Annotated in this window: 115 protein-coding genes and 1 pseudogene (2 of these 116 running past the window's edge); 92 read left to right on the forward strand and 24 right to left on the reverse strand. The window is 50.1% G+C overall.

Annotated elements, in window-relative coordinates; genetic code table 11:
- A protein-coding gene (locus tag NST69_RS11110) for an alpha-N-arabinofuranosidase (protein ID WP_342549302.1) crosses the window boundary here: on the reverse strand, nucleotides 1–1,174 show its 5' portion. 335 nt of this gene lie to the left of the window's left edge; the window shows 1,174 of its 1,509 coding nt (coding positions 1–1,174); it begins with the start codon at nucleotides 1,172–1,174; its stop codon lies beyond the left edge, outside the window.
- Between the two features lie 149 nt (nucleotides 1,175–1,323).
- Here NST69_RS11110 and NST69_RS11115 point away from each other — a divergent pair, with 149 nt between their 5' ends.
- From NST69_RS11115 to NST69_RS11145, 7 genes are all read left to right on the forward strand, one after another.
- On the forward strand, nucleotides 1,324–2,226 hold the full coding sequence (locus NST69_RS11115) for an ArsR family transcriptional regulator (protein WP_342549303.1): 903 nt from the start codon (nucleotides 1,324–1,326) through the stop codon (nucleotides 2,224–2,226).
- 166 nt (nucleotides 2,227–2,392) lie between these two features.
- Complete coding sequence (locus NST69_RS11120; protein ID WP_339255790.1) at nucleotides 2,393–2,581, forward strand: hypothetical protein; 189 nt, start codon at nucleotides 2,393–2,395, stop codon at nucleotides 2,579–2,581.
- Between the two features lie 436 nt (nucleotides 2,582–3,017).
- The gene (locus NST69_RS11125; RefSeq protein WP_342549304.1) at nucleotides 3,018–3,605 is read left to right on the forward strand and encodes a putative ABC transporter permease; all 588 of its coding nucleotides are present in this window, start codon (nucleotides 3,018–3,020) and stop codon (nucleotides 3,603–3,605) included.
- Between the two features lie 406 nt (nucleotides 3,606–4,011).
- Nucleotides 4,012–4,257, forward strand: coding sequence for a hypothetical protein (locus NST69_RS11130; protein WP_340953669.1), 246 nt, complete (start codon nucleotides 4,012–4,014; stop codon nucleotides 4,255–4,257).
- Between the two features lie 55 nt (nucleotides 4,258–4,312).
- On the forward strand, nucleotides 4,313–4,789 hold the full coding sequence (locus NST69_RS11135) for an NUDIX domain-containing protein (protein WP_342549305.1): 477 nt from the start codon (nucleotides 4,313–4,315) through the stop codon (nucleotides 4,787–4,789).
- Between the two features lie 33 nt (nucleotides 4,790–4,822).
- Nucleotides 4,823–5,212 carry a DUF2809 domain-containing protein gene (locus NST69_RS11140; protein ID WP_342549306.1) on the forward strand — a complete coding sequence of 130 codons (390 nt, stop codon included), beginning with the start codon at nucleotides 4,823–4,825 and terminating at the stop codon, nucleotides 5,210–5,212.
- A gap of 120 nt (nucleotides 5,213–5,332) precedes the next feature.
- The gene (locus tag NST69_RS11145) at nucleotides 5,333–6,124 is read left to right on the forward strand and encodes a lipid II flippase Amj family protein (RefSeq protein ID WP_036729737.1); all 792 of its coding nucleotides are present in this window, start codon (nucleotides 5,333–5,335) and stop codon (nucleotides 6,122–6,124) included.
- A 23-nt stretch (nucleotides 6,125–6,147) separates the two neighbouring features.
- On the opposite strand, the gene NST69_RS11150 is transcribed toward NST69_RS11145, so the two are convergent.
- Complete coding sequence (locus NST69_RS11150; protein ID WP_342549307.1) at nucleotides 6,148–6,972, reverse strand: hypothetical protein; 825 nt, start codon at nucleotides 6,970–6,972, stop codon at nucleotides 6,148–6,150.
- A gap of 299 nt (nucleotides 6,973–7,271) precedes the next feature.
- Here NST69_RS11150 and NST69_RS11155 point away from each other — a divergent pair, with 299 nt between their 5' ends.
- The 10 genes from NST69_RS11155 to lepB are packed head-to-tail and all read left to right on the forward strand — an operon-like array spanning nucleotide 7,272 to nucleotide 16,259.
- Nucleotides 7,272–8,273, forward strand: a complete 1,002-nt coding sequence (locus NST69_RS11155; protein ID WP_342549308.1) for a beta-ketoacyl-ACP synthase III — start codon at nucleotides 7,272–7,274, stop codon at nucleotides 8,271–8,273.
- Nucleotides 8,263–9,480 carry an ATP-grasp domain-containing protein gene (locus NST69_RS11160; RefSeq protein ID WP_342549309.1) on the forward strand — a complete coding sequence of 406 codons (1,218 nt, stop codon included), beginning with the start codon at nucleotides 8,263–8,265 and terminating at the stop codon, nucleotides 9,478–9,480. The genes NST69_RS11155 and NST69_RS11160 overlap by 11 nt, the downstream gene beginning before the upstream one ends.
- Nucleotides 9,477–10,469 (forward strand): SDR family NAD(P)-dependent oxidoreductase, encoded by a 993-nt coding sequence (locus tag NST69_RS11165; RefSeq protein WP_342549310.1) that lies wholly within the window; start codon nucleotides 9,477–9,479, stop codon nucleotides 10,467–10,469. The genes NST69_RS11160 and NST69_RS11165 overlap by 4 nt, the downstream gene beginning before the upstream one ends.
- The gene (locus NST69_RS11170; RefSeq protein ID WP_342549311.1) at nucleotides 10,466–11,320 is read left to right on the forward strand and encodes an MBL fold metallo-hydrolase; all 855 of its coding nucleotides are present in this window, start codon (nucleotides 10,466–10,468) and stop codon (nucleotides 11,318–11,320) included. Before NST69_RS11165 ends, NST69_RS11170 begins: the two co-directional genes overlap by 4 nt.
- Nucleotides 11,317–12,633, forward strand: a complete 1,317-nt coding sequence (locus NST69_RS11175) for a F390 synthetase-related protein (protein WP_342549312.1) — start codon at nucleotides 11,317–11,319, stop codon at nucleotides 12,631–12,633. The genes NST69_RS11170 and NST69_RS11175 overlap by 4 nt, the downstream gene beginning before the upstream one ends.
- The gene (locus NST69_RS11180; protein WP_342549314.1) at nucleotides 12,630–13,775 is read left to right on the forward strand and encodes a GNAT family N-acetyltransferase; all 1,146 of its coding nucleotides are present in this window, start codon (nucleotides 12,630–12,632) and stop codon (nucleotides 13,773–13,775) included. Before NST69_RS11175 ends, NST69_RS11180 begins: the two co-directional genes overlap by 4 nt.
- A gap of 34 nt (nucleotides 13,776–13,809) precedes the next feature.
- Complete coding sequence (pgsA, locus tag NST69_RS11185) at nucleotides 13,810–14,412, forward strand: CDP-diacylglycerol--glycerol-3-phosphate 3-phosphatidyltransferase (RefSeq protein ID WP_339313832.1); 603 nt, start codon at nucleotides 13,810–13,812, stop codon at nucleotides 14,410–14,412.
- 16 nt (nucleotides 14,413–14,428) lie between these two features.
- Entirely contained in the window at nucleotides 14,429–15,301 is an 873-nt protein-coding gene (locus tag NST69_RS11190; RefSeq protein WP_342549315.1) for an SDR family oxidoreductase, read from the forward strand.
- Nucleotides 15,302–15,352: 51 nt separating this feature from the next.
- Entirely contained in the window at nucleotides 15,353–15,736 is a 384-nt protein-coding gene (locus NST69_RS11195) for a DUF4265 domain-containing protein (RefSeq protein ID WP_342549317.1), read from the forward strand.
- Between the two features lie 25 nt (nucleotides 15,737–15,761).
- On the forward strand, nucleotides 15,762–16,259 hold the full coding sequence (gene lepB, locus NST69_RS11200) for a signal peptidase I (RefSeq protein WP_342549319.1): 498 nt from the start codon (nucleotides 15,762–15,764) through the stop codon (nucleotides 16,257–16,259).
- Here the strand turns inward: lepB and NST69_RS11205 are convergent.
- A complete protein-coding gene (locus tag NST69_RS11205) occupies nucleotides 16,256–16,555 on the reverse strand; it encodes a Dabb family protein (RefSeq protein WP_209875572.1) in 300 nt (99 codons plus the stop codon). The genes lepB and NST69_RS11205 overlap by 4 nt on opposite strands.
- Nucleotides 16,556–16,636: 81 nt before the next feature.
- Between NST69_RS11205 and NST69_RS11210 the strand changes: the two genes are divergently transcribed.
- The 6 genes from NST69_RS11210 (at nucleotide 16,637) to NST69_RS11235 (ending at nucleotide 22,125) form a co-directional block, all read left to right on the forward strand.
- Nucleotides 16,637–17,095: a hypothetical protein gene (locus tag NST69_RS11210; protein WP_339313836.1), complete on the forward strand. Its 459-nt coding sequence runs from the start codon at nucleotides 16,637–16,639 to the stop codon at nucleotides 17,093–17,095.
- 251 nt (nucleotides 17,096–17,346) lie between these two features.
- Complete coding sequence (locus tag NST69_RS11215; RefSeq protein WP_342549321.1) at nucleotides 17,347–18,381, forward strand: HD domain-containing phosphohydrolase; 1,035 nt, start codon at nucleotides 17,347–17,349, stop codon at nucleotides 18,379–18,381.
- Between the two features lie 239 nt (nucleotides 18,382–18,620).
- Nucleotides 18,621–19,361 (forward strand): GTP pyrophosphokinase family protein, encoded by a 741-nt coding sequence (locus NST69_RS11220; protein ID WP_036729701.1) that lies wholly within the window; start codon nucleotides 18,621–18,623, stop codon nucleotides 19,359–19,361.
- Between the two features lie 196 nt (nucleotides 19,362–19,557).
- Complete coding sequence (locus NST69_RS11225) at nucleotides 19,558–20,265, forward strand: HAD family hydrolase (protein WP_342549323.1); 708 nt, start codon at nucleotides 19,558–19,560, stop codon at nucleotides 20,263–20,265.
- 19 nt (nucleotides 20,266–20,284) lie between these two features.
- Nucleotides 20,285–20,836 carry a YfiT family bacillithiol transferase gene (locus NST69_RS11230; protein WP_339313840.1) on the forward strand — a complete coding sequence of 184 codons (552 nt, stop codon included), beginning with the start codon at nucleotides 20,285–20,287 and terminating at the stop codon, nucleotides 20,834–20,836.
- Between the two features lie 527 nt (nucleotides 20,837–21,363).
- Nucleotides 21,364–22,125, forward strand: coding sequence for a cupin domain-containing protein (locus tag NST69_RS11235; RefSeq protein WP_342550146.1), 762 nt, complete (start codon nucleotides 21,364–21,366; stop codon nucleotides 22,123–22,125).
- Between the two features lie 108 nt (nucleotides 22,126–22,233).
- Here the strand turns inward: NST69_RS11235 and NST69_RS11240 are convergent, their stop codons facing one another.
- From NST69_RS11240 to NST69_RS11250, 3 genes are all read right to left on the reverse strand, one after another.
- Complete coding sequence (locus NST69_RS11240; RefSeq protein ID WP_339255832.1) at nucleotides 22,234–22,632, reverse strand: MerR family transcriptional regulator; 399 nt, start codon at nucleotides 22,630–22,632, stop codon at nucleotides 22,234–22,236.
- A 37-nt stretch (nucleotides 22,633–22,669) separates the two neighbouring features.
- Nucleotides 22,670–24,124 (reverse strand): prolyl oligopeptidase family serine peptidase, encoded by a 1,455-nt coding sequence (locus NST69_RS11245; RefSeq protein ID WP_342549324.1) that lies wholly within the window; start codon nucleotides 24,122–24,124, stop codon nucleotides 22,670–22,672.
- A gap of 174 nt (nucleotides 24,125–24,298) precedes the next feature.
- Nucleotides 24,299–25,291 (reverse strand): acryloyl-CoA reductase, encoded by a 993-nt coding sequence (locus tag NST69_RS11250; protein WP_342549325.1) that lies wholly within the window; start codon nucleotides 25,289–25,291, stop codon nucleotides 24,299–24,301.
- 140 nt (nucleotides 25,292–25,431) lie between these two features.
- On the opposite strand from NST69_RS11250, the gene NST69_RS11255 reads away from it, so the two are divergent.
- From NST69_RS11255 to NST69_RS11310, 12 genes are all read left to right on the forward strand, one after another.
- Nucleotides 25,432–25,923 carry a hypothetical protein gene (locus NST69_RS11255; RefSeq protein WP_342549326.1) on the forward strand — a complete coding sequence of 164 codons (492 nt, stop codon included), beginning with the start codon at nucleotides 25,432–25,434 and terminating at the stop codon, nucleotides 25,921–25,923.
- Nucleotides 25,924–26,003: 80 nt separating this feature from the next.
- Nucleotides 26,004–27,410, forward strand: coding sequence for an NAD-dependent malic enzyme (locus NST69_RS11260; protein ID WP_036729678.1), 1,407 nt, complete (start codon nucleotides 26,004–26,006; stop codon nucleotides 27,408–27,410).
- A gap of 492 nt (nucleotides 27,411–27,902) precedes the next feature.
- Nucleotides 27,903–28,442 carry an AAA family ATPase gene (locus NST69_RS11265; RefSeq protein WP_342549329.1) on the forward strand — a complete coding sequence of 180 codons (540 nt, stop codon included), beginning with the start codon at nucleotides 27,903–27,905 and terminating at the stop codon, nucleotides 28,440–28,442.
- Nucleotides 28,443–28,470: 28 nt separating this feature from the next.
- Nucleotides 28,471–28,908, forward strand: coding sequence for a hypothetical protein (locus tag NST69_RS11270; protein ID WP_342549331.1), 438 nt, complete (start codon nucleotides 28,471–28,473; stop codon nucleotides 28,906–28,908).
- Between the two features lie 14 nt (nucleotides 28,909–28,922).
- Nucleotides 28,923–29,366 carry a GNAT family N-acetyltransferase gene (locus tag NST69_RS11275; RefSeq protein ID WP_342549332.1) on the forward strand — a complete coding sequence of 148 codons (444 nt, stop codon included), beginning with the start codon at nucleotides 28,923–28,925 and terminating at the stop codon, nucleotides 29,364–29,366.
- Nucleotides 29,367–29,772: 406 nt separating this feature from the next.
- The gene (locus NST69_RS11280) at nucleotides 29,773–31,476 is read left to right on the forward strand and encodes a response regulator transcription factor (RefSeq protein WP_342549333.1); all 1,704 of its coding nucleotides are present in this window, start codon (nucleotides 29,773–29,775) and stop codon (nucleotides 31,474–31,476) included.
- 5 nt (nucleotides 31,477–31,481) lie between these two features.
- Nucleotides 31,482–33,257 (forward strand): sensor histidine kinase, encoded by a 1,776-nt coding sequence (locus NST69_RS11285; RefSeq protein WP_342549334.1) that lies wholly within the window; start codon nucleotides 31,482–31,484, stop codon nucleotides 33,255–33,257.
- Nucleotides 33,258–33,451: 194 nt separating this feature from the next.
- On the forward strand, nucleotides 33,452–34,780 hold the full coding sequence (locus NST69_RS11290; protein WP_342549335.1) for an extracellular solute-binding protein: 1,329 nt from the start codon (nucleotides 33,452–33,454) through the stop codon (nucleotides 34,778–34,780).
- A gap of 107 nt (nucleotides 34,781–34,887) precedes the next feature.
- Nucleotides 34,888–35,784: a sugar ABC transporter permease gene (locus NST69_RS11295; RefSeq protein ID WP_209879802.1), complete on the forward strand. Its 897-nt coding sequence runs from the start codon at nucleotides 34,888–34,890 to the stop codon at nucleotides 35,782–35,784.
- On the forward strand, nucleotides 35,777–36,601 hold the full coding sequence (locus NST69_RS11300; protein WP_209879804.1) for a carbohydrate ABC transporter permease: 825 nt from the start codon (nucleotides 35,777–35,779) through the stop codon (nucleotides 36,599–36,601). The genes NST69_RS11295 and NST69_RS11300 overlap by 8 nt, the downstream gene beginning before the upstream one ends.
- Before the next feature lie 323 nt (nucleotides 36,602–36,924).
- The gene (locus NST69_RS11305) at nucleotides 36,925–37,227 is read left to right on the forward strand and encodes a metalloregulator ArsR/SmtB family transcription factor (RefSeq protein WP_209879806.1); all 303 of its coding nucleotides are present in this window, start codon (nucleotides 36,925–36,927) and stop codon (nucleotides 37,225–37,227) included.
- Nucleotides 37,228–37,371: 144 nt separating this feature from the next.
- Nucleotides 37,372–38,556: an MFS transporter gene (locus NST69_RS11310; protein WP_342549338.1), complete on the forward strand. Its 1,185-nt coding sequence runs from the start codon at nucleotides 37,372–37,374 to the stop codon at nucleotides 38,554–38,556.
- 71 nt (nucleotides 38,557–38,627) lie between these two features.
- On the opposite strand, the gene NST69_RS11315 is transcribed toward NST69_RS11310, so the two are convergent.
- On the reverse strand, nucleotides 38,628–39,533 hold the full coding sequence (locus NST69_RS11315) for a helix-turn-helix domain-containing protein (protein ID WP_342549339.1): 906 nt from the start codon (nucleotides 39,531–39,533) through the stop codon (nucleotides 38,628–38,630).
- Between the two features lie 259 nt (nucleotides 39,534–39,792).
- Entirely contained in the window at nucleotides 39,793–40,170 is a 378-nt protein-coding gene (locus NST69_RS11320) for a hypothetical protein (protein WP_342549340.1), read from the reverse strand.
- Between the two features lie 410 nt (nucleotides 40,171–40,580).
- Between NST69_RS11320 and NST69_RS11325 the strand changes: the two genes are divergently transcribed.
- A complete protein-coding gene (locus tag NST69_RS11325) occupies nucleotides 40,581–41,411 on the forward strand; it encodes a copper amine oxidase N-terminal domain-containing protein (protein WP_340953590.1) in 831 nt (276 codons plus the stop codon).
- Nucleotides 41,412–41,455: 44 nt separating this feature from the next.
- Nucleotides 41,456–42,520 carry a DUF1835 domain-containing protein gene (locus tag NST69_RS11330; RefSeq protein ID WP_342550148.1) on the forward strand — a complete coding sequence of 355 codons (1,065 nt, stop codon included), beginning with the start codon at nucleotides 41,456–41,458 and terminating at the stop codon, nucleotides 42,518–42,520.
- Nucleotides 42,521–42,791: 271 nt separating this feature from the next.
- On the opposite strand, the gene NST69_RS11335 is transcribed toward NST69_RS11330, so the two are convergent.
- Complete coding sequence (locus tag NST69_RS11335; protein WP_342549341.1) at nucleotides 42,792–43,541, reverse strand: hypothetical protein; 750 nt, start codon at nucleotides 43,539–43,541, stop codon at nucleotides 42,792–42,794.
- 341 nt (nucleotides 43,542–43,882) lie between these two features.
- On the opposite strand from NST69_RS11335, the gene NST69_RS11340 reads away from it, so the two are divergent.
- A complete protein-coding gene (locus tag NST69_RS11340) occupies nucleotides 43,883–44,137 on the forward strand; it encodes a DUF3658 domain-containing protein (RefSeq protein WP_342550150.1) in 255 nt (84 codons plus the stop codon).
- A 242-nt stretch (nucleotides 44,138–44,379) separates the two neighbouring features.
- The gene (locus NST69_RS11345) at nucleotides 44,380–44,871 is read left to right on the forward strand and encodes a DinB family protein (RefSeq protein WP_342549343.1); all 492 of its coding nucleotides are present in this window, start codon (nucleotides 44,380–44,382) and stop codon (nucleotides 44,869–44,871) included.
- A gap of 67 nt (nucleotides 44,872–44,938) precedes the next feature.
- Here the strand turns inward: NST69_RS11345 and NST69_RS11350 are convergent, their stop codons facing one another.
- On the reverse strand, nucleotides 44,939–46,615 hold the full coding sequence (locus NST69_RS11350; RefSeq protein WP_342549344.1) for an ABC transporter substrate-binding protein: 1,677 nt from the start codon (nucleotides 46,613–46,615) through the stop codon (nucleotides 44,939–44,941).
- Nucleotides 46,616–46,738: 123 nt separating this feature from the next.
- Here NST69_RS11350 and NST69_RS11355 point away from each other — a divergent pair, with 123 nt between their 5' ends.
- The 3 genes from NST69_RS11355 to NST69_RS11365 all read left to right on the forward strand — a co-directional run bounded on the left by NST69_RS11355 (nucleotide 46,739) and on the right by NST69_RS11365 (nucleotide 50,910).
- A complete protein-coding gene (locus NST69_RS11355) occupies nucleotides 46,739–48,277 on the forward strand; it encodes a DUF4173 domain-containing protein (protein ID WP_342549345.1) in 1,539 nt (512 codons plus the stop codon).
- A gap of 64 nt (nucleotides 48,278–48,341) precedes the next feature.
- Nucleotides 48,342–49,040 (forward strand): cyclic nucleotide-binding domain-containing protein, encoded by a 699-nt coding sequence (locus NST69_RS11360; RefSeq protein ID WP_342477751.1) that lies wholly within the window; start codon nucleotides 48,342–48,344, stop codon nucleotides 49,038–49,040.
- A gap of 166 nt (nucleotides 49,041–49,206) precedes the next feature.
- Entirely contained in the window at nucleotides 49,207–50,910 is a 1,704-nt protein-coding gene (locus NST69_RS11365; RefSeq protein WP_342549346.1) for a methyl-accepting chemotaxis protein, read from the forward strand.
- A gap of 53 nt (nucleotides 50,911–50,963) precedes the next feature.
- On the opposite strand, the gene NST69_RS11370 is transcribed toward NST69_RS11365, so the two are convergent.
- Entirely contained in the window at nucleotides 50,964–52,046 is a 1,083-nt protein-coding gene (locus tag NST69_RS11370) for a nucleotidyltransferase domain-containing protein (RefSeq protein WP_342549347.1), read from the reverse strand.
- A 241-nt stretch (nucleotides 52,047–52,287) separates the two neighbouring features.
- Here NST69_RS11370 and NST69_RS11375 point away from each other — a divergent pair, with 241 nt between their 5' ends.
- From NST69_RS11375 to NST69_RS11385, 3 genes are all read left to right on the forward strand, one after another.
- Nucleotides 52,288–56,184 (forward strand): discoidin domain-containing protein, encoded by a 3,897-nt coding sequence (locus NST69_RS11375; RefSeq protein ID WP_342549348.1) that lies wholly within the window; start codon nucleotides 52,288–52,290, stop codon nucleotides 56,182–56,184.
- Nucleotides 56,185–56,383: 199 nt separating this feature from the next.
- A complete protein-coding gene (gene cysK, locus NST69_RS11380; RefSeq protein WP_036729630.1) occupies nucleotides 56,384–57,307 on the forward strand; it encodes a cysteine synthase A in 924 nt (307 codons plus the stop codon).
- A 19-nt stretch (nucleotides 57,308–57,326) separates the two neighbouring features.
- On the forward strand, nucleotides 57,327–58,343 hold the full coding sequence (locus NST69_RS11385; protein ID WP_342549349.1) for a hypothetical protein: 1,017 nt from the start codon (nucleotides 57,327–57,329) through the stop codon (nucleotides 58,341–58,343).
- A gap of 29 nt (nucleotides 58,344–58,372) precedes the next feature.
- Here the strand turns inward: NST69_RS11385 and NST69_RS11390 are convergent, their stop codons facing one another.
- The 4 genes from NST69_RS11390 to NST69_RS11405 all read right to left on the reverse strand — a co-directional run bounded on the left by NST69_RS11390 (nucleotide 58,373) and on the right by NST69_RS11405 (nucleotide 61,759).
- Nucleotides 58,373–58,888 (reverse strand): VanZ family protein, encoded by a 516-nt coding sequence (locus tag NST69_RS11390; RefSeq protein ID WP_342549350.1) that lies wholly within the window; start codon nucleotides 58,886–58,888, stop codon nucleotides 58,373–58,375.
- Between the two features lie 47 nt (nucleotides 58,889–58,935).
- Entirely contained in the window at nucleotides 58,936–59,793 is an 858-nt protein-coding gene (locus NST69_RS11395; protein ID WP_342549351.1) for a M15 family metallopeptidase, read from the reverse strand.
- 180 nt (nucleotides 59,794–59,973) lie between these two features.
- Nucleotides 59,974–61,071, reverse strand: coding sequence for a HAMP domain-containing sensor histidine kinase (locus NST69_RS11400; RefSeq protein ID WP_339313878.1), 1,098 nt, complete (start codon nucleotides 61,069–61,071; stop codon nucleotides 59,974–59,976).
- Entirely contained in the window at nucleotides 61,064–61,759 is a 696-nt protein-coding gene (locus NST69_RS11405) for a response regulator transcription factor (RefSeq protein ID WP_339255891.1), read from the reverse strand. Before NST69_RS11405 ends, NST69_RS11400 begins: the two co-directional genes overlap by 8 nt.
- A gap of 240 nt (nucleotides 61,760–61,999) precedes the next feature.
- On the opposite strand from NST69_RS11405, the gene NST69_RS11410 reads away from it, so the two are divergent.
- The 3 genes from NST69_RS11410 (at nucleotide 62,000) to NST69_RS11420 (ending at nucleotide 64,224) form a co-directional block, all read left to right on the forward strand.
- Nucleotides 62,000–62,872, forward strand: a complete 873-nt coding sequence (locus tag NST69_RS11410) for a histidine kinase (protein ID WP_342549352.1) — start codon at nucleotides 62,000–62,002, stop codon at nucleotides 62,870–62,872.
- Nucleotides 62,841–63,506, forward strand: coding sequence for a response regulator transcription factor (locus NST69_RS11415; protein WP_036729613.1), 666 nt, complete (start codon nucleotides 62,841–62,843; stop codon nucleotides 63,504–63,506). The genes NST69_RS11410 and NST69_RS11415 overlap by 32 nt, the downstream gene beginning before the upstream one ends.
- A gap of 67 nt (nucleotides 63,507–63,573) precedes the next feature.
- Nucleotides 63,574–64,224, forward strand: a complete 651-nt coding sequence (locus NST69_RS11420) for a DUF1775 domain-containing protein (RefSeq protein ID WP_342550153.1) — start codon at nucleotides 63,574–63,576, stop codon at nucleotides 64,222–64,224.
- Nucleotides 64,225–64,358: 134 nt separating this feature from the next.
- Here the strand turns inward: NST69_RS11420 and NST69_RS11425 are convergent, their stop codons facing one another.
- Nucleotides 64,359–65,729, reverse strand: coding sequence for a GBS Bsp-like repeat-containing protein (locus tag NST69_RS11425; RefSeq protein ID WP_342549353.1), 1,371 nt, complete (start codon nucleotides 65,727–65,729; stop codon nucleotides 64,359–64,361).
- 168 nt (nucleotides 65,730–65,897) lie between these two features.
- Between NST69_RS11425 and NST69_RS11430 the strand changes: the two genes are divergently transcribed.
- From NST69_RS11430 to NST69_RS11465, 8 genes are all read left to right on the forward strand, one after another.
- Nucleotides 65,898–67,325, forward strand: a complete 1,428-nt coding sequence (locus tag NST69_RS11430) for an FG-GAP-like repeat-containing protein (RefSeq protein WP_342549354.1) — start codon at nucleotides 65,898–65,900, stop codon at nucleotides 67,323–67,325.
- Between the two features lie 59 nt (nucleotides 67,326–67,384).
- Entirely contained in the window at nucleotides 67,385–68,821 is a 1,437-nt protein-coding gene (locus NST69_RS11435) for a discoidin domain-containing protein (RefSeq protein WP_342549355.1), read from the forward strand.
- 119 nt (nucleotides 68,822–68,940) lie between these two features.
- A complete protein-coding gene (locus NST69_RS11440; RefSeq protein ID WP_342550155.1) occupies nucleotides 68,941–70,344 on the forward strand; it encodes a GBS Bsp-like repeat-containing protein in 1,404 nt (467 codons plus the stop codon).
- Between the two features lie 115 nt (nucleotides 70,345–70,459).
- Complete coding sequence (locus NST69_RS11445) at nucleotides 70,460–76,087, forward strand: RHS repeat-associated core domain-containing protein (RefSeq protein WP_342549356.1); 5,628 nt, start codon at nucleotides 70,460–70,462, stop codon at nucleotides 76,085–76,087.
- 1 nt (nucleotide 76,088) lies between these two features.
- A complete protein-coding gene (locus tag NST69_RS11450) occupies nucleotides 76,089–76,376 on the forward strand; it encodes a hypothetical protein (protein ID WP_340751709.1) in 288 nt (95 codons plus the stop codon).
- A gap of 177 nt (nucleotides 76,377–76,553) precedes the next feature.
- Nucleotides 76,554–76,844: a hypothetical protein gene (locus tag NST69_RS11455; RefSeq protein WP_340751710.1), complete on the forward strand. Its 291-nt coding sequence runs from the start codon at nucleotides 76,554–76,556 to the stop codon at nucleotides 76,842–76,844.
- Between the two features lie 124 nt (nucleotides 76,845–76,968).
- The gene (locus NST69_RS11460; RefSeq protein WP_340751711.1) at nucleotides 76,969–77,601 is read left to right on the forward strand and encodes a hypothetical protein; all 633 of its coding nucleotides are present in this window, start codon (nucleotides 76,969–76,971) and stop codon (nucleotides 77,599–77,601) included.
- A 133-nt stretch (nucleotides 77,602–77,734) separates the two neighbouring features.
- Complete coding sequence (locus tag NST69_RS11465; protein WP_340751712.1) at nucleotides 77,735–78,640, forward strand: hypothetical protein; 906 nt, start codon at nucleotides 77,735–77,737, stop codon at nucleotides 78,638–78,640.
- A 251-nt stretch (nucleotides 78,641–78,891) separates the two neighbouring features.
- Here NST69_RS11465 and NST69_RS11470 read toward each other — a convergent pair whose 3' ends face one another.
- Nucleotides 78,892–79,101: a helix-turn-helix transcriptional regulator gene (locus tag NST69_RS11470; protein ID WP_340751713.1), complete on the reverse strand. Its 210-nt coding sequence runs from the start codon at nucleotides 79,099–79,101 to the stop codon at nucleotides 78,892–78,894.
- Between the two features lie 157 nt (nucleotides 79,102–79,258).
- On the opposite strand from NST69_RS11470, the gene NST69_RS11475 reads away from it, so the two are divergent.
- From NST69_RS11475 to NST69_RS11580, 22 genes are all read left to right on the forward strand, one after another.
- Complete coding sequence (locus tag NST69_RS11475) at nucleotides 79,259–80,056, forward strand: recombinase family protein (RefSeq protein ID WP_340751714.1); 798 nt, start codon at nucleotides 79,259–79,261, stop codon at nucleotides 80,054–80,056.
- Nucleotides 80,053–80,310 (forward strand): hypothetical protein, encoded by a 258-nt coding sequence (locus NST69_RS11480; protein ID WP_340751715.1) that lies wholly within the window; start codon nucleotides 80,053–80,055, stop codon nucleotides 80,308–80,310. The genes NST69_RS11475 and NST69_RS11480 overlap by 4 nt, the downstream gene beginning before the upstream one ends.
- A 218-nt stretch (nucleotides 80,311–80,528) precedes the next feature.
- Nucleotides 80,529–81,764, forward strand: a complete 1,236-nt coding sequence (locus NST69_RS11485) for an IS110 family transposase (RefSeq protein WP_340751716.1) — start codon at nucleotides 80,529–80,531, stop codon at nucleotides 81,762–81,764.
- 169 nt (nucleotides 81,765–81,933) lie between these two features.
- Entirely contained in the window at nucleotides 81,934–82,986 is a 1,053-nt protein-coding gene (locus tag NST69_RS11490; RefSeq protein WP_342549357.1) for a polymorphic toxin-type HINT domain-containing protein, read from the forward strand.
- 13 nt (nucleotides 82,987–82,999) lie between these two features.
- Nucleotides 83,000–83,371 carry a hypothetical protein gene (locus tag NST69_RS11495; protein ID WP_342549358.1) on the forward strand — a complete coding sequence of 124 codons (372 nt, stop codon included), beginning with the start codon at nucleotides 83,000–83,002 and terminating at the stop codon, nucleotides 83,369–83,371.
- Nucleotides 83,372–83,792: 421 nt separating this feature from the next.
- Nucleotides 83,793–84,488: a hypothetical protein gene (locus NST69_RS11500; RefSeq protein ID WP_342549359.1), complete on the forward strand. Its 696-nt coding sequence runs from the start codon at nucleotides 83,793–83,795 to the stop codon at nucleotides 84,486–84,488.
- 404 nt (nucleotides 84,489–84,892) lie between these two features.
- Nucleotides 84,893–85,312 (forward strand): hypothetical protein, encoded by a 420-nt coding sequence (locus tag NST69_RS11505; RefSeq protein ID WP_342549360.1) that lies wholly within the window; start codon nucleotides 84,893–84,895, stop codon nucleotides 85,310–85,312.
- 22 nt (nucleotides 85,313–85,334) lie between these two features.
- On the forward strand, nucleotides 85,335–85,484 hold the full coding sequence (locus NST69_RS11510; RefSeq protein WP_342549361.1) for a hypothetical protein: 150 nt from the start codon (nucleotides 85,335–85,337) through the stop codon (nucleotides 85,482–85,484).
- A gap of 23 nt (nucleotides 85,485–85,507) precedes the next feature.
- Complete coding sequence (locus tag NST69_RS11515; RefSeq protein ID WP_342549362.1) at nucleotides 85,508–85,810, forward strand: hypothetical protein; 303 nt, start codon at nucleotides 85,508–85,510, stop codon at nucleotides 85,808–85,810.
- 76 nt (nucleotides 85,811–85,886) lie between these two features.
- Nucleotides 85,887–86,246, forward strand: coding sequence for an Imm8 family immunity protein (locus NST69_RS11520; RefSeq protein WP_342549363.1), 360 nt, complete (start codon nucleotides 85,887–85,889; stop codon nucleotides 86,244–86,246).
- Between the two features lie 25 nt (nucleotides 86,247–86,271).
- On the forward strand, nucleotides 86,272–86,592 hold the full coding sequence (locus NST69_RS11525; RefSeq protein ID WP_342549364.1) for a hypothetical protein: 321 nt from the start codon (nucleotides 86,272–86,274) through the stop codon (nucleotides 86,590–86,592).
- Between the two features lie 59 nt (nucleotides 86,593–86,651).
- A complete protein-coding gene (locus NST69_RS11530) occupies nucleotides 86,652–86,843 on the forward strand; it encodes a hypothetical protein (RefSeq protein ID WP_342549365.1) in 192 nt (63 codons plus the stop codon).
- Between the two features lie 164 nt (nucleotides 86,844–87,007).
- Nucleotides 87,008–87,511 (forward strand): hypothetical protein, encoded by a 504-nt coding sequence (locus tag NST69_RS11535; protein ID WP_342549366.1) that lies wholly within the window; start codon nucleotides 87,008–87,010, stop codon nucleotides 87,509–87,511.
- Between the two features lie 49 nt (nucleotides 87,512–87,560).
- On the forward strand, nucleotides 87,561–87,821 hold the full coding sequence (locus NST69_RS11540; protein WP_342549367.1) for a type II toxin-antitoxin system HicB family antitoxin: 261 nt from the start codon (nucleotides 87,561–87,563) through the stop codon (nucleotides 87,819–87,821).
- Nucleotides 87,822–87,870: 49 nt separating this feature from the next.
- A complete protein-coding gene (locus NST69_RS11545; protein ID WP_342549368.1) occupies nucleotides 87,871–88,023 on the forward strand; it encodes a hypothetical protein in 153 nt (50 codons plus the stop codon).
- 205 nt (nucleotides 88,024–88,228) lie between these two features.
- Nucleotides 88,229–88,483, forward strand: a complete 255-nt coding sequence (locus NST69_RS11550) for a hypothetical protein (RefSeq protein ID WP_342549369.1) — start codon at nucleotides 88,229–88,231, stop codon at nucleotides 88,481–88,483.
- Between the two features lie 15 nt (nucleotides 88,484–88,498).
- Complete coding sequence (locus NST69_RS11555) at nucleotides 88,499–88,726, forward strand: hypothetical protein (RefSeq protein ID WP_342549370.1); 228 nt, start codon at nucleotides 88,499–88,501, stop codon at nucleotides 88,724–88,726.
- Between the two features lie 202 nt (nucleotides 88,727–88,928).
- Nucleotides 88,929–92,306, forward strand: a complete 3,378-nt coding sequence (locus NST69_RS11560; RefSeq protein WP_342549371.1) for a X2-like carbohydrate binding domain-containing protein — start codon at nucleotides 88,929–88,931, stop codon at nucleotides 92,304–92,306.
- Between the two features lie 177 nt (nucleotides 92,307–92,483).
- Nucleotides 92,484–92,705 (forward strand): hypothetical protein, encoded by a 222-nt coding sequence (locus NST69_RS11565; RefSeq protein WP_342549372.1) that lies wholly within the window; start codon nucleotides 92,484–92,486, stop codon nucleotides 92,703–92,705.
- On the forward strand, nucleotides 92,677–92,877 hold the full coding sequence (locus tag NST69_RS11570) for a hypothetical protein (protein WP_342549373.1): 201 nt from the start codon (nucleotides 92,677–92,679) through the stop codon (nucleotides 92,875–92,877). The genes NST69_RS11565 and NST69_RS11570 overlap by 29 nt, the downstream gene beginning before the upstream one ends.
- Nucleotides 92,878–92,970: 93 nt before the next feature.
- Nucleotides 92,971–93,417, forward strand: a complete 447-nt coding sequence (locus NST69_RS11575) for a hypothetical protein (protein WP_342549374.1) — start codon at nucleotides 92,971–92,973, stop codon at nucleotides 93,415–93,417.
- A gap of 635 nt (nucleotides 93,418–94,052) precedes the next feature.
- Nucleotides 94,053–94,661, forward strand: coding sequence for a hypothetical protein (locus tag NST69_RS11580; RefSeq protein WP_342549375.1), 609 nt, complete (start codon nucleotides 94,053–94,055; stop codon nucleotides 94,659–94,661).
- Between the two features lie 72 nt (nucleotides 94,662–94,733).
- Here the strand turns inward: NST69_RS11580 and NST69_RS11585 are convergent, their stop codons facing one another.
- Nucleotides 94,734–95,351, reverse strand: a complete 618-nt coding sequence (locus NST69_RS11585; protein WP_342549376.1) for a nitroreductase family protein — start codon at nucleotides 95,349–95,351, stop codon at nucleotides 94,734–94,736.
- Nucleotides 95,352–95,674: 323 nt separating this feature from the next.
- Between NST69_RS11585 and NST69_RS11590 the strand changes: the two genes are divergently transcribed.
- From NST69_RS11590 to NST69_RS11640, 11 genes and pseudogenes are all read left to right on the forward strand, one after another.
- Entirely contained in the window at nucleotides 95,675–96,112 is a 438-nt protein-coding gene (locus NST69_RS11590) for a DUF1641 domain-containing protein (RefSeq protein ID WP_339313891.1), read from the forward strand.
- Nucleotides 96,113–96,143: 31 nt separating this feature from the next.
- Nucleotides 96,144–97,322 carry an NAD(P)/FAD-dependent oxidoreductase gene (locus NST69_RS11595; RefSeq protein ID WP_076074185.1) on the forward strand — a complete coding sequence of 393 codons (1,179 nt, stop codon included), beginning with the start codon at nucleotides 96,144–96,146 and terminating at the stop codon, nucleotides 97,320–97,322.
- A 158-nt stretch (nucleotides 97,323–97,480) separates the two neighbouring features.
- On the forward strand, nucleotides 97,481–98,110 hold the full coding sequence (locus NST69_RS11600; protein WP_339224502.1) for an SGNH/GDSL hydrolase family protein: 630 nt from the start codon (nucleotides 97,481–97,483) through the stop codon (nucleotides 98,108–98,110).
- A gap of 96 nt (nucleotides 98,111–98,206) precedes the next feature.
- Nucleotides 98,207–98,953: a type I methionyl aminopeptidase gene (gene map / locus NST69_RS11605; RefSeq protein WP_339313892.1), complete on the forward strand. Its 747-nt coding sequence runs from the start codon at nucleotides 98,207–98,209 to the stop codon at nucleotides 98,951–98,953.
- Nucleotides 98,954–99,245: 292 nt separating this feature from the next.
- Nucleotides 99,246–99,605 carry a carboxymuconolactone decarboxylase family protein gene (locus NST69_RS11610; protein WP_051478342.1) on the forward strand — a complete coding sequence of 120 codons (360 nt, stop codon included), beginning with the start codon at nucleotides 99,246–99,248 and terminating at the stop codon, nucleotides 99,603–99,605.
- A gap of 107 nt (nucleotides 99,606–99,712) precedes the next feature.
- Nucleotides 99,713–100,135, forward strand: coding sequence for an Rrf2 family transcriptional regulator (locus NST69_RS11615; protein WP_036729584.1), 423 nt, complete (start codon nucleotides 99,713–99,715; stop codon nucleotides 100,133–100,135).
- A 386-nt stretch (nucleotides 100,136–100,521) separates the two neighbouring features.
- A pseudogene (locus NST69_RS11620) lies at nucleotides 100,522–101,070 on the forward strand (GNAT family N-acetyltransferase).
- Between the two features lie 30 nt (nucleotides 101,071–101,100).
- On the forward strand, nucleotides 101,101–101,496 hold the full coding sequence (locus tag NST69_RS11625; RefSeq protein WP_339313893.1) for a hypothetical protein: 396 nt from the start codon (nucleotides 101,101–101,103) through the stop codon (nucleotides 101,494–101,496).
- Nucleotides 101,497–101,526: 30 nt separating this feature from the next.
- Nucleotides 101,527–102,192, forward strand: coding sequence for a DUF4085 family protein (locus NST69_RS11630; protein ID WP_339313894.1), 666 nt, complete (start codon nucleotides 101,527–101,529; stop codon nucleotides 102,190–102,192).
- A gap of 245 nt (nucleotides 102,193–102,437) precedes the next feature.
- Nucleotides 102,438–103,304 (forward strand): VOC family protein, encoded by an 867-nt coding sequence (locus NST69_RS11635; RefSeq protein ID WP_339313895.1) that lies wholly within the window; start codon nucleotides 102,438–102,440, stop codon nucleotides 103,302–103,304.
- Between the two features lie 180 nt (nucleotides 103,305–103,484).
- Complete coding sequence (locus NST69_RS11640) at nucleotides 103,485–105,515, forward strand: Na+/H+ antiporter (protein ID WP_209877713.1); 2,031 nt, start codon at nucleotides 103,485–103,487, stop codon at nucleotides 105,513–105,515.
- A 112-nt stretch (nucleotides 105,516–105,627) separates the two neighbouring features.
- Here NST69_RS11640 and NST69_RS11645 read toward each other — a convergent pair whose 3' ends face one another.
- The 3 genes from NST69_RS11645 to NST69_RS11655 form a co-directional block, all read right to left on the reverse strand.
- Entirely contained in the window at nucleotides 105,628–106,065 is a 438-nt protein-coding gene (locus tag NST69_RS11645) for a threonine/serine exporter family protein (RefSeq protein WP_036729575.1), read from the reverse strand.
- Between the two features lie 27 nt (nucleotides 106,066–106,092).
- Nucleotides 106,093–106,860: a threonine/serine exporter family protein gene (locus tag NST69_RS11650; protein ID WP_081751313.1), complete on the reverse strand. Its 768-nt coding sequence runs from the start codon at nucleotides 106,858–106,860 to the stop codon at nucleotides 106,093–106,095.
- 98 nt (nucleotides 106,861–106,958) lie between these two features.
- A complete protein-coding gene (locus tag NST69_RS11655; RefSeq protein ID WP_339313896.1) occupies nucleotides 106,959–107,540 on the reverse strand; it encodes a YitT family protein in 582 nt (193 codons plus the stop codon).
- 116 nt (nucleotides 107,541–107,656) lie between these two features.
- Here NST69_RS11655 and NST69_RS11660 point away from each other — a divergent pair, with 116 nt between their 5' ends.
- Nucleotides 107,657–107,872 (forward strand): hypothetical protein, encoded by a 216-nt coding sequence (locus NST69_RS11660; protein ID WP_036729570.1) that lies wholly within the window; start codon nucleotides 107,657–107,659, stop codon nucleotides 107,870–107,872.
- A 12-nt stretch (nucleotides 107,873–107,884) separates the two neighbouring features.
- Here NST69_RS11660 and NST69_RS11665 read toward each other — a convergent pair whose 3' ends face one another.
- Complete coding sequence (locus NST69_RS11665) at nucleotides 107,885–108,757, reverse strand: AraC family transcriptional regulator (protein WP_339313898.1); 873 nt, start codon at nucleotides 108,755–108,757, stop codon at nucleotides 107,885–107,887.
- A 168-nt stretch (nucleotides 108,758–108,925) separates the two neighbouring features.
- Here NST69_RS11665 and NST69_RS11670 point away from each other — a divergent pair, with 168 nt between their 5' ends.
- On the forward strand, nucleotides 108,926–110,917 hold the full coding sequence (locus NST69_RS11670) for a beta-L-arabinofuranosidase domain-containing protein (RefSeq protein WP_342549377.1): 1,992 nt from the start codon (nucleotides 108,926–108,928) through the stop codon (nucleotides 110,915–110,917).
- A gap of 91 nt (nucleotides 110,918–111,008) precedes the next feature.
- On the opposite strand, the gene NST69_RS11675 is transcribed toward NST69_RS11670, so the two are convergent.
- Together NST69_RS11675 and NST69_RS11680 are read right to left on the reverse strand one after the other, a co-directional pair.
- Nucleotides 111,009–113,444: a glycosyl transferase gene (locus NST69_RS11675; RefSeq protein ID WP_342549378.1), complete on the reverse strand. Its 2,436-nt coding sequence runs from the start codon at nucleotides 113,442–113,444 to the stop codon at nucleotides 111,009–111,011.
- 105 nt (nucleotides 113,445–113,549) lie between these two features.
- Nucleotides 113,550–114,605: a LacI family DNA-binding transcriptional regulator gene (locus NST69_RS11680; protein WP_342549379.1), complete on the reverse strand. Its 1,056-nt coding sequence runs from the start codon at nucleotides 114,603–114,605 to the stop codon at nucleotides 113,550–113,552.
- A 250-nt stretch (nucleotides 114,606–114,855) separates the two neighbouring features.
- On the opposite strand from NST69_RS11680, the gene NST69_RS11685 reads away from it, so the two are divergent.
- A protein-coding gene (locus tag NST69_RS11685; RefSeq protein ID WP_342549380.1) for a sensor histidine kinase crosses the window boundary here: on the forward strand, nucleotides 114,856–115,343 show its start. It continues 1,321 nt past the right edge of the window; 488 of the gene's 1,809 nt are visible here — the first part of the coding sequence; its start codon is at nucleotides 114,856–114,858; its stop codon lies beyond the right edge, outside the window.

Below are 115,343 nucleotides of genomic sequence, written 5' to 3' on the forward strand. Positions count from 1 at the left end.
TTGTAATCAGCGGGTGCAGCACCGTTCCCCGGCCGTAGATGGAGGCATGCATGTAAGGATAATAAGTGGTCTGCAGCCAGAGCGGTCCGCCGTCCTCTGTCATAATCGGTGCAATGACATTAATGAGCTGGGCGATACAGGCCATCTTGACCCGGTCTGCATGCTTGAGCAGGCTGATCAGGCAGCAGCCCACCACCAGCGCATCCTCCAGGGTATAGACATCCTCGAATTCAGGCGGTGCAATCTGCCAGTGCTGCTCGGCACGGCTAGAGCCCTGCGATTTCCACACATTCCATTCATCGAGGGACAGGTAAATCTTTTTCTTGCTTTTCTTCTTAGCCTTGATATAATCACATACTGCTGCTACGCTGTCGATGAACTGATCCATATCAAGCGATTGGGCCAGGAAATTCGCTGTATCCCCATCATTGTTATTGTAGTAAGTGTGCAGCGACAGGAAATCGACATTATCATAGGTGAGATCCAGAACTGTAGCTTCCCATTCGGCAAAAGTGCTCATGTTGCTGCCCGAGCTGCCGCAGGCGACAAGCTCCAGAGAAGGATCCACCCAGCGCATCGCTTTGGCGGTCTCATTGGCGAGTCTTCCGTATTCGACTGCAGTCTTGGCTCCGATCTGCCATGGACCGTCCATTTCATTGCCCAGACACCAGGTGCGGAATTTGTGCGGATCCTTGTAGCCATGGGAGATCCGCAGGTCACTCCAGTAAGAGCCGGAGGGATGGTTGCAGTACTCGACCAGATTCCTTGCAGCGTCGATTCCGCGTGTGCCCAGGTTCACTGCCATCATCACTTCAGAACCGGCCAGCTTGGCCCAATCGGCGAATTCATTCGTGCCTACCTGGTTAGTCTCTGTAACCCACCAGGCAAGTTCAAGAGAGCGCTTCCGTTCCGCCTTGGGTCCAACGCCGTCTTCCCAGTTATAACCGGATACAAAGTTGCCTCCCGGATAACGGATGATCGGTACGCGTAGTGCCTTGATGGCCTGGAGGGCATCGCCGCGGAACCCGTTCTCGTCAGCGGTAGGATGTCCCGGCTCATAGATTCCGCCATAGACGGCCCGGCCCAGATGTTCAATGAAGGAACCGTACAGCCTTGGATCTACCTCGGCCAGCTTGAAGTCTTTGTCGACAATCATCTTGGATTGAATGCTCATAGTTAGAAGCTCCTTTGTATTAGATTAATGAAATAGCTAATCGTTCAAGCCCGTTTATGATTACATGATACGAATTACGGGGTATACTAAGCAATAACTAATTTCAGGATTAACTTAATAACTAATTCAAAGAGCGCGGAGGGCCACCGATGTATTTAACCACAGATTCTGAATCGTTGAAGGTCTATGAAGCACTTGCCAGTGAAGTGCGGCTGCGGATCATCGATCTGCTTAGCAGCGAGGAGATGCATATTAAGGAGATTGCAGCCAGGCTGTATCTCAGCAGTGCCATTGTCAGCTCGCATGTAGCGAAGCTGCAGAAGGCCGGCATCGTCAGCTCCCAGATGAAGCGGATCGACGGGGGGACTTATAAATTCTGCTCACTTTCCGCGAATTTCTTGCAGATTAAATTATCCGGGGCCAAAGGCATCGCTCGCAAAGTAGTGGAGGTCTCTGTCCCTGTGGGCCATTACACCGATCTGGAAGCTTCCCCGACTTGCGGCATTGCCACAACGGAGAAGCTGATCGGGTATTATGACGACCCGCGTTATTTCCTGGACCCGCAGCGGGTGGCTGCCGGCATTCTCTGGTTCGCCAAAGGATATGTGGAATATAAGGTTCCAAATTATCTGTTCATGGATCAGACGGTCCAGGAGATTGAGATTTCCATGGAGATCGGCTCGGAGGCACCGAGTGTGAACGAGAAGTGGCCTTCGGATATCTCTTTTATGATGAACGGCATTTCGCTTGGCAAATGGACCAGCCCCGGAGACTTCGGCGTAATGAGAGGCCGGTTGACTCCAGCCTGGTGGAAATCGGATGTGAACCAGTACGGGCTGCTCAAGGTGCTAAGAATTAATGCAGGGGGAACTTATATAGACGGCCAGCAGATATCGGTAGTTACCATTGATCAGGTGGGCTGGCAGCAGGACCAGTGGAGCTTCAGGTTCACGGCAGAAGACACCACCCGAAGGCGGGGCGGCTTAACGTTATTCGGGCGCGGCTTCGGGAATTATGAGCAGGACATTGTGTTTCGTGTGTATTACGAATAAGAGGGACCTGTTCGCCGAATGGCAAGTGATATGGAAAAGACAAGTGAATGGATAAGACAAGTGAAAAGGATCTTTGTTCACATGAGATGTTTGCAAAAGGGGTCTGTGGGTAACTATAACTACGTAGTTCAAATCGCGTACAAGTTGCATACAAGGAGGAATTCACATGTCAGATCATTCCGGTAATGAGGCAGACATCCGCAACAAAGAGAATAAAGACGGGGATTCACTCGCAGAACGCAAAAAGATGGAGAACGGTGTGGATATTGAACCGGAAGCCGATGATTGGGAAGCCAAACCGGCCGAAACCGCTCATCCTGACCCGCTTCCTAAGAATTCGGGTGTAGGGGATTAAGGTATAAGGCTAAGGCATATGGGTAGGTCATAATAAGGCAGCATAAGGCATAAGGCATAAGGCATAAGGCATAAGGCAAATGCACGAAAGGACTGTTCCTCACGGAGCAGTCTTTTTTCTGCATCGGAAGCAGCCAATTTTACCGGACCAATGCCCGACGGAGTAGAGAAGGAACCAGGAATGTATGCGAAAAACCGAACACAATGTAATGGAATTTAGTTGATGGGCCAAATGTATGCGGAAAATCGAATACAATTTGATTTGCCGGTGAAGAAAGCAGCATCATCCTTCAAACGTTTGGTCAGGTTGTCCTTGCAAGCCAAAGGTTTGCAGCCGTATGCAAATCCGCCAGATATTCCCGTCATAACGTCCGGTTCTTAGAGGCATACTACCTCCAATTGGAAAATAATTGGGAGCGGAGGCGGGAATAACTACGATGACACCTTTACTTTTACAGAATAGTTACAGTGTAGTGGCTGCGGCAAGTCCCTATCTGTTCTATTTCACTGTCTACTCGTTCCTGGGATGGGTCCTTGAAGGCAGTTATAACCTTTACAGCACCGGGACCTTTCGCAAAGAAGGCTTCCTCAAAGGGCCATTCAAGCCCATGTACGGCTGCGCCCCCTTGCTGCTGCTGGCAGCACATGAAAATAGGCTTCCCTTTCCGTTATTCCTGCTGCTTGCGCTGATCGTCCCTTCGGCGGTTGAGTTTATCAGCGGCTGGCTGCTTAAGAGAATCTTTCGTAGACAGTGGTGGGATTATTCTGAGATGCCGTTTCAGCTGCATGGGCATATCTGCCTGAAATTCTCGCTGTATTGGTGGGGACTGTCAGTGGCTTGCATCTTCGGCTTGCAACCGTTGGTACACTTCCTGTATCTGCAAATAGAGAGGGTATGGATGCCTGTACTGCCCGTGTTCCTACTTATATTCACAGCTGATCTGCTGTGGACGTTCCGCACCCGCCGCCGCGGGCTGCAACTGCTGGATCATCTGTTGGAGTCACCGGAGCTGGGCGAAGGTTGAAGACTTAGTGAAGAGTGGGAATATGAAAATCACAAAGAATCCAAAAATATCTCCGCCTTATGGCTGGAGATATTTTTGGGTTACATAACCTTTTGCTATCACAATTGTGCGTCAGACAAGGAATATCATACAACCATGTCAAATATAGTGCTAACCCAGTTTATTCATAAACCGTGGAGCGGGAGGGCACATGAACAACTTTTTCAACAAATACAGTCGGGCTATTATAATTCTTGAAACGCTACTTATTGCGGTACTCTCACTATTGCTGATACGGGAAGTCAACAAGCCAGCCCCTCTGGTCAGGGACCAGCGGAACTTGATTACGCATTTTGATCAGCTGGATTTGGACAGAATTACAGAAATGATACATAGATTTAAGGAAGGTAAGGGAGATAACCTCACCATGCTTCAGTGGGGTGTTGACAGCGGGCCGTATATTCATGATTTCTACAACGATGGCAGGGTACTGCACTGGACGGTGGACAACAGCCGGGACTGGGCAGGCGACGGCGGGAAGATCGAATATGTGTGCAGAGCGATCCGGCTTGCCGAGACCGAGGAGTTCTATAATGTTGAGCTGACGGATTGTGAGAATCAGCCGGGTGATTTCGTGGTTCATCCGATTTCTTTCCGCAAGGATGAGCTATAGGCTGGAATTAACAATGATATAGGGACCAATTGAAATCAAGTCAGGAGGAAGCTTCATGTCAATATCTGAGTATTACCGGGAGCTGCGCGGGAAGGCCGGCAACGGGCTGTTAATGATGCCGTCCGTAGCGGCTGTAGTAAGAGATGAACAGGATCGGATTCTGCTGATCCGCAAAAAGGATGAAACCTTATGGGGCCTGCCAGCCGGAGCGGTTGAACCTGGAGAGACCCCGTCCAGGGCGCTGCGCAGAGAGGTGTTCGAAGAGACCGGCTTAATGGTTACGCCTGAACAGATTATCGGCGTATTCGGCGGTGAGAAATTCAGATATGAATATAGCAACGGGGATCAGGTAGAGTACACGGTTATTGTATTTGAATGTGTCATTGTTAAAGGCCAGCTCAGGAGCCTGGACGGGGAGGCGGAAGAGCTGAGATTCTTCAAGGAAGATGAACTGCCCGGGCTAACAATCCCTTATCCCCCGAAGCTGTTCATGCGGGATGCAGCTACGCCCAGGAAGGTTATATTTGATTGAAGTTGTATTTGATTGATGAAGGAGTAGTTACGATTGCTGATTTTGAATTTACAATCCAGAATGATCTACTGCGGTGCAGTACTGCTAGCCGCCCTGCTGGGTCTTGCGACCAGGGCATACGGGAACCAGTTGCCGCACTTTGTCAGCGAACACTTTGGGGATGCGATCTGGGCAGGGATGATTTACCTTGCCTCCCGGGTGCTGCTGATCCGGCATCCGCTATGGATGTCGCTTGTCCTTAGCCTGTGCTTCAGCTTCGGAATTGAGTTCAGCCAGCTCTATCAGGCAGAGTGGATTCTGCATGTGCGTGCTACAACCCTTGGCAGCTTGATTCTCGGCCACGGCTTCCTCTGGATTGATCTGGTCCGGTATATAGCCGGAATTCTGTTCTGCTGGACGGTTGACCAAATCTTACAAAATTGATTCTGGATTATATAGGAAGAAGAATATATATTAAGTGAGGCGATCCGGTCTGTAATAATCTGGAACAAGAATGCCGGTAATCTGCCGAATGCTGCCTGATTTGGAGATGAGTAACTGTAAATGACGAACAGCTTATTGGTAGTATGTCTGTTGACTCTGATTATTCATACGGCGGAGACCTTGTCGTATTCGGTGCGTTTTGCCGGAGTGAAGCTGAACAAGATCGCCATCGCCTTATCCCTGACCGGAATTATCGTGCTGGTCTCCAGAACCGCAAATATGGTACAAGGCCCCTTAACGGCGAAGTTCGTAGATTATGCCAAAGCTGACGACAGCTTCCCGCTGCTCAACTATCTGCGGATTATTATGCTGGCTTCTTCACTGGGGACATTGATCGCGATCGCGTTGTTTCCGACCTTCGTAGGACTGTTCGCAAGAGTGATCTCCAAGCTGGAGATCGAAGGATCTATCCCTAAGCTGCTGACGAGTGTAACGGTCAGCCAGCTCAAGAATACGCGCAAATATATCCGCAGACCGAAGGTCAGGCTGAGCAGCTTCCGTTATCTTGGAATTCCCAAGCGCTTCATTGTGATGAATGTCTTCGTGACGGCCTTCTACACGGTTGGCGTACTATCCTCGATGTATGCGGCCAAGCTGTTGCCGGCATTCAGCACTACTGCTTCCCAGGCATCGGGCCTGATTAACGGGATAGCAACGATCCTGCTGACGGTGTTCATCGATCCGCAGTTGGGAATCATTACGCATAAGGCAACCGAGAATGCGGAATACCGTGACCAGCTCGGGAAGATCTATGTACTCCTGATGGGCTCGCGCTTCTTGGGATCTCTGCTGGGTCAAGCCCTGCTGGTACCCGGAGCCTTCATTATCACCTGGCTGGTGAAGCTGCTCTGACCCTCATGAATATGCTGCTTCGGCTACTTCGGCAGCTTAAGCTCTGCGGCACGGAGCGCCGTGCTGATGTGTTGCTCCCAGCCGTACAACTGTCCGGCCATAGTACGGATCTCCTTCATCCGGTTATAAGACAGCTTCATTGCAGCCGCAGCCTGGGTAGCGTCTCCCGCCTGGACCGCGGCTTTGTAGCGCTTGTCGGCCTCGGTTCTCTCTGATTGTGCGGCTGAGAATAGCTTGTTCTGGGCGGCAATCTGCTTCTTGAGCAGGGTGATGGGGGCAAGGGCATCCTTAGCCGGCTTGTTCTTCGCGGCAGTTAACGCTTTGGCTTCTGCCAAGGCTGAGGTGGCCTTCTTCACTTCAGCCCGTGCTGCGGTAGCGGCAGCCTTAAGCTTATTGCGCTTCAGCTCAAGCACAGTGGCACTCTTCAGATTGCTTACCTTGCGGGCAGCGGTGATCTGTTTGCTGAGAGCAGTATACTGGTCCAGGAGCGGAGCATGCTTCTTCTGTACCGTTTCCGAGGCAGCCTTAAGCTTGGCGAGCTGGGCAGCATTAGTGGCTTGAAGCTGCTTGTTCACTGCGGCAAGTGCGGCGTTATTCTGCTTGCGCAATTCCTGATTCCGCTGGAGGTCAGACTTCAGCGTTGCCTGTAGACCCGTATAGTCTGTATACAGATTATGAATCTCGTCCAGCGCAGCATCCCACCCGGAATCGGCGGAGACACCGGACAAGGGAGATGTACAAAGTGACAGCAGTATCACCAGCACAAACAGCCTTCTTACAGCTCTTCCCGAGAAAGGTGTAACAACTCCCATCCCTCTCCAATTCGTCAAGCCCGTGAATCTAAACATTGCATTCAGCTCCTCTGATTGTTCATTTGGCAATAGACACAAAGAAGCACCTCCAAGAAAGGCATGAACTGCCTGTCCTGCGAGGTGCTTCTCCCGCTTAATGTGTGCTATTATGCATTTACTATAACCCCGGTGAAACTGCATAGTCAAGTATTTTTAGGAACGTTAGTTCCTGTGATGGGAATTTTATCTTCTTTTTTGTATATGACTCTGCCGGAAAATCTAGTAGAATATATCTGTAGTTTACAATATTTTATATAGTTCGACATCTTGGTACTCACACGAATGGGAGATGCATTATGCAGCTTAGACATGTGAAAATAAAAGGAACAGGCAAATATTTGCCGGAGCGTGTAGTTAGTGATGCAGAGCTTGATCAGATCCTTGGCACAACACCGGGCTGGGTGAACAAAATCACCGGCGTCGGCACCCGCCATTATGTCAATACAGATGAAACCGCCTCCTTCATGGGCGCAAGAGCTGCTGAAGCGGCCCTCGCCGATGCAGGCCTCAGCTTCAGTGAGGTCGATTGTCTGGTGTGTACTAGCGGAACCAAGGAGCAGCCGCTGCCGAGTACCGCCGTGTTCATTCAGCAGGCCATGGGGCAGGCGGATTCCGGTGTGCCGGCTTTTGATATCGATGCGACTTGTCTCAGCTTTCTGGTGGGGCTTGATGTGATGTCCTACATGGTGGAAGCGGGCAGATATAAGAATGTGCTGCTGGTGGCCACTGAGATTGCATCGGTGGGGCTGAACTGGCAGGATAAGGAGAGCTCGGCCTTGTTCGGTGACGGAGCGGCAGCGGTAGTGATCGGGCCTGCGGATACCGGTGATTCCTCGCGGATACTTCATGCTTCGCTCAAAACCTACAGCAGCGGTGCGCGTTATTCGGAGATTGCCGGGGGCGGGACCAGACTGCATCCTCAGAATTATACAGCCGAGGATGCGCTGCCTTATCTGTTCCATATGGATGGACAGGCTATATTCCGCAAAGCGTCCAAGCTGCTTCCGGATTTCATTGCTGACATGCTGAATGCCACAGGCAATAAGATGGACGACTTCAGGCTGGTCATTCCCCACCAGGGCAGTGCAATGGCGATGCGTCTCCTTCGTAAAAAGCTGGGAATTGCCGAGGACCGCTTCCTTGACAATACCGCAGGCCATGGCAATACGATTGCTGCATCCATTCCGATGGGGCTGCATGAAGCTATCCGTCAGGGCCGGATATCGCGCGGAGACCGGATCATGCTGATCGGTACAGCGGCTGGGCTGTCTCTGGGAGGCATGATTATTGAGTACTGAAGCCCGGCGTATTCTGATTACCGGCGGACGCGCCCCGGTAGCCCTGGAGCTGGCAAGGCTGTTCAAGGCGGCAGGCCACCAGGTATATGTGGCAGAAAGCGCCGAGTATCATCTGTGCCGGGTATCCTCTGCTGTCGAAGCCAGCTTCCGGGTGCCTGCCCCAAGGCATCAGCCGCAGGCTTATGTCCAGCGCCTGGCTGCGTTAACGGAAGAACTGGGCATTCACTGCCTGATTCCGACCTGCGAGGAGATATTCTATATCTCTGCTGGTCTTGAGCATCTGACGGGGTGCCGCGTACTTACGCCAGACCGGAGTATTCTGGCCGGGCTGCACCATAAAGGGGAGTTCATGGTCCTGCTCCGTTCGCTCGGTTTCAAGATCCCGGACACGGTGCTGATCAGCAGCGCAGAAGAGTGGCGGAGAGCCGTGATGCAGGCAGCGCAGGAGGGAGAGCAGCGGGTCTACAAACCTGCATATTCCCGCTTTGCCTCGAAGGTCATTCTCCCGGATAAAAGATCCGCGTCAACTAATCCGCATAACCGCGTTCCGGGAGAAATAGAGCCTCCAGCCGGACTATCGGCCGGGGCTCCTTGGGTATCCCAAGAGTACATTCAAGGCAGAGCGGTTTGTACGTACAGCATACTTCACGAAGGCACAGTTGTGGCGCATGCTGCTTATGACAGCAGGTACAGGACGGGACGCAGCGGGGCCAGCGTGTATTTTGAACCGTTGGAGCATCCTGCGGCCCTGGAATGGGTCCAGCGGTTCGCCGCAGCAACCGGCTTCAGCGGCCAGATCGGATTCGATTTCATCGAACCGGAGAACGGGACGCTGTATCCGATTGAATGCAATCCGCGCGCAACAAGCGGTATTCATCTATTCACGCCGGAGGAAGGGTTGACGGAGGCGCTGCTGAATCCAGATCTGCTCGTGCAGAGCGGGACAGTCATTGTTCCGCGGTCAGCCCGCACTGCTATGCTGACACTGCCTATGCTGGGCTGCGGATTTAAGCCGGGACCCGGGGGCCTCCGCAGCTGGCGGCAAGCGCTGATTGGAGCAGCAGATGTGGTCTACCGCAAGGATGACCGCCGCCCTGCCCGCGAGCAGTTCCGCATAGTATACGCCGCCTGGAAGACAGCCAGGCGGCACCGCATCTCGATTACAGAGGCGTTAACTGAAGATATAGAATGGAATGGTGAGGCATGACCAAAGCGCTGGTAACAGGTGCAACCGGATTTCTTGGACGTCATACCGCCCGGAGGCTGGCCCGGATGGGCTGGGAGGTCTACGCGCAGGGACGCAACCTGGAGCAGGGAAAGCAGCTGGAGCAGGAAGGGGCAGTGTTCCTGGCCGGGGATCTGCGTGACCCGGAGACTGCGTATAGCTTTTGCCGGGGAATGGATGTGGTGTTCCATTGTGCAGCCTTGTCGTCACCCTGGGGGAAGTACAAGGAGTTCTATACATGCAATGTGGAGGCTACAAGCCATATAGTTGAGGGGTGCAAACGGCATGGCGTAGGAAGGCTGGTTCATATCTCCACGCCCAGTGTGTATTCCAGCCAGCGGCCCCGCTTCGGCATCCGGGAGAGTGATCCGCTTCCCGGCCGGCCGGCCAATGCCTATGCCGCAACAAAGCTGATCGCCGAGCAGGTAGTCCGGCAGGCAGCGAGAGAAGGGCTTACCGCCTTCATGCTCCGGCCCAGAGCCATATTCGGCCCGCTGGACAACGCCCTGTTCCCCCGGCTGCTGGCAGCGAATGAGAGCAAGGGGGTGCCGCTGATGAATGGCGGAGCGGCCAGGCTTGATCTCACCTGCGTAGAGAATGTAGTCGATGCCATGCTGCTCTGCTGTGAAGCCCCGGTGTCTGCTTCCGGCAGCGTCTACAATATTACTAATGGTGAGCCGCTAAGGTTCGAAGAGCTGGTCACCCGGCTATTCTCACTGCTCGGGGTTCCGCTGCACACCCGGCGATTGCCCTACCCGGTAGCTTATACCGCAGCGGCCTTAATGGAGGGGATCTACAAGGTGCTGCCTATTCCGGGTGAGCCGCTGCTGACCCGTTATTCTGCAGCCGCACTCGGCATCTCCCAGACGCTGGATATTACACTGGCCCGCGAGCAGCTGGGTTATCAACCGCGTATAACAACAGACGAGGGACTTCGTGCCTTTGCAGAATGGTGGAGGGAACAGCAATGATTACAGAAATTCCAGTTGAATTATCTATACTGTCTGCGGGCTATTGCCTGCATCCCGAGCGTCTGACGCTGCGTGGAGGCACACTGAAGCCGGTTGCCTTCCCGGCAGGTTACGCCCTGATCCGGCATCCGGAATACGGCCCCATCCTGTTCGATACAGGCTACAGCGCGCGTTTCTTTCAGGAGACAGCTAGTCTGCCAGCCTCTCTATACCGCAAGATCACTCCGGTTGTCTATAGAGAGGAAGAGAGTGCAGTGCGGCGGTTGCAGGCAGGTGGGATCTCGCCGGAGGAGGTGCGGTATGTGGTGCTGTCGCATTTTCATGCCGACCATATCGGCGGGGTAAGGGATTTCCCGCAGGCACAGTATATTTATTTGCAGAAATCTTACGATGCCGTAAGCGGGTTGGGTCCGGTGCGGGCGACGAAGGCGGGATTCCTGCCCGGGCTGTTGCCGGATGACTTCATCCTCCGCTCCATTCCTGTGGATGAAGCCTCAGCGAAGCGTGCGTTGCCGCAAGGCCTTCCGTTCACGGACGCCTATGATCTGCTTGGAGACGGCAGCCTGCTGGCGGTTGAGCTGTCTGGCCATGCCGCCGGGATGATCGGCGTATTCGTCTCCACCTCCCAGCATGATTATCTGCTCTGTGCAGATACGGTCTGGTCGAGCCGGGCGTTCCGGGAGAACCGCAAGCCGCACCTGGCAGCAGGCTTGATCATGTCCAGCCGCACAGAATACCACCGCAATTTCGAGCGGCTGCGCCAGCTGCATGAACAATTTCCTAAGCTTCGGATTGTGCCCAGCCATTGCCGCGAGGCGCTTGCGCACTGGGGAACGGGAGGTGTGACATGAAGCGGCTCAGGCTGGTAATCACCCATTACATCCTCACCAAGTGGGGCAGACGCTGGAAGAACCGGGCAGCACTCGAGCAGTGGCAGGAGAAGCGTATCCGGCTTCATGTAGAGAAGGTGAGGCAGCGCTCGAAGTTCTACAGGGAGCTGTGGGCAGGTATTCCGTCCAAGGAATGGCGGAGTTTCCCGGTGATCGGGAAGCCGGAGATGATGGAGAATTTCGATCAGCTTAACACTGCGGGTATTACGAAGGAGCAGGCCTTTGCCGAGGCCTATGAAGCGGAGAACAGCAGGAACTTCAAGCCTACGCTGCAAGGCGTCACCGTCGGCTTGTCCTCAGGAACCTCCGGCAACCGGGGGATTTTTCTCGTTGGCGAAGAAGAGCAGGCTGCCTGGACCGGCACGGTGATGGCAAAGCTTTTGCCGGGTGGACTGTGGAAGCGGGCGAGCATTGCATTTTTTCTGCGGGCAAATAGTAATTTGTATGAATCTGTGAAGCAGGGAAGGCTGCAGTTCCGGTATTTCGATCTGCTGGAGCCGCTTCCCCGGCTCTTGACCCGTATGAAGGAGTACCAGCCGGATATCTGGATTGCACCGCCGTCCATGCTGCGTCTGCTGGCTGAGGCACAGCAATCGGGTGAGATGAATCTGCATCCCCGCCGGATCATTGCGGTTGCGGAAGTGCTTGACCCGCTCGACCGGCAGCAGATTGAGCAGACCTTCGGGCAAAAGGTGCATCAGGCCTATCAGTGTACCGAGGGCTTCCTCGGAGCTACCTGTAGTTACGGAACATTGCATCTCAACGAAGATATTGTACATATCGAAAAAGAAATACTGGATGAACAATCACGCCGGTTCGTGCCTATCGTGACCGATTTCTCCAGAAGTGTGCAGCCTATCGTCCGCTACCGGCTGAATGATATTCTGACCGAAGCGGCAGAGCCGTGTCCCTGCGGTTCACTGTTCACGGCCATTGAGCGGATCGAAGGACGCTGTGATGATATTCTGTATCTGCCCCATACGGCAGACGGCACGCACGTTACAGTATTCCCTGATTTCGTTACCCGGGCTGTGCTGGCGGCTTCCGCAGATATTGAGCATTACCGGGTGATTCAGCACAGCCTCACTGAGCTGGAAATCTCCTATCGTACACGAACCGGCACTGATCAAGGGACGGAGCAGCAGATTACTTCAGAACTGATGCGCTTGTTCGCCAGGCTGTCCTGCATCCCGCCGCAGCTGACTTTTACCGCCTACAGCTTCGTGCCCGGAACTGTGAAGCTGCGCCGGGTGGAGAGGGGCTGGAAGCCGTGAAGGACCGGGTAACGCAATATGACCGCGATTCTGTTGCCGGGTTGGACTGGCCGGATACGGAGTACGGGCGGTATGCCCGGGAGTATATTACACCGCTGCTGGAGCGGGGAGCGCAACCTTTTATCGATAATGTGAGTACAACTGTTAAGGTGTTGACCATCGATGGGCTGCCGGTTCCGATTACCGTCAACGAAGCAGACTATGACAATTCGTATGTATGCTCACCCTATACCCACTATGTTAGCTATGCGCGTGAGGAGCTGGCGCTGCTCAATAACCGGCTTCTAGAGGGCCTATTGTCGCTAATGCTCTCAGGCATGGGCTGGATGCTGCGACAAGCACGGTTCAACCGGGTGGTTCAGGTGAATAACTGGCTGCTGTCCACCAATCTGTATCCTGCCTTAAGTGTGGAACAGCTGACGGCGATACTCGATTACCTCCGCCAAACTTATCCGGGTTATACCTTAATGTATCGTTCGCTTAGCCGGGAGACTTCGGGAGAACACATTGTCAAATTGCAAGGATATGGCTGCAAGCTGGTTCCAAGCCGTCAGATCTACCTGCTGCATCCGAATACCTCCGGCTCGAAGGCCAGGTGGCTGGTCAAACGCGACAGGAATCTGCTGGCGAAGCACGGCTATACTGAGGTGGGCCCGGAGGAGATTACACGGGAGGACATTCCCCGGATCGTGGAGCTGTACAGACTGCTGTATATCGATAAATATTCGACCTATAATCCGCAGTTCACCGAAGCCTATATTGCCCTGGCGCTGGAGCGGCGCACCTTGCAAATCTATGGTCTGCGCAAGGAGGGAAGGCTGGATGCGGTGCTTGGCTTCTATGAGCGGGAGGGAGCGATGACTGCGCCATTATTCGGTTATGACACAAGTCTGCCTCAGTCTCTAGGACTCTACCGTATGCTGTCCGCCGTCCTGATCGGGCTTGCGGGCAGCAGAGAACTATTACTGCACGAAAGCTCGGGCGTCGGGCAGTTCAAGCGCAACCGGGGAGCGGTTGGAGCCACCGAATATTCGGCGGTGTATGACCGGGGCACCTCACTGCTCAACCGCTGCGGTTGGTCCTTCCTGGAGCTGCTGCTCCGGCGGATCGGCATGCCGCTTATTCAGAGGCTGAAGCTGTAGATCGGAACCATGAATGTGAGACAGGAGGCAGAAGATGAATCTAGCTAACCGTATTACCTTGTTCAGGATATTGCTGATTCCGCTGTTCATTGCGCTTTTTCCCATTTATCCGGAAGCATGGGTCAACCAATTCTCGATCCTGGCCTATTTAGAGGTACATGGTGTTTTTTATGCAGCTATAGTTTTTATTGCGGCTTCTATAACAGACAAGCTGGACGGGTACGTGGCGAGAAAATATAACCAGACAACAAATTTAGGGAAGCTGCTTGATCCGTTGGCAGATAAGCTGCTTGTTGCTGCCGCGCTGATTCTAATGGTGAGTCTGCATATGATCCCATCTTGGATTGCTTTCTTAATATTAGCAAGGGAAGTTATAATGATGGGTGTCCGTATTGCCGCTTCAGCGCAGAAGGTAGCATTGGCAGCTGATAAATACGGAAAATGGAAAATGGTCCTGCAAGTTGTCGCTATTTCTGCAATGCTTTTGAATAATGCGCCCTTCAGCCTGTTCACTTCCTTCCCTGTCGACCTAACCCTGATGTATGGTGCATTAGTAATAACCGTATACTCGGGTTACAACTACATTAAGAACAATTATCATCTACTGAAATTGGAAGCTCATACATCACATTATTAAAAAAAGGAGGTGCCCAATGAACTCTAATCCAAGCCAGCCCCAAGGAATTGATCCGGTTGCGCTGATTACAGGGACCTCCAGCGGATTCGGGCTACTGACCGCAATTACGCTGGCCCGCAGAGGGTACCGGGTCATTGCCACCATGCGGGATCTTGGCCGCAGCAAGGAGCTTGTTCAGCAGGCTGAACAGGCGGGGGTACGGGAGCGCATTCATCTGCTGGCACTGGATGTCACGGACGAAGCTTCGATTGCATCTGCTATTCAGGAGAGTCTTGAGCTTGCCGGCAGAATGGATGTGCTGGTGAACAATGCTGGCTTCGCCGTAGGCGGATTCGTGGAGGAGATCAGCATGGAGGAATGGCGGCGGCAGCTGGAGACCAACTTTTTCGGCCTGGTTGCCGTAACGAAGGCGGTGCTTCCCCACATGCGGGTCCAGCGCAGCGGCCTGATCATTAACGTGAGCAGTGTCAGCGGCCTGAGCGGATTCCCGGGCTATGGTCCGTATGCCGCCTCGAAGTTTGCGGTGGAAGGGTTCAGCGAGAGTCTGCGCCAGGAGATGCTCTCTTTTGGCGTCCGCGTTGTACTGGTTGAACCGGGCTCCTTCCGTACCCCCATCTGGGACAAAGGGATTACGGGGATGCACAGAAGTGAAGGCTCCCCGTATCACACCAGGCTTGAAGAGGTGCTGCGCTACTCCCGGCGGGCGTCCGAGACGGCTCCCGATCCGCAGGAGGTGGCTGATCTGATTGGAAGGATCACTGCCTTACGTGCGCCGAAGCTGCGCTATCCTGTAGGCCGGGGCTCGCGGGTGCTGATGATCGGCAAGGTCCTGCTTCCCTGGAAGGTGCTCGAGGGCATCATTTCGAGGTCACTGCGGGCGATGAAATGATAGCATGACAGAACAGAATTGAGGTGGATGCTTTTGCCGGGAACGGTTGGATTGAATATATGCTTTGATGAGCAAGGCCGGGAGATTGAGGTGCTGGATGTGACCCGGGTCGACAAGGATATCTACCGGATTGAGGAGACGCCGATTTTTAACCCGGGGATTGCGCTTGGCGATATTATCCGAGTGAGTGAGCGTGAGGGGATCGCTTATTACGTTGAGACGGTGAAGAAGTCCGGACTTGTCCGGTATGCCTGGCTGCTCAGCAAAGAGGCGGCGGCTTCCGGCGAGATCCGCAGCTTCACGGAGCGGGTTACAGAGCATGGGGGCAGATGGGAGCAGATCTTCGGCGGCCTGCTGGTGATTTATCTGCCGAAGCACTCTCTAGTAGACGCGGAGCTGGAAATGTCACAGATTATTGAGCATTTTGAAGGCTAATTATACGAATCTGAGGTGAAGGAAGTTGAAAAAATTCTTGAAGCAGTGGGTGCCGAGTATTGCCATTGGCATTATTCTATCCCTATTTATCCGTACCTACGTAGCAGAAGCAATGCGTGTACCTACCGGCTCGATGATTCCGACTATAGCGATTAACGACCGGTTTGTGGTAGACAAAATGCTCTGGAATACCTCGCTGAAGCATGGTGATATCGTGGTGTTCCATCCGCCGGTCGCTGAAGATGCGCATAAAAGATATGTAAAACGGCTGATCGGACTGCCGGGCGATGTGATTGAGATCAAGGAAGGCACTCTGTACCGTAACCATGAGGCGGTCGATGAGCCATACCTGCAGGAAAAGATGACCTATACCTTCGGGCCGGTCACCGTTCCCGCAGACCAGTATTTTTTCTTGGGCGACAACCGTAACGTCAGCTATGATGCTCACCTATGGGAGACTCCGTTCGTAGACAAGGATGCGCTGATCGGCAAGGTGCTGTTCGATGTGAACCAGTTGTTCTAAATCGGGTAGTCGACCACCACAACGTTCTCCAGAATTCCGTCCAGCATGGACACGAACTTCTGATGGGCCGGATGCGGCCCGTATGCACGCAGGGCTTCCTGATTCTCAAAGGTCACGCGGAGCCCCAGCGTATAGCCGTGGACATTCTCCTGCTCCTCGGTTACATTAACGCCTGCTGTAAGGTCAATGATGCCGGGGATTTGCTTTTTCAGCGCCAGCAGTGCTTGTAACAGGGCTTGCTCCTGGCCTTTATCGAATTGCTCATTGAAGCGGAAGACGACGAGATGCTCATACATAATGGAATGATCCTCCTTGGACAAAGTGTTGGACTGCATTAGCGATTATACTACAAATTAGCCGGACGGAGGTTGAATACGTTGACCGGAGATTCTCTAGCCATAACCGACCGAATCAAAGCGCCTAACCCTGTTAGAGTCTTGATAGGTGTGCTAATTCCCATTATTATTCTGAGACTGCCCCCTAACCCCGACCCGGATAGACAATTCTATTTAAACTACATCATACAGGTATGGGTTGGACTCAGCATCGCGGCCTGCCTCTTCATTCTCATCAACGCGTTGCGTAAGGAAGGTCAGCTTCAGTGGGGGACAGATTCGCTTATTATTCGCAAAAAGCGCATCTCCGCGCAAGGGATTAAGGCCATTTACATAGATGGTCCGATAGTAGGAATATTGCCTGCAGGCAAATGGATTGTCCCGGTTAATCTCTGCTTCAGGTTCACAGAAGACACGGTAGCGGTAAGGAAGAGACTAATGTACTGGGCAGAAGAGAACGAAATTAGGCTAAAATACAAGAGATTTGTCAGATGGCTCTGAACAGAATATGGAAAGGCGTCTAAAGACAGGGATTCTATAGCACTAGATTACGGGGAGTTTGTGACTTTGACCGGATTGTTACTTTACCGTCTGTTGACTATGATCAAGTGGAGCATAACGGAATATTCCTATCAAGCGGAAACAGCTTGGCCGTCCTTTCAAGGACGGCACGTTTCAGCGAGAAATAGAAGGATAAGTTACCGTGTGAAACCTGTAAGTTCTTATATTTAATACAAAAGGGGTGCTGGTACTTGAAAGTACATGTCACGGATCTGAAGCACGGTGATTGTCTCATGGCAGACACTTTCAATGGTGTAGGGCTGCACGTTCTCCCCAAGGGGACGCGTGTGGAGCGGGAAGAGATTAGTATCCTGATCCGGCACAAAATTGATTATGTCGATATCGAGCCGCGCAGCGGGCTGTATGCGGACGCTGAACCTGAGCCCAGCCACGGGCTGCACGATGATTTTGATCTCGCTATTTTGAATTATGAAGCGATTTTTCTGGAAGCCTTGACGAAGGGCAGCTTCTCGCAGTCTGCAGTCGATGATACGTTGAAGCCGCTTCTGGAGACCTTGGAGGGGCAAAAGGATGTTGTCTCCCTGCTGCTCCTGCTGGACCGGGATGACATCGATACATATCACCACTCATTACAGGTGGGCTTATTATCCTATTACATTGCAGCGTGGATGGGTTACTCCAAGGAGGAGCGTTACCAGATCAGCCGTGCGGGCTATCTGCATGATATCGGCAAAAGCCAAGTGCCCCTGTCGATCCTGAACAAGCAGGGTCTGCTGACGGATTCCGAGAAGGATGAGCTGGCGCGCCACACCTTCTATGGCTATGATCTGATCCGCGGCTCCCAGATGGACGAGGTTACCGCGCTGGTAGCTCTACAGCATCATGAGTACGAGGATGGCTCAGGCTATCCGAATCAGCTGCTCAAAAAAGAGATTCATCCGTACGCCCAGATTGTTTCGGTAGCCAACATCTATATGTCGCTCACCACTTCTACTGCAAACCGTCCCAAGCAGGGGCTGGTTACCGTGCTGCGCAAGGTGCATGAGATGGGCTTCGGCAAGCTGAATGAGACGGTGGTGCAGGCATTGACCGGGCATTTACTGCCGAGCTTTGTGGGCAAGAATGTGCAGCTCAGCAACGGAGAAGTGGGTATGATCGTCATGAACAACCCGCTGGACCTCTTTAAGCCGCTGGTAAAAGTAGGCGAGGGCTTCCGGGATTTGTCGCGTGAACGCAGCCTATCCATCGATGAAGTGGTGAACTGAATAACCAGATGAAGAGACGCTGTTAACAGCGTCCGCTTCTAAAGAACGGCCAGACTGTCCTTTTGGACGGTTTGGCTTTTTTTCGTAGGCAGAGAGAAGAAAGGAGGACAGAACTGAAGGTCCCGGTGACCGGAGGAAGGTTTGTGTTCACGTCATAGATTGGCTATGATTAATGAGAGATGGAAGAGTTGTATGGAGATTATAGTCATTCTGTACAGCAGCATAAAGGAGAAATGAAGATGCATACCGACAACCAGTTAGAGAAATTCAAGCAGCTCAAATATGAGCTTACCCGCTTTATGATGATTTACAAGTTCGCACTTGCCGAGATGGAGACCAAGATTGATATCCTCAAAGAGGAATTCCAGCTGCTTCACGACTATAGCCCGATTGAGCATACCAAGTCCCGGATCAAATCCCCGGAGAGCATTATGAAGAAAATGCTGCGCAAGAACAGTGAACTGTCCCTCCCTCAGATCAGATCCAGTATCAAGGATATCGCCGGACTGCGGATCACCTGTTCATTCATTTCGGATATTTATCAGGTTAGCGCTATGCTGCAGAAGCAGGACGATCTCAAGGTGCTTGAGGTAAAGGATTACATTAAAAACCCGAAGCCCAACGGTTATCAGAGTCTGCATCTGCTTATCGAGGTTCCCGTATTCATGTCGGACTGTCAGGAGCATGTCTGTGTTGAGGTACAGATCCGCACGATTGCTATGGATTTCTGGGCCAGTCTGGAGCATAAAATCTTCTATAAATACAGCCAGGCGGTTCCCGAGCATCTGACCCGTGAACTTAAGAATGCGGCTGACAAGGCGTACGAGCTCGATCTGCAGATGGAGCGGCTGCACCGTGAAATTAAGGAAATCAAGGATTCGCAGGAGGACGAAGATCCATTCTCCGAGTTGCGGGATATGATTCTTAACAATCAACAGTTCAGTCTGCCGGATAACTTTGTTAAGCTGTTGAAGGAATAGATGATGGTTTCACAAGAAAGACATGTACATACAGGAGTCAAGAAGGGAACGGTCCTTGAGCTGGCCAAGTGGCCTTTCCCAAATACAGCTTCGGCTGGGGGGAAGGGCTGCTATGGCGAGTGACAGTCTACTGGAATTCACCGGCATTGTTCGTGACGGCAAGATTCAATTGCTGATTAGATAAGGAGACGGGCCCATGCAGTCATTCAAAGTGATTAGTCTGGATATGTTCCAGACCTTGGTGAATATTGAGAGCAGGCGGGCAGAGGTCTGGAGGCCAATTCTCCAGCAGAAGTTCAGTGAAGCAAGGGCACTCCAGCTCGGTAAGCAATTGCTGAGCCGTTATTATGCAGCAGCCTGCGAAGCCCGGGAGGCGGGTACTTTTATCAGCAGCAGAGAGATTTATTACAGAGGGTTTCAGAGCGTATTTCAGGAGTCCGGCTTGGATTACGATTGTGAGCAGGCAGTGGATAACCTCTTTGCCCAGCATCGGCTGTCTGAAATGTACGCTGACACCGAGACTTTCTTACAGCGCATATGCCGGGATTATCAGGTATGTATTGTAAGTGATACAGATGATCTTATGCTTCCTGAGTTCTACCGCAATTATCCCATCTTGCTGTTCACTTCGGAGACGTATCAGTCATATAAAAATGACACGCATAACCGTATGTTCACTGAGGTGATAGCCCATTATGGGGTGGAGCCGGAGCAAATTATCCATATTGGAGATTCTGCGTCAGATATTCTTGGAGCAGCCAGAGCCGGAATCAAGTCCTGCTGGCTCAACCGGAACGGACAGCCCTGGGAGCTGGAAGTGAAGCCGGATGTTACGGCGGGAACACTGGAAGAGGCCTATGCGCTGTTGTCACCCGAAAATGGTATGATATCCAAACAACAATAACAAAGGAGCTGTGAGCGAAATGAACGACAATGTGGAAGAGCAGGAGCTGGAGTTGTTAAAATACCCGCTTGGAAGATTCGCCGCTAAGGGGAACCGGACAGCAGAAGTGCGGGCAGCATCGGTTGCGGTCTTTAGGCAGTTGGCAGAAGAGCTACGGGCAGCAGTAGAACCGCTAACGGCGGAACAGCAGCATACCCCTTACCGGCCGGGCGGCTGGACTGTGGTTCAGGTCGTGCATCATCTCGCCGATACGGGCATGTATGCATACCTCCGCTTCAAGCGGGGTCTGACGGAGGAAGCACCGCAGGTTCCAAGCTATAGACAGGATTTGTGGGCGGAGCTGAGCGATTCTTCCAACGAACCGGTGGAATCCTCACTCCAGCTCATCGGACTGCTTAACCGCAGATTCGCGAACTTACTGGAATCCTTGCAGCCTGAGGACTATAGCCGGACCTTTGTAAGCGGTGGTCTTGGTGAGATGACACTGGATACCGCAGTGGAGAGGTACATCTGGCACAGCCGCCATCATATCGCGCAGATTACAGCTTTGATCCAGCGAAGCGGCTGGTAACGATAACTTTGTTGTACCATGAACAGACGGAGAGGGTGTGTACCCTCCGTCTTTTTATTTTGTCCGGGACCTGAAAAGGGTGTGGAGGCCCGACGAGTAAACGGGGAGTCTGGAATGTATACAAAAAACCGAATACAATGGGCATGGTGTCCCGAATGTATGTGGAAAACAGCATACATTGGGGCAGATACGGGGCCTCCGGTCAAAATGTATGCGGAAAACAGCATACATTCGGGCGGAAGTGGGCCTCCGGGCAAAATGTATGCGGAAAACAGCATACAATAGCATGTGGCGGATACGGGGTCTCTGAGACATTGCTCCTTTTATGGTTGCAGCCCCATCCAGCCCAGCCCGTCCGTCCAATCCATTGTCGAATTGACCTGTCCAGCTAATTATTCGGCTTAAGGGGCAAATTTACTGTGCGGCGGAGCTATTCATCGTCACCTGGGCATGGGCGGATACATATCCTATAACCAGAACGATAAAAAACGGCCCCGAGGAAAGGACGGATTTGTGTGACCTCTTATATGGACTATACGTCGCCCAATACACAGTTTACGTTTGATATGAACGGCAACACCTTATTCAAGAAGGATGACTGCAATTATATCAACGTACTGGGCATCAAAAATCTGAACACCCTGGAGAATACCTCGCTGCTCGATATCTATCTCAGCAGATCCAATGTGGTCGAGCCGCATTATCATCAAAATGCCGCTGAGCTGGTGTATTGTATCTCGGGCGCGGCTGTGGTGTCGCTGATCAACCCGTTTACGAACGAGCTGCTGCATTTTCCGATCACCCCGGGCCAGGTTGCCAATGTGCCGCAGGGCTGGTGGCATTATGAAGTGGCCACGATGGATTGCACCCATCTGCTGGCGATCTTCGATGCTCCAACACCGGAGGTCATCCTCGGCTCGGATCTTCTGAGCTTAACCCCGGCTAATGTGCTGGCACATACCTACTGCCTTAATGAAGCGCTGGTTAAGGAAGCACTCGCTCCGGTGAAGCCACAGACCTTCATTGGTCCGCCTGCGGATTGCTGTTCTCCTGTGAAGGCGGCAGCCGAGAATATGAAGGGAACCCACATCGCTCCTGCCAATATGACGCCGATGATGGCTAATGCGAACATGCCGCCTTACATGCACCCGCAGCAGGCTCCGCAATCCTTCGGATACCAGCCGATGGCAGTACACGGTTATTATGCTCAGCCGTATGCCCAGTCCTACCGCCAGCAGCAATACGTCCAGGCTCCTCCGCAAGCAGTGCATGAGGCGGGAGCCGAATAACAGAAATCCAGAGGGCACAAACGGCAGCGTATTCTGTGAATGCAGAATGACGCTGCCGATTTTTTTTGCAAATATAAGAAATTATATGTTTCACACGATAGCTTGTCTTCAATGATGCTGATCTGGAACCTTGAAGGAACGCAGATAATTCTGAATATCCTCCTGCGGGGTCTCAAGCAGACCGGCCAGCATGCTTTGAATAGCGTACAGGGCAGCAACCTTTTCGTCGATTTCGGTGATTTTGTCGCGGACGAGTTCCTTTAAGGTATCTTCATCCATCTTCGAGCCGAGCAGGGCAAGCGCCGCCTGGATTTCTTTCAGTGAATAGCCCAAGGACTGGGCATCCTTGATGAACTTCAGCTTGACCAGAATATCTGCAGAGTAGATCCGGTATCCCTTAGCGGTCCGTTCCGGGGCTGGCAGGATGCCGCTGTCCTCATAGTAACGGATGGTTGCCGCACTCAGCCCCGCCTGCCGCGCGAGCTCACCACGGGTCATTCCCTTCATCTGGCATTACCTCCTGTATTGTGATATCTATCTACTCCTATGGTCTCTTGTGCGTGTAGGCCGGGTCAAAGCTCACTTCCGGGTATTCGGCCGATGGACCGTTCAGCAGCGCCTGCGGCTCATCTAGCAGATACTGATCGAAAAATGACCGGACATAGGTTCTGCTTATATCTACAGTATGCACCGGATCAAGGCCATTGGCGAATAAGGAGGGCGACAGCAGGGCTATATCCGTAAAACTTTGGTGAATGAAATGATCCACTGTCAGATAATAGGTATCCCGGGTGCTGCGGCTCATAACTGACTTCAGATCCGGCGTGAATTCTTCATAGATCAGGGGATCTGTGTTCGCTTCGGGATGTGCAAGATTCTGCGCACTCGTTCCGGACATCACATACATAAAAGGCTGCGTCAGCCCTTCACGGGCAACCTTGCCCCAGAACCCGCCTTCCAGACTGACACCGGCCTTAAACCGCTTGTCTTGGGCTAAAGCTTCGGCGGTTGTCGCCCCGCCATAGGAATGGCCGAAGATCCCTGCCCGGGTGAGATCCAGCTTGCCCTGGAACAAGCCATTCGGGTCCTGTGTATTCCATTCCGTCAATGTATCCAGCACAAAGCTGGCATCTGCTGTACGGATTGCGATTCCGTTCACATTGTGATTGTAGAGCTCTGCAGAAGTATCGAATTCGGGATCAGGTACGTAATAGACCGAAGCGCCGTCCGGGTAAGTGACCTTGGCTGAGGTGTAAGGATGATCGATCCCTACGACAATATAGCCGTGGCTGACCAATTCTTCGATAATCGACATACTCTGGAATCGGGTAGAGCGGATTCCCGGCGAGAACAGCAGGACCGGATAGCTGGGTTCTTGTGCCGATAGCTTCACTCCGTCTGTAACATGAGTAGGAATATCGGTCACATGGCTGAATAGCTGCTTCGGCAATCCGAATACAAGGCTAATGGCTTCGCCTAGTGCGGAAGGGTAATGCTCCTTAGGCTTACCCTCAGTCTGGTCAGGATCGGCCGGATACCATACATTAACCATCAGCTTACGTTTGCCGCCTTCCTCAGCGCTCAGCGTCTCGTCACGCTGCTCATCGGTAAGCTCGCGTGCGATCGTCCCGATGGCATATTGCCCTGTTGGCTCAGGTTGCGTGAACATCGGCAGCAGCCTGGACGCATAGACGGATACTCCTGAAAGAAGGAGGATGCATATCAGCAGCAGACTTTTCCATAACTTCGCATACCGCTTAGGCTGGCCCGTTCGGGGACGCCTCACAAGTCTGAATCCGAGTATGCTCACCAGCCCGAGCACTGCGGCGTAGGCCGGAACCATCTGGATACGGTAATTCTCCAGCAACCCATGCAGCACCACAGCCATAACGACAGCCAGCAGCATAAGGGTATCCAGCCTCCGGTTGTTCTTGGTCCCTATCATTCCTGCTGTAATAGCCAGAATTACCACAATGACTATAATCTCAAATATTCTCATTTGTACTCCCTCCAACTCTGTTCATCTGGAATAACTAGAGTATAAAGGTTGAAGTATACTTCAGGGTCAAGGCTAAATTTAAGATGCCGGGCATAGTTGCAAAAAAAGACGGCAGCCCGTTCCAGATTCGGAAGCGAGCTGCCATCGATACTGCTATACCCTCATCAAGTGTGACTAAGATAAGCGGACAAGCACCCGGCCCCGGGTGCCCGACTGTAGAATATCCTGAAGCGCCGCAGGCAGCTCAGTCAGGGAAATCTCACGGTCCACCAGCGTATCCAGCACCTCCGGCTTCATGTCACCTGCCATGCGCTGCCAGAGCTTGGCCCGTTTCTCCATAGGACAAGCTACGGAATCGATGCCGAGCAGACTGACTCCGCGCAGGATAAACGGCAGGACGGTGGTCGGGACAGCCGTGCCCGCGGTTAAGCCGCTTGCGGCAACTGCGCCGCCGTAGGCGATTTTGCTCAGGACCGCAGCAAGCGGGGCGCCTCCGACTGAATCTACAGCTGCCTGCCAGAGCTGCTTGTCCAGCGGCTTCACCGCAGTGCCTGCGACCTCTTCGCGGGAGATCACCTCAGCAGCACCCAGCGCTTGCAAATATCCGGCTTCATCCGTTCTGCCGGTACTGGCAGTGACCTGGTAGCCCAGCTTCGCCAGAATGGCGGTTGCCGCACCTCCGACACCGCCGGTGGCACCGGTGACGAGCACTTTTCCCTGGTCAGGGGTCATTCCTTGAGCTTCCAGTGCCTGCACAGACAGTGCCGCCGTGAATCCGGCCGTGCCGTAGATCATCGCTTCCCGCAGCGTCAAGCCTTCTGGCAGTTCAATAACCCAGTCCGCAGGGATGCGGGCGTATTCGCTGAAGCCGCCGAAGTGGGAGACACCGATCCCATAGCTGGTGGCAATGACAGACTGGCCTTCGCGGAAGCGGCTGTCAGTAGAAGAAACTACCGTCCCTGACAGGTCAATCCCCGGAATGAACGGATAATTTCGCACAATATTCCCATTCGGGATGCTTGCCAGCCCGTCTTTATAGTTTACACTGGAATAAGCTACCTTAATTAACACTTCACCGGCGGGCAGTTCCTCCAGCGTTACCGGTCTGACCTCTACGGAGAATGGTTCTGTCTTGTCCACTACCAATGCTTGAAAAGGGTTCATCATATCTTCTCTCTCCTAATCCGTGTTATATTTGTTTGGTTCAAAGATAAGAATTCATAGGCTTCGCGCCATTACTATTGTGCCCTCTCAATTAAGGAAACACAATGATATCCTACACTAAATGCTTACAAAGGAGCGTTTATATGAGAGTGAAAATACGTAAAACCGTGCTTACCACAGCAATCTGCCTCGTTCTGGGCGGGGGAGCGCTATACGGGTTCGCAGCATCTGATTCTGCCCCGGCGGTACACCGGCTGCGTCTAAGTGAGGACGAGCCTGCGCGGTATTTGCAAGGGTTGGAGTCTGTGACTCAAGATCAGCTGGAGCTGTCCCTTGGCGATCAGATCCGTCCGGGTAATTATATCAGCATCCCTAATCATACAGAATTGCTATGGAGGAAGCCGGTGCCGACTCCGGAAGGTGAAGGGGAGCTGATCAAGTTCGTACAGGGGGGAAGCGCGGTCTATCCTGCTCCTGAAGTTACTTATTATTGGCTGTGTTATCAACGTCCCGGCAAGAGTGACAGCGATGATACGGTCACCTACTATATAGAAGCAAAAGTATTGGGGCAAGATGAAGAGGCTGCGGAAGCAGAGCTGCTAAAGCTGGCTGAAAACTGGGGAATTCCCGGTTAACCCGGATTTAATTGTGAACAACATGTGAACTGTAGTATATTGAGGATAGAATTCATCCGTCTGATGAGGAGGCATACTCTATGTCCATTGCAACAACGATGATTATCCGGCTTGAAATCCGCAAGGCCGAAGCTTCTTTTGGTGATGTGGCGTCCAGGCTGGCAGCAGCCGGCGGCGATATTGTAGCGATTGACGTAATCCGTGGCGGCAAGGATGTGACGACCCGTGACCTGACTGTGAATGTGCAGGATGCGGCGAATGAAGAGATTATAAGTGTGCTGAAGAATATGCCTGGAATCAAAGTCATCAATGTCTCCGACCGAACCTTCCTGGCCCATCTCGGCGGCAAAATCGAGGTTACCCCGAAGATGCCGATCAAGAACCGGGAGGATCTGTCGCTGGTGTATACCCCTGGTGTGGCGCGTGTCTGTACGGCGATTGCCGAAGATCCGTCCAAGGCGTATTCCCTGACGATGAAAAGAAATACGGTAGCGGTCGTCACCGACGGCACCGCAGTACTGGGGCTTGGCGATATCGGACCGGAGGCGGCGATGCCGGTGATGGAGGGCAAGGCCATGCTGTTCAAGCAGCTGGCGGATATTGACGGGTTCCCGCTGTGTCTGGATACCAAGGACCCGGAAGAAATCATTCAGATTGTGAAAGCGGTTGCTCCCGGCTTCGGAGGGATTAATCTGGAGGACATCAGCTCTCCGCGCTGCTTCGAGATTGAACGGCGGCTGTCCGCAGAGCTGGATATTCCGGTCTTCCACGATGACCAGCACGGAACGGCAGTAGTTGCTCTGGCCGGATTGCTGAACGCGCTCCAGGTCGTGGAGAAGTCGATTGCAGACTCCAGAATTGTAGTCGTCGGCATCGGTGCGGCAGGTGTGTCGATCTGCCGTCTGCTGCTGGCGGCTGGCGCGAAGCAGCTCTACGCAGTAGACAAGGAAGGGATTCTGAACCGCAGCGAAGCCTACACCAATCCTGAATGGAGCTGGCTGGCCGAAGCTACGAACCCCGAGAATCTGAGCGGAGGACTGGATGAGGCGGTGCGTGGGGCGGATGTCTTCATCGGCGTATCCAGGGGAGGGATTTTGCAGGTTAGCCATCTGCAGAGCATGGCCCAGGACAGCATCGTGTTCGCTATGGCTAATCCGACCCCGGAGATTGAACCGGATCTGGCGGAGCCTTACGTCCGGGTGCTGGCAACCGGCAGAAGCGATTACCCTAACCAGATTAATAACGTGCTGTGTTTTCCGGGGATTTTCCGCGGGGCCCTGGATTGCCGGGCGAAGACGGTAAATCTGGAGATGAAGCTGGCAGCGGCGCAGGCCATTGCAGCAGTGGTGCACCCGGATGAGCGGAATGAGCAATATATTATTCCGAGCATTTTCAACGAAAAGGTCGTGGAGCAGGTACGTCTGGCTGTCATCCGGGCCGCTATCGCAACCGGCATCGCCCGGCGCATCCCGCCGGATGTGAGCTGAGGAGTGGGCTGAGCATTAGGAAGGTGAACAAGCTGTGGCCTTAGGCTGCGGCTTTGTTTGCGTCTGCTTTTGCGCAGGAGTATATAGTTGACCAATGTGGGAGCCGGGATGCCAGGGGCCTGGGAGCGATGGGTTGTGGACTACGGCTTACGCCGGTGCTTATGGGAGAGGTGGGAGGGGACGACTGGCAGGAATTAGATGGATTTTGTACACTTGCTGGTGGCTGTTTGGGGCATGGCGCGACAACAATTGGATTAACAACACTTAATTATCGTAATTCAAGTAAAGCGTTCAAAAGTTGAGTTAACAGTTGTGCTTTTTCCACTTGTTTCCCGGAAATCCCCGAAATTCGAGAAATTAAGATACGTTTGTCCACTTGCTTCCTACCGGAGGATTGGAATCCTTTAAAATCAGGCTTTGCTGTTTATATATAAGGGGCAGCATGGTAAAATATACAAATGGATACAATGATTCTTTCATTCAGGAGGGCTTATGTACCGCAGAATTCATATTATGGGAGCTTCCGGGGCGGGAACGACAACCTTGGGCAAGGCGCTGGCGGCGAGGCTTCCGCATGTACATCTGGATAGTGACGATTATTTCTGGGAGCAGAAGTATACGAAGCAAAGTGTTGTGGCAGAGCGTCTGAACAAATTGCAGGCAGATATGGCGAGGAATGAGCCGTGGATTCTGTCCGGTGCGGTCTGCGGATGGGGTGATCCGCTGCGCGACACCTTTGACCTGGTGATTTTCCTGTGGATTCCGGAGGAGATTCGTCTGCAGCGGCTCCGGGCACGGGAGTATGAACGTTACGGAGATGAGGGTCTGCCGGGCGGAGACAAGTATGAGGATGTTGAGAGTTTCATTGACTGGGCAGCGCAGTACGATACGGGCGGAATGGAGATCCGCAGCCGGATGCTGCATGAGGAGTGGATGGCCGGACTAAGCGGTGATCTGCTGCGGCTGGAAGGGGACCTTACGGTGGAGGAACGGGTGGAGGCAGTACTGCAATACCTATCCCGTCCACGTTAATGTAATCTATGGGAAAAGGAGGCTGACCATGAAAAAGATAGTGCGTGCGTTGCTGCTTCCGGCAATTCTGATACTGCTGCTAACGTCATGCAATACGGAAACGACCCATTTCAACTATACCTTCAAGGGCGAGGGGGACACCTGGTCGGGCGTCTATAAGCAGGAGGCCAGCCAGAAGCTGATTACGAAGAAGGATAAAGTGACAAGTGAAAGCTCCAAACAATATACCTTCGATTTGAAATACAAGGGTGAGCAGTCTGATCTCGAAAAGATTAAACAGATGAAATATACTTACAAAGGCAAAGGAAGCGGCGGTAGCCAAAATATCGAGGCCCCAGTTCTTGCAGGAATGCTAAAAATGGGCGGTTCTGGAACTGGCACTATAGAGAAAGAGGACTCCGTCATTAAAGTCACTGTCGAGTGGGACGGGAAGAGTGAGGAGTTTGAGCTCAAGAATGAGAAGTAGGGAGGCAACCTGCCATGGTAACGATAGAACAAATTGAATTCGCATCACTGGGAGCACTGAACACACTCTACGATGAATTAATAGGCGCGCCGACGGACCCGGTGAAGCTGGAAACCGCTTATCGGAAGATCCGAGAGGACGAGCGGGTTGTGCTGCTAGGTGCTTTTGTAGACGGGGAACTGCTGGGCTCCTTGATGGGGATCGTCTGCCAGGACCTGGTGGGCGATTGCCGCCCGTTCATGGTGATTGAGAACGTGGTCGTGTCTTCGCGCGCACGGCGGCAGGGGCTTGGCAAGAAACTGATGACTGCGATCGAAGCGATTGCGCATGAACGGGACTGTTACTATATCATTTTCGTGTCGGGGGAGAAGCGGAAGGAAGCACATATTTTCTATGAGGCGATGGGGTACAGGGAAGAGAAGGTTGAGGGATACCGCAAGCATCTCAGCTCGCATTAGGGTGCATAGAGGACATAAAAGTTTGGGAAAACTGAAAATTGCCCCGGCATATTCTGGTTTTCGCCATCAATTGTACTTCATACATTAGATTTTCGGATATTTGCCTGAAATGGACCCTTTTAAGAAATTCTATTGCAGCAAATACATTAGAATGCGTTTTGGAGCGCTTTTTTTCCGATTCTACTGTACATAATGCAATTACCTGGCGGGAAATCTAAGAATGACGGAGAGTGGAATGCTCCTTCGTATATACTGGACAACATACTTTTACTAAAATTGCACAACCAAGAGCAGGGAATGTCTCCCTGCTCTTATTTTAAGTTTGACCATCTCCATGATAGCGCTTTATAATCCGTTCATAGTGGCTAGGGCCAGAGGTCAAGACTACAGAAAGCGGGGGAGAATCATGAATCCAATATGCAAGGTGCTGATTGTGGACGATGAAATCCTGGTCCGGCAAGGGATTAAATATGTGCTGGACTGGGAGCAGGAAGGATTTCAGATCGTGGGTGAAGCGGCCAACGGGCGGGAAGCGCTGAATTCGCTGCAGACCCTGCAGCCGCATATCATCATTACGGATATTGTCATGCCGGTGATGGATGGCGAGGAGTTAACCCGGCTGGTGAAGCGCGATTATCCGGCTACCGAGGTGATTGTGCTAAGCAGCTTCAGCGAGTTCCATTATGTGCGCTCGACGTTCCAGCATGGGGTGGCGGACTATATTCTGAAGCCGAAGCTGGAAGCCGGGGCCTTATTGCAGGTGTTAAAAAAAACCCGGGACCGCATCCCGGAACTGAGTGCCGCCGGAGGACAAACGGAGGCAGCAGCGCAGCCGCTGGATACCCTGCTCGGCCGGATGCTGGCCGGTTACCGGCTGCCGCCGGAGAGCGAAGCGTATGTGAAGCAGCAGCTTCCGCATCACGCCTTCGCGCTGCTGGGCTGGGAACCGGTGCAGCAAGCACCGGGCGGCGAAGCCATGAACCATACCGCCATAAACGCGGTCAGCAGCGACAACGCTATGAATCATACCGCTATTAACGCAGTCAGCAGCAGCAATGCCATGAACCGTATCACCATCAATACTGCCAGCAGCGCAGCCAATGCACAAGAGGCCGCATCCGCTACCGTGGTTACCACTATTACCCGTGAACTAAACCAGTGTGTACCGGGAATGGTGCAGTGTATTATTCCAGTCGCAGAGCCTTCGGGCACTACATTCATGCTGATCAATCTGGAGGAAGCCCATTGGCCGCAGCTGCTAAAGGCTGTACACCAGTCGGCCGATACGATGGCTGGGCAGGAAGTGGAGCTGCGTCTGACGCTCAGCCGGAGATTCAGTTCGCTCAGCGAGCTTGCAGCCGTCCAGCAGGAGAGCAATGCGAGACTACAGCAGTGCCGGTTTTTCCGGCCGGAGCAGACCCTGCTAATCCAGGAAAAACGTCCAGATCCGGAGACTCCGTTGCCGAAGTTCAATCTGGCGCAATTCACCGAGCAGTTGAAGCGTCAGCAGCTGGCGGAAGCATTCGGTGACCTGCATCAGCATGTGGATGCGCTCAGCCGCCAGAATGATGGAGATGTGTATCAGTTTAAGTCCTTCCTGAGCAATATGATTTTTAATATTACGAATCAGTTCAGTCATCTGCAGGAGCTGGAGGAGGGGAAATACGGCCTGTTCCGGGCCATCGATGAAGCGGGCACGGCCGAGCAGGCCATGCAGATTCTGGATGATTACCTGCGTCGGATCATGGAGCTGACTGCATCGGCAGCGCCGGCACCGGGCGGCAATGCCAGTATGACGAAGCTGCTTCAGTACATAGAAGAGCATTATACTGAGCCGCTGACCCTTACGGAGCTGGCCCGTCATTTTCATTTCAACCCTTCGTATCTGTCGAGCCTGTTCACGACCTACAATCACGAGGGCTTCAAGGAGCATCTCAACACGGTCCGCACGGGCAGGGCGGCAGAGCTGCTACGGGCCGGGGAGGCACCCATAGCGGAGATTAGCAGCATGGTCGGATATGGCGATCACAGCTATTTTTGCAAAGTGTTCAAGAAATATTACGGCTTGTCCCCGAGCGGCTACCGGCGTCAGCATTACGGGCAGGAGTAGAGCGTATGCGCAGATACTGGGAGCGGTTCAAATTTCACAGCCTGTTTATCAAAATCTTCCTCGTTATGCTGTTCAGCATCATCGCCGTAGCCATCGCCTCCTCCTGGACGACCGTCCGCATGTCGGAGAAGCTGTTCATGAATACCTTCAGCATTACGAATTCCAAGGTGATCAGCCAGATTAAGGCGAGCTTTGAAGCTTTTCATTATTCAATCGTTACGGCTACTAATAATACCCAACTGAGTGGCACGATCCGTTCCTTCCTGTCTGAGGAGGACTCGGACTCCCTGCGGATGCTGCGGACCTATTACAATATGACCACACAGATGAAGAAGATTCAGTCCACGCTCGATGCCTACCAGGTCGGGATCAAAATCATGGGCAAAAACGGCCGCAGCTACTCCACCAACACGAACAATCTGCTGATGAGTGACCGGGAGCTGCAGCAGCATGAGCTGACACGTAATACTTTGGCTGAACCGAAACGGCTGATGTATCAGTTCTATGAAGAGACGATGCCGGATTCGGCGCAGAAGGAAGCGGTGATTGTAGGCAGCAAAGCGCTGATGGACCGGACGACGGGCGATATTTACGGGACGCTGTATTTTACCATTCATGAAAAGGATTTCCGCTCCTTCTATGGCAGCTTTGTCAGTACCGGGAACGATGTGGTGATCCTGAATAAGCAAGGGATGATAGTGTCCAGCAACCGCAGTGATCTGATGGGCCAGCGGGCAGAGGATCTATTGCAGGTGGCGAGGGAGATTGAGGAGCAGCAGCTTGCTTACCAGAACACCGATTTCCAGGGCACTGATTCGATTCTGATTGCGGATTACCTGCCGTCTTATGATTTCTATATTGTGAACCTGATCGATAAGCAGACGGCCCTCGGCCAGATGGTCAACGGTAAAATGGTCGTGCTCTTCTGCTCAGCCATCGTGGCCGTGGCCCTGATCGTGGTGTTCCTGATCTTCAGAAGGCTGACCCGGTCGCTCACGCTGCTTACCCGGCAGATGTCCAAGATCACCGAGCGTAACTTCCACAATTACATTACGGTTACGGGAAGCTTTGAATTTCAGGAGCTGGGTCATGCCTATAACTATATGCTGGACGAGCTGAATGAATATGTCGAGAAGCTGGTGGAGACGCAGAAGGAGCAGCGGAATGCCGAGCTTGCGGCCTTGCAGCATCAGATTAACCCGCATTTTCTGTACAATACGCTGGCTTCGGTCAACTTCCTGGTGCAGCAGGGCAGTCAGGAGAAGGCGGTGCAGACGATTCATGCCCTGATCTCGATGCTGCAGAATGCGCTGAGCAATGTCAGTGAGAGCATCACGGTGACACAGGAACTGGAGAATCTGAAATCCTATGTCTTCATCAACCATGTGCGGTACGGCGAACGGATCCGGGTGAATTTCTTCGTCTCCCCGGATTGTATGGACTGTCATCTGCCGAAGCTGATTATTCAGCCGTTCATTGAGAATGCCTTCTTCCATGCGTTTACGCGCAAAAGCGGGGGATATATCCATATCCTCATCTCCCAGGATGCCGGATCTCTGCTCTGTGAGGTGGTGGATAACGGGGACGGAATGGATACCGGAGCGGCTGATCTGCCTATGTCGAGTCTTGCGGGGAAGCGCCAGCTGTTCACCGGAATCGGTATCCGCAATGTGCATGACCGGCTGGTGCTGATGTACGGCGAAGAATATGGAGTCACCATTAAGAGTGCGCCGGGGGAGGGGACTGCGATCCGAATCCGCCTGCCGCTGATGAAGAAGTGAGATTATTACCATTTTCCAAAAAAAGAACAAACGGCAATCAAGGTAACGCTTACAATCAGGCGATAAAATGACCAATCCCCATAAAGTAAGTTCTAACGGCTCCCCGAGGGCGGGTGATAAGATTATTTATGTAATAAATAAGCGCTTACATTCAAGCAAGAGACAGTAAAGCGCATTAAAGGGGAGGCTTACCAATGAAAAAAGGCTTTGCGTTAGTCCTGATTTGCCTGCTTCTGCTTACGGCCTGCAGCTCGAACTCCGGGTCGAAGAACACCAGCAATAGCGCTGCGGACACGGGAAAGACAGAGAATACAGCAGCTACAGAGCCTGCACAGGCGAAGGAAATCACCATTTGGGCTTGGGACCCTGCATTCAACATCGCCGCACTGGAAGTGGCCAAAGCAGAATATGCCAAGACGAACCCGGATGTGAAAATTAACATTGTGGAATACGCCCAGGCGGATATTATCCAGAAGCTGAACACGGGGCTGAATTCCGGAACCACCAAGGGTCTGCCGAACATCGTGCTGATTGAGGATTACCGTTCCCAGAGCTTCCTGCAATCGTACAAGGATTCCTTCTACGATCTGAGCAGCTCGATCAAGGGCGCTGACTTCGCAGATTACAAAAGCGGGCCGACCAGCCTGGACGGGAAGCAGTACGGGGTTCCTTTTGACTCCGGCGTTACCGGACTCTATGTCAGAACGGACTATCTGGAGCAGGCAGGCTACAAGCTGGCCGATCTGCAGGATATCGACTGGAAGCAATATATTGAAATCGGCAAAGCCGTGAAAGAGAAAACCGGCAAAGCGCTGATTACGCTGGACCCGAACGACCTCGGGCTGATCCGGGTGATGATTCAATCCGCAGGCGAGTGGTATCTGAAGGAAGACGGCAAAACGCCGAACCTGGCGGGGAATGCACCGCTTAAGGAAGCTTTTGAAATCTATAAGGAGCTGACTGAATCAAACGTAGCTAAGGTACATGCAGACTGGAGTCAGTTCGTAGCCGCCCTGAACAGCGGCGATGTAGCCTCCGTGCCGACAGGCAACTGGATCACCCCTTCGATTACGGCTGAAGCTTCTCAATCCGGCAAGTGGGGAATCGCACCGCTTCCTATGCTGACTGCGAACAAATCCGTTCATGCCTCGAACCTGGGCGGAAGCTCCTGGTATGTCATGAATGTGGACGGTAAGGAGACGGCCGCAGACTTCATGGCGAAGACCTTCGGCTCGAATGTGGAAATGTACCAGAAGCTGCTCACGGACATCGGTGTCATCGGTACCTTCAAAGCGGCTGCGGGCGGAGAGGCTTACAGCCAGGCCAATGAATTCTTCAGCGGCCAGAAAATTGTATCCGATTTCGCCGCCTGGACGGAGCAGATCCCAAGCGTCAATTACGGAATCAACACGTATGCGATTGAAGACATCCTGATTGTAGAGATGCAGAATTATCTGAACGGCAAGGATATTGACAGCGTGCTGAGCGATGCCCAGGCCCAGGCCGAGTCACAGATTAAATAGTTAGCTCACATACAGTGACCTTGGGCGTGGCCTGCAGCTTCCGGGAGTTCAGGAGGCGGGCTGTGCCCGGGGTTTATTTTAAATGATAAGGAAAGGACTGGGCAGCTGTGCATCAAACTAATTCCAAACTAAGATTCCGCACCAAAAGCGTGTTGACCGGATGGTCCTTCGTCCTGCTTGCGGTCATTCTGATCTTCGTCTTCTATTTCTATCCGATGCTTCAGGCACTTATTCTGTCGTTCCAGACGGGAACGGGCAGCAATCTTACGTTTACCGGCTTCGATAACTATTCACGGCTTCTGTCTGACAAGACATTTATTGTATCGGTTAAGAACACCTTCATCTATTTGCTGGTTCAAGTGCCGCTGATGATCATCCTCGCGCTGTTTATCTCGGTGCTGCTGAATGACAGCAAGCTGAGATTTAAGGGGTTTTTCCGGACGGCGATCTTCCTGCCCTGTGTCACTTCACTGGTTGCGTATTCTGTGGTATTCAAGTATTTGTTCTCCGGCAATGGCCTGGTGAATACGATGCTGCTGAAGCTCCACCTGGTCAGTGCCCCGATTGAATGGATCACCGATCCGTTCTGGGCCAAAATCACCATTATCCTAGCGATTACTTGGCGCTGGACGGGTTACAATATGATTTTTTACCTGTCGGCCCTGCAAAATATCGATCACTCCATCTACGAGGCCGCCAAAATTGACGGAGCATCTTCTTCCCGCCAGTTCTTCGGAATTACGGTCCCGCTGCTGAAGCCGATCATCCTGTTCACCTCGATTACCTCAACGATCGGGACTCTGCAATTGTTCGACGAGGTCATGAATATTACGAAGGGAGGCCCGGGCAACGCGACCCAGACAATCTCCCAGTACATCTACAATTTGTCATTCAAATATGCAGCAGACTTCGGCTATGCAGCCACCGTATCGTATTCGATTGTCATTATGATCGCACTGCTGTCGGTCATCCAGTTCAAAGTGGCAGGTGATAAAAATGGCTAAAAGTAAACGTTTCTTCATGTATCTGTTCCTGAGCATCGCGGCCATTGTCTCCATTTTTCCATTCCTGTGGATGGTCGTCAGCTCGACGAACCAGTCGGTGGATGTCACCCGCGGGCGTCTGCTGCCGGGCACCCATCTGCTGGAGAATCTGCGCAAGCTGCTGGACACTACGGACCTGCAGTTATCCCTGATGAATTCAGCGAAAATCTCCATAACCACCACGCTGCTGGCGCTGCTGATTGCCTCGCTGGCCGGTTACGGCTTTGAGGTCTTCCGCAGCCGCTCGAAGGATATTGTATTCAACATTCTGCTGCTGTCGATGATGATTCCGTTCGCCGCGCTGATGATCCCGCTGTACCGGATGTTCGGGCAGATCTCGAACGTCTTCCCGTGGATGGGTATTGATACGATGACCTCGGTCATTCTACCTACGGTGACTACCGCGTTCCTGATCTTCTTTTTCCGGCAGAGCACCAAGATGTTCCCGAAGGAGCTGCTGGAGGCTGGGCGGATGGATGGACTTAGCGAGCTGGGCATCTTCCTGCGCATCTATCTGCCGACCATGAAGACGACTTACGCCGCCGGAGCGATCATTACGTTCATGTCGAGCTGGAATAACTATCTCTGGCCGCTGATCGTATTGCAGACGCCGCAGACCAAGACCATGCCGTTGCTCATCTCCACCCTCGGATCAGGCTACGCCCCGGATTACGGGATGATTATGATCGCGATTGTAATCGGCACGATTCCTACTGCGCTGGTGTTCTTCGTGATGCAGAAGCAGTTTGTGGCTGGGATGATCGGGTCGGTGAAGTAAGGTGAACAGGAGCAATTCTACCCTTTGGGAGTAGTCGTGGCTCCGGGGATTGTTTGGACTTTCGGCCGCTGTTGTCTCCAGATTTCTTTATTCAAGCCGCTTCCAGCGGTTGAAATCCGGAGACAAAGGCGGACGCTGCCGCTCCTACAGTTCCAAACATCCCCTCCGCCACTCCTCCCAAATAGGGGAGAACCAAGTTCACTTACTATTGGGGTAGGGCAGGGGGGAAAGCCCTCTAATTTTATCAATATCAGATATATTATAAGGAAAACGAATATCTCCTCCGTATTGACATATCGCAAATCATCGATATAATAAAAATTATGAATCCAATTGATGTATTTAAGGCTTTATCGAATGAATCCAGGTTACAGATCTTACATTGGCTCAAAGAGCCATACGTTCATTTTAAACCCCATGAAGGAGTGGATATGGAGGAGATTGGGGTTTGTGTAAGTCAAATAACCGACAAGCTGAACATGACTCAGTCTACGGCTTCTCAATATCTTACGATGTTGCAGCGGGCAGGGCTGATCACCACGAAGCGTATAGGCAAATTTACGTACTATCAGAGAGACGAGGAAGCCATACGTCAGTTAGCTCAGTACACGATGAGTGAGATGTAAGAGAGATGAAACTGAGTTCTTTACACAGAATTCAGCTTTATCTTGGCAATATGATTCGACAATTCGCGATATGTCTTTTTAAATATCATATCGACAATTCACGAATTGTATATTCAAGAATATTTAAAGGAGTTGTATCATTTTATGTCTGTAAGCTGGAAAGTGTATATTTTAGCCATTGTTAGTTTCTTGGTAGGAACGTCGGAGTATATTTTGTCTGGGATTTTAGATAAGGTATCCGTTTCCCTAGGTGTGTCAGTTGCTGCCGCCGGGCAATTAATTACGATTTTTTCGCTAGTCTACGCTATATTCACTCCAATTCTTATGGCTGTAACCGCAGGTATAGACAGACGGAAATTAATCATGATGGGTCTAGGCTTGTTTGTGGTATCTAACATTCTCGCCGTTCTTTTGCCCGGGTATGGATTGTTTGTAGTTGCCCGTATCATTATGGCCATAGGCGCAGGGATAGTGGTTGTTACCGCCTTAAACATTGCAGCGAAAATTGCCCCTGAGGGTAAACAAGCAAGCGCGATTGCAACGGTCGTAATGGGCTTTACAGCATCCTTAATCATTGGGGTTCCTCTTGGGCGCATTGCAGCGGATACGCTTGGCTGGAAATCTGTGTTCGGGGGTATTGCCCTTTTAGGGATTCTCGCAATGATTATACTTTCTTTCGCTATCCCGCGTGTTAAGGGAGATGAACCTATTCCATTACGGCAACAATTACGTTTGCTACAAAAGCCTAAGGTCGCATTGGGACTCTCGATTACCTTCTTCTGGCTTGGCGGATATTCGGTAGCATATACGTATCTTTCACCGTATCTGCTTGAAGTATCGGGCATAAGTGATAAATATCTCAGCGGCGCTCTGCTTATATTTGGAATAGCCAGCATGATAGGCTCCAAAATCGGTGGTTTCAGCACGGACCGGTGGGGGGTTAACCGAACCTTATTCAGCGGATTGATACTCCATATTGTAATGCTGATCCTATTGTCTTTGGTGACGAATACACTCATTGGTGTGATAGTTGTGCTATTGTTGTGGTCCTTCTCCGCATGGTCCTCTGGTCCGACGCAGCAATATCATTTAACGACAATTGAACCCGAAGCCTCAGGTGTGATGCTTGGTCTTAATCAGTCTATGATGCAGCTTGCTATGGCAGCGGGTGCTGGTATAGGCGGGGTAGCCATCGGAACGGCCTCGCTTACATCTATAACATGGATTGGTGCTGCTGGGGTTGCGATTGCTATGATCGCTACGCTCATTTTATATAGAATGAATTCTAAATCAGAGATGAATGTTCAACATTTAGTTCAAGACCAGTGAAGGTTACTAACCTTATACTTCTGGTGACAAAAAAGCGGTGGCCGGTTTTTCCGGGCACCGCTTTTTTCATCCTATTCCCCGACTCTATACCAGAGCTCACAATATTCATAGCCGCCTGCGCTTGTACCATACATCTCGAAATTACCGCCGTCCAGAATCGTATAGGTTGAGGTTGGCAGCCATTCCGAGAAGATCCGGTTCTTCAATGACTGCAGATCGTACTTGCCGTTGCCGTTCCCGTCATGGAGTGTTGAGAACACGGCCCACGTAGCTGCGGGAACATCAACAACAGTGTATCCGTTCACCTGGCTGCCTGGCGCTCTGTAGCACCCGATTAGATAAGGGAAGGTCGAGTTGCTTGTGAAGGTATAGGCATCGAAGGCAAAGACTGCTCCAAGTTCCTTGCTGAAATTGCCTTCGTCTCTCCAAGCCCCGCTTACTGATTGGGCTAAACGTTCGAACTCACCATTCTTGCAGATATTTTGCCAAACCTCCGGGATCGTTACGCCCGCTTCATTCGCAATAGTGTCGTACTGGTAGATATCCTCCAGTCCATACACTTGAAAAGCATCCCGTTTCTCCATCCGGTAATTCATTCCGGTCACTCCCTTTAAGATGATTTGAAAGGAGATGCGCGGATAGGCTCTTAACTCACTTCCGGCATTACGCGCTAATGTAGGCGTCATTCCATGCAGATTCTGAAATGCACGGGAGAAGGCTTCCGGTGATTCATACCTGTACTTCAAGGCTATCTCCATCACAGTGTTTTTTCTGTCCTTTAGATCAAATGCAGCCAGTGTCAGCCTTCTGCGCCTGATATACTCGGATAAGGGGACATCAAGTACAAAGGAAAACATACGTTGAAACTGGTAAACCGAACATAAGGCGATTTTAGCGATTTGATCGTAATCAATATCTTGTTCCAGGTTATCTTCAATATAACCGATCGCCCGGTTCATTCGCTCCAGCCACTCCACGCAATCCCTCCTTTCGTAAGAAGCATATCATCTGGTAGTAATCGTAGCCTGATTATCCATGCAGCATATTGTCAGGTGATCATCTGAGCTGGAGCCGCTTTACTTTGGGAATAGTCGTGGCACCAGGGATCGTTTGGACTTTCGGACGCTGCGGCTCCTACAGTTCCAAACATCCCTTCCGCCACTCCTCCCAAAGGGGTGGACCAAGTGCGCTTACCGTGGGGTGGGGCATGGATGCTTTAGACGCTGCTGTTTGTCTTCATTTAATGCCTCCCGTTAGTGTATTTCCCTCCCAATCCACGAAATTGAGATTTTCTTTATCCATCAGGCTCCATTCAATTATGTTTTTCACAAGGCCCGGCGTAATAACTTCGTCATCCCACAATGGTGTCTGTATTCTAACCCAGCCGGTACGGCCGTCATTTTCTAATCCACCAAACTCCAAACCGATAACTACGATGAAGGGCATTTGGTCTTTTTTGGATTGTCCAGATTCATAGGAAACATTGAATTTTTTATCTTCTGAAACAATAAATACTTTGATCCGTCCGTAGTCTTCATCATCTTCTTTGACATACCAGAAATAACTCTTTTCGCCATGAACGAATTTTCTTCTTCCCTTTGTATTAATAGCCAATGTGTTCATCTCCGCATTCGTAAATAATTCTATTTCCGATGTTCCACTTCATGAATAAATTAATATCCTCAATAGAATCGCGAACTCTCCATTCATACTCTTTGTTCTCACGAGCGAACTTCCAGTTCGAATGACTCACCGACAGAAAGAGGGAGCGTCAGAAGATCAGCGGCGTCATAGCTCATAATAATCTCCTTTGCATTAACTTCCCTCTAATTATAAATATATCAAGTAAGTATTCAAAGTGCTTCTATATGTTCAAGCTGAGAAAGGGTATGTCACGAAAATGATACTGTATCCCTGTTCGGTTTGTTAAATTTTAGTAGAGAGGCGCAACTGATGAGGGAATTTGGAGTAATAAGAAAGATGATAAAAATATATGAAATAGAGGAAAAGAGAGGATGTTTGGGATGAAGACAGGTAAAAAAGTGTTGACAGCCTTACTGGCTGCGGGGTTGAGCTTCGCCATGTTGACGGGTGTGAATCCGGGAAAGGTAGAGGCAGCGGCTAAGAAATACCCTGCGCTTCTGAAAATCAACGATTATTATGTGCTCTATACAGCACCGAAGGCGCCATATGTGGATGCCAACTACCGGACGATGATCCCGCTTCGCTCCATTAGTGAGCTGATGGGGGCGAAGGTCAGCTATGATGCCAAGGCTAGAACAGCTGCCATCGAAAAGGATAGTGTAACGGTTAAGTTCACTATTGGTTCCAAATCTGTTTCGGTTAACGGGGTTGCCGGGTCAATGGATACGGTTCCGGTGATGGAGCAGAATTCGATGTTCATTCCGGTCAGTGTGCTGGCCGGACGTCTGGGCATTGTGAGCAAATGGGATCAGTCGAATCAGCTCTACACGCTGACGGGTGAAACCTTGATGCAGACGGATATGATCAAGTATTCTTTAGAGGACATTGAGCAAGGTCCCTTCACTTCCCCGCCGGGGAAGATTATTAGCGATGATGCGTTCCGGCCAGTTTCTTACACCTTTGATCCTGAAAAAGGCAGCTTTACGGTAAAGGCGAAGAATATAACAGGTAAGGATGTTTCTGAAGGAGCGGCGGATGTAGCAGCGTATATACTTTATGATGATCAATTGATTCAGTTTCCGGCGCAGAAGCGGGAAAGACCAGCTGTTCGTAAGGATGGAACGATTGAGGTTACCGTTAAAACCGAAACACCGAGTACTCCAGCTTATTTACTTGTAAAAGGGCGCCTGCTCGACCGTTCCGGAAATTAATTTCAATTTCGATTTTGAATCAGAGGTGAATCCGTTTGAAGGACATGCTGGCGATCAAAAAGGCTGTAAGTACGCTCAGGGATGAGGAAGTAAAGTCGTATTTGACGCTGATTTTGGCAGGGATAGGCGAGTTGAAGGAACAGTACGGGCAGTTGGAGCGGCCGCTGGAGAAGCATATGGGGGAGCCGATTACATCATTGATTGAACAGTATTCATCACTGATGAGTCTGCCAGCGCATAGGGCGTTCTGGGACCCGGCGCCAGATAGCACCCATGTCCACATCCTCTGCGGTGACTCTTTCGGGGGAAGTATGAAGCAGGTGCTTAAAGAATTTGGTTGGACGGATTCCCATAAGCTGATTATCCTGCGGGAGAATTATGCGATAGGTCCGCTGGATCAGTTGGATACACCAGTGGGAAGGAAGCTCCGCAGCGACTGGTTCCGCCAGCATATCCATGAATACTTTACGGTCTCTGATGAATGTGAAAGAGAGTATACGGAGCTGCTCGACAATCTGGAGCAGATTCCTGAGCAGGCTCAAATCGTAATCTGGAGCGGGAGTAATGCCTCCGAGCAGGCGGGGCTGCTTCTTGCAGTTCATCTGCTGGGGAACAGACAGAATGAGATCATCGTGCTTGACGCCGGAGCTATCTGTGAGCAGTTGTTCAACCGGCCGCATGCTTTTATAAACTACTGTCATTCCGGTGAGATTCCGTCAGACAAGCTTAGGGAAGCGCTTCTGCGGATCAACGAGGGCAGCAGGCTGACTGCTACGGATATTGTGCGGTTGTCTCAGGATTGGCTGACGATTTCCGGGCAGTCCGGCGTACTTCGAATCTGGCAGGAGGATGCCCTGCTTGAGGTACCCGCTGATTATTATGACGGCTATCTGCTGGAGAAGCTGGACTCGCTTCAGCCGCCGCCAGGGGATGACGGATTTCTGAAATCAGCCCGGCTGGTCGGGGAAGCGATCGGATATTGTGACCAGTATTTTGGGGATGCTTATTTCGAGCATAGGGTGAGAGAGTTGATCTACAGCGGGGTGCTGGAGATCAAGGGTGTTCCCACAGCGATGAGATTTTATAGCATCCGGCGCAGAAAAGGGTAAGGTATATTGAAGCACTGCTAGATATTATCACATTATCCTGCCCATTTTTTAAAGCAAGAGATTTAACCTTAATTAAAGAAGATTTCTTGTGATATCTTCCAGTTGAAAAACGCGGTGACCGTTCATTTCGGTACCCGCGTTTTCCCATTATCTGTATCACAGTTCACAATATCTATAGATATCTTCGATTGTACCGTACATCTCATAATTACGAGCATCTAAACAAATAGGGTATAACCTTCCAGTCAGCCTGAGTATTAGGAATATAAATTTATGAAGCCGGAAGTGGCACAGCATTTTCAATATAACAATTGCTCGTCCAGTATCCATCCACACAGATTGTATAAGATGGAACATAGCACAATATAACTACACTTGCGTTACATACAATTCTTTGGTAAATCGTTTTTGCCCCAATTCTACAGACTGTTCCAACAAGACTATCACATTCAGATTGTATGTTACCGCCATAAGTTTGAGTTTGAGTACAAAACCAGCAATATATTGAAGAAAGAGCTTGATTAGTATTTTCATTTAATTTGACCTCATTGAGTTTTTGGTCTATTTCCTTCTCCAATCCATTAAAATTTTCATTATCCTGCACTGAAAATCCGAAGTTCTTTTGGTTTGTTTTTAAATCAATAATATAGACATTCTTTTCAGTTAACACCTTACTGTAGTCTATAATTGCCGCACTTAATTCATCGGTATCTTTAATATATACAATACTAAGTATTGAATTTAATTTTGCTTCACCTTGTAACTTATAATTATACTTAATTTCATATTGGACAAGGAAGCCATTAGGGAGGGAATCTTCTTTTGTTACTTCCTTTAGAATATAGGGAGTCTCTGTAACTAAAAGATTCTTATAATTTGAAAAGTAGTTTGATTTTTTAACTAATTCTATAAATTCTTCTGTATTTTCTATTGTTGAGGCGAAAGAAGTAGATCCTGTATGGGAAATTAGTAGTACTACTATGGAAAAAATCATCATTACTTTACTAAGATTTTTTTTCATAAACTACCACCTCAATTCAAATTTTTTGACTGCAAATTTTTTAGTTTGTAAAAGGCTACTTTCTTTTTTATGGAACTAGATTTCTTAAAACTAATGTAATTTAAAAAAGTCCAAACAATAAGTAACAGCATGGGGCGACCTGTATCTTCTTCATTTTTTATAATATGCTTATTTTTAGGGATACAAAAGACCACCTTTCCAAATAAGTATAATTAGATTATATTATACCATTAAAATCCATATTGGTAATTGTTATTTAGTAAAAACCCGCAAATTTAAATCAAGGAGATTTCTGCTCATAGTCAAGCCCTGTAAATTTGGTAGGAGCTGCCTTGCTGGAAGTGCCCTCAGATTACTACGACAGCTATCTGCTGGAGAAGTTGGACTCGCTTCAGCCGCCGCCAGGGGATGATGGATTCCTGAAATCAGCCCGGCTAGTCGGAGAGGCGCTCGGATACTGCGAGCAGTATGTCGGTGATGCTTATTTTGAGTACAGGGTGAGGGAGCTGATCTACAACGGGGTGCTGGAGATCAAGGGTGTTCCCACAGCGATGAGATTTTATAGCATCCGGCGCAAGAAAGGGTTAGGTATATAAGAAGCACTATAGCATTTAACAAAAAGCAAAAGAAGCGGAGGGGAAATTTGGAACTGTAGGAGCGATAGCGTCCGCCTCAAAGCTTTCCGAAGGAAAGCTCCCATCGTAAGCATAGGCTTGGTTTGGATTTCTACCGCGAGGAGCGGTTATAATCTGGAAATCCAAACTGGGCAGCGGCCGGAGGGCCAAATGTTCACCGCAGCGACGACCAAGCTTTGAGTTCAAATCTAAGGAGGACAACCATGCAAACCTTATTTCGTTATAACTGGCAGGTCCGCGAGGAATGGTATCAATGGTGTCAGGAGCTGCCGGAAGAAGAACTGGTGAAGACACGCATTGGCGGGGTGGGCGGAATCCTGCAGACGCTGGTGCATATATTGGATGTGGAATTAAGCTGGGTCCGGGATATGGAAGGTAAGCCGGATATCCGTTTAGACTTCACGGAGTACAATACTTTGCAGAAAATCAGAGAGGTGGACGCACGCTTCCGGCCGGAGGTGGAGTCCTTCATAGTGGCCTGGAATGAGGGATTGGAACGGAGGATTCTAAGGGAGGATCGGCCGGATGGGCAGGTTACCCAGCATAGATGGGGCGAAGTGATGCGCCATATTGCCGCGCATGAGATTCATCACATCGGCCAGCTCTCCATCTGGTCTAGGGAACTCGGCCGGAAGCCAGTCTCGCCTAATTTGGTGCGCAGAGGTCTGGATACGTATTTACCCGGTACAGAATAAAGGAGGCTGCTGGTCCTAATATAGTCTGGCGGTGTAGTCAGCCTCCCCCGGACCCTCTACTCTATATCTACAGCTCCGGCGGAAACCACAGATGGCGCAGATCGACCCAGCCCTGGCTGTTGAAGGTCACCCCGCGCACGGAGGGCAGATAGGCGGTCTCGGCAGGCCGTTCGTAGAGAATATGCAGCTGGTGGTCACGGGTTAGAGTATCCTCGATCACCCGGAAGCCTTCCGCCCGAACGGCGGCGTCAGGCTCCCGCGAGATCTGGCGCAGCCTGCCCTCAATGCCCGCACGGGTGCGCGGTTCGATGTGCTGCGAGAGGGTCAGGTACAGGTCGTACAGCCGGAGCTGCTCGTCCTGGTCGCGGAGCAGCGAGAAGACGATCAGGTCGGATTTCAGGCGGATCGGACCTTTGAATTCCTCCGGCGACACGGATAATACCTTGCAGGAATATCCATGCTGCGTTAGTCTTGCGGCGATGTATTCGGCATCCCCGGCGTACTGCGGGATTGTGGCAATCTGCAAGACTTCAGCCGGAGGCGCTGCGAAATGCCGGAAGGGCACTCTCGGAGCTTCATGCAGACAGGACAGCAGTTCGGCACGGAGAAGGGGATCGCTTAGCGGTCCCTTTTTCTTCGTGTTGCAGGTTACGAATTTGCGGACATAGGACTCGGAGTGGATTCTGCTTAGAGAGTCTGCGCCCGCTGCTGACGGATTCGGGATGACATGGAAGGCAGAGCCGGTCTCTGAGGGCTCCCGGTCAAGGCTCCATGGGACATAGATAATCTCCACACGGTCCAGATGGGCCCGCCCCTGAAAATAATAAGGGAACACCTCCAGCACACAGGTATCCTCATTCATCTCTACGACCTTGAACGGACCGGTGCCAGCCGGCCTGCGTCCAAACAGATTCTCTCCAATGGATTCCAGATCGCGGGGCACAATCGCCGCCCGGCTGGTGCAGAGGAAGGGAAGGAAGAGCTCATTCGGCTTCTTCAACAGGATGCGGACAGTAGAGGCATTCAAGGCCTGGACCTCCTGAATCTCTTTGACAATATAGCTGTACAGCATGCGCTGCGAGGTAGACATCATCCGTTCGAACGAGTAGACGACATCCTCGGCGGTCAGTACCTTGCCATGATGGAACAAGACCTCCTTGCGCAGATGAAAAGTCCAGGCCGTCCGGCTCCCGTCTATCTCCCAGGCATGGGCCAGGCCGGGGATCACCTTGCCGCGTTCACCGCTGCGGCCGACCAGCCCGTCAAAAACATGGCTGGAGACGAATGACTCCGCCAGCAAATTCATATAGAGCGGATCGAAGGTATGGAGCTGCTGGGTGACCGGCAGCCGCAGCGTATCGATCCGCTTGTCGCTGTGCACCTCGGCATGATGCCCGAAGTAAGCCAGCAGCCAGCCTTGCAGTGTGTCCTGCAGCGATGAGGTGCGGGCATGTCCGCGGATACCCTCCAGCGCACTGCTGATATCCTTGCTGCTTATGGCCTGCTTCATGGATTCCAGGGCAATGTCCTCGGCCGCCGCGAGGAACACCAGCTTGGAGCGCCGCCCCCGTCCCCGGCTGGGGGTCCAGGTGATCCAGCCGAGATCGGCCATTTTGCGGACCACATGCAGTGCATTGCGGTGGGTACAGCCAAGGGTCAAGGCCAGCTCGTCCAGGGTGACAGAGATATCGGCAGGACCTCCATGCTGCGAATGCAGCTTCAGGAATTGACTGTGCAGCTTCATTTGGGACATTCTCCTCCTGCCTAATTTTTAAAATAGGAAATTAATAATATTATATTTCTCTTTTTCTTCTTATTTTATCAGCTAGAATCAGGATATGACAGTAAAAAGATGGGGGAATTTACCATGGACGAACAAACGGTATCCAAACCGGGGCTTGGGCGTGTAGCCTTACTGGCCGCATTTCTGCTTGCGATTGTGCATCAGTACCTGTTCTACGGCAAAATGCCGGGGATCTCATACCCGATTTTTGTGGTCTCATTTTATGCTTTTATGCTCTATTTCGCCAAGGAGCAGCTGCGCAAGCAGACCTGGTTCAGCTATGTTTGGATGGTGTCCATATTTCTGTTGTCCCTGACCTATATGCTGTTCGGCAACTGGTTTTTCTTTGCACTTAATATCGTTGTTATTCCGGTGCTCATTCTATTACATATGACGTATATGCTTAGTTACCGCAAGCCCGCCTGGAGCGGACTCGCATTGATCGGCGCGGCGCTTGAGCATCTGTTCCCGCAAAGTCTGCGCAACTGGGCCACGGCATTGAGGCTGCTGCGCCGGGGCAAAGGCGGGCTACCGAATGAACGCAAGCAAGTATTGATGCGGGTGCTGATCGGTCTGCTGATTTCCGTCCCGCTGCTGCTGATTGTGATCTCGCTGCTCTCTACGGCGGACGGAGTGTTCAGTCAGCTGCTGGAAGCACTCCCGGGGATTTTTGACAATATTTCACTGGGGGACTGGATCTTCCGGGGTCTGTGGGTTCTGCTGCTCGGGCTGGGCATGTTCGGCTTCGTCTGGGGGTTCGTACAGAGTAAATCCTATATCCGCACTCCTATGGTCAGTGAGTTTGATGCGATGGGGCAGAAGCTGGAAGCGGCTGAAGCAGGGGAGGAGGGTATCGGTCTTGATGACCCGGTCATTATCACTACCGTGCTGACCGCAATTAATGCGGTGTACATGCTGTTTGTGAGTGTCCAGTTCTCGTATCTCTTCGGGGCCTGGGACGGGATTCTGCCGGAGAATAGTACGTATGCGGACTATGCGCGGAGCGGTTTTCTGGAGCTGATTCTGGTCACATCCATTAACTTCGCGATCTTGCTGTTGTCCTTGCTGGCAGTGCGTAAAGCGGGCGGAATTCTGAAGCGGGTCATTCAGGTCCTGCTGTATATTCTGGTGTTATGCTCCATGGTCATGCTGTATTCTGCGTACTCGCGGCTGACTCTATATGAAGAGGCGTACGGTTACACCTACATCCGGTTCCTGGTGCATGCCTTCATGATCTTCCTCGGATTGCTGCTGGTGCTGGCGGCCGTGCGGATTAGCCGGGAACCCTTCCCGCTTCTAAAATGTTACATTGTGCTCGGCCTGCTCTCCTATGTGCTGATGAACTATATAGGGATGGATTATATCATTGCGAAGCAGAATATCCAGCGTTATGAAGCAAGCGGCACACTGGATGCCGGTTACCTGGCCGGACTCTCCGCAGATGTGGTTCCAGAGCTGATCGAATTCAGCAAGCAGGAGAAGGGGATTCTGGACGAGGCGCTGCGCAGCAGACTGTCTTACCGTACTCAGCCTAAGCAGAGCTGGCCATCATTCAATCTGGCGAATCACCGGGAGCGCAGAGCGCTTGCGGAGTATTTTGCAGGAGAAGTAATGCAGAAATAGCTTCCGGCCTCAGACTTGTGATACAGTAATTTCAGCAGAAATGACACAAGGAGAGAAGAAGCGCATGCAATCGATTATAAATCCGGAGGCGGTTCGAAGCCTTACCGAGCAGAATGGTCTCACAGCCATGTTCAGCAGCAGCGCCATTGCACAGATGGAGCTTCGGCGTTACGGCGGAGGGGAGGCAGTCTGCTCGGTTGGCGACCGGCTGGAGCATATGTTTTTCCTGATGCAGGGCAAGCTGAAGATTCATACGCTGCTGCCTAACGGCAAGTCGATGCTGGTCCGGTTCGCCCGGCCGATGTCAGTGATCGGGGATGTGGAGCTGCTGCGCCAGTATCCCGTCAAGAATGAGGTGGTCTCCGTAGGGGACAGCCTGCTGCTTGTCGCCGGAAGGAAGCTGCTGCTCCGGGAGATTGAAGACAATACAGCGCTGCTGCGTTTCCTGGTCGGAGAGCTGAGCCACAAAATGTACACGCTCGGCCAGACCTCAGCCATGAATGTGCTCTATCCGGTGGAGAACCGGTTCGCCAGCTATCTGATGTCGCTGTTCGCGGACAACACTGGCGCCCAGCGCGTTGAAGAGATTCGCACCTCCACGCTGACAGAGACCGCCGATCTGCTCGGCACCAGCTACCGGCATCTGAACCGGGTAGTGCGCCGCCTGATTGAAGATGGGATTATTGAACGCAGGAACGGCCGGCTGATTGTGCGGGATGAGGAGCGGCTGGCAAGGCTTGCGAACGGGAACCTGTATGATTGAACCGGAATTAAGGGACGTAATTCATAGAAACTCCATTCCTGCTTTTGGCAGGGGTGGAGGTTTTTTTGTGCTCCCGGCAGCGTATTTCAGTTTCATTTAAGAATGAAGATGTACGATACATAGAGGTTACACAGTAGAGCTTACATATCGAGTGGAGGTAGTTATCATGTTCAACAGACTTAGAGGAATCCGGGCCAAAATCATGTTTGGTTTCGCCGCTGTTATTATCGTGTTCATTCTCGCTATATTCGGCAGTACTATATTTCAGGCTAAGGTAACCATGCTTACAGAGCAGATCAACCGCAATTACAGCAAGCTGTCGATGGTACAGAAATTAACTGATGATATCCGGACGGCGGACGGTCTGGCCGCAAGGTATGTGATGAGTAATACCACAGAGGAGCGAACAGCCAATCTGACCGCTTATGAAGCCAAGATACCAGAGATTACAGCCTCAGTCGAAGAGCTTAAGGGAGCCGGCCTGAATGAAGCCGAGCTTGCAGGAATTCAGAATCTGGAGGGAGAATGGGACAATTATCTGACGGTGCTGGAGCAGGCTTTTGCCTTGGCTAAGGAAGGGAACTTCCCGCAAGCGCAGAAGTCGTTCACAAGCCTCTCCCTTACGACGATCATCGATTCACAGCTGGTGTTCGAGACGATGCTGCATGATGAAATTATGAAGGAACAGAGTCAGGCGGCAACCCACCGCAGCTCCTCTATGATTACCAGCATGGGGGTGACGGGATTATCGGTGGTACTGGCTCTGTTGATCGCATTCGTATTGTCTGCCCGGATACTGAAGCCGGTGAAAGATGTCAACAGGCAGCTTCAGGAGATTGCCGACGGCGATGCCGATCTAACCCGCAAGCTTAGTGTGCAGACGAAGGATGAGATCGGTGAGCTGGCCCGGAATTTCAATACAATGACCGATAATCTGGCAACGATGATCACCCAGGTGAAGCTATCCGCGAACGGTCTGGCGGCTTCTTCAGTGAAGCTGACCTCGGATAGCGGATTGACCGCCGAAACGACCGAGAAGATCTCCGGAATTATGGGTGAGGTCGCAAGTGGTGCGGGCATGCAGATGAATGACCTGCAGACTAACATGAACACCATTATTGAAATGTCGGACGGTATTCAGCTGATTGCTGCCAGTGTACAGGATATCTCGGAAGCTTCCTTGCGTTCTGCAGATTATGCGGTGGCCGGGGATCTATCCCTGCAATCTGCCGTCCGGCAGATGGATTCCATCAACGAATCCATTCAGTCCTTATCGGAAAAGGTTATGGGCTTCGTGAAGCGTTCACAGGACATTAGCAGCATTGTCGGGGTGATCAAGGGGATTGCCTCGGAGACGAATATGCTGGCACTGAATGCGACCATCGAAGCGGCCCGGGCCGGAGAACACGGCAGAGGATTTGCTGTGGTAGCCGATCAAGTGCGCAGACTGGCTGAGCAGTCCGCAGATTCCGCCAATCAGATTGCTGAAATGGCAACCGGTATCCAGGCCGATGCAGATCATGCAGTGAAGGTGATGAAGAACAGCATGAACGAAGTGCTGGGGGGAACCCGGATCATAGAAGAGGCCGGGCAGTCCTTCAATGCCATCCGCCATTCGATTGATTCACTAGCGGGACAGGTTCAGGAGGTATCCGGCGCGGTAGAAGAAATCACGGCAGCGACCGAAGAGATTGTAGACTCTATCCGTAACGTTACGCATATCTCGGAGACTACAGCGGCAAGTACACAGCAAGTATCCGCCGCATCACAAGAGCAGATGGCTTCAGTGGAACAGATCGCCTCTTCTGCCAGTGCACTCAGCATGCTGGCGCAAGGTCTGCAAGGTCTGGTAGCACGCTTCAATGTATAATTAGGCAAGCCCCCAACCTGAACGAAGGGAGGGGGCTTGATCTTGCTTATCTGTTACTTTTTCATATATTGCCGGTACAGCTCTTCACAAGTATCGTAACGCTGGGGCTGCCGGCCGACCCGCTGATATTCCTCCAGATAGTCATCCATTGCCTGGAGGAACCGGTCCTTGAACAGATCCAGATTACTTGCATCAAAATACTGCATGAGTTCGAACTTCCGGGTTCCCCGCGACGCGGTCATTTCATCCAGCAGACCCTGCGCTCCCATGGCGGCGTAGAAGGCGTAAGAAGCATCCTTACTTTCAGCGCTGGCAATGATCTTGTTGCGGTAGTTGCACCATAATTCCTCATAGGTGCCCGCCAGATTATCATAGGTAGGAACAGGCTGTTCCACATATTTCTGATACAGGGTGCTGTACAGATCGAGGATACTTTTGAGCAGAATGCCGGAGGTACTTCGGATCTCGTCCGTCATCATCGCGCAGATCACATTCATATAGATCGTCTCATAATTCTCAGGGAGGTAGCGGTAAGCTGCGGTGTCCTCCAGGTATCTTTTCAGCCCTCTTTTCAGATAAGTATTGTTCATATGCGTCAAAGCGTTCACCAGATTGTAGACCAACTCCGCTGAAGCCAGCCTAACGCCTCCCTTATCCTCTGTAAGACAAATATTCGCATATTCCTGCTTGGCCAGATCGATCCACTTCTTCGCCCGTTCCAGAGAATCGCGTCCCATGGGCTTCGCCAGAGCATCTAGCGCCCGTTGCTGGTAGCCTCTAAGCTTCTCCAGATCCTCAGGCTTGGCATAGTAGAGCACCTGTAAATCTATTAGAGAGGAGATCATCGGACTTTCAAGAGCGGCTTGTTCTTCGATCCGGGTCTCCCAAGGAGTGCAGTAGATATCATAACCGACATCCCCCAGAATGAAGCAGGACGAGATGCCCCAGCCTTGGTTGTTATTATTGATGATGATCAGATCCAGGTCGCTTTTCTCATGATAATCCCCGGTACAACAAGAGCCCGTAAGCCCGATCACCGCAATCTCCTCTGGATAATCCCGTTTGGCCCGCTCGATCACCATGTTGATCAATTTTTCGTTTTTGGATAATAGCTCCTGCCTGGTACTTTCATTCATAGCTGATTCCTCCTGCGCTGTGGCTTGTTGTTGTATTCATTGTAAAAGGATCTGCCGTCCGCGGGTATGCCGACTTCAGTTAGGTCCATTCTCTCCCTGAGCGCTCCGTATGTACGCACATACTTTTCATAGAATACGCCATCGACCTGAGCCAGGCTCTATCTTATATTATTACCATAATTTGTTTTATGAAAGCGCATACTCGAAGGTAGCACCATAATCTATGGGAGGTGGTTGTCAAATGATCAGCAGAACCAGGTCTTCGGTAGCAAGGACATTCCTGATGTACGGTCTGATGCTTGTGTTATGTGTGGGACAGCTCGCGTTATTTCCGGCAGTGGGGGCGGCGGCAGGCAATCTGGCTCAGGGCAAGACGATCAGCGCAAGCTCAGTCGGTGATGTGTATGTAGCAGCGAATGCTAATGACGGTAACCAGGGTACGTACTGGGAGAGTGCCAGCAATGCTTTTCCGCAATGGATCAAGGTGGATCTGGGTGCCAGCAGCAGTGTGAATCAGGTTGTACTGAAGCTGCCTGCAGGCTGGGAAGCCAGAACACAGACGCTGTCAGTGCAAGGCAGTACGGATGATGCGTCTTACAGCAATCTGGCGGCGTCTGCGGGGTATGCCTTCAATCCGGGCAGTGCGAACTCCGTCACCATCAACTTCACAGCTGCAACCGCCCGGTATGTCAAAATCAACTTCACGGGCAACACCGGCTGGCCCGCAGCACAGCTGTCGGAGATTGAGGTGTACGGCACCGCGGCCTCGCCACCCGGAACCTATGAAGCGGAGGCCGCCGCCTTATCCGGCGGGGCTAAGACGAATACTGATCACAGCGGCTATACCGGTGCTGCCTTCGTAGACGGCTACCTGACTCAGGGGGCAGCCACAACCTTCTCGGTAACGGCTCCGTCGGCAGGGAATTACAGCGCAGCCCTGAGGTATGCCAATGCCTCCGGCAGTACGAAGACGCTGAGTATCTACGTGAATGGCACGAAGGTCAAGCAGACCTCGCTTGCCAATCTCTCGAACTGGGATACCTGGTCGACACAGGCAGAGATTCTTGCCTTGAACGCCGGAACCAACACCATTGCTTACAAATATGATGCATCTGACTCCGGCAATGTGAATCTGGATCAGCTTGTGCTGAGCGCTTCCTCGACGCCGACGGCAACGGCTACGCCAGCTCCGACGGCTGTGCCGACCGCAGCCCCAACGGCTACGCCAACCGTAGCTCCAACGATCGCGCCGACCGTTGCACCGACGGCTACACCTACTGTAGCCCCAACGGCGACTCCGGCTCCGACGATCACGCCAACCGCCACCCCGAGCACGGGTCCCGGCTCGAATCTGGCGGTCAGCAAGGCTATCCATGCTTCTTCTTCCGTCTTCACCTTCGTCCCCTCCAATGCCAATGATGGAGATGTCACTACCTACTGGGAAGGAGCGGGCGGCAGCTACCCGAATACGCTGACTGTCAGCCTCGGCGCGAATGCCAATGTCACCTCGGTGGTCGTGAAGCTCAATCCGGCTGCCGCCTGGTCAACCCGTACCCAGACGATCCAGGTGCTGGGACATAACCAGTCCACAGGAACGTTCACCAGTCTGGTACCTGCGGCAGAGTATACGTTTAATCCGGCCAGCGGCAATTCAGTAACCATTCCGGTCACCGCTACAGTCAGTGAGCTGCAGCTGAGAATTACGGCGAATTCCGGTTCAGGCGCCGGACAGGTAGCCGAGCTACAGGTCATAGGCACACCGGCGGCGAATCCTGACCTGACGGTAACCGGAATGTCATGGAGTCCGTCCGCTCCGGTGGAGACAGATGCCCTTACGCTGAGTGCCAGCGTCAAGAATATCGGCTCAGCGGCTTCGGCCGCAACCACAGTCAGCTTCTATGTCGGAACCACCCTTGCCGGGACAGCCCCGGTGGGTGCGCTCGCCGCCGGAGCTTCCGCGAATGTATCCTTCAGCCTCGGAGCCAAGGATGCCGGAACCTATACGGTAAGCGCCAAGGTTGACGAGAACAACAATGTTATTGAGCTGAATGAGGGCAATAACAGCTATGCCCATCCTACGGGCCTTACTGTGAATCCGGTATCCAGCTCGGATCTGATTGCTTCTCCGGTAAGCTGGTCTCCCGGCAACCCGGCAGCAGGCAACACGGTCAGCTTCTCGGTAGCCATTAAGAATCAGGGGACGGCGGCCTCAGCCAGCGGTGCGCACAACATTACGCTGACCTTGACCGATGCTACGACAGGCGCAGTCCTCAGAACGTTGACTGGCTCCTATAATGGTGTCATTGCCGCCGGAAGTACTACCGCTCCTGTGGCTCTTGGGACCTGGACGGCTGTGAACGGCAAATATAATGTAAAAACAGAAATTGCCGTGGACGGCAACGAATTGGCGGTAAAGCGGGCCAATAACATCCAGAACCAGTCGCTCTACATCGGACGCGGGGCCAATATGCCTTACGACATGTATGAGGCGGAAGATGGCGTGATCGGCGGCGGAGCGGTCAAGCTGGCACCTAACCGGAATATCGGCGATCTGGCCGGTGAAGCTTCAGGCAGACGGGCCGTTACGCTGAATACCACAGGCAGCTATGTCGAATTCACGACCAAAGCCAGCACGAATACCCTGGTTACCCGGTTCTCTATTCCCGATGCTCCGGGTGGTGACGGCACGACAGCTACACTCAATATCTACGTCAATGGAGTGTTCAACAAGGCCATTACCTTGACCTCCAAATACGCCTGGCTGTATGGCTCGGAGGCCAGTCCCGGCAATTCGCCGAGTGCCGGATCCCCGCGCCACATCTATGACGAAGCGAATATCATGTTCGACAGCACGATTCCGGCAGGCAGCACGATCCGGCTGCAGAAGGATGCAGCCAATACTTCGCAATATGCGATAGACTTCGTGAGTCTGGAGCAGGTATCGCCAATAGCCAATCCTGACCCGTCCAAGTATACCGTTCCGCTTGGATTCACGCATCAGGATGTGCAGAATGCGCTGGATAAGGTCCGTATGGATACAACGGGTAATCTTGCGGGTGTCTATCTTCCTGCCGGAAACTATGAGACCTCGAATAAATTCCAGGTCTACGGCAAGGCAGCGAAGATCATCGGAGCCGGACCGTGGTATACCCGGTTCTACGCTCCGCTCAACCAGTCGAATACAGACATCGGCTTCCGGGCGACGGATTCAGCGAACGGCTCAACCTTCTCGGGGTTTGCTTACTTCGGCAACTATACTTCACGGATTGACGGCCCCGGCAAGGTGTTCGACTTCTCCAATGTGGCGAACATGACAATTGATAATATCTGGACGGAGCATCAGGTGTGTATGTACTGGGGCGCGAATACCGATTATATGGTCATTAAAAACTCGCGCATCCGCAATACCTTTGCCGACGGCATCAATATGACCAACGGCAGCACGAACAATCTCGTGTCTAACATCGAGGCCCGGGCAACCGGAGACGACAGCTTCGCCTTGTTCTCGGCGATCGATTCCGGCGGCTCCGACATGAAGGACAATGTCTATGAGAATCTGACGTCCATCCTGACCTGGCGGGCAGCCGGTCTTGCCGTGTACGGCGGGTATGCGAATACCTTCCGCAACATCTATATTGCGGATACTCTCTGCTACTCCGGGATCACGATCAGCTCGCTGGACTTCGGTTATCCGATGAACGGCTTCGGGGCATCACCGACGACGAACTTCCAGAATATCTCCGTCGTCCGCTCAGGCGGACATTTCTGGGGCGCACAGACCTTCCCGGCCATCTGGGTGTTCTCCGCTTCCAAGGTGTTCCAGGGCATCCGGGTCAGCGATGTGGACATCATCGACCCGACCTATCACGGAATTATGTTCCAGACGAACTATTCCGGCTCTACGCCGCAGTTCCCCGTAGCCGATACGATCTTCTCGAACATTACGATTTCCGGTGCCCTCAAGAGTGGTGACGCCTTCGACGCCAAATCCGGTGTCGGCATCTGGGCTAATGAATTGCCGGAGCCCGGCCAGGGGCCGGCGGTGGGCAGCGTGGTCTTCAACAACCTGAAGATTCTGAACACGGTAACGCCGATCAAAAACACAACCTCCACGTTCACGATAACGGTGAATCCTTAGAGGCACGTGAAGAGATCTCACTGAACCTGCACCGCTACCGCAGGTATCATTGAGCAGAAACAGAGCAGAAAGCCGTCTCCCGTTTTGTGGGAGGCGGCTTTTACTGCTGCACCTGATAATCGACAAATGCTATCCCGTAACTATACAATGGGTGTTATATCGTGCATAGGATAAGGACCGAAACAAAGGAGGCACACCCATGACGAAGCGGGTAGTCAATAATATTACAGAGCTGATTGGCGGCACGCCGGTTGTACGCTTGAACCGGGTAACCGGACCGGAGGACGCGGAGCTGTATGTGAAGCTGGAGATGTTCAATCCCAGCGGCAGCGTCAAGGACCGGGCGGCTTATAATCTGATTCGGCAGGCGGAACTGGACGGACGGCTGCAGCCGGGCGGGACGATTATCGAGCCGACCAGCGGGAATACCGGGATTGGACTGGCGATGAACGCGGCAGCGAAAGGGTATAAGGCGATCCTGATCATGCCGGATAATATGACGAAGGAACGGATCAATATCCTGAAAGCCTACGGGGCGGAAGTGGTGCTTACTCCGGCGGCGGAGCGGATGCCCGGTGCGATTGCCAAGGCGGTGGAGCTGGGACGGAAGATCCCTGGCAGCTTCATCCCGCAGCAGTTCGAGAATCAGGCGAACCCGGATATTCACCGCACCACCACCGCGCCGGAAATTCTGGAACAGATGGAAGGGAGGCTGGATGTCTTCGTTGCCACTTCCGGGACAGGCGGCACCATCACCGGAACCGGCGAGGCTCTGCGCGCACGACTGCCGGAGCTGCGCGTGGTTGTCGTGGAGCCGCAGGGTTCGCCGGTGCTGTCCGGCGGCCAGCCCGGGCCGCATAAGCTGGTGGGGACCAGCCCGGGCTTCGTGCCGGCGATTCTGAATACCAGCATTTACGATGAGATCGTGCAGGTATCCGATGAGGACGCCTTGGAGATGGTAAGAGAACTGGCCCGTACCGAGGGAATTCTGCTCGGACCTTCAGGCGGAGCCGCAGTCTGGACGGCCTTGCAGGAGGCGCAGCGCCTGGGACGGGGGAAGCGGGTGTTATGTATCGCGCCCGATACCGGGGAACGTTACCTCAGCATGGGGATTTTCGACTAAATTATATTGGAGGACCGTTATGAATCAAGCGAAGCACAGTTTCCGGCACAGGGTAAGAGCGGCCGGAAGTCTTATTTTTGCAGCAGCCATAGTCTTTAGCCTGACCGGGTGTGCCCGAACGAATAGCAATGACGCTGCCAGCAGTGCAGCAGCATCGGCCGGGCCGTCTACCGGCAGTCCATCGCCAGCTGCTCAGCAGACGGATAGCCCGCCAAGTGCGGTTCCGACAGCATCATCGTCAGCTACGGCTTCTCCAGCCCCGGCTGCCTTGCTCGACCCTGCCAAGCTGCAGCCAGTCTTCGGATTCGCGAGTGAGACCGGGAGTCATATCATGGTCACCAGGGAAGAGGAGGGCGCCGGGGAGCAGATGAAGTCCCTGAACACTGCCATCGGGAACGGAGGCCAGGTGCTGGCTGTGAAGCTGGAGAAATGGCAGACGGGTAACGAGAACAACAACGGACGGGAGCTGGCGAATAATATTCCGAATCTGTCCGGGTATCTGTTCAAGGTAGAGGGTGACGCAGCGATGCGGGATGAGACCTATGTTCTGGTTGATTCTGCGGTCTTTCCGCAGGCAGCCTTGCTGGAGCTTCAGCCCGCTGACCCGGCAGGCCCGCAGCTTGCGGCCGGTGATCCGCTTCGCAAGAGTATAGCAGCCGCCAAAGGACGGAAGATCCAGTCCGCCTGGAAGCTGGCCGGGCTGGGCCCGGACAGACAGCTCTATCTGGTGCAGTTTGTAAGACAAGATAAGGATATGCTGTTCAGCCTTGTGCTGGTGGAAGGCGGGAAGCTCAGCTTCAAGGACTATCCTTCGGAGATTACGGATAATGAATATTCAGTCTGGCGTGTCGATGATGGCGGTGAGGTGAATCCGCAGATGTTCTCCCTGCTGTTCGCAGCACATTCGGCAGACGGATTGCTGCTTGGGCTCAACTGGTGGGGAGCGGAGGGTGTGAACAGCTTTTTCCTGAAGCAGGAAGGCAATGGCTTCACAGAGCTAGCCATCGAATATGGCCGCTATATCTCTCCCTTGTGAGCAGGGCGAACGGACAGCAGGGCTCCCCGTCACTTCTGGGTGACGGAGGACCCTTGTCTGCCTGTCATATAGATCGTCAGGATTGGCCTCATCAGCATGTATCCCAGTATTCCGCCGAAGGTGTTCAACAGCAGATCATCCACATCAAACGTTCCAATATAGAAGACGGCCTGCGAGCATTCCAGAACCGCGCTTAACGCGAAGGACCATACCAGTACACCGGTGAAGGAGCCGCTGCCTCTTCCATTCGGGTTGAGCAGCACCAGGAAGATGCCATAAGGGATAAACAAGGCGATATTTCCCAAGAAATTAACGACGGTGCTAGTGCTGATATGGTGATAGGTGTTAGTCAAAGTGGCCAGCGGGATCAGATTTCCGCGTTGCAGACTGGCCGCAATATGGCCCGGGCTGTGCTGAAGCTGCTGCCATAGAAACGGGAGATCCATCGACCCGAATTTGAACAAAATGATTTTAAACAAAATATACACGTAGACGGTAAACAGTACCTGCAGACCGTACTTTGTCTGCTTGTGTGCCTGATTCATTTTACATCACCGCTTTCTGTAGATTGTACTGTTATATGGGTTAGTCATTAAGGATAGACCGTCATAATCACACCGTTCATATTGTCGCCGGAGAACTCAACGTGCTGGGCGTCAGGGGTAGGGACAGGAGTATTCCCGTTAATTTCGATATAGGAGATCTGATATTCAACCCCGTTAACGGTAGTGGCAATCGACTTCTGCTCCTTTAGGAATTCAAGATATTCTTCCAGCGTGAAGTTCTTGTCGCGCATAATCACACTGTGCGGAAGCCCTACATAACGGAAATGCCATGGCTCATACTTGATGCCGGTAATATCGGTCTTATCTTCGGGATAGCGCAGAATGAAGCCGTAGTCCCATGCATTGTCCCGTAGCCATTGCCCTTCGGGGGCACGGCTCATGGCCATTTGGGAGGAACCGATGTCAAGCGACAAGCCCAGGTTATGCTCGCTGTATCCGGGTGGAAGAGCGTAGTCGGCCCCTTTTTCATCGTATAGCTGCTGCTGCTTGTCATTGTCCCTATATCCGCTGCTGATCAGGAAGCTGTTGATGTCCTCCCCGGCTGCAGCATGTACCATCTCTGTGAATTTCTCCGCGACTTGCCTGGAGAGCAGTGTTTTGTGATCCAGCAGCAGGTAGCCGGAAGTCAGCTCCTCATGATCGAGCAGACGGACGATGTCCTGGCTGACTCCTGTATCGTGAACGGGGTAATCCTTGTTGACCAGCAGCAGGTTCCCTTGGTAGATTTGCTCTTTCGGGATAACCGTCAGATTCTTAGAGCTGTTATCTGCACTCATCTGTACCGTCTCTATATTCAGTTCATTCGTTGCGGTCTCCTGGTCCCTATCCATCCATTTCATTCCGAGCAGTCCAGCAATTACGATGATTACTAACCATTTCTTCATGTTCTCGTCCTCCTTGTTTCAATGACTTAAGCATAGAGGAGTGTGTTTAAATAGAAGTGGGGGAAAGATAAAGTTTTTCTTAAAAGATAAAACTAAAGCCGTTTCCACCTGAAGTGTCAACGCAAAAAACCGCCCTTCTAAATTCTAAAAGGACGGCAACACTGCTATAGCTGGACCAGACTAGTGGATCAGACCCGGCAGACGGACCTCGAAGACCGTGCGGATCGTGTCACTCTGTACGGAGATCGTCCCCTGATGCTGCTCGACGATATTTTTGGCAATGAACAACCCCAGTCCCGTACTGCCTTCCTGATGGGTCCGTGCCCGGTCACCTGTATAGAACATATCGAACAGAAAAGGCAGGTCCTCTGCCGGAATCCTATCTCCGTAATTCATGACCTGGACAACGATGGTCTCACCCTCCGGGTAGCAGCGGACATCGACATAACGGCCGTCTTTGCCGTAACGCACCGCATTGGTCAGCAGATTCTCGAACACCCTGGCCAGCAGTTCCCCGTCCCCGGTAATTTTGAGCTGTGGAGTGACTTGGGTGCGGGCCGTCAGCCCGTTGTTCTCCAGCAGAGGATACAATTCCTCGTTTAGCTGGACCAGTAGCTCGCTCAGATCCAGGGGGCGCTGCTCCACGGTAAGCATGCCGTAGTTCATCCGGGTAATCTCGAACAGCTCGTCGATCAGCTTTTCCAGCCGCTGTGATTTGGTGTAGGCAATCGTGGTGTAATGTTTCACTTGTTCAGCGGTTAACTCCCCGTCCTTCAGCACCAGATCCAGGTAGCCGAGCACAGAGGTCAGCGGAGTCCGCAGATCATGAGCCAGATTCAGCACCAGCTTGTCCTTGCTGTTCTCCGCGAAGTCCCCGCGTTCCACCGCTTCCTCCAGCTTATCCTTGGCCTGATTCAGATCAGCGGCAATATCCTCGAATTCATCGTTAGAATGGATTTGAATCCGGCTTTTGAAATCCCCGTTAGCCAGCAGGCGGATATGGTGCGAGATTTCTTTGAAATAGCGGGCATACGGCTTGGTGAACAGGAAGAAGAACAGCAGCGCCAGCGGGATGAAGAAGATCAGGAAGAAATTCAGGTCGCCGAAATCGGCAATCAGATAACGGAAGCGGGTCAGCTTGTCTTCATACTTCACCTGAGAGGTATAATACATTTGCAGGCTTTTGTAGAGTACAAAGGTAATAGCACCGGAGCAAATCATGCTGAGTACCAGCAGCGATATCATTTTGAAGCGGAAGCTGCGGACAAGTTTAGCCATTGAACGTGTACCCTACTCCCCAGATCGTTTTGATCCATGTATTTTTATTCTGGTCATCGCCGAGCTTTTTACGCAGGGTGCGGATATGGACCATCACGGTGTTCCCGCCTTCATAATAAGCCTCACCCCAGATTTGCTGAAAAAGCTGCTCGGCGCTGAATACTTTCTTCGGGTAGCTGGCGAGCAAATACAGGATATCGAATTCCTTCGGCGTCAGCTCCACGGGATGTCCGTACAAGGTCACGGAACGGCGGTCCGGATCGACGATCAGTCCCCCGGCTTCCACCACGGCCTTCTGCTCGGTAACCGGCTGGTTCAGCTTCATAGAACGTCTAAGCTGCGCGTTCACTCTGGCGACCAGCTCCATGGGATTGAACGGTTTGGTCATATAATCGTCGGCGCCGATGACAAGACCGGTGATTTTGTCTAGATCCGAAGTCTTGGCGCTCACAAAAATAATCGGCAGCCCATGCTGCTCCCGGATCTGCCGGGTCACCTCATACCCGTCCAGCCCGGGCATCATAATATCCAGAATCGCCAGGTCGATATGCCTGGACTGGATGACCTGCACTGCTGCCGGGCCGTTTGTAACCTTTATGGGGTGGTAGCCTTCTTTTTCCAAATGCAGTCCGATCAGATCGGCAATGTCGGGATCATCGTCGGCGATTAGAATCGTAATCCGTTTCATTTCAATATCTCTCCTGTATTGTCAGTATGAATGTATTCTTGATTAAATGTCATTCCTAGTGTAACCTATCGGATATTGTTTCGCTAACCGTTATGATAGGACGATGGGAGCTATGAAGAGAATGATTTAATTTTTAAATACTTAATTCTGTAACATATGCGGACGGGCATAGCCCTAAAGAGTCATGCCGGAGATCACCCGGAAATGGTAAAATAACGAACAGAAATTAAGGAGGGAACTGTGACGTATACCCGAATTAAAGTGCTTATTCTGCTGATTCCAACGGTCATGGTGGGTATCTGGGAGTGGGTGAGACATCAGTTCCTGATGCCGTACATCTCTATGGACACAGGCAACTTCTTAACACCTGTATTGGTATTTCTCTTCAGTATTATTCTGCTGCTGCCGCTCTTTCGCCTCATGGAGCGCAATCAGCGGGAGCTGGAGCAGGAGCGGGCGGCAACCGGAGCGATGGAAGCACGGGAGGCACTGGCAAAAGAGCTGCATGACGGCATGGCCCAGTCCCTGTTCCTGCTCTCTGTACGGATCGACCGGCTGGAGCACGGCCGCAAGGATGGCGGCATCAGCGCGGACAGTGTGGATCAGATCAAGAAGACCGTTCACGAGGTTAACCGTTATGTACGTCAGGCCATTGCCAATCTGAAGGTGCCGGTGAGCGGCGCGGAGAGCTTCTCGCTGGAGCGTTCTATCCATGAGCAGCTGGTGGCAATAGCCGGAGAAGTCATGATCGAGGTATCGCTGGATTGGCATCTGGAGGAGCAGGCACTGACACCGGCGGAACAGGCAGAGCTGTTGTCCTGCATTCGTGAAGCGATTATCAACGTGCGTAAGCACACACGTGCGGGCAAGGTATCCGTATCGGGCCAAGGGAATGTGCATGGCTGGCGTGTAACCATTGCAGATGATGGTGCTGGAATTGAGCATGACGATCCTTTTGCGGTGAACGGCAGCTATGGCTTGCAGATTATGAGGGAACGGTCCCGTAGTATGGGCTGGGCGCTTCAACTTCACTCAGGAGCGGACGGAACCACTGTAGAAATTGTAAAAGGGGGTGCGCAGGATGGAACGCTGCCGGGTGCTGATCGTCGATGATCATGCGCATGCACGCGAAGCGATGACCGAGATTGTGGGGCTGGATGAACGGTTTGAAGTGATTGGTGCGGTGGCCAGCGGAGCGGAGGCGATCGTCTGGACCGGGCAATGGATGCCGGATCTCATTCTGATCGATATCGAAATGCCGGGAATGGATGGTCTGGAGACCACGCGGCGCATTAAGCTGGAATACCCGTATGTCCGGATTGTCATCGTCACCGTGTCGGATGAGATCTCTTATCTGTTCGAAGCGCTTAAGCAGGGAGCGCAGGGGTACCTCCTGAAGAACCTGGCCCCGTCTACCTGGATCGAATATTTGCTGGCGATTGTAAGCGAAGAGGTGCCGCTGAGCCGGGAGCTGGCGTTCCAGATTCTAAAGGAGTTCGCGGTTACCTCCGTCAAGGAGGAGGGGGAGGCATTAACGGCGCGGGAGAAGGAGATACTGGGCTGTGTATCCTCCGGGTCCACCAATAAGGAGATTGCCGCCACCCTCGGGATCTCCGAGCATACGGTTAAGAATCACCTGAAGAACATTCTGCAGAAGCTTCAGCTTCAGAACCGCACGCAGCTCACAAGGTACGCCCTGGAGCAGGGGCTGGCTTCGCGGGAGCGGGATTTTCCGGGGAAGAGATAGAGCTTAAGATAGCGTGGACAGGCCCAATATCCATTATTAGAGAATAGGAGAGATTTCATTGAATAGAATGTTTCGCAAAATAGCAGCACTGGCCGCACCGGCCGCCGCCGCACTACTGTTGTTCGCAGCCGTGGCGAGTGCCCACGTAACCGTTAGTCCAGCCCAGTCCAGCACGGGGGCCTGGGAGACGTATACCCTGAAAGTACCGTCTGAAAAAGAAAGCGCCACCGTCCAGGTGGATCTGCGGATTCCGGCAGGCGCGGAATTTAAGCAATACGAAGCCACTCCCGGCTGGGAAGTAACGGTTGAGGGGAATAAGGTGAGCTGGATTGCGAAGGATGGCGGCATTCAGGCCGGACAGTTCCAGCGCTTCTACTTCACAGCCAAGAACCCGGACTCCGCAGGCGATATCGCCTGGGATGCCTATCAGCACTATGCGGATGGCAGCCTCGTGCAATGGTCCGGCGAACCCGGCTCGGAATCCCCGCATTCCATTACCGCCATCGCTGAAGCCTCCGGCAGCGCCGATGGCGGTCACGGCCACGGTGCCGCAGACATGTCCGGCAACGGCACCATGACCATGGACGAGCATCAGGCCATTGTGGAGAAGGAAGGCACCAGCACCGGCACCTCGCCGATGGTTTACATTACCCTCGGCATCTCGCTGGTCTCCTTCCTGCTGGCAGCGATCGCTTTGCTTCGGGGGCGCACGGAGTAGGCTGGAGGTAAGTGGCGGGTTAGGATAGATTGACTGGGATAGAGAGAACCCCGCAGCAGATGTAAATTCTGCTGCGGGGTTGTTTGTGGTTGGTATTAAGTGCTGTTTATCCAATGGCTGCTCAGATGAGAATATCATTTGATTACAATGGTTTTAACACCTATTCCAGAGCTATTTCCAAGAGGGTCAGTGGTATAGATGTGAGTTATATAAGTGCCAGTCTCGTAATTGTGTTCACTGAGAGGAATGGTAATCTTCCATGTTCCTGGTGATACTTTTTGTCCTCCGCTTTGTTTTATATCATCTTGACCATGTAACTCGGTCCAAGTATAGAAGGTAAGTTTAGAAATATCTTCACGTACGTTTTTTATTGTTATTTCGTATGAACCAGCCCTTGAGCTAACTGTATCTGGAATGATAATCGTATTGGTTTTAACAATGGTGGTAATCCCTCCAAAATACACACCATCAACCCAGACATCGTTATAGTACAACCCGGACTCATTATTATGCTTGTTCAAAGGAACGACAGCTTTCCAAATGCCATCGGAGACTTTCTCACCGGCTACCCAAGGAGAGGCTAGATCGTCATTACCATTGAAAGCCGTCCAAGTGGGGAAGGAAACATTTTTGGCGTCCTTTTTGACTCCATAGGCGTAGACTTCATACGAACTATCCAATAGATATACCTCAGAGGGAGCAATTACAGAGGAATGGACTTGAGTCTGAACACCGATTCCAGTGCTATTTCCGTATAAGTCAGTTGTATAGATATGGGTAGTATATATACCTGTCTCGAAAAAATGATCACTTAACGGAACCGTCATTTTCCATACTCCTGGCGATACTTTCTGCCCTTTATTTTGCTTCAAATCATCCTGACCATTGGCTTCAGTCCAAGTGTAGAAGGTCATATTAGTTATTGCTTCACTTACTCCTTCAACGATAATATCATAGGCTCCATCCTTAAAATTCACCTTCTCTGGAAGAGTAACCTTATTTCTTTTAACAACTGTAGTGGTTCCTCCAAAATATACACCATCAACCCAGACATCATTGTAGTACAATCCAGACTCCTGATTATGTTTGCTAAAAGGAACGACAGCTTTCCAAATACCATCCGAGACTTTTTCACCGGCTACCCAGGGAGAAGCTAAGTCATCATTACCATTAAAAGCCGTCCAAGTAGGAAAGGTAACGTTTTTGGCTTCCTTTTTAACCCCATAGGCGTATACCTCATAGGAGCTATCTAATAAAGTCGCTTCTGCGGGTGCTTGAACTACAGGTGTTTTAAGTTTGCTTTTAGAGGTGAGATTACCATTCATGTCATGTTTATAAATAATGACCGTTCCATCATCATAAGTCACACTGCTGAGCTGTCCTGTAGAACCTTTGTAATTATACTGAACTGCTAAAGACACATCGTTGTCCCATATCAAAAAAAGAAGCATTCCCAACACAAACATAATAAATTTTGAACGATATTTATTTACGATTACACCCATTTCTCTTAATCCCCCTAAATAAATTCTTAGAGGATTATAGCCTTTTCGGCAATCTCTGTAAATTAAAGAAGTCTCCATTCTGATAATGTGACTAAAACAGTACGCAATCGACAATATAAGTTTTATTTCGACAAAATACAACCGTTTAAATGTGCGGGGCGGTAAATTATGATGAGTGAGGAAGTCATTCAATTAAAGAGAGGGCTTAAAACTAACATGAACTTCAAAAAATGCAAAACTCTATTTCTGGTCATTACTATACTTTGTTCATTTATTATCAGTACAAATACTTCCGCAGCTGGAGCCCCCAATCTAAATAAGCATACTGGGTACCTCCCATGGAGCTGGACCACAACTAGCCGTATGATCGATGACAATAGTCAAATGTGGTTCGAGGATGTGAACGGGGATGGCAAGAAGGATCTGATCTCCAAAGGTGAGGCAGGGGCGTGGAATGCTGGAGTTGTCTACGTTGCCTTAAGCACCGGGACTGGATTTCAGCCATGGACGTGGAATTCTGGCTCCCGCATGATCGATGACCATAGCTCAATGTGGTTCGCTGATGTGAACGGGGATGGTAAGGCAGACCTAATCTCTAAAGGAGAACCTGGGGCATGGAATGCTGGGGTAGTGTACGTCTCTTTGAGCACTGGGAGCGGATACCAGCCATGGACCTGGAACTCTGGCATTCGGATGCTTGATGATCATAGTCCATTATGGCTTGAGGATGTCAACGGGGATGGAAGAGCAGATCTAATCTCAGTCGGACAGGCAGGTGCCTGGAATGAAGGATACATATACGTGTCATTAAGTACGGGCTCGGGTTTTCAGCCTTGGACCTGGACGTCTTCAATCAAAATGCTCAATCCACAAGATACAGCATGGTTTGCAGATGTGAATGGGGATGGTAAAGCAGATTTGATCGCAAAAGGGCATTCCGGAGCAATCAATGCGGGTCAGATGTATGTCTCTTTAAGTACTGGCAGCGGTTATAATCCATGGACCTGGACATCCGGGGCTCGAATGGTTAACGACAACGATGTTCAGTGGTTTGCTGATGTCAATGGTGACGGCAAAGCCGATATGATCTCCAAAGCTCAGCCTGGTGCAGCAAATTCCGGATATGTGTTCGTCTCATTGAGTAATGGAGCAGGCTATGCATACTGGACATGGAATAGCGGCAAACGGATGATCGACGACAGCGGAACCATGTGGTTCTCAGATATTAATGGAGACGGTAAGGCCGATATGATATCGGTTGGGAAAAATGTGGGTTATAACGATGGCTGGTTGTATGCATCCTTGAGTACTGGAAGTGGCTATCCTTACTGGACCTGGAACTCTGGCAGTAGAATGATTGATAGTGATGATTTATGGTTCAGCGATGTGAGTGGCGACGGAAGAGGGGACTTGATCATTAAGGGAAGCGGCCGGGAAGCAGGTTTTGTACGCGTTGCAGTCAGTACGGATTTTAATCAACTTCAGCATGAGTATAATGCAGCAGGCCAGCTTCTGCGTACTATCCTGCCAGACGGATCAACAATCCAATATACATATGATAAGAACGGTAATTTACTGAAAGTGGAGAAGAAATGATTTATATCTTTTATCTCGATGGTTCAAAAAACCTAATTTAAGAGAGGATAGAGATTGAAATGAAAGGCTATAAAATAATAGGTTTGATGTTTTTAATTCTTATTTTAACCTCCATCTCTGTGAATGCTGAATCATCTAATAATCTTAACACGACAATCTATCATTATGATTCTGGGGGGAGCAGACTAGATTACACAATAGATTCAAACAACAATAGTTTCTATTATGTATATGACCGTAACGGGAATCTCAAACGAAAGATTGCTTCTACAGGATACACTGTTTTTACTTCTTCTAGTATAGAGGGCTGGGAGCCTTACAAACTTAGGGACAACAATTCGGCAACAGTATGGTCAAGTGTAAATAGAGGTAACGAAGGCGATATGGAATGGGTAGCTGCTGACCTAGGCAAAAGTGGTATTGTAGGCGGAGTCGAATTAACTCCAAGGGGGAAGCTGTCTTTTCCGGTAAACTTCAAAATACAGTCTAGTGACGACGCAGTGGCTTGGACAGATCTCCCTGGTCAGACCTACAGCAATTTTGTCAATGACGGTTCGACTCATTCTTTTCAGTTTGAAGCACCGGTAATTGCAAGATACATAAGAGTATATGCCACGAAGTTGGGAAAGGACGATAACGGACAATTTTATTTCCAGCTTGCTGAAATTAAGATTAAGCCTTCTACGGTTGCGACTTCATCCACAACTGGGGGATGGCCTGCGTCCAGACTGGTAGATCAGAATGCTACAACAACCTGGTCAAGCATAGCGCGATATCCGGCTGAGAGTACAGAATGGATCGTCTTAGATTCTGGGAGCATACAGATGATAGGAGGAGTTGAGCTATATCCAAGGGGAACATTGGGCTTTCCGGTTGACTTTAAAATACAGAGCAGTAGCGATGCTAAGACTTGGACAGATGTCCCGGGGCAGTCCTACACAGGATATGTCAACAATGGATCTGTTCAATCCTTTAACTTTGATGCCCCTGTTATTGACCGCTATGTGAGAATTTACGCAACCAAACTTGGGACAGATGATAATGGAGGATACTATTTTCAGCTTGCTGAGATTAAGGTCTATTTGTCAAATGTAGCAGCTTCTTCTGCAATAAGTGGCTGGTCCGCATCTAGAGTGGTAGACCAAAACACTTCAACCATGTGGTCAAGTATTGCGCGCTATCCGTCAACAAGTACAGAGTGGGTAGCTGTAGATTCCGGTATGCTCCAAAAAATTGCTGGCATTCAACTGATTCCAAGAGCAACATTGGGCTTTCCGGTCGATTTTAAAATACAGAGCAGCGTAGACGGTAAAGTTTGGACAGACGTAAAGGGACAGTCTTACACCGGCTATGTTAACAATGGGAATATTAAAACGTTCACCTTCAATGCTCCCATCTTGGCACGGTATGTACGTGTATATGCGACCAAACTGGGTACCGATGATAACGGAGGTTTTTATTTTCAACTTAGTGAGTTCGGGATCAATAAATCCTAACAATACTAATCTCAGAGAATTACTTCGGCTACTCTGTGGGTCTTTCAGATATTCTCTCTGTTGTTTTTAACTGATGGTATTGAAATATAGTGAGTAATGGAGCGTGAAATTTCGTGAGTATGAAAATCTTGAACCTTGTAAAGAAGTTCTACCTCCTGTCTATCCTAATCTTAGGATATGCAGCTTCCTCTGCCATTGCTGAAGCATCCAGTACGAACCATATCGTTGTTGACGCCATTGGTTCATCTCCGCAGCGTATTTATACCTACAATCATGGGCGCTTGGATACAGAAATTCTGCCGGACCGCTCAATGATTCAATATACATATGATGCTAACGGAAATCTGGTCAAGCGCAGCCAGATGAATTCATCCGAACCCTATGTCTTCGATCTATCTTCAGTATCCTATGATATTTATATCCGTGGGGTTCAGCCTAATGTCCAGCAAGTACATTTTCCAACTTGGACTGCCTGGAAGGACCAGGATGATGTGGAGTGGATCGTAGGGGAAAAACTGGCCGATGGAGTCTGGAAAGGAACTGTAGTTTTTAATAGACATGGTGGAGAGACAGGTACATATATTACACATATTTATGCGGATGGGAAAATGGTTAGTGATGTAGGTGCAGAAGTCCGGAACAACGGAGTGACGATTACAGCACCTGAACAAGCTTCGCTGGCTGACGGGTTCTATACTGTGCAGGCTAATGGTATACCGGAGAGTATTAAAGAGGTACGCTTCCCTACGTGGACAGAGCATATGGGACAAGATGACTTGGTCAATCCCTGGATAACAGGTGAAAGACTTGCAGACGGATCTTGGAGAATTAAGATACCGTTCAGTACACACAACTTTGAAATGGGAAATTATATTACACACATTTATTCATTTGATCGGTATGGGAACAAAACAGGAGTGGGCGGCAAAGTAGTCAATGTGTTAGGCGGAGCAGGGGGATCTAAAGAGACCGATCTGTCCGGTGTTTCGTATGACGTATTCATCTATGGGGTAGATCCGTCTATCCAGAGTGTACAATTTCCGACATGGACGGCTAATAATAATCAGGATGATATTGAGTGGATTGAAGGGGTTAAAGTCGGGAACGGCGTATGGAAAGCAACGCTCGTGTACTCTAGGCACCATTCAGAGACAGGCAAGTATGTTACTCATATTTATTCCAGTGGCCAATTCCTTGGAGCTTGGGAATATGACGTCACGAATTCACAGATATTGAAAGCACCTGTTAATGCTAAGATCAGTGACGGTTACTATGAAGTCTCTATTGACGGAATACCGGCTAATGTAACCCGGCTGGAATTCCCGACGTGGACGAATCATAATGGCCAAGATGATCTCAATTGGTATCAAGGGGAACGCGAGAGTTCGTCCAAATGGAAAGTTCGGATTCCTTTTGCTAATCATGGGAATGAAACTGGCGTGTACATCACCCATATGTATGCCCACGACGGCTATGGAAATAGTAGGGGGATTGGTGGGGTTACGGTGAATATATCTAATTAATAGATGTTATAGATGTGAGAGTTGTTAAACAAAGCTGTTAAATACTATGGCCCCGGTCAATATTATACGAAAACTATTTAAACCATTCACTTCATACAGATAGGAGAAATGTTATATGAAAAGTCAGCACCCGCTCCATCGCTGGATAGTATTAATTCTAAGCATTGCTTTAATTGGGGGCGGATTTCCAACCCTGGAGGGACGAGCAAGTGCTAAGGTAAGTCCTTATGAATTGGAGTCGGCTAACGTTCCTGAACCTTCAGCGGCTCCTTCTGAACCGCCACATTCTCTGTTTACAACGTCAACTGAAGCCAAGCCGGCCCCCACTCCCATGGTGGGGGATGAATTGAACTCACAGGTTACTTCAGATGCGTCGCCAGTTGAGAGAAAACGGCTGATGAGCAGGAGGCAACGTGTAGGGGCACCTCCAATGCCTGATGAGAGTATTACCGTAGCTAAAGCTACATATGAACAGAACATACTGCCTCCGGCGCTCCTTTCTCTAAAAGCGAGAACATTATTGAAGCAAGGGCGGTTGGATTCCAAAGCGTCTGAGGAGACAACGAATCTCCGTTCCAGGGCTAATCAGAACAAGGGCTCACAGGATTTGTCCCAAACTGAGATTGAACAGCTCTTTCTGGCAGGAGCTTCTTATGAGGATGTATATGGCATCAATCTAATGATGCAGGAGTCATCCGGGAGAACACCACTCGAGCTTTTGAAGTGGCGCCATCCCGGCAAGTTAACCTGGGAAGAGATTGAACAGAAATTGAAAGATCCAGCTGCTGACCTGGCGGAGCCGCCCTCAGTACCGGATTCTGTGTATAAGAACGAGGGTGAAGCTCATTCTGTCGTTCAGCGTCAAAGCGTGATGTCGCTCGTGTATGGAGAAGAGGCACTCCTTGACAGTCAACTTCAACTCGCTTCTTCCCAATATACTGCTTTTGACAGAACTGTTTCTGGCATCTTTGACGGATTAGTGAAGCAAGCACAGATTAACCAGACCAATAAACCTCAATATGGAGACCGGGAGCTGACCAGTGAAACTGTCGACCCTGCATCTGGATCATTGACCTGGAAACAAAATCAGATTCATTTACCTGGACGGGATGGACTAGATTTAGATATAGGGATCATGTACAGCTCGAACGAGGCTCATTCCTTGGACATACAATATACTTCTACGGGGCATTTCACAGCCAGATATGACCATTACCTAACACGTTACAATCTTGGAACAGGCTGGTCGCTTCAATTCCCTTCTATTCAAACTGTGGGTGGGTATTCATACTATCATGATGGCCAAGGCGGAGTTTTTGCGGTAGCGCCTTACCCGCAGAATGGAGATGAGCTTACTCAATACACTCAGTTTTTGAACTTTAAAAGCAAGAATATGCGTCTGATTTCAAGCAATGAGTTCTTCAATGGCGACGAGTTTTCCTTTTCATGTGTGGAGTATGCCGATAAAAGACGTGAATATTTTTCTGGAAAAGGCCTATTGTTAGGAATTGTAGACCGCTATGGGAACACGATTACCTTTAAACATACTAAACTCGAATATTCCGGTATGAAATTGGAAGTTATCAGTTCAATAACAGATTCAGTTGGCCGGGTAGTGACCATTGAATATGAGAATAATCTGGAGACTGAGGGCGATTTCTATGGAGAGAATGTTACCATTCGCGTAAAAGATGGAGGAATGGAGGTACAGAAGGTCACATTAACCAAAGGAAGAGTAAAGACTAGAGTTAATGAATTAGAGACCTATGTTCCTGTGTTATGGGTTATTACTGACCGGAACGGGGATGAAACCTTCTTCAATTATGATTACCAATATGCGGTTTACGATCCTTGGAGGGGATATGGAGGGGAGCAAAACTATAATTATTACTCCTTATTGAAAGGAGTCACATACCCTCATTCCAAAACGACTTATGAATACGATCAGACGGTACGTAACATTAATTCAATGGATTCGGTACAGGAATATCGGGTCACCTCCAGAGAGGATTCGATTGGGTCCAAAAGATATAATCGAGCCCAATATCAATATGAAGGCGATTATACCGGTTACCCCAGTTATAATCCGAAGAATATAACAGAGGATTACCGTTTCTATTCAACGGTTAAATGGTTAAGTGATACGGCTTCTAACAATATGACCACGTTCCGGACCTTTAATGGTAAAGCTAGGCTGCTATCCACCGATACGCAAGCGGCAAATGGGGAACGGAAAGTAGTAACCAACACTGCTTTTCATGAACTGTTCCAGAATTCTCCGACAAGAACAACCATTTCGGAGTATGGTGCGGGGGATAACGAGGCAACGGCCAACCACCTTTTTAAGGAAACGACATATACCCCCTGGGGGTGGGTGGGAACAGAAACGATACCGTTGACCATGGAGCAGTTCAACAATCCTTACATCAAGCAGCGGTATACAACAACAATGAGTTATGAACCGAATTATCATCTTATGGATTCGAAGAGCTGGTATCTCAATGAGACAGATGCTAATCCTGTATCTGAACACTATACCTATACGCCTGAAGGAAGGCCACTAAGTGTGACTAACGCGCTAGGGGAGCAAACTACGTATAGGTATCAGTATAACAATGGGACGAGGGAAGTTTCACAAGCTATAGCGGAGAAAACAGCAGGTGGTAAAATCGTCGCCAAAAGTGTAACTGATTATGGAGACGCGACCAAACGTGCATATCCGACGGAACAGCAGCAATGGTTCAATATAGGCACGCCAGAGCAGCGTATTGTTAAAAAGACGATGGTATATGACATGAGGATGGGGAGGCTGATTCGGGAAAGCGACGGTAACAATCAAACGGTCTCCTATGAATATGAACGGGGAGGGCGTCTGAAAAAAGAAACATATCCAGACCGAACGAATAGCAATGGAGAGCGCTACGAAGAGGTCATTGAATATAACTATTACAATGAGACCTCACCCAACTTCGACGCTGAGAATGCAGGCGTGTATGCCTTAAAGGTAAACAGTATCCATACGGTGACGAAGGCTTCCACGAATCAGTCGCTGAGCACCAATTCCGCTATATATTATAACGGGCTGGGGTCGGCACTCATGGAAGAGCGCCTTGATCCCAATGCGAAAACATGGGTGTTCACACACTATCACTATGACGACCAGGGGCGTCCGGTGTATTCCCGCGATCCAGCCGGAAATACCCTGACCGCCAGCTACGATGCTTGGGGCCGTCAAAACCGGGCAACTAATGCGAACAACGATCAGATGATCAGCGACTACAATATCAAAACGCGTACCAGCACCAGCTATATTAAGGATCACACTAACGGAGAAGTGTTGAATTACGTAGAGCAGAGCTATGATCCTTGGGGGAACAAGTTGTCAGCGGCTACCTACAAGGATTGGCCAACAAATCAGCAACGGATCGCCGAATCATACCGGTACGATATTATGGGGAATGTTACAGGGTATACCGATCCTAACCGCAAGCTGAATGAAGACGGGGTAACCACCACCTTTGCATACGATGCTTTAGGCCGGTTAACCAGCCTGAAGGACGCCTTGAACCAGACAACGAGCTACAGCTATGACGGGAACGGCCAAGTAACCAAGGTTACGATTCAAGCCAAAGGCGGTACTCCGCAAACTCTAAATACAAAGAGCTATAACGAACTCGGTCTGCCTAGCGTCAAGCAGGACGGCGCCTCGCAAAGTGAGAGCTACACGTATAATAATCTGGGGCAATTAACCGCCAAAACCGACCGTAACGGCAGTTCATTCGATTATGTATATGACGAAAGCGGTCAGCTGAAAACAAGCACGATTCGAGGGAATATTAATAATGTAGCGCAAACACAGGAAACCAAAATGATTTTCGGCGATGGCAGTCCGGATAAACAAACGGTCCTCACCCTTACCAATGGGGTCGAGACTGCTTCACATACCCAAACCCAGAACAGTCTGGGTCAGGTAAGCAGTGTATATTCGAAATCGGGTGCACATGCGGCATCGATCGGTAACCAACTCGATGTATTAGGACGAATGACAAAGATTACAGACAACTATATGGGGTTCTCTGCGAATTACCAATACCAGAAGGAACGGCTGGACAAGGTTCAGACGAACGGAAGCTCGACCCTAAATAGCGACCCTGCTGTAAATGCTCAATACAGCTATTATGCCAATAACCAGATTCATCGGATTACCTACCCGACGTTGACGGATGGAAGCCAACTGATAACGACCTATACGTATAATAAAGCACTGGGCTGGACGGAATCCATGACCAATACCAAGGGAAGCGGCAGCCTATCCGGTTACAACTATAGCTATGACAACAACGGGAACCGGGTCGCTGTTAGTGAATCGCGTAACGGAGGCGCTGCCCAAACGACAAATTACACCTACGATGCGCTAAACCGGCTGATTTCGATCAGTCGCCCAGACGGTGGTCAAACGACCTATACGTACGATGTACGAGGCAATCGCGTAACGTTATCGGATACGAGCACCGTAAGCCAGGATTCTAGAGATACGAGCTATACCTATGATCTGCAGAATACCTTGACAAGTGTCACCAAGGGCGGCACCAGCACTAGCTTCCAGTACTATGCCGACGGAATACGGTGGATGAAGACCAACGGCAATACCCAGACCCAGGTGAACTACAACTTCCAGGGCCAAGTCATCTCGGAAGAAAAAATCGTGAATGGCACCTTTGTAGAACAGGCAAACTTTGTCCGGGGAGACCGGGTGTTGGTGAAGAAGGATAAAAAAGCGGCTAAGGATTATTACTACTTGTACAACGGCCACGGTGACGTGGTGCAGATCGTCGATACTAACGGAACAGTAGTGAACAACTACGCCTATGACGAGTGGGGCAACATCACCAGTCAGGAAGAGAAAATTTCTAACTCCTTCAAGTATACGGGAGAGGTCTATGACCAGGAGACTGGACTGTATTATCTGCGGGCCCGCTACTATGATCCGAGTATGGGACGGTTTTTAAATGAGGATACGTATGAAGGGCAGATTGATAATCCGCTAAGTTTAAATATATATACTTACGTTAGCAATAATCCTTTGATTTATACAGATCCATCGGGTCACGCAGCTAAAGCATATGATTTTGGGGGAGGTGGAGGCGGATTAATGGATGGTGCCGCCCCAAAAGCCACTTGGGTAAAAGCAGGTGAAGGGGTTTATAGTGCTGTTGATTGGTATACAGGAGGGGCGCTAACCAATTATATTAATTCTAACGACCAGCCATGGAGTGCAGAACATCTCTTAAATGCAGCGAATTTAGCAATTAACTTTATTCCAATATCAGCGGCTGAAGCGAAAGCTTTACAAGTTGGTAAGGCTGCTGAAAAAGCCGGTGTAAGCCTGATTCAAAAAGCAGGGCAATGGATAAAGGTTGTATTTAAAGGCGAGGCGAATATTGTTAAAGCTATTCCTAAACTGGAGGACCTGACGAGTAAGGCACTTAGTAGTAATAGACCAATAATCGGTATTTTAAGAGAAAATGGTAAAATTGATGCTTTTGTTCAACCAGAGAATTATGGTGCATTCTTAAGTCACGAACAGTTAGGATTAACGAAATCAGATCTGGGCTTTACATTGTTTTACACTGATGGAGAATGGGGGGTTAGAGGCTCGGGCTATGCGGCAGGAAAGAACTGGGCACAGCCTTCACTTGAACAGCAAATCATGATAAAAAAATTATTTGGTGTAGGTGATTGATATGAAATTAAAAGACTTGATTAGAAAGCATTACGGTGTGTTTTGTCCGAACTGTGGCTATGAACTTTCAATTTATACTACATTCTCAATAAAAAAATTTGCTTTGAAGTGTAATAAATGTGATAAAGGCTATATGTATGAAAGAGAATTTAATAGATTAACACCTTCATCAGTCCCAGATGACATTGAGAAGGCATTCGACTGGGATGAATACAACAAATATTACAAAGGCATTCCAACGAGTGTTTCATTTATGCCTAAAATTCTAAGAAAACATTTCAAAAATTAGAATTCTGCTATGATTTAAGAAAACGTCAAAATACTTGTTATCTGTCTAACTTTACGGCAAGCAGTATTATAGAATGGTTGGTAATTGGGATTGTTTATTAAAAATAAATTAGCCACATGTGATGATATACTGCATGTGGTTTCTTTGTACTTAAAATGTTTGGTATAGGAGGATAGAATGAACATAAAACAATTAATTTCCAAACATTATGCAGTAAATTGTCCTAATTGCAAACATGAACTATCTGTTTATGCAATATATTCAATTAATGAATTTGCTGTAAAGTGTAACAACTGTAAGAAGGGATACATTTTACAACGAAGCAAAGGTATAAAACTAACTCCTTCGGATACTGTAGATAAGATTAATACGGATTTACAGCAATATGATGAATATCATAAGTATTATTTAGGCACTCCCAGCAGCCAAATGCTAATGCCTCAATGGATTAGGAGATTTATTAAGTAAAAGTAATATCAAACCAAGCTGCCACATGCGAGCGTGATAACTGCATGTGGTTTTTCTTTTTTGAAAAAGCATTTGACATTCCGAGTATGGCGATATACAATGAATCTCGTAAGGCATACTAAGTATGGCGGTGATTGAGATAATCGGTTTACAATTTATAGCTGACACGTTCCACATGGAGTACAAATCGGTAGCAGAAGCCATCGGGGTTTCCAAACAAACATTTCAGGACTGGATCAAAGAAAGAAGGAAGATACCTGAACCACGTATTGAGCAATTGTCTGAGTTATTTGGGATTGAGGATCGAACCTTGTTCCAAAAGGAGTTGCTTCCATCCGAAAAGTCGGAAATTCTTATGGTTTACTTAACCAAAACAGATGAACATGAGGAAATCGAAATTACCAACTTTGATGATGACGGAAACGAGTACACTACAACACAGCACTATTCACAGCATTTTAACCTTCTTGAGTATGTTCAAGCAGGACAAAAAAGAGAAAGATTGATCGAACAGGTAAGTTCCTTGCTGAATGCTGATCCAATCAACGAAGGCGCAAATTTCAACCTTTTAGAAGATGCAGTTGCGGTAATTCAAGAACAGAATCGTAATAAAAAGACAGCGTTGGAACTGGTCTTATATTATCTCGTCCATAGAGATAACGAATGGGGAGTACATCCAGATTACGCAAAATACGAACAGAAACAGTTCTTTGAGAAGCTAGACAAGCTGTTTGAGGAAACTGGAATTAAGCCTTAATAGGTGGTGAGCACGATGAAAAAGATAGACACGAGTTGAACAATAGCCCGACTCCAGCCGTGGGTTCTCATTCTTATAACATCTCCAATCCCATCCAATATATTAGACTACTAGAAATGAAAGAAGGTTTCATATGTTTGACACTATAATACTGAAAGCAAGACCTATTCCTATTGATCCAGCTATATTGAATCAATACAACGAACAATCAACTACATTCTTAAGCAAAGAAACAGGTACATTGAACACAAGATATACGTTAAAAGATGAAAAGTTGCCATACATGAAGTATATCGAGAATAGCCAAACACTCACAGTACAAGTATCCATGCCGAAGTTTCTATATGGAGACAACGTTACGATGCTCACAGAAGCAGATATCCCCTTGTTCTTTGAACAATTGCAAGACAGGCTGCTCCAACTCTTTGATGTGTATGTTCCACACTCTGAATGGATAATAAGCCGATGTGATGTCTGTTGCAATTTTCAAGTAGGTAAAAAGGTCAGTGAATATGTGCGGATGCTAAGTGGGCAGCAGCTTGCTTATAAGAATACAATAGCATACAACCAAGAACAGACCGTTGAATACCGGAACAAGAGCAGCAGAATTATGTTTTATGATAAGCATAAGCAGACTCGAAAGGAAGAAGAATCAAACGAGATTATTGAACGTTCTAAAGGTATCCTTCGATTAGAAGTCAGACCTAGCGACAATGATCTGAGAAGGTTCTCGCCAACGAGGAAGGCAGTAGAATTACTCCAAAAACCATTCTTTGACTATACGATGGAGAGGATACTTGCGCAGATTGAGTATCCAGAGGAAGTTAGCGATATGGATTTGTCTTGGCTAATGGAGAACAGAGAAAACATATCCAAGATCGAAACTGTTCTTGGTTTCCGACTGCTGCAAAGCATGTTTGATGAATCCGTATTAAGGCAGCTTTATACATCATCTACTTATGCCAATCGCAAAAACTTGCCAAAAAAAATAGCAATCCCCCAAGGGAACTGCTTAGATCGTCTTGCAATAAATAGCTAGAAGACACATCCTCACCGACGGACACGTTATTTTGCCGATAACGATAAAAAGTCCAACATGTTGGATGAAAGAAAAATAACATAGTCTCTATTGTACTTGAAAATAAAGAGATTTCAACCCCTACCTTCCGGGAAATGTTCGCCATTACGATAGGAAAACACCCGGGGGTGGTTTACATCAAAAAGCATGATTCTTGTTGAGGAATAGGGCGTAGCACATCCAGCGCCCGACCCGACTTACATTTAGACACCTTAAGCTTCCGAATCTTCAACAATCAGTTCATGGATGGAGATGTCTAGAGCTTCACAAATCGCTTCCAGCGTTCGGATATAGACTCTGTCTACTGAATCGGAACAGAGATGATTAATGGTACTTGGACGTAAGTTCATTTGTCGGGCAAGCTGTCTTTGTGACATTCCACGCTGATCTAATATATCTTTTAATCGAATCTTTATCTTCATGTCTTCCTCCATCATTCCAGCAGCTAAATATAGAAAGATTATATCATGAACTTGTCTGGAAAATCATTGAATGTAACTCTTAAAGGTTATATAATTATAAAGTGGAACTGTTAAGAGTTACACTAATTACAATTTCCGTAACGATGGAGGATTATACATGAATGTCATAGGCTATGTACGGGTCAGTACGCAAGGTCAGGTGAAGGATGGCTACAGCTTGTCCTACCAGCAAGACGAGATTCGGTCGTACTGTGAGCAGCAGGGATGGCATCTAGTTCAGGTTTTTACAGACGAGGGCATTAGTGGGGCGAAAGTGGACGAGGAAGCCTTAGAAGTCGAACGAGAGGGCTTCCAAGACATGCTGACCTATGTATCGAGTCACAAGGTGGATTACGTTGTTGTCCTGAACACAAGCAGATTATGGAGAAGTGATATTGTCAAAGTCCTAGTCCATCGGGAGCTGAAAAAGCGCAATATCGACATTCGGAGTATTGAACAACCGACCTATAGCATTTTTAAGAAAGACCCGTCTGACTTCCTGATTAACGGTTTGATGGAATTGCTGGATGCTTATCAGCGGCTGGAGATTGCTATGAAGCTGGGACGTGGACGAAACAAAAAGGCTTCCGAAGGCAAGTTTGCTGGTGGAGGCATTCCTTTTGGTTACAAAGGAAAACGGGGATCAAAGCAAATGTTCATTGACGAACAGAAGGCATCCACGGTTCAGCGGCTCTTTCAATTGAAAAAGCAATACCCTATATGGTCATTGGCGGCTTTAGCTGAGAAGTTAAATGAAGAAGGATTTACAACAGAACAAGGGAAGAGGTTTACCAAAGTACAGGTGAAACGAATCCTAGACCGTAAAGCATTTTACCAAGGAACGTATCGTTATGGACAGATCGAAGTAGACGGTAAACATCAAGCAATCCTACAGTCTGGAGGAATGTGCTTGTGACGATATTACAAGAGAAGTATGAATCGCTGGTTGAGCAAGAAGATCAGCTTCTAACAAGTCTCCGAACCACTGCCGCTTATGAAAATGCCATGTTTCAAATTACACATGAACAAGCTGCGGAGATTCACTTGCCGACAGCGGAGAAAATCATAGATAAGATTCACGAGTACACAGAAGAACTGCGGCTAGACCTGCTTTATGTACGTCTGGAGAAGTCACACGTTGCTGGGATGTTGAAACTTACAGCTATCTAAGCATTATCGAAAACAAGAGATTGCTAACGTATCTTTGCGGCATCGACCGCTCGAACTGAGGATGCAAACTTGTTTATCCCTAATGTTTTCGCCACTCGTTTGAGTGGTTACTAATGGGCTGGATACATACAGATCAAGCGATAGAGACAGCAAAGATTCTTGAATGAAACGAATCGAATCCATTAGTAACAATTCAAATACAGAGGGAGCAAAAGAGCATGATTGAACAGCAGAATCTAATCTATGTAGGAGTTGACCTGCATAAACAACATCATACAGCCGTCATTATTGACTGCTGGAGCAAGAAGCTAGGGGAACTAAAATTCGATAACAAGCCGTCTGCCTTTCCCTTGCTGCTCAAGGAACTGAACAAGTACACCAAGAAGGGCTTGTCAGTAGTCTATGGACTGGAAGATGTCGGAGGCTACGGCAGAGGACTCGCCGTCTATCTGAAGGACAATCGTTGCTGGGTGAAGGAAGTGAACGCAAAGCTCGCTAACGCCAGACGAAAAAGCCATGTGACCGTTCAGAAGTCGGATAGCTGGGATGCGGAATGCGTTGCCAAGGTGCTCAGGGACGAGTTAGAGCGTCTGCCAGATGCTCAACCCGTTGACCTGTTCTGGGCGATTAGCCAACTTGTGACACAGCGCAAATGGTTGGCTAAGATTTTAACAGAAGCGGTAAAAAAGATGCATCAGCAGATTAGCTATTCCTATCCCAGTTACAAAAAGTTCTTCTCTGAAGTAGAGGGGAAAACGGCGCTTGCCTTCTGGGAAACCTACCCCTCACCGTACACCTTGAAGGACATGTCTGAGGAAGCCCTTGCTGCTTTCTTGCGAAAGCACAGCAACAATGGATTGTCTCATAAGAAGGCAAATCAAATTCTTACTCTGATCGACGCAGATGGAGAAACGTATCGGGATTTTCAGGATTCAAGAGATTCAGTTGTAGTGAGTCAGGTGGAATCCGCTCGGTTTTTTCAAGAACAATTGGTCAGTATCGAGGGTAAGATTGAGCATTTGATGCAGCAGCTTGGCTTTCAGCTTGAATCCATGACAGGGATCAATGTGGTGACAGCAGCGCAGCTTGTGGCAGAGATTGGTGATATTCACCGATTCGCTTCCTCTGATAAGCTTGCCCGATTTGCTGGAATAGCACCTGTAGCGGTTGGTTCAGGAAATAAGTCACGAAATTTTAAGAGTAAGCAAGGCAATCGGGAATTGCATGATATTATCAAGAGTCTTGCAATTCGTCAGATTGGTGTCACCCGTACCAAGAGGGAGCCAAAGAATGCCTATTTTCATGCTTATTATGAGCGAAAGATAGCAGAGGGGAAGACGAAACAGCAAGCGATTGTGTGCTTAATGAGGAAGCTGGTAAACATCATCTACGTCATGATGAAGAAAAAGTCAGCCTACGTGATGCCGAATACACCAGTACAGCAGGCAGGATGATAGAATGGGTGGTAGCTGAGAGTGATTTCTCAGTTGCCACCTTCTTTATTCAAAGCTCCGCTTTATAAACTAGGATACGGTTGAAGGGCAGATTACAAATCCGCTGAGTCAGAATTTGTATACGTATGTGGAGAATAACCCCATCATATATAGTGATCCAACGGGAAATATGGCAACTGCTGGACCAGGTGTAGGAGGGGATTCTTCGCTTGGTCAGGTAAGGGATTATTCAACCTGGAAATTCGACAATACGGCCAAAGGTTTTTATTTAGCACAACAATATTACGCAGTTTGGTATTATGGAACCCAGGCATATGATAGGTTGGATGAGGGGAGCCTTCAAAATAATTCATATTTAGTGTATACCTTGTGGAATATGCAAAAAAAAGGAACGGACTTGTCTTCACTAACCGTATCCCAAATGGATAAGTTGTCCTTTGACAACGCAAGCTTTTGGTATAAAACTAATAGCGCTGCTGTGGCCGCTTATAGTATGTATGGAGTAGGTGTTGCACAATGCAACTGTTTTGTAGCAGGGACCAAAGTTCAAACAGACGAAGGGCAGAAGAATATTGAAGACATTGAGGTCGGAGATAAGGTTCTTGCCAAGGATGAGAATAATCCTGACGGAAAATTGGCTTACAAAGAAGTAACAGCTTTATACCGTAACCAACGTGATGATATTATTAAGTTGCATGTTGGGGAACAGGTCATCGAGACGACTGATAACCATCCGTTTTGGGTGGAAGGCAAGGGGTGGGTCTTTGCAGATGAACTTGAGACGGGAGATAAACTCGAAAAGGCTGACGGAACCAATCTTATAATTGATAAGGTTGAGTTCGTAAAACTGGATGAGCCAGTAACGGTTTACAACTTTACGGTTGCTGACTTCCATACGTATTATGTAACTGATTTAGGGATTTGGGTTCATAATACAAAATGTCCTTGGATGACGGTTATAGAGGAGAAGAGTGTAACTAATCAGTTAAAGAGTTTAAGTGCAAAACAACAGGAAAGTTTTGATAATATAGTAACAAAGCTTGCAAGCGGAGACCATTCAGGATTAAATGTTCACCTACTAACTGGAAGTGGGGATAAAAAAGGGCTATGGTCAGCGGATTTCAAAGGTTTTGGAGGAGGGCGCGGAAATGCAAGGATTTACTTCAAAATGGAAAATGGTGAAATAACTATTACTCAAATAGATTTGAAACATCAGAAGTAATAAATAGGAAAGAGTGGGGATAGTTATTCCATTTAATCATGTTATTGTTGAAGTGCATTGTTTGTACGGTTTAGTTGAGAGTCAGGAAGATGGGACTATTCCAGAGTACTGCAGATACGGAGTTAAAAATCCAGGCTTTCATTGTTTGAAAAACAATTGTCCTTATGTTGGGCATGCTCCTGCTTCGCATGAAATAGCTTTTTCAGGTGACAATGGAGAAGTAGAGAATGAAGATTGGATTGGATTTGGTGGGGACATGGAGCCTGAAATTTATTCTGAAATTAAAGATGTGGAGTTAAAGGAACTCTGGAAAGAGGTTTGCAAAGAAAAGATACAAGAAGCATACGCGGAATATATGCTTCGAAGCAAGCTAAAAGAAGAATAGTGTTAGTGGCCTTGGGGATGCCATCCTCAAGGTTTTTATTTTACCCCCTACTAGTGGTTAACTGTCAGGGAATTGAAAGACGGCTTCTATTTAAAGAGGAACTGGATCTTGTTAAAATTACTTGCAATAGTCGCACTTGTGCTGTGTGAAAAACTGGTGAATCATTCTTTGTTAAACAATTGGAAAGTATGAATGGAGTTTAATACCGAACCACATGTGAGTGCATCCTCCATGTGGTTTTTTAATGTGGATAAGTGCTCCCTTTTCCAAAAGTCTAATTCTTAAATCTAAATGTGACTGAAATATTACCCGATCGACAAAACAAGTTATAATTCGACAAAATACAACCATTCTCAACGTTGGTCAACTCCCTTATGATGGTTGAGGAAGTTCTTGGAGAAAAGAGAGTGAGGGAATTATAATGCTGAGCAGCAAACCTAAAATAACTTTCTATTTAATACTATTGATGATTTCTATACTATTCATTAGCGACTCTGTGGCTATGGGTGCTGGAGGAAAGACGTACTATTATGATACCAATGGGAGATTAGTAAACGAGGCATTGCACTCCAATGAGATTATGGAATATCAGTATGATTTAAATGGAAATGTAAAGCGGAAGTTTAGAACGAATAATATGCTCGTAAATCCGAATTTTGAGTTGAATGCTAGTAAAGCAACGGACATAGCCAGTGGTTGGGACAAATGGAGCGATACCGGAAGTGCCTTATTTCAAGTAATCCCGGCGTCAGTAGTGTCTAAGAGTGTGGCACAGAAAGTTTTAGCCTCGGGGATGAAGCTTGGTACTGCAGCGTGGTTATTTCAGGATGTTACCGTTAAGGGGAACTTGCCGGTTCTATTTAATGGCGATGTTAGTATCGAGAGCATTAACAAAGCCAAGGTGTCCTTATGTATCCAATATTTTGATGCAGCCAATACGCTGCTGTCTCAAAAAACGGTTGATTACCCCTCTGGATTTTTAAATAGTTATATGACTTTATCCTTGACAGATATCACTCCTCCGAACACGGTTCGTGCCAGAGCCCATGTAGGGATCAGAACGGAAGAAGGGGGAGGAAGCGGTGCTTTTTATGTGACACCGCAGGCAATATATTAAACAACCCTAGCTTTGAAAACAATCTATCCGGCCAAAAGGAAATCGCTGAAAGCTGGTCACGATGGTCCGACTCAGGAGGAAGTCTATTACAAGTAGTCTCTTCCCCTGTGACTTCAGGTGTAAGAGCTCAGAAATTGACAACGCCAACCATGAAGTCTGGAGGTGCGAGTTGGTTATTTCAAGATATAGTCGTTCAACCTAATGTCCCCATTTCAGCAAGCGGAAATATAGTTGTGGATCAGCTTACATCCGCGAAAGTCTATATCGTTATCCAATTTTTTGACGAAAAGAATAAGTTCTTAAGTCAGCAATAGGTAGACTATCCTACAGGCATGCCAAAAAAGTATATGACTTTATCTCTAAACACAACAACCCCAGCAGACGCGGTAAGAGCCAGACTGCATGTGGGGATTCAGGCAATCGCTGAAGGAGGTAACGGATCAATCTATATTGATCATATGGCTTTAAATCGTGATCCGCAAAGAAACATGTTATCTAATCCAAGCTTTGATGTTAACTCCACTGCAAATGTTGGTACCGCAGATAGTTGGCAGACATGGTCTGACACCGGAAATCATACTTTTCAAGTTGTGGGCCCTCTTCAGACAGCAAATACCTACGGGCAGAAGTTCACTAGCGCCAATATGAAGAAGAACGGAGCAGCATGGCTGCTGCAAGATGTAGTGGTAAGCGGGAATAAGTTAGTCGAGTTCAAAGGTAATATTTTAGTTGAGAGTGTGGTGCAGACAAAAGTTTCTTTATGCATACAGTTCTTCGATCGTAATGATGCTTTACTCTCAGAGAAGTATGTTGACTACCGTTAATCCGGGTATTGGGAGTAAAAGTTTGACTAGCGAGATAAACTACTTAAGAGGAAAGGAAGGAGCAAGAGTATTTTATAGAATGAGTAATGGGGAAATGCAAATTTTAGCAAAAGCAAATAAGGCAAACGAACAAACAGTTATAAATATTTTGTATAAAGTCTACGGTAAATAAGGAGTGGGAGTGTTTTTATATTGGTGTTCGAAGAAATAAGTTTTTATCCTGGCAATGTTACATACGAAGACTTTAATATCGATCTCAACAAACCGCTTGATTATGAAGATGATGGATTAAAGGAAGATATGTTTAAAGTACAATACCCTGACAATTTTATCTTGGACATTGGATGGTATGATGGGGTTAATAATTTCATTATTTATGTTATTAAAGATTTCGATTGGGATAATCCAGTAATAAGAACAGAATGTGATTTAGTGCACCTCCGTTACCATATTGAAATTTGTACGCTTTTTATTAGAGAGTTGTTATCAAAGAAATAATCATTTCATTTCGATTTATAGTCAGATTGCTAGTAGCTCTTCACATCAAGTTTACATAGCAGATGGAGGTTTGGATGTGGTTACCCCAGTACTTAAAGGTATAGATATGATTGAAAATCAATATGGATTAAAAGGTACGGCTTATATTGCGGAAGAAGATGATATGGGTTCGGATTGCTTTCACTTTCAAGTCTTGACTCCAGAATTAGTGTTAAACAGTCTGCGTGAAAATAAGATACTAAGTGGGAGAGGGATTTTCATAGTTCAAGATTACTCGGAGGAGTTGCTTGTGTCAGAGATAAATAAAATACTCCAAGATTGTATTCGTCCTACATGGGATGAAGCAGCAATAGCTATTAACCGATATCTGAACTGGGAATATGACAATATTCATTACTTTACCGAAAGAGAGATATCATCGAGCTTTGAGATTTAATGCAATACAAGGAGTGATTTAGTATATGAATACTGATAAGTTGAAAGAATTTGAGATGAAATATGATTGTTTCCTAAAAGCTATTGATTGTTTTTGGAAGTATGTTAACTCATGGAAAATTGATGAACCCGATGAGTTCTATGAAGCTTTTACGACTTTCAATATTTCAAAAATAATATTAGAGAAAGAGAAAATTTCCCTTGTTATAAACTATAGGTTTGATAATCCAATTGAATATGTGAATACTACTTTAAACGTAATTTTTATGGGGAGATCTTTCGCTGAATATTATATTCTTCTAAATTTGAATGGAGAAATTATAGATGATGGGTTAAGTTTTGAATAAAAGAAAAAAAGTATCAGATAAGTCGGTACGAGTTAAACGATAATGAATAGGAGAACAATATGGAAAACCTCAAAGTGCTGTACTTAAATAATACTGAACGTGCAGAATGGGAGAGCGAGTGCGGAGGGTATAGAAATGATGTTTATGTTAAGGTAAGGAACAAGTTATTTAACATAAAAGTCTATGATATGGTAAGGCTTCAGCAGGACTACGAATTAGAAATTCAAACATATGGATACTATTCAACCTAATCTGGTTTTAGTAAAAGATGTGAGTAAAGAGGAAATCGAATTTGTTGTGAGAAGGTTATTTCAACAGAACTTTTTTGAGAATATACAGCTAATCGATGATGAGGATATCTATAGTCATTTTGAAAATAATTGCAAAAAATAATTCAAACTCATAGGGTAGGTAAATGAAAATAAAAAAAAGAACAATAGTGAGAGTATTATTTATCATTATATTTACTATACTTATCGCTACAATAGTCTTAAAGTATAGTTCATTTGAGCGAAGGATCTTATTATTTGAAATGTTTCGTGAGATAGCATTTTTGTATGCACTAGTTGTGGAATTTCCTCTGGCATTTGTTAGAAATCGTGACCAGTTAAAAGAATTATGGAAGAGAATATTAGTAGTACCACTTCTCTTATTTGCAGTCTTTTATATGTGTGTTGCTGGGTTTAATACATATAATCTGACAAAAGATGTTTTCACAGGATATCGAGAAAAAGTGGTACTTATTATTGAACGGACACATGAGTATAGAATGAGTGACAATATTTGGGTTAGTGATAATTCTAAGCTTCTAAAGCTACACCTGGCCCCAGGTTACATTAATGTAGATGTGGGGAAATCTTATAGTATGCGATTTTTTGAGAATTCTAGTATTGCAATTCCTATTAATAAAGTAGAGTAGCCATTACTGATATTACACGTTGATACACACTAACTAGAAGGTGGGTAAATTGAAAAGGAAATCATATGAATATTACGCCAAGTTTGATTATGCTGATGATGGAATAACCGTAACTTTCCCTGAGCTGCCGGGTTACATTACATGCGGACACAATACTGAAGAGGCTACTCAGATGGCAAAAGAGGCACTGGTTTTATATCTTGAAGATATGCCAGAAAAAAATATACCTAAACCAACAATTACTTATGCCAATCTATTGGTACCACATGAAAAAAATTCATCTGATCAGCGTTGTTTTACCGATATATAAGCACAGCTAATGATTATAGGGAAAAAAGCTTCACTAGGAGATTGTCAGTATGGGAGAAGATATTAGTGAACTAACAATTGATGAAGTATCAAAATTAGAGGGTTTCACTGAGGATGTCGAGGTTGACGAAGAAGTCCCCCTTTCGGTTTGGTATAACAGTATTCAAAAGAAAAAAATAAAAAACTTAAATCATGGAGACTAATTGATCCGAACAAATTGATAAGTATCGCACAGGACAAAGGGCTTAATCCAACGATTAATCAGATTGAATCGATAAAAGACTGGGAATTTAATGATTTAATATATCATTCATATAAAGGGAAACTAACAGAACATTTAGCTCTCCTAGAGAAGGAAGAATTATTTGGATACAGGGAGAGGCCGAGCTGAAGAGGTTTGTAGTTCTTTTGAGCAAGTCAGAAGGTATCTATCTAATAAGTATTGCAATCAATACGCAATATTTAGATTACTTAGACGATAAGCTGAACGAACGTAACCAGCCAGTCTATGATGCACTATCAAACCTTTTGTTATCTTCCGAACTGGTGAATGACTTCCTTATTGCTGCATTAGGTGTCGAAGTGGTGGTAGACTACGATGCCGATAGGAATAAGATGATCCTCAACAGCCACAACGTGGTGAAATGGTTATTTAACACATAAAAGGAGGCCCCCGAAATGTCCCTAACCCGACAACAACTAATCACACTCGTAACCAAGATCGTGAACGCCGAAGGAACAGAGGAGGAGCTGGACCAATGGTTGGAGATCCTAGCGAGCAATGTGCCTCATCCCGGTGTGAGTGATCTGATCTTCTGGCATGAGCCGGAGCTGACGCCGGAGGAGATTGTTGATGCTGCGCTAGGTTATCAGCCGATTGTATTGCCGCCCCCAATGGAGAACTAGCTCTAGAATTGCCTTGCGATTGCTGATCGCAGGGCTTTTTTCATAATATGGAGCACCCCAATCCCCAATTTCGTCAAGTGTGAAAATGGTGCGCTAATTGCTGACAAAATTCCCGCATAATCAACCATTTTCTCTCACAGCACGGGCGAAGCCTGCTCTATAATGGAAGCGTTACCAAAGTATGCTTGGGGAGGTTAGGATCATGAGTCGAAAACGTATCCGAAGACTAGGAATACTCGTCCTGCTGACAGCGATGTCAGGCTCTTTGTTTAACGTTGCTCCCGCTGTAACCCATGCCGCAGCCAGTGAAGACTACAGCTGGAACAGTGTGGTTACCGGTGCGGGCGGCGGTTTTGTGCCGGGGATTATTTTCAACCAGAGTGAACCGAATCTGATCTACGCGCGGACGGATATTGGCGGGGCTTACCGCTGGAACGAGGCGGACGGTAGCTGGATTCCGCTGACGGACAGCGTTGGGTGGGCGGATTGGAACAAGAATGGTGTCGATGCGCTGGCTACCGATCCGGTTGATCCGGACAAGGTGTATATGGCAACCGGAACCTACACGAATTCCTGGGACGGAAACGGGCAGATTATGCGCTCTAACGACCGTGGGGATACCTGGCAATCTGCGCCGCTACCGTTCAAGGTTGGAGGCAATATGCCGGGACGTTCGGCCGGGGAACGGCTGGTCATTGACCCCAATAAGAACAGCATTCTGTTCTTCGGCGCGCGGAGCGGGAACGGTCTGTGGAAGAGCGTGGATTCCGGCGTGACCTGGTCCAAGGTTACCTCCTTCACTAACGTAGGGACGTACATCCAAGATCCGGGGAATGAGTATCAGAGTGATATCGTGGGCTTGTCCTGGATTACTTTTGATAAAAGCACGGGCTCTGCCGGACAAGCTACCCAGACGATCTATGTCGGAGTCGCGGATACCGCCAAAAGTGTGTTCCGCAGTACAGATGGAGGTGCAACCTGGTCAGCGCTGCCGGGGCAGCCGGTAGGCCTGCTTCCACATCATGGGGAGCTGTCGGCAACCGGCGATCTGTACATTTCCTATAGTGACGGGGTCGGGCCGTATGACGGACGCAAAGGCGAGGTCTGGAAGTATAACACAACCAGCGGGGTCTGGAAAAACATCAGCCCGACAACAGGGGCTGACAACTTCTACGGCTTCGGGGGGCTTGCGCTGGATGCCCAGCATCCGGGTACGCTTATGGTTGCCAGCCTCAATGCCTGGTGGCCGGACGAGGTGATCTTCCGCAGTAAGGACGGCGGGGAGACCTGGAGCCGGATCTGGGATTGGGGCTTCTATCCGGAGCGCAACTACAAGTTCGAGATGGATATCACGGCGGCGCCGTGGCTTAATCTTGGGCTGACTTCGAGCTCGCTTGATCCTGCACCGAAGATGGGCTGGATGATCGGGGACCTTGAGATTGACCCGTTCAACTCGGACCGGATGATGTACGGCACGGGTGCTACGATCTACGGTACGAATAACCTCGGAGCCTGGGACACCGGCGGCAAGGTTAAGATATCCGTGATGGCCAAAGGGGTAGAAGAGACGGCAGTGCTTGGGCTGATCAGCCCGCCAGCGGGTGCCCACCTGATTACCGCGCTTGGCGATGTATCCGGCTTCCGGTATGAGGATCTGACAGCGGCACCAGTCAAGTTCCAGACCAGCCCTTCCTGGGCCAGCACGAACAGTATCGATTATGCGGAGCTGGACCCGGCCTATGTTGTCCGTGTCGGTGGTGTGGACAAAGAGAAATATCCGAACGGTAAGTCGATTGGGATCTCGAATGACAACGGCAAGAACTGGTACATGCCGAATGCAGAACCCTCCAAAGGAGGCAGTACCACGGTAGGGCAGGGTCAGGTAGCTGTATCTGCCAGTGGGAATGCGCTTCTGTGGAGCACCTCGGATATCGGGGTCTTTTACTCCAAGTCAGGCGGCAACTCCTGGACGGCGAGCAGCGGAATTCCTGCCGGAGCGAAGATAGCATCCGACCGGGTGAATCCGAATAAATTCTATGGCTTCTATGAGGGCAAGCTCTATGTCAGTACAGATAGCGGAGCCACCTTCACAGCTACGGCTGCGACCGGCTTGCCAGCCAATAACGTGAACGGCCTGCAGCCGAACCAGGCGCAAGTGAGCCTGAAAGCCATGCCGGGCGTGGAAGGCGATATCTGGTTTGCCGGAGGACATCCGCAGGATAAGTATGGCATATGGCATTCTACGAACTCCGGGGCAAGCTTCACCAAGCTGAGCAATGTGGAAGAAGCGGACTTGATCGGGTTCGGAAAGGCCGCGCCGGGTGAGAATTATATGGCCCTATATACTGTAGCCCAGATTGACGGAGTAAGAGGAGTGTTCCGCTCGGATGACGCCGGAGCCAGCTGGGTGCGGATTAACGATGACGCACACCAGTATGCCAGAATCAACATGGCGATTACCGGCGATCCGCGGATCTATGGACGCGTGTATCTGGGAACCAACGGACGCGGCACCTTGTACGCTGATCCGGTGAACCCTCCGGCAGCAGGCTCCGTCATTACGCCGGTCACTGCCAGCTTCGATAAGAAGACTGGGAATCAGAGCGACGTCGAAGTGTCGATGACCCTGAACGGAAATACCCTGGATTCCATTACCAATGGTGCAACTGCACTAACTGCTGGCACGGATTATATAGTCAGCGGTTCAACGGTGACGATTCACAAGGCTTATTTGGCGGCACAGCCCGTCGGAGCAACAACGCTAAGCTTCCATTTCAGTGCCGGAGCTGCGAAGACCTTAACGGTTACGGTGGCGGATACGACAACAACGGCTAATGATTCAACCATAACACCGGTCACGGCCAGCTTCGACAAGAAAACGGGGAATCAGAGCGACATCGAAGTAGCGATGACCTTGAACGGGAATACTTTAGCTTCTATTAAAAACGGTTCGGCGGCGTTAACCGCTGGAACGGATTATACGGTGAGCGGATCGGCTGTGACGATCCACAAGGCCTATCTGGCAGCACAGGCTGTGGGAACAACCACACTGAGCTTCCAGTTCAGTGCCGGCGCACCGCAGAGCCTGGCGGTCACGGTCACAGATACGACAGCGCCGGTAGACGGCGGTCTGAAGGTCCAGATGTTTAATAGCAGCACAGCTAATGCTGTCAATGCACTCAGCCCGCGGATCAAGCTGGTGAATACCGGCACGGCTGCGGTCTCCCTCGCTGATGTGAAGCTCAGATATTATTACACCAGTGACGGCGAGCAGGCCCAGAATTTCTTCTGTGACTGGTCCCAGGTAGGGAGCGCCAATGTGACTGGGACATTCGTGAAGCTTCCGGCAGCCTTGAGCGGCGCGGATCATTACCTGGAGCTGGGCTTTACAGCAGCAGCAGGCTCGCTTGCTCCGGGAGCCAGCATAGATATTCAGATGCGGGCCTCCAAGGTGGACTGGACCAACTATAACCAGTCTGATGATTATTCCTTCAATCTAGCAGGCACAGCTCCTGCGGATTGGGCCAAGCTTCCGGCCTATATCTCCGGCAGTCTGGTATGGGGGATTGAGCCATTGTAATCTGTAACGCATAGCCGGGCATGTTCCGGCGACAGCAAAAGAACCGGTTGCACATGATGAAATTCATGGGCAGCCGGTTTTTGATATGTCAGGATGTAATAAATTGCATATCAAGGGAACCTTCCACCGCCAGCGGACCAATATAGAGTGTAAGCAAGATAGAGAGGGGAGAGGAAGATGACAGAAGAAGAGCTTCGGGAATGTCTGCAAAGGCTGGAACAAGGAGATAAAGAAGCCTTCACCTTACTACATAACACCATTAGGCAGCAGGTGTACGGAACCGTCCGCCTGCTGGTGAACCGGCCGGCTGATGTGGCTGATGTAGTCAATGAAATCTACATCGAGCTATTCCGCTGCCTGCAGCAGTACGATGGCAAACTTGGAAGTGGATATTCATGAGGGCGCTAATGAGTCAACAGCTTTTGCCAACCAGACCCGGCGGGTGATTACAGAGATTCAGTTTCAGCTTGGAGTGAATGAATCGGCTATGCTGTTAATTGCCAGGCCGAACGGGATGAAGGAGCTCCGTATGATCAACCGTCCGCAGATATTCACAGATATCGAAAGCTAGAAGAAGGCTACAGAGCCTGTCACAGGTAAGCTGGCCGTGCCGGGCAGAATGCCGGAAGAATACCATTTTGCCGAAGGAAGATCCGACAGTACAGTGGGCATTACAGATAGCTCCTGGGTTAAAAAATACACCAATGTTCTAACCAAGCGGCTGAAGCCCGGTGAGCATTACGCCTGGATCAAGAGCTTCAATGTGCCCAACCAACAGGCCGGGACGGTCAGTCCTGAGCTGGTGTACCAAGGTCCTAAGGGAGAAAATGATTACATCTCCGTTACTTATTCCCCGCTTACTCCGTGGGCACAGCTTACATCTGATGTTTGGGCGGATACAAAGGTTGAGCATCTGAAGGTAAAATCTCAGGAAGCCTTGTATGTGGAAGATCACCAGGCCTATGAGAAAAACAGCAATGGTTATTATGCTTACATCCGCTGGATTGAGATTCGGGAGAACGAGGAGAGAAATATAATGCATGAGGTAGGGACCGGATCGCCTGAAGTCACCAGAGAGATGCTGCTAAAAGTGGCGGAAGGCCTGCGTTAACCTAGAGCGGCGGTAAGACCGTGCAGACACATATAAACCTCTATCGTTGATCAGTACATCAACAATAGAGGTTTATATTGTTACCACTATACCCATGTTAGTCTCAGACTCCTTATCCTATCCTTTGTACTCAGCCGGGTAGAAATGGTCCGAGGTGGCAGTATATTTGCCTATCCTGCACATTCAAACTGCTCAAAACTGATCCGCTAACCACGATAGGATGGATTGTGATGCCTGTGAGCTTTAAGAAGCTCATACCGTTTCGTGCAGGGACTCACTTCAGGCGGGAATGTCAGGATCAAAGATATAGTCTCAGTCACAAGGAGGAGCGCTGCTTAAGATTAGCTGCCGGAGATTCTGTCCTGGCTTACGTTCTTCCTGCAGTGTCTGTTTCCTTGAGCTGATACCTGAATTATACCGTCCGTGCGGGGAATAGTAAAAAGCCGAAATTTATAAATTTGGAATCCCAGTTTGGAAAAAGGTCTTGTAAGCGCTATTATTCTGCGTTTTCCTTAGAATCTGCCGAATTCAAATCCCGCTGCCTTTGCTGTATAATGAAAAGGATGGTTTCAATGCTGCGTAGACTCCGGCAGCTTTGCCTGGAGGGAAAGGAAACGGAAATGAGCTTGTATGCAATGAAGCTTGAGGAACTCGGCAGCGGGCTGCTGAAGTCCTTTTTGGAGGATAATTATATATGTGCAGGCTATCCCGGTACGGGAGATCTGGAGAAGCATAGCAGAGAAGAGATCAGCAGCAAGCTGGCTGCCGCCGGCTATCACGGGCATGAGCTGGAGAGTGCAACGAATACCCTGGATACCTTCGTCAATGCGATGAAGGATGGGGATTACGTGCTGATCGCCGATGAAGAGTGGTTATATCTCGGGGACCTTGGCGATTATTTCTATGATACCCGGCACAGCGGCGCAGAGGATAGTACAGCCCACCGGCGCGGTGTCACCTGGCTGAAGAGTCTGCCCCTCGCTGCGGTTAATCCGGCTGTAGCAGGGCTGCTTGCCTCTGACAGCAGAATAACTGCCTATTCAGGAGTGCTGCCCGCAGCCCGAATGGATCTGTGGCTGGGGAATCAGGCAGGGGATGGCGGGAATGCCGCCGGTGCCTGTCCGGTTCAGGTGGATGAAGCTACAGTAGCGCAGGCGCTGGCTGTCCTGAAGGCAGCCTTGAACTGCACGGATGTAGAGCGGCAGGAGCGTGCGGCTGTGGCAATTTTGCAGTATGCGCGGTGAGTATGGATCGAGAATACGGCAGGATGATATAGACAAGGGTCTTTCGGCATAGTAGCCGGAAGACCCTTTTTATTAGATGAATTCAACAAACTCATTGACCGGCTTGCGATAACCACGCGGTCTGATCTTGTGCTGGTTATCCTTGCCGATCGTAATCAGCATCACCGGAACCATATGGTCGCCGAGACCGAGGGTAGCCTTCACAGCCTCCGGATCAAAGCCGATCATCGGGCAGGTATCCCAGCCCTTATCCTTGGCAATCAGCATGAACTGCATCGCCGACAGAGAAGCATTGCGGATCGCTTCATCCCGCTGGAAAGCATCGTTCCCGGTATAAGCATCGTTGATAGATTGAATGGTTTGCTCGTATGCATCCTCGCTCATCGCTCCCAGCAGTTTAAGTCCGCTATAGATTTCAGGAGCCTGCAGATAGGCATTCTTGTCACCCAGCACCACAATAACAGCCGATGCGGTGTGGATCTTGTATTGACCATACGCATCCTTGCGGATGGCTTCCTTCATGCCGGTATCGCTGATTACCTTATAATGTGCGTGCTGAAGATTATAAGCCGAGGGAGCCAGGCGGGCCAGGGAGAACATCTCTTCGAGCTCACTCTGCGGAATGGTAACACCTTCCACGAAATTATTAGCCGATCTGCGGGACTGCACCAATTCGGAAAAAGTACTCATAAGTCATTACCTCCATCTAATATGTATGCTGCTTAGTAATAATCAATTGCTGATATTAATTAATGAACTTACATTAAGTTACTTGCTTAAGATATCACGACTCTTTGTATACGTCAATGAGGAAAAACATAATAATTTGTAAATTTAACCTGATTAAACGACTGAGTTTGATAAAACCGATGAGGAAGTGATAATAATCACAAAAATAGGTTGCAAAGGTAAAAAGATTGTGACAATAATAACAAATAGAGTGTTATAATAGTCACATAGTTTCACCTGGATGTCATTGTGCAAGAATACGATTTGTAAAAGGAGACTTCGATATGTCAGAAACCGTTACCCAAACCCTGCCTGAACAAGAAATACCAGAAGCAGCTCTTCCCAGAGAGGATGTGCTGAAAGAGCTTTTGAAGCCGGAGGTGCAGCAATCTCTGATTCTTTTGGTAGAGCAGCTGCCGCAGATCACACAAATGGTCAGTGTATTGTCCAAATCACTAGATTTTGTGCAGTCAGTTGCCACGGATGAAGTACTTAAGAATGATACAGTTGGTGCGATCAAGGAAATGGCGGGTCCTGTGGTGGGCACTGCCAAGAATCTGGCGGCTACTGTCATTGAAGCGAAGGACCGCGCGGATGCAAGCAGCGAAACAGTCAGCCTGTTCGGCATGATGAAGATGATCAAGGACCCGCAGGTACAGAAGGCTCTCCGGTTCATGAATGCCTATCTGCAGGTCAGCGGTGAACGTCAATCGGGTAAATAAGCCCGTAATACTTAATGATGGAGGAATTATCATGTCAAAACATATAGTGATTCTAGGTGCAGGCTACGGCGGTCTGCTCAGTGCCTTAACCGTTCGTAAATATATGAGCAAAGCGGAAGCCAAAATTACGGTCGTCAATCAGTATCCGACACATCAGATTATTACGGAATTGCACCGGCTTGCAGCTGGCAGTGCGTCTGAACAGGCGGTTGCCATGCCGCTGGCGAAGCTGTTCGCCGGTAAAGATATTGATCTGAAAATCGCCAAGGTCAATTCGTTCTCCCCGGAGAACAAGCAGGTTATTCTCTCGGACGGCGTCATGCTGACCTATGATGCTCTCGTTGTCGGTCTGGGCAGCACCACCGCATACTTTGGTATTCCGGGACTTGAAGAATACAGCATGGTGCTGAAATCAGCAGCAGATGCGCTGCGGATCCGCCGTCATATTGAAGACCGGATTCGTGACTACTCCAAAACCCGCAACGCAGCAGATGCAACAATTCTGATCGGCGGCGGCGGACTGACTGGCGTAGAGCTAGTAGGCGAAATTGCCGATATTCTGCCTAAGCTGACGAAGCAATATGGAGTGAATCCTGCTGAGATCAAGCTTCTGCTCGTTGAAGCGGGTCCGAAGATTCTCCCTGTCCTGCCGGATCATCTGATTGAGCGCGCTACAGCCAGCCTGGAGAAGCGCGGGGTGCAATTCCTGACGGGACTTCCGGTAACGAAGGTGGCCGATAATAAGATTGATCTCAAGGATGGGCAGCAGATTGTGGCGAACACCTTCGTCTGGACCGGCGGGGTACAGGGCAATCCGCTGGTTGGCGAATCCGGTCTTGAAGTCAACCGCGGCCGGGCCACGGTGAATGAATTCCTGCAGTCTACTTCACACCCTAATGTATTTGTTGCCGGAGATAGCGCTGTTGTCTTTGCACCGGATGGCCGTCCTTATCCGCCAACGGCACAGATCGCCTGGCAGATGGGTGAGCTGATTGGCTACAATCTGTTCGCTTATCTTAATGATAAACCGCAGGAGGCCTTCAGCCCGGTCAATTCCGGCACACTCGCCAGCCTCGGACGCAAAGACGGGGTAGCCATTGTCGGCGGTAACTCCACTCCGCTGAAGGGTCTGCCGGCAACGCTGATGAAGGAAGCCAGTAACATCCGTTACCTGACTCATATCCATGGCTTGTTCAGCCTGGCCTATTAAATTTCTATTCTAAGATCCCCCTGGGACTGTCATATGGCAGTCTTAGGGGGTTTTCTGTTTTAGGAATAATTTTCAATGAAAACGTGTCCGCAGGAAAGCCGATTTGCTATAATGATCATGTTTACATACTATAGATGTTTCATAGGAGGATTTCAGGCATGCCATTTCAAAAGAACGATATCATCCTGTTTCAGGGGGATAGTATCACAGATTGTGGACGCAATTACGCCGATGCTTCATCGCTGGGTGTAGGTTACGCGCTGATGGCGGGTGCCCGGCTTGGCCTTCAGTATGCTGAGAAGAATCTTACGTTCCTGAACCGCGGAATTAGCGGCAACCGGGCGGTCGATCTGCAGGAGCGCTGGGAGAGGGATTGTCTTGCGCTGAAGCCAACCTGGGTGTCTATCTATATTGGCATAAATGATACCTGGCGGTGGTATGATTCCGGGCAGGAGACTACAGCGGCTGAATTCGAGTCGTCCTACCGTGATCTGATTGAACGGACCAAGCAGCATCTGGATGCCAAGCTGGTGCTGGTGGAGCCGTTCGTATTGCCGGTGCCGGAAGACCGCAAGGGCTGGCGTCAGGATCTGGACCCCAAAATCCACGTAGTCCGTGAGCTGGCCCGTGAATACGGCGCTGTGCTGGTGCCGCTGGACGGCCTGTTCGCAGCGGCATCCGTCAAGGCTGAACCTGCCTTCTGGGCGGGGGATGGGGTACACCCTTCGCCTGCCGGACATGCCTTAATCGCTGATGCCTGGATGAAGGCCGTAGGTGCAATAAGCTAAGAGGTACGTTGATTTCACTCTGCGTAACAAGGCTGTTATACTTGTAGGATACATACTCAAGGTGAAGCTTTGATAACGAGAGGAATGTGAGCAGGGATGACGAGCGAGACGCTCCAGGATATGCAAGGGCTGAAAGCGGCGGGTGCAGTGGTAGGTCACACCATTGCTGAGATGAAGAAAAGTGTAGTTCCCGGAATGACGACTGCGGAGCTGGATGAGGTGGGGGCGAAGATTCTCAACCATTTTGGCGCAAAATCTGCTCCAAAGGTAACCTACAACTTCCCCGGAACGACCTGTATAAGTGTGAATGAAGAGGTAGCGCATGGAATTCCGGGACAACGTGTCATTCAGGCCGGAGATCTGATCAATATCGATGTCTCCGCCGAGCTGAACGGTTATTTTGGCGATGCCGGGGTATCGTTTCAATTGCCTCCTTATAATGAGAAGCTGATTCACCTCTGCCGGAGTACGGAAGAGACCATGATGAGCGTGATTAATCATCTCCGGGCGGGCATGAAGGTGAACGAGATCGGCCGGGTTATGGAGTCGGAAGCACGGAAGCGCGGCTATAAAGTCGTGCGTAACCTGTGCAGCCACGGCATTGGCAAAGCGTTGCATGAAAAGCCGTTTGAGATTCTGCCCTTCTATAATCCGCGTGTAACGACGGTGCTGAAAGAAGGCCAGGTCATTACCATCGAACCGTTTCTGTCCACAGGCACTGATTTCGTAGAGCAGCAGCCGGATGGCTGGACACTCAGCGTTGCCGACAACAGCCGCGTGGCCCAGTTTGAGCACACAATTGTGGTCACCAAGGGCAAGCCGATTATTTTGACTACTGCGTGAAGATATATAAGACGCACTAAAGCTATTAACAAAAAGCAAAAAGAAGTGGAGGGGAAATTTGGAACTGGAGGAGCGATAGCGTCCGCCTTTGTGTTTGGATTTCTACCGTGAGGAGCGGTTTGTATGAAGAAATCCAAACACAACAGCGGCCGGAGGGCCAAATGTTCACCGCAGCGACGACCCAAATTAGAGTTTGAACCTTAAGTGCATCTTATATATAGGAATATTTAACAGTTGTAATGTATGCATTACGCAAGAAACCCTCATACTAAAGATGATGTTATCATATGGAATGCAAGAATCTGTTTCCAGAATCGGAGGGTTAATTAAAGTGGATAATGTACCGCAAGTCAGTCATGCCTTTATGACATTTATGAAGGAAGCGCCGGAGCAGCAAAAGGCCCTTGGCGAAATTGTGAAGAAGCTGGATGCCGCAAGCAGCCTGGATGCCAAAACCGAGGAGATTGCCTATATCTCTGTACTCGCGGCGGTTAGGCTGGAGAGCGGGCTCCCCTTTCATGTTAAGCATGCCAAAGCACTAGGCGCAACCCGTGATGAGATCATCAGCGCAGTGCTGCTGCCCCTTCCGGCAGTGGGTAATGTGGTGATTCAAGCTCTGCCGGTGGCATTGCAGGCGTATGACAGTGAATAGTGTTCTGTTGTCTGCACACTCCTCATGGGATTGACAATTGTCCTAAATGTAACTATTATAGTTGCATCTGGCGGAAGCATTCCGGCCAGTGTGAAGGAGTGATTGTTATGAACATTAGCACGCGATTTGCGGTGGCTATTCATATTCTAACCTTAATCGACAGCAACAAAGACGGCAAAAGCACCTCCGAGTGGATCGCCGGCAGCGTGAATACGAACCCCGTAGTGATTCGCCGCCTTACGGGTATGCTGAATAAGGCAGGACTTGTGGAGGTTCGTCCCGGTGTGGCCGGAGCGAAGCTTGCCCGCAGTGCAGCTGATATTACGCTGCTGCAGATTTATAAGGCGGTGAATGCGGTGGAAGAGGACTCGCTGTTCTCTGTCCATGAGCATCCGAACCCGGAGTGTCCGGTAGGCAAGAACATTGCAGGCGCTATTGTTCCAGTATTCTCTCTTGCACAGAAGGCGATGGAGAATGTGCTGCAGGAGGTCACCCTGGATCAGATCGTACATCAGCTTCCTGTGGCTTGAGACAGGATCTGATGTACGTAAATTTAAGGAAACCTTCAGCCCCGTTTTATGTTTTTTTAAGGTTCGGGGAGTATAGTGAAGTTCTCCACCCCCCAGTGGAACCATTTGTGGAAGACCCCGCCGTGCCTCGGCAGGGTCTTTCTTTGATCCTTGCGGAATTCTGTCTATTTTCATTAAACCTTTATGTGTTTTTCATCTGGGCTTAAGCTTCGCTCAGTATAGTAGACCCATGACCCCCTTACAATAGACTTTTGGCCCTGCCGGTTACCGGCGGGGCCACTTTTTTTGATGAGCAGCTGCTTGGTGCTGACTTTACACTGCGATTTCTATCGTTTAGACTGACACATATGTGACAGGACTATAGGAATATAAGGAGTGATCTCATAATGATTCTTTTTCAGAACGGGGACCTCAGTGTCCGCAGGCTGGAACAGGAGGATGCACCGCTGCTCGTACGATGGCTCTCGGACCCGGCAGTGCTGGAGTATTATGAAGGCCGGGACTGTCCGCATGATCTGGAACGGGTACAGACGAATTTTTATGAAAGTGAAGAAGAGGGATTATACCGTGGGATCGTGCAGTACATGGGTCAGGATATAGGTTATATCCAGTTCTATCCTGTTGGCAGGGAAGAGCTGACGGAGTACGGCTAAGCAGATTATACGGGAAAGGTCTACGGAATGGATCAGTTCATTGGTGAGCCGCAGCTATGGAGCCAGGGGATAGGTTCGCTACTGGTAGGTGGGATGGTGAAGCATCTGCTCGAAGCAGAGCAGGCAGAACTCATTGTCATGGACCCGCAGTGCTGGAATCACAGGGCACTCAGAGTCTATGAGAAAATCGGATTTGTACGCAGCAAGCTTTTACCGGAGCATGAACTGCATGAAGGGGAGTGGAGGGACTGTTGGCTCCTTACTTATACTCCTGCACATTGATTCAAGCATACATATAAGGAGATTTTGCCCATGAAGAACAATTATACCATCCTGGGAGCTGCCCTGATTCTGGGCCTGTGTCTGGTTACCAGCAGTTTCGTGATCGGCGATCGGATTAGAGCGGGTTATGAGTTACAGCACCAGACACCTGCCGGAGCGCAGACGGAAAGCCAAGCTGAGGACCATCCGTTGATGACACTTGCAGAGACTGCGCAGTTCCTGCGCCTGAGCGAAGATCAGGTGAAGAATATTTTGAAGGCGGAAAATTCAATGTTGCGTAATGACGGACCCTTCGGAGGGACGAAGCTCCCGTATCTCAAAGTAGATAGCGAGTTCCTGTTCAGCAAGCAGCAAGTGACGGTCTGGATTGTGGCGGCTTCGCAGGAGCACCGGGTATATCTGGGGGAGAAGCTGGCCGGGAATTAAGGATCGCTACAGAGTGGAGGAAGCTTCAGAATGAAATTTTTCACTATATCCTGGTATGAAGAAATGCAGGTGCGCGGGTTCATGGTCTTCCCGGAGACGGAGCAGGATTGGGTGGAGGATGTGGCCTGGCATGCGGCGGAGGGGATCAGCTATGAGGAGCGGGCCAAGGATTTTCTGGAATATATGAAAAAAGATCTGCTGAAATATCTACCCGGGTACTTCCACGCTTCAATACATGACGGAACGATAAATTCCACTTATCCTGCGCCTGAGTTCAAGCAACGGGCCTTGCAGTGGGGCTGGGAATATGATGAACGGGTGCAGGCGATCTTCAGAGAATACCGCAAAGGGTACGAAGCCATTAAGCATGAACTCCCGGAAAGCGCCGTACAGTTAGTCGAGAAGAGTCTGCATGATGCCAGAGTAATCTCCTATACTATGCCTACAGAAGGTGTGCTGGAGATGATTCTGGACTGCGCCGGGGCGATGCATTACCAATGTGAGATCAAGCTAAAGTTCAAAGGTGTGAGCGGACTACGCTTGCCTGAACCGCTTGTGAAGAAATATTGGCTGTATGACGAGATCTATGCCGCGGAGCAGGGGTTCGAGCTTCGGGTTCTAATGGATTCCCCGCCAAGTGAACTAAGAATTACTGCACAGGATGTATTGATAGAGATCCTTGGTGAATCTCAATAACGAAATGACTGCTTCGGAGTCTGGCCTGTCGGCTGGGCTTTTTTTGTAGACTCTAATGTGTATTGTAAAAGTAATTGACAAACATATAGATCGCAACTATACTTAAGTAAGTTAATGTGTAACGGAAATTGAAATTACCTTTGCATGGACAGGATAGGAACAGTCAACACTAACCGTTATTATGCGTGCTTTGGTACCAGGGACTTTATTTGAATTAGCCTATATTCATTTCAGGAGGGATTCCTATGACAGCAACAGCTATATTACCGCAACAACTGGAAATTGGACTTGTACAGATTCGTGTAAGTAATTTGGAACGCTCGCTCAACTTTTATCAGAATGTAATCGGACTGAAGATTCTGCGGCAGCAAGGGCGCGTGGTAGAGCTGACGGCGGATGGCCAGCAGGTGCTGCTTGTCCTGCGGGAGATTGAGCAGGCTCAGGTGCTGCGCCGGAACTCGGTGGCCGGACTATACCATTTTGCGATTCTGCTGCCGGACCGGCCTTCTCTGGGACTGGTGCTGCGCAATCTGATCGATTCCGGGATATCGGTGGGCCAGGGGGATCATCTGGTCAGCGAAGCTCTATACATCGAAGACCCTGATCATAACGGAATCGAGCTGTACCGCGACCGGCCCCGTGACACCTGGAAGTATGAAGCAACAGGCAATGTGGTCATGACCACCGATCCGGTGGATGTGGACGGTCTGCTGGCTGCATCGGAGGGCCTGAGCTGGACCGGGCTGCCTGCGGGCACTGTAATGGGTCATGTTCACTTCCATGTGGGCGATCTGGCAGAGGCTAAGAAATTCTACGTGGATGCGCTTGGATTCACGGTGACCGCCCATTACGGCGATGCGGCCATGTTCATTTCGGCTGGAGGCTATCATCATCATATGGGACTGAATACCTGGGCTGGCAAGGGGGCTCCGGCGGCTCCGGCGAATGCGGCGGGCATCGATTATTTTACACTGCTGCTCCCGAACATTCAGGATGTGCATGAAGCCGCTGAACGTGTGAAGCGTGCCGGATACCGTGTGGAAGAAGAGGGCGGTATCATCACTCTAAGGGACCCGTGGAATATAGGCATACAGCTGCTAGTGAAAAGCTAAAATAACAGGGCGGACAGCATCGTGTTACTGTTTACTGCTAGACCAGCGGCGGAAGCCGTAAATGATAAGGCAACGGAAGGTACGGGCGGAGATTGTAATTTCCGCTGTGCCTTCCGTTTGTTGACGTTAGCCGGGTCATTGCAATAATATAATTGATTATCAGACGGGGAGATGATGGACTTGGAGACTTTTCTGGCTGTGCTGTTGATGCTTGGATTAATCGCCGTATCGAATATATTGAACCGCTTCATTCCGTTTGTCCCGGTTCCCCTGATTCAGATCGGACTAGGAATCATTGCTGCACTAATTCCGACGGGAATACATATGCACTTCGAGCCTGAGCTGTTTTTTGTACTATTCATTGCTCCGCTGCTCTTCAATGACGGGCGGCGGACGCCGCGCGGTGAGCTGTGGAACCTTAGGGCACCGATTCTGCTGCTGGCGCTGGGACTTGTATTTGTCACGGTATTTGTGGCGGGCTATGCGATTAACTGGATGATTCCCTCGATTCCGCTGGCAGCTTCCTTCGCACTGGCGGCTATTCTGTCTCCTACGGATGCGGTAGCGGTAAGCGCGCTGGCTGGACGGGTTCATCTTCCCAAAAGCATCCACCGGATTCTCGAAGGAGAATCGCTGATGAACGATGCCTCCGGCCTGGTCGCCTTTAAATTTGCGATTGCAGCCATGGTTACCGGCGTGTTCTCTCTGCCTAAGGCCTCGTTTAGTTTTGTGCTGATTGCCGCAGGAGGACTGCTGCTTGGTGCAGTGCTGTCATTCCTGCTGATCCGGCTCAGCGTGTTCATCCGCAGGTTCGGTATGGAGGATGTGACCATCCATGTGCTGCTGCAGATCCTTACGCCGTTCATTATTTATCTGATCAGCGAGGAGATCGGGGTCTCGGGCATTCTGGCCGTTGTGGCAGGGGGTGTCATGTACGCCATTGAGAAGGACCGGGCCGTCTCCCCGCAATATAAGCTTCAGCTGGTATCCGCCAGTACCTGGTCTGTACTGCTGCTGGTGCTGAACGGGCTGGTCTTCCTGATTCTCGGTGTGTCCGTTCCGGATGTGATCGAGGTGATTTACCGGGATCAGACGCTGAATAACTTCATGGTTGCCGGCTATGTTCTGGCAATCACGGCGCTGCTGATTGTGCTGCGGTTTCTGTGGGTCTATGGTTACTCCTTATGGGAGAGCAAGCGGCTGAAGGCAGAGAAGGCCCCGCTGAAGTCACAGATTATTACCTCGATCTCAGGGGTGAGGGGAGCTGTAACCCTTGCAGGTGCCTTCTCCATTCCGCTGGTGCTTGGGGACGGGGTGACACCTTTTCCGGAGCGGGATCTCATTATTGCGCTGGCGGCAGGTGTGATTCTGATGTCGCTGGTCATCGCCAGCATCTTCCTTCCGCTGCTTGCGGACAGTGAAGAGACCGTAGTTCAGAGCGCCGGAGCTGTATACGGGAATACGGAGCTGGCAGCCAGAAATGTGGTCATTGATGCCGGGATGTCGATGCTGCGCAGCCTGGTCTCTGAGAGCCCGGAGCGCTCAACACAGCCTGTGCTGCTGGAATTTACAGATAAGGTTGATAGACTATGTGCTGCAAGACCGGATCATGACCCGGCCCATGAGCAGTTCCTCCGTCTGGGTGTCGAGGCACGCAAGAGTGCGCTCGAAGCCGAACGCACGGAGTTGCGGCGGATCATGGAGAACGGGGCGCTGCCGGAGCCTGTTGCCGTGAAGATGGAGGAGCTGCTGGATCATACGGAGTCTCTGCTGTGCAAACGGCTGAATACACAGATTAAATTCTCTTTAACAGAAATTCAGCGGCTGTTCTCTGGACTGTTCTCAGGTAAGCTCAGCGGGGAAGAAGGACAGCTCGCCCTGCAGAATGCCGAAAGTGCGCGGACGGCGAAGATTGCGATGTGCCAGGCGGCAGTATCCGCCGTTAGTGCAGGAATGAGTGATGAGAACCGGCTCGCCTCACAGAAGGTCATCGACAAGTACGAACGGCTGGAATCCAGGCTGGTGCAGGGGGAAGGCTGGAGCAATGACGGCGTACTGGATGATGACAAGCTGGAGCTGAAGCTGCAGGCGATTCAGGAGCAACGGAATACTGTACAGGAGATGTATCAGAACGGGGCAATTAATCTTAAGATTGCCGGCAGGCTGCGGCGGTTCGTCGACCAGCTCGAAACCTCAATCTGGGAGGATTAGACCGTTAGAACGCCGGTGTTGCAATATATTTTACCTGATACAATATACAAAGCCCGCTTGCGCAGGGACCCGGGGTCCTTGCTGCAAGCGGGCTTGTCTGTGGAATGGAGCGTTACGGTTGTTTGGGCAATTTCTTGATACGCAAAAACATCTGTCCGAGCACCTCGCTTAGCACCAGACCAGCCGCAATGGCTCCGGACAGCAGGAGCGCCTGAACCCCATACTGGATGCCGAGGTTATTATCATTCTCCACGAACCTCCGCATGGCATCATACGCAAGACCGCCCGGCACAAGCGGGATGATGCCGCCGACACTGAAGATAATGACCGGCATCTTGAAGGAACGCGCAAAAAACTGGCTGATCAGTCCGATCACAACGGTAGCACCAAAGGTTGCGACGACAGTATCGGAACTGTAATCCAGCAGCAGGTACAGCATCCAGCCGATCATTCCGGCGAAGCCGCATTGCAGCAGCGCGCGCACCGGTGCATTGAATAGAATGCAGAAGGTTGAGGCAGCGATGAAACTGGTGATCAATTGCAAAATCATGGCAGGACGACCTCTTTCAAGTGGGTGTTAAAAAATGGACAGGACCAGCCCGATGCCGGTCCCGATGGCGAACGCAGTCAGAAAGGCGTCGGCCCCTTTGGAGATGCCGGATACCAGATGCCCGGCCATCAGGTCACGGACCGCATTGGTGATGAGCAGCCCCGGTACGAGCGGCATTACACAGCCGATAATAATCTTGTCCATCTCCCGTCCCACGCCGAGCTTGACGGAGAAGAAGGCCAGCAGACCGATAATGAAGGAAGCAATGAATTCCGCGAAGAAGCGAAACTGCACCAGACGGTGAAGATAAGTGGCCGCTGCGAAGCCTGTACCGGAGATCAGCAGCGACGGCAGAGCATCCTGCAGGCTGCCCTTGAACATGACCGTGAAGCAGGCTCCGGTCAAGGCTGCCGCTGCGATCTGTACCCATACCGGGTAAGCATGGGCTGCGTCATCGACCACGCCGAGCCGCTCCCGCGCTTCTGCGGCTGTCAGCTGGCGCTCGGTCAGCCGCCTGGAGATGTCATTGACCTCGGATACCTTTTGCAGGTCTGTCGTCCGTTCGGCGATCCGGAACAGCTTCACCGGCTCGGTCCGGCTGGTGGTGAACATAATGACCGTCGGCGTGACATAGCTATGCGCACCGGGGAAGCCGAGTGCCGCCGCCATCCGGCTCATGGTATCCTCCACACGGTAGGTCTCTGCACCGCTCTGCAGCATGATCTTGCCTGCCAGCAGGCACAGATCGACAATGTCATGTATGGAAGTGTTGCTATTCGTGCTTGTACTATCCAACTTCGCTAATCCTCCCCGGGAATGTTATCTATTCGATTGTCGCCTGAAAGTCTGAAAATTTCAACCTTTATTCATAGCATCCGGCAAATTCCGGGTTTTTACTCTTCCAGCGTGCATAATCCCGTAGCGACCCCTCCTGAAACAATCGTCAGAATCGAATGGAAAAAGGTCTCCTTGGAGATCAGAATTCCGCCAGCGCCGATGATCAGGAAGTCCGTCAGGAAGATAATCAGGCCGACATTCAGCGGCAGGTAGCGTTGGATGAATCTGGCGAGGAGGTCTGTTCCGCCTGTGCTGGCTTTGAAGCGCAGCATCAGCCCGAGTCCGGTACCCATCAGGAAGCCGCCGATAATGGCGCTTGAGATGGAGCCCAGCTCAATATAGTACAGGAAGTAATACTGAAGCGGAAAGAGCAGCTCGATCAGCAGGGAGGAAGCCAGCAGACCCAGAATGCTATTGTAGAAGATTTCCCGTTGCCGGAACCAGGCCAGCAGGAAGATAGGCAGACTGCATAGCATAATGCACAGTCCGATTTTGGTGCCGGAGATATAATTAATAATGAGGGCAATGCCGATAATTCCTCCATCGAGGATTTTATAGGGGACCAGGAAGAAGTTCGTTCCTGTTGCAATCAGCAGGCTGGCCAGCAGAATAATAATATAGCTTGGGAAGGATCGCATAGTCAACATCTCCGGAATTGAGGCATGTCTTAATCTTTATGCGCCCATTTGGAAAAAAATAGCTAAAAGTTCTGCGCTGCCCGAATCAATTGACCATAAAGCAGGTGAAGTCTGAAATGGGTTATTTCTATAAAATACTGGAGACTGATATGGAGCTGCTGGCTGCTGCACTATCGGAGGTGCCGGTGGCAGTGTTGCTGAAGAGCGGGCCGGAGCAGCAGCTGGAAGCGGGCCCGATCAGAGCCTACACGCCCCAGTCCGTACGGATTCGCGGGTTATCCTACTGCCGGGAACTGCACGAATTCCGTATCCTTGCCCCGGGTTCCGCCTAAGGGCATTCATGCTCAGCGGGAATATCGCTTGCGGAAGCGCAGCGGAGAGATTCCGACCTTGCGGCTGAAGCGCCGGGAGAAGTAAGCTGTACTCTCGAAGCCGGTGCGCTCTGCGATTGCCGCGATCGGGATCTCTGTCTTAAGCAGCAGAAGCTTGGCCTGCTCCAGCCGGTAATCGGTCAGGTACTCCATGGGCGTAAGCCCGTAGACACGCTTCATGCAGCGGGCCAGGTAATTGTAGTGAAAATGCAGGGCATCCGCCAGAGAGGTATTCGTGACTTCTTCCATATAATGATTCCGCAGATAGGCCTCCGTCTGCTCGGCAATCTCGTCTGCCTGGCTTCCGGCCGTATCTTGCCGGGCCAGATCCATCGTCCGCAGCATCTCCTCGAAGATACGCTGCTGCTGCCACACGGCGCTTGAGCGCCTATTATGGTTCAGCTGCAGCAACTGCCCTGCCTGGCCGCTTCGTGCGAAGGGGGCAGGTAGCGGTCCGAACTGGGGAATACGGATGGTATAAGGGTGGGTAAGAAACTGCCGGAAATGCGTTTCCCGGTCCGCATATACCGGCTCACCCGCTGATTCTGTCCATTCTCCCACCGTGTGAAAATGAACCCAGGTGAAGATCGTCTCTGCTTCACACGGCTGCACTGAATAATGGTAGCGGTCAGGCAGCAGCAGCAGGGTATGCCCGGCGCCCACTGCCCATTCTGTATGCTCCTCTCCAATGTGCAGGCATCCCTGCTCCACGATGATCAGATCGAATTTGCCCATACGGCTGCGGTTCGGATGCTGGTCTCCGGGCAAATAGACGGTACGGCCGCATTCCAGGAAATAGGGGAAGGGTGGTGCGGCCAGATGAATATAGGAAGAATTAAGTGTCATTAGCAGCTCCTTGGAAAGGCATGTGTCCTGAATTAACTTCGCTAAGCCTTATATAAAAGTTGTGTGAAATAGTACAAAAACGGGGTTGTTTATGCTTCTGTTTTTGTTATATTGTACCGTCTATAATGGCAATTAGCGAGGACGAAATGCTGAAGAGGAGATGCTACAATGAGTCAATTTGAAGGTGCAAAGGTTCGGACAACCGTTCAACCAGATCATTCCGGTCATTCGGATCAGGGAGGCCACAGAGTGCACGTTCAGGATGAATTCTGGGGCCGTTATATCCGGTTGGTGCAGGAGACAGTGATTCCTTATCAATATGAGGCGCTTCATGACCGCGTGGCCGGGGCTGAACCGAGCCATGCCATTGCCAATTTTGAAATCGCTGCCGGAAGAAGACAGGGTAAGTTCGGGGGCATGGTCTTCCAGGACAGCGATGTAGCCAAGTGGCTGGAGGCAACGGCTTATTCCCTCAGCATCCGGCGGGACCCGGAGCTGGAACGCCAGGCGGACGAGGTGATCGATCTGGTAGGAGAAGCACAGCAGGCCGACGGATACCTGAACACTTACTTCACTGTCAAGGAACCGGGCAAGCGCTGGACGAATCTCCAGGATTGCCATGAACTGTATTGCGCCGGACATTTCATCGAAGCTGCAGTGGCTTATTATGAAGCGACCGGTAAGGACAAGCTGCTGAGTATTATGCGCCGTATGGCCGATCATATCGACTCTGTCTTCGGAACGGAGGAAGGCAAGCTGAAGGGCTACGACGGTCATCAGGAGATTGAGCTGGCGCTGGTGAAGCTGTACCGGCTGACAGGGGAAGAGAAGTATCTGAAGCTCAGCCTCTTCTTCATTGACCAGCGCGGGCAGGAGCCGAACTTCCTGCGCCAGGAATGGGAGGGCCGGGGCAGGGTTACACATTGGGGCGGCCAGACGGATCAAATCGATATGGCCTACAATCAGTCCCATATACCGGTCCGTGAGCAGACGGTAGCCCTAGGCCACTCTGTCCGCGCCGTCTATATGTATACCGCCATGGCCGACTTGGCCCGCCTGACCGGAGATGAAGCACTTCGCGAGGCGTGCCTGCGCCTGTGGAACAATATGACAGAGAGACAGATGTATATCACTGGCGGAATCGGCTCCACCCATCACGGCGAAGCATTCACCTTTGATTACGATCTGCCTAACGATACGGTCTATGCGGAGACCTGTGCTTCGATCGGGCTGATCTTTTTTGCCAGACGAATGCTGGAATTGACTCCAGATAGCCGTTATGCCGATGTGATGGAGCGTGCGCTCTATAATAATGTACTCGGCTCGATGGCGCAGGACGGCAAGCATTATTTCTACGTCAATCCGCTGGAGGTCTGGCCGCAGGCCTGCACCTGTAATCCCGGTAAACAGCATGTGAAGGCGCAGCGCCAGGGCTGGTTCGGCTGTGCCTGCTGCCCGCCGAATGTGGCGCGCCTGCTGACCTCATTGAATCAGTATATCTACACTGAACACAGCGATACGCTCTATACGAATCAGTATATCGGAAGTGAGCTTAGAACCACACTCGGAGGAACAGAGGTGAAGGTCACTCAGTCCAGCAAGCTTCCATGGGAGGGCATAGTCACACTGAAGGTTGATCCTGCGGAAGCCGGGGTGTTCGGTATCGCCCTGCGTATTCCATCGTGGAGCGGAAAGGTCCGGATCAGCGTCAATGGCGGGCTCCTTCCAGCACTTGATGCTTTGGAGCAGGGCTATGCGGTAATCCGCAGGGAGTGGCAGCCCGGTGACATCGTGGAGCTGATGCTTCCAATGGAAGCACACCGTGTATACGCCCACCCGGAACTGCGGGCTAATGCCGGGAAGACGGCTATTCAGTACGGGCCGCTGGTCTATTGTCTGGAATCTGCGGATAACGGCGAGCCGCTAAGCTCAATATCTCTAAGCAAGGAGGGCAGGTTCAAGGAGGCTTTCGATGAAGAGCTGCTCGGCGGAGCTGTAGTAATCCGGGCGGAGGGCTACAGGGTGGAGGAGCAGAGCTGGAGTGGCGGACTCTACGGCAGCACCAGGGTGGCAGTACAGCCGGTGGAAGTAACGGCAATTCCGTACTATCTGTGGGGCAACCGCGGCAGCGGAGAGATGAAGGTGTGGATACCGGAGTAATTCCGGGGCCGCCTGTCCATGAACGAACAACCCGGTTGTACCGCCTAAGCGGACAACCGGGTTGTTATGCTTTTATAGGAGTGACAGATAATTAGCCGAGAGTAACTACAACCTGATGAACAGCACCGTCGCCCACAGGAGCGATAATGTTGCCTTCCACGGCAGTGCCGTCGAGGGTCAGGCTGGCTACGCCTTTGGATACATGGTTCGGATTCTGGATCGAGATTACATAAGTGTCGCCACGGAAGACGCGGGTAATCTCGAAGCCGTCCCATTCTGCAGGGATACAAGGGTCAACCTTGAGCCCGGCAAAGTCTGCCTGAATCCCCAGGATGGACTGTGTAATCGCTACATAGTTCCATGCTGCTGTTCCTGTCAGCCAGGAGTTCTTCGCTTCGCCGTGACGTACAGCATCTTTACCGGCGATCATCTGGGAGTACACGTAAGGCTCCATCCGGTGCACTTCGCTGATGTCCTCCAGGTAGGCCGGAGCAATTTTTTTGTAGATTTCGAAGGCTCTGTCGCCATGTCCAAGGACCGTCTCCGCAATCATGATCCAAGGGTTGTTATGGCAGAAGATCCCGGCATTCTCTTTGTAGCCCGGAGGGTACGTGGAGATTTCACCCAGGTTCAGATAGTACTTGGAATACGGAGGCTGCTGCAAAACGATACCATAGTCCGTATCCAGACGTTCCTGCACGGAAGTCAGGGCGCGGGCTGCTTCACCGTTCTCTACACCGATTCCGGCCATTACGCACATGCCTTGCGGCTCAATGAAGATCTGGCCTTCCTCGTTCTCCTTGCTGCCGATCTTGTCGCCATAGTGGTCATAAGCGCGCAGGAACCAGTCGCCGTCGAAGCCGTGGGACAACGTGATGGCACTCATGTTCTCGATCTTGGCAACAGCGTCAGCGGCTACATCATCCAGTCCGCGCATCCGGCAGATCTCGGCATAGTCAGGTCCAACGAAGACGAACAGACCTGCAATGAACACGGATTCCGCTACGCCGCCTGCGATATTCTCCGTAGTCTGGAACGATTCGCCCGGTTCGGTGGAGAAGCAGTTCAGGTTCAGACAGTCATTCCAGTCCGCGCGTCCAATCAGCGGTAGGCCGTGAGGCCCGAGGTTGTTCGTGACATGCTCGAAGCTCAGCTTCAGATGCTCGAACAGGGTTGCAGTGTGATCCGGATTGCTGTCAAAAGGAACCTGCTCATCAAGGATCGAATAATCGCCGGTTTCCTTGATGTAGGCCGCTGTACCCGAGATCAGCCAGAGTGGATCATCATTGAAGCCGGAGCCGACTTCATTGTTGCCCTTCTTGGTTAGCGGCTGGTACTGGTGATACGCGCTGCCGTCAGGGAACTGGGTAGCGGCGATATCGAGAATACGTTCTCTGGCGCGCTCTGGAATCTGGTGGACGAAGCCGAGCAAGTCCTGGTTGGAATCGCGGAAGCCCATACCGCGGCCAATGCCGGATTCGAAGTAGGAAGCGGAACGGGACATGTTGAAGGTAACCATACACTGGTACGGATTCCAGATGTTCACCATCCGGTTCAGCTTGTCGTCCCCGCTCTTAATCTGATATTTGGACAGCAGGTTATCCCAGTGTGCAGCCAGAACCTCCAGGGCGGCATCCACCTGGGCATCTGTAGCGAACTGATCAATAACAGCCTGAGCCGGCTTCTTGTTGATCACGTTCAGGGCTTCCCATTTCTCATCCTCAGGGTTCTCGATGTAGCCGAGCACGAAGATGAAACTTTGAGCTTCGCCAGGCTCCAGCGTGATGTCAAGGGCGTGGGAGCCGATCGGCGACCAGCCGCTGGCGACAGAGTTAGTAGCCTCACCGGCAGCAACCGCCTGCGGAGCATCCAGGCCATTGTACATGCCCACGAACGATTCGCGGTCCGTATCGAAGCCGGCAATTTCTTTATTTACAGAATAGAAGGCATAGTGGTTTCTGCGCTCGCGGTATTCTGTTTTGTGATAAATGACGGAATCCTTCACTTCTACTTCGCCGGTGCTGAGGTTACGCTGGAAGTTGGTCATATCATCATTGGCATTCCACAGGCAGAACTCGGCAAAAGAGAACAGCTTCACGGTCTTCTTCGCTTCGCCTGTGTTCTTAACAACCAGACGGTGGACTTCCGCATTATGGCCCATCGGTACAAAAGCAAGCTGATTCACTGAAATGCCGTTACGCTCGCCTGTAATGGAAGTGTAGCCAAGGCCGTGGCGGCATTCGTAGAAGTCGAGATCCCGCTTCACCGGCATCCAGCCCGGAGTCCAGAAGTCCCCGCCATCGTACAGGTAGTAATAGCGGCCGCCGGTATCCAGCGGAATATTGTTATACCGGTAACGGGTAAGTCTTCTCATCCGCGCATCGCGGTAGAAGGTATAGCCCCCGGCAGTATTAGAGATCAGGCCGAAAAACTGCTCGTTGCCGAGGTAGTTAATCCAAGGATAAGGTGTTTTGGGAGTGTTGATTACATACTCTTTGCGGGTGTCGTCAAAAGTTCCGAATTTCATGAGAGACAAGTCTCCTTTCGATTGTGAACGCGCGTTTACAGAGTGGAGAAAAAATTCCCTCGGGGCAAGGGATTTTTCTGGATCTGTCTGAATCGGAGTGTAGCTCTACTTCTTCGGCGGCTGACAGGAATCTCGGGTAATCAGACGCGCCGGAAAACTGATGGTGCTGAAGGTAGGCTGCTGTGAATCACACAGCTCAATGACCTTCTCGACAGCGGCTTTGGACATTTCATAAATCGGCAGACGGACGGAGGTCAGCTTGGGATGAATCCGCGCAGCAAGCTGCACATCGTCGAACCCCGCAATGGAGATATCCTCCGGCACGGAAATGCCATGCTCCGAGAACGCTTCCATCGCCGAGATAGCCATATCGTCATTGGAAGAGAAGAAGGCTGTCGGCAGCGGGCCGCCGGAACTGAGCAGCTTCTTCACTTCCTGATAGGCGGTTTCCTTGAGAAAATCACCCGGAAGGACGAAGTCCTTCTGCAGGGCAAGTCCATGGCGCTTCAGCGTATTCTCGTAAGCCATGTAGCGCTCCCGCCCGGAATAAGTATTCATCCGTCCGCAGATCATGCCGATCTCCTGATGGCCGAGACCGATTAAGTACTCAATGGCTTCTACCGTACCTTCATAATCCTTGGAATTCACAATGGCGAGATGATTGCGGTCCAGATGCTCTGACATAATCTCTGAAATGTCATAATCGATCAGCACCAGCGGAGCGCTGAGACCGACCATTTCCCGTACGATCCCGATATCCTTCTGGGTCCCGACAATAATGCCGCCGTCAATCCGTTTCTGCAGGAAGGCCTGCTTGACCTTCAGGAAGTCGTCGGGAGAATAGACGGTGTGAATCAGAACATAACAGCCGCGGGCATTCGACGTATCTACCACAGCATCGACGAACGGGGCAAAGTAATTATTCTGATAGATCCGCGTCGCATTCTCCTTCTCGTTCATGCTGATGGCAAACAGCCCGATCGTGTCGGTCTTCTTGCCGGCCAGCGCCCGGGCGAAGCTGTTCGGCTCGTACTGATGCTGTTCAATCACCTTCAGCACCTTGGCCCGGGTCTCTTCAGGGACATTGGAATAGTTGTTGATCACACGGGATACGGTGCTTCGCGAAACCCCGGCTAGCTTGGCAATATCTTCGCTTCGCATAATGTACCCCCTCTAATGTAAACGCGCGTTTATGAGTTTATTGTAAAATAAACCGGGCTGGAGGTCAATCGTCCTCTGCAATATTTTTGCCTCGGCATTCAAGCGGTTTCCACTTGCCGGATTCTCCGTTCTGCGTTACAAATAAATGCAGTAAACAAAATGTACCACGGGAAAGGCAGGAACAGATCATGATACAGGCATCCGCTTCGCATTTGAGCAAGGAGAAGGAGGGCTTGCTATCTTTTACTCGTTGAAAAACCGCCTGATTGCATTCTTCGTTGTGCTGCTTGTCTTGTCCTTCGGCACGATGTCGCTGCTGCTGTTCAATCAGGCGCGCTCGATTATCCGCTCTTATATCGAAACGTCGGCACTGGAGAAGATGGACGAATACGGGTCCTTTATTCATATGGCGCTCCAGCAGAGCTATGACTTGTCCTCTCTAGTCTATAACAGCGATATCACCCAGAAGTGGGATGCGATACTTACCCAGCCGGCTTCCACCGAAGGGCAGCGGATGCTGGCCAGCATCAACATGAGCAAGTTCCTGACCCAGACGACGAATAATTATTCGATCGTCTCCTCGGTCAACATCTACCGCAAGGAGGGGCTGCGGATCGGGGCCGAGAATCAGGTGGTGGCAGATCGCTCGTTCAGGCAGGAGGCGTGGTACCGCAACTTCATCGAACACAGCAATCACTGGGTTCCGGCCCATACCGATGAGGCGGAGATCAAGGGAGC

The sequence above is a fragment of the Paenibacillus sp. FSL P2-0089 genome (genome assembly GCF_038595095.1).
GTDB classification, from domain to species: Bacteria; Bacillota; Bacilli; order Paenibacillales; family Paenibacillaceae; genus Paenibacillus_AQ; species Paenibacillus_AQ silagei.

Coding starts and splice junctions, on each gene's coding strand:
- NST69_RS11115 (WP_342549303.1), top strand. CDS start 1,324: ATGTATTTAACCACAGATTCTGAATCGTTGAAGGTCTATGAAGCACTT.
- NST69_RS11120 (WP_339255790.1), top strand. CDS start 2,393: ATGTCAGATCATTCCGGTAATGAGGCAGACATCCGCAACAAAGAGAAT.
- NST69_RS11125 (WP_342549304.1), top strand. CDS start 3,018: ATGACACCTTTACTTTTACAGAATAGTTACAGTGTAGTGGCTGCGGCA.
- NST69_RS11130 (WP_340953669.1), top strand. CDS start 4,012: ATGCTTCAGTGGGGTGTTGACAGCGGGCCGTATATTCATGATTTCTAC.
- NST69_RS11135 (WP_342549305.1), top strand. CDS start 4,313: ATGTCAATATCTGAGTATTACCGGGAGCTGCGCGGGAAGGCCGGCAAC.
- NST69_RS11145 (WP_036729737.1), top strand. CDS start 5,333: ATGACGAACAGCTTATTGGTAGTATGTCTGTTGACTCTGATTATTCAT.
- NST69_RS11150 (WP_342549307.1), bottom strand. CDS start 6,972: ATGTTTAGATTCACGGGCTTGACGAATTGGAGAGGGATGGGAGTTGTT.
- NST69_RS11155 (WP_342549308.1), top strand. CDS start 7,272: ATGCAGCTTAGACATGTGAAAATAAAAGGAACAGGCAAATATTTGCCG.
- NST69_RS11165 (WP_342549310.1), top strand. CDS start 9,477: ATGACCAAAGCGCTGGTAACAGGTGCAACCGGATTTCTTGGACGTCAT.
- NST69_RS11170 (WP_342549311.1), top strand. CDS start 10,466: ATGATTACAGAAATTCCAGTTGAATTATCTATACTGTCTGCGGGCTAT.
- NST69_RS11175 (WP_342549312.1), top strand. CDS start 11,317: ATGAAGCGGCTCAGGCTGGTAATCACCCATTACATCCTCACCAAGTGG.
- pgsA (WP_339313832.1), top strand. CDS start 13,810: ATGAATCTAGCTAACCGTATTACCTTGTTCAGGATATTGCTGATTCCG.
- NST69_RS11190 (WP_342549315.1), top strand. CDS start 14,429: ATGAACTCTAATCCAAGCCAGCCCCAAGGAATTGATCCGGTTGCGCTG.
- NST69_RS11205 (WP_209875572.1), bottom strand. CDS start 16,555: ATGTATGAGCATCTCGTCGTCTTCCGCTTCAATGAGCAATTCGATAAA.
- NST69_RS11220 (WP_036729701.1), top strand. CDS start 18,621: ATGCATACCGACAACCAGTTAGAGAAATTCAAGCAGCTCAAATATGAG.
- NST69_RS11225 (WP_342549323.1), top strand. CDS start 19,558: ATGCAGTCATTCAAAGTGATTAGTCTGGATATGTTCCAGACCTTGGTG.
- NST69_RS11230 (WP_339313840.1), top strand. CDS start 20,285: ATGAACGACAATGTGGAAGAGCAGGAGCTGGAGTTGTTAAAATACCCG.
- NST69_RS11235 (WP_342550146.1), top strand. CDS start 21,364: ATGGACTATACGTCGCCCAATACACAGTTTACGTTTGATATGAACGGC.
- NST69_RS11240 (WP_339255832.1), bottom strand. CDS start 22,632: ATGAAGGGAATGACCCGTGGTGAGCTCGCGCGGCAGGCGGGGCTGAGT.
- NST69_RS11245 (WP_342549324.1), bottom strand. CDS start 24,124: ATGAGAATATTTGAGATTATAGTCATTGTGGTAATTCTGGCTATTACA.
- NST69_RS11250 (WP_342549325.1), bottom strand. CDS start 25,291: ATGATGAACCCTTTTCAAGCATTGGTAGTGGACAAGACAGAACCATTC.
- NST69_RS11255 (WP_342549326.1), top strand. CDS start 25,432: ATGAGAGTGAAAATACGTAAAACCGTGCTTACCACAGCAATCTGCCTC.
- NST69_RS11260 (WP_036729678.1), top strand. CDS start 26,004: ATGTCCATTGCAACAACGATGATTATCCGGCTTGAAATCCGCAAGGCC.
- NST69_RS11265 (WP_342549329.1), top strand. CDS start 27,903: ATGTACCGCAGAATTCATATTATGGGAGCTTCCGGGGCGGGAACGACA.
- NST69_RS11270 (WP_342549331.1), top strand. CDS start 28,471: ATGAAAAAGATAGTGCGTGCGTTGCTGCTTCCGGCAATTCTGATACTG.
- NST69_RS11275 (WP_342549332.1), top strand. CDS start 28,923: ATGGTAACGATAGAACAAATTGAATTCGCATCACTGGGAGCACTGAAC.
- NST69_RS11280 (WP_342549333.1), top strand. CDS start 29,773: ATGAATCCAATATGCAAGGTGCTGATTGTGGACGATGAAATCCTGGTC.
- NST69_RS11285 (WP_342549334.1), top strand. CDS start 31,482: ATGCGCAGATACTGGGAGCGGTTCAAATTTCACAGCCTGTTTATCAAA.
- NST69_RS11290 (WP_342549335.1), top strand. CDS start 33,452: ATGAAAAAAGGCTTTGCGTTAGTCCTGATTTGCCTGCTTCTGCTTACG.
- NST69_RS11300 (WP_209879804.1), top strand. CDS start 35,777: ATGGCTAAAAGTAAACGTTTCTTCATGTATCTGTTCCTGAGCATCGCG.
- NST69_RS11305 (WP_209879806.1), top strand. CDS start 36,925: ATGAATCCAATTGATGTATTTAAGGCTTTATCGAATGAATCCAGGTTA.
- NST69_RS11310 (WP_342549338.1), top strand. CDS start 37,372: ATGTCTGTAAGCTGGAAAGTGTATATTTTAGCCATTGTTAGTTTCTTG.
- NST69_RS11325 (WP_340953590.1), top strand. CDS start 40,581: ATGAAGACAGGTAAAAAAGTGTTGACAGCCTTACTGGCTGCGGGGTTG.
- NST69_RS11330 (WP_342550148.1), top strand. CDS start 41,456: ATGCTGGCGATCAAAAAGGCTGTAAGTACGCTCAGGGATGAGGAAGTA.
- NST69_RS11335 (WP_342549341.1), bottom strand. CDS start 43,541: ATGAAAAAAAATCTTAGTAAAGTAATGATGATTTTTTCCATAGTAGTA.
- NST69_RS11345 (WP_342549343.1), top strand. CDS start 44,380: ATGCAAACCTTATTTCGTTATAACTGGCAGGTCCGCGAGGAATGGTAT.
- NST69_RS11350 (WP_342549344.1), bottom strand. CDS start 46,615: ATGAAGCTGCACAGTCAATTCCTGAAGCTGCATTCGCAGCATGGAGGT.
- NST69_RS11355 (WP_342549345.1), top strand. CDS start 46,739: ATGGACGAACAAACGGTATCCAAACCGGGGCTTGGGCGTGTAGCCTTA.
- NST69_RS11360 (WP_342477751.1), top strand. CDS start 48,342: ATGCAATCGATTATAAATCCGGAGGCGGTTCGAAGCCTTACCGAGCAG.
- NST69_RS11365 (WP_342549346.1), top strand. CDS start 49,207: ATGTTCAACAGACTTAGAGGAATCCGGGCCAAAATCATGTTTGGTTTC.
- NST69_RS11370 (WP_342549347.1), bottom strand. CDS start 52,046: ATGAATGAAAGTACCAGGCAGGAGCTATTATCCAAAAACGAAAAATTG.
- NST69_RS11375 (WP_342549348.1), top strand. CDS start 52,288: ATGATCAGCAGAACCAGGTCTTCGGTAGCAAGGACATTCCTGATGTAC.
- cysK (WP_036729630.1), top strand. CDS start 56,384: ATGACGAAGCGGGTAGTCAATAATATTACAGAGCTGATTGGCGGCACG.
- NST69_RS11385 (WP_342549349.1), top strand. CDS start 57,327: ATGAATCAAGCGAAGCACAGTTTCCGGCACAGGGTAAGAGCGGCCGGA.
- NST69_RS11390 (WP_342549350.1), bottom strand. CDS start 58,888: ATGAATCAGGCACACAAGCAGACAAAGTACGGTCTGCAGGTACTGTTT.
- NST69_RS11395 (WP_342549351.1), bottom strand. CDS start 59,793: ATGAAGAAATGGTTAGTAATCATCGTAATTGCTGGACTGCTCGGAATG.
- NST69_RS11400 (WP_339313878.1), bottom strand. CDS start 61,071: ATGGCTAAACTTGTCCGCAGCTTCCGCTTCAAAATGATATCGCTGCTG.
- NST69_RS11405 (WP_339255891.1), bottom strand. CDS start 61,759: ATGAAACGGATTACGATTCTAATCGCCGACGATGATCCCGACATTGCC.
- NST69_RS11415 (WP_036729613.1), top strand. CDS start 62,841: ATGGAACGCTGCCGGGTGCTGATCGTCGATGATCATGCGCATGCACGC.
- NST69_RS11420 (WP_342550153.1), top strand. CDS start 63,574: ATGTTTCGCAAAATAGCAGCACTGGCCGCACCGGCCGCCGCCGCACTA.
- NST69_RS11425 (WP_342549353.1), bottom strand. CDS start 65,729: ATGGGTGTAATCGTAAATAAATATCGTTCAAAATTTATTATGTTTGTG.
- NST69_RS11430 (WP_342549354.1), top strand. CDS start 65,898: ATGATGAGTGAGGAAGTCATTCAATTAAAGAGAGGGCTTAAAACTAAC.
- NST69_RS11435 (WP_342549355.1), top strand. CDS start 67,385: ATGAAAGGCTATAAAATAATAGGTTTGATGTTTTTAATTCTTATTTTA.
- NST69_RS11440 (WP_342550155.1), top strand. CDS start 68,941: ATGAAAATCTTGAACCTTGTAAAGAAGTTCTACCTCCTGTCTATCCTA.
- NST69_RS11445 (WP_342549356.1), top strand. CDS start 70,460: ATGAAAAGTCAGCACCCGCTCCATCGCTGGATAGTATTAATTCTAAGC.
- NST69_RS11450 (WP_340751709.1), top strand. CDS start 76,089: ATGAAATTAAAAGACTTGATTAGAAAGCATTACGGTGTGTTTTGTCCG.
- NST69_RS11455 (WP_340751710.1), top strand. CDS start 76,554: ATGAACATAAAACAATTAATTTCCAAACATTATGCAGTAAATTGTCCT.
- NST69_RS11460 (WP_340751711.1), top strand. CDS start 76,969: ATGGCGGTGATTGAGATAATCGGTTTACAATTTATAGCTGACACGTTC.
- NST69_RS11465 (WP_340751712.1), top strand. CDS start 77,735: ATGTTTGACACTATAATACTGAAAGCAAGACCTATTCCTATTGATCCA.
- NST69_RS11470 (WP_340751713.1), bottom strand. CDS start 79,101: ATGAAGATAAAGATTCGATTAAAAGATATATTAGATCAGCGTGGAATG.
- NST69_RS11475 (WP_340751714.1), top strand. CDS start 79,259: ATGAATGTCATAGGCTATGTACGGGTCAGTACGCAAGGTCAGGTGAAG.
- NST69_RS11485 (WP_340751716.1), top strand. CDS start 80,529: ATGATTGAACAGCAGAATCTAATCTATGTAGGAGTTGACCTGCATAAA.
- NST69_RS11490 (WP_342549357.1), top strand. CDS start 81,934: ATGGCAACTGCTGGACCAGGTGTAGGAGGGGATTCTTCGCTTGGTCAG.
- NST69_RS11500 (WP_342549359.1), top strand. CDS start 83,793: ATGCTGAGCAGCAAACCTAAAATAACTTTCTATTTAATACTATTGATG.
- NST69_RS11525 (WP_342549364.1), top strand. CDS start 86,272: ATGAATACTGATAAGTTGAAAGAATTTGAGATGAAATATGATTGTTTC.
- NST69_RS11530 (WP_342549365.1), top strand. CDS start 86,652: ATGGAAAACCTCAAAGTGCTGTACTTAAATAATACTGAACGTGCAGAA.
- NST69_RS11535 (WP_342549366.1), top strand. CDS start 87,008: ATGAAAATAAAAAAAAGAACAATAGTGAGAGTATTATTTATCATTATA.
- NST69_RS11545 (WP_342549368.1), top strand. CDS start 87,871: ATGGGAGAAGATATTAGTGAACTAACAATTGATGAAGTATCAAAATTA.
- NST69_RS11555 (WP_342549370.1), top strand. CDS start 88,499: ATGTCCCTAACCCGACAACAACTAATCACACTCGTAACCAAGATCGTG.
- NST69_RS11560 (WP_342549371.1), top strand. CDS start 88,929: ATGAGTCGAAAACGTATCCGAAGACTAGGAATACTCGTCCTGCTGACA.
- NST69_RS11565 (WP_342549372.1), top strand. CDS start 92,484: ATGACAGAAGAAGAGCTTCGGGAATGTCTGCAAAGGCTGGAACAAGGA.
- NST69_RS11570 (WP_342549373.1), top strand. CDS start 92,677: ATGGCAAACTTGGAAGTGGATATTCATGAGGGCGCTAATGAGTCAACA.
- NST69_RS11580 (WP_342549375.1), top strand. CDS start 94,053: ATGAAGCTTGAGGAACTCGGCAGCGGGCTGCTGAAGTCCTTTTTGGAG.
- NST69_RS11585 (WP_342549376.1), bottom strand. CDS start 95,351: ATGAGTACTTTTTCCGAATTGGTGCAGTCCCGCAGATCGGCTAATAAT.
- NST69_RS11590 (WP_339313891.1), top strand. CDS start 95,675: ATGTCAGAAACCGTTACCCAAACCCTGCCTGAACAAGAAATACCAGAA.
- NST69_RS11595 (WP_076074185.1), top strand. CDS start 96,144: ATGTCAAAACATATAGTGATTCTAGGTGCAGGCTACGGCGGTCTGCTC.
- NST69_RS11600 (WP_339224502.1), top strand. CDS start 97,481: ATGCCATTTCAAAAGAACGATATCATCCTGTTTCAGGGGGATAGTATC.
- map (WP_339313892.1), top strand. CDS start 98,207: ATGACGAGCGAGACGCTCCAGGATATGCAAGGGCTGAAAGCGGCGGGT.
- NST69_RS11610 (WP_051478342.1), top strand. CDS start 99,246: ATGCAAGAATCTGTTTCCAGAATCGGAGGGTTAATTAAAGTGGATAAT.
- NST69_RS11615 (WP_036729584.1), top strand. CDS start 99,713: ATGAACATTAGCACGCGATTTGCGGTGGCTATTCATATTCTAACCTTA.
- NST69_RS11625 (WP_339313893.1), top strand. CDS start 101,101: ATGAAGAACAATTATACCATCCTGGGAGCTGCCCTGATTCTGGGCCTG.
- NST69_RS11630 (WP_339313894.1), top strand. CDS start 101,527: ATGAAATTTTTCACTATATCCTGGTATGAAGAAATGCAGGTGCGCGGG.
- NST69_RS11635 (WP_339313895.1), top strand. CDS start 102,438: ATGACAGCAACAGCTATATTACCGCAACAACTGGAAATTGGACTTGTA.
- NST69_RS11645 (WP_036729575.1), bottom strand. CDS start 106,065: ATGATTTTGCAATTGATCACCAGTTTCATCGCTGCCTCAACCTTCTGC.
- NST69_RS11655 (WP_339313896.1), bottom strand. CDS start 107,540: ATGCGATCCTTCCCAAGCTATATTATTATTCTGCTGGCCAGCCTGCTG.
- NST69_RS11660 (WP_036729570.1), top strand. CDS start 107,657: ATGGGTTATTTCTATAAAATACTGGAGACTGATATGGAGCTGCTGGCT.
- NST69_RS11665 (WP_339313898.1), bottom strand. CDS start 108,757: ATGACACTTAATTCTTCCTATATTCATCTGGCCGCACCACCCTTCCCC.
- NST69_RS11670 (WP_342549377.1), top strand. CDS start 108,926: ATGAGTCAATTTGAAGGTGCAAAGGTTCGGACAACCGTTCAACCAGAT.
- NST69_RS11675 (WP_342549378.1), bottom strand. CDS start 113,444: ATGAAATTCGGAACTTTTGACGACACCCGCAAAGAGTATGTAATCAAC.
- NST69_RS11680 (WP_342549379.1), bottom strand. CDS start 114,605: ATGCGAAGCGAAGATATTGCCAAGCTAGCCGGGGTTTCGCGAAGCACC.